Source organism: Methylocystis sp. H62 (assembly GCF_015709515.1).
Lineage (GTDB): Bacteria > Pseudomonadota > Alphaproteobacteria > Rhizobiales > Beijerinckiaceae > Methylocystis.
The window spans coordinates 1-110,683 of record NZ_JADNQZ010000057.1; the positions used below are offsets into that span (position 1 = coordinate 1).

Below are 110,683 nucleotides of genomic sequence, written 5' to 3' on the forward strand. Positions count from 1 at the left end.
CACGCCATTCATCAGAACGATTTCGTGGCTCCAATCGAACTGGTAAGCCTCGCCCGGCGCAAAGCTCAGCGGCACAAAGGCGCTCGTCGTCTCGCTGGCATGGTCTCGCGCCCAATTCCGCGCATAACGCCGCACCGCGTCATACCCGCCGTCATAGCCAAGCGCCCGCAACTCTTCGAACACACGGATCAACGTCAGCCGCTCGCGCGCCGGCTTTGTTGCATTCTCCGCGAGCACTCGGTCGATCTCCGCCTTCCAGGCGCCGAGCTTGGGACGCGGCTGAATCTCCCGCTCGTAGGAAAACGACGTCTCGCCTGATCGCAGAACCTTGCGAACCGTATTGCGCGATATCTTCAGATCACGGGCAATCTCCTTGATCGACTTGCCCTTCTGGAAATGCTCCCGCCGAATCCGGCCAATCGTCTCCACAACAAGCATCCCCCACCGCCCGCTCGATGCCAAAGCGGGCAGACCTGCAAACAGTTCAGATGGGGGTCAATTTTGGACGCCGATCCCCCGGCTTAGGGGGTCAAAATTGCACGCCTAAACACATCCGAACGCCAAGAGCGTCTAAGCGATAGTGGCTCTCTGCCCTCAAATGTTGATTTCAAACCGCACGAGAAAACGCAATGAAGCGCCATCACGAGAACGAGCGAATGAAGCGCAACTATCTCGCCTTCTTGAAGGACGCGAAAGGGCGCGACGAGGCGTCGATCGACGCGGTTGCGCAGTCGCTCGACGAGTTTGACGCATACAGTAGGTACCGCGATTTCCGCCGGTTCCACATTGAGCAAGCACGCGGATACAAGGCTCGCCTTCTGGACGCAAAGAACGAACGCACCGGAAGGCCACTGGCTGCAGCGACTATCAAGAGCCGCCTTTCACATCTCAAGGCCTTCTTCGAATGGCTCGCTCAAGAACCTGGATATAGGCGCTCTGTGAAGGCAGCCGACGCTGCATATTTCAATCCTGCTGAAAAGCTGGCGCGCGTCGCATCCGCTCGCAGGTTTAAACCGTTCCCCACCCTAGCGCAGGTCGAAATGGTCCTGCGTTCATTGCCGGCGGTCACCGAGATCGAAATGCGCGACAGGGCATTGATCGCTTTCACTATCCTGACTGGTGCCCGGGACGGGGCGATCGTGACGCTCCGCTTAAAGCATGTCGATGTTTCGGCCGCGCTCGTCCATCAGGACGGCCGAGACGTGGACACGAAACTTTCCAAGTCATTCACAAGCTGGTTTTTCCCGCTCGACGAATTCATCGAAGGCATTGTCGTCGAATGGATTGCCTTCCTTCGGAAACGGGGGTTCGGACCGTCGGACCCGATCTTTCCCAAGACGCGCGTTATCGCTGATCCGGAAAGCGGATTTCGAGTCGCGGGCCTCGACCGAGCGCCTTGGGCGAATGCCGGGCCGATGCGCGCGATTTTCAAGCGATCCTTCGAGGCCGTTAGTCTTCCGTACTTCCACCCGCACCTCTTTCGGAAAACGATCATGCAGGTTGCCTATGACCGCAAACTCGACCTGGAGGCATTGAAGGCCTGGTCACAGAATCTCGGACACGAAGACATCGTAACCACAGTTTCAAGCTACGGGACGATTTCCCCGGAGCGGCAACGCGAATTGGTCCGCAACCGTTTGTCCGCTGCCGAGATCGGGGGCGACCTCAAGCGTCTTCTGCAATTGGCGTTGGCAAAGGTCGATGGACCGCCGCAATCCGCATAGTAGCAGCTTGTATAAATTCTAAATGCTCGTATAATTCTTATACGATCATTTGGAACGCTCCTATGAAATCGCTCGTGGCGTATATCCGGGTCAGCACGAACCAGCAGGGTCGGTCAGGGCTGGGCATTGAGGCACAACGGGACGCGCTCCTACGTTTCGCAGCTTCTGAACGGTTCGAAATCGTGTCCGAGTTCGTCGAAGTCGAGACCGGCAAGGGGGCAGATGCGCTCGACCGGCGCCCCGAACTTGCCGCCGCGCTCGCGAAGGCACGTACTCTGCGGTGCTCTGTGGTGGTCGCCAAACTCGACAGATTGTCGCGCGACGTGCACTTCATCTCCGGCCTAATGACGCATCGGATACCGTTCGTCGTCGCGGAATTGGGACCTGATGTCGACTCGTTCGTCCTGCATCTTTATGCCGCGTTGGCGGAGAAAGAGCGCGCCCTGATCTCGTCCCGCACCAAGGCGGCCCTGGCCGCCGCAAAGTCACGTGGCACCAAACTCGGTAATCCGGAACTTGCGACCGCCCGTCGGGCCGCTGTTGCTTCAATCAAGGCGGACGCAGATCGCGCCGCCGCCAACGTGCTCCCGATTGTCGAGGAAATTCGCAGCTCCGGAGCGACCACGCTTCGTCAGATCGCGGACGCGATGAACGCACGCGGAATTCCGACCTCGCGCGGCGGAAAGTGGCACCCCATGACAGTTCGCAACGCATTGAACCGCGATGTTGCTTCGTCTCAGATTGGCCTACCATGACCTTGCGACACTGACCTGGACGAATCGTGTTTTCAGAACTGAGCTTAACCGGAGCACAAAATGGCCAATGGCGACGGGCCAGGCGAATCATACAAACACGATCGTAAGGCCGAACATCTGGCTCCAACGTCGCCAGGCGCGCAACGCGATCTGAAGACGAAGCGCACTGGCAGCGAAGCGAACAAATGATTCTGCCGCTGCCACCAAGGCGAGTTTTCAAAAAGACATCAAGGGATTAACCGATGAGTATTCCGACCATTTTTGATACCTGCCGCCCTCGTCAGGACGTCCTGGACGGCACGATTTCAGACAGCGACTTTGCAGCGAACCTTTCGCGCGTCCTGCGCGGCGACGCCACGGACGACTACAAGAAGCCGTCACAGTTCTTCGCCAACACCTATCCCACCGAGGGCCTCAAGGAACTCCTGAAGAACGTCTGCAAACGTCTGTCCGGCAGTGGACAAGCGATTTCCGCGGTCTTCCGACTCGACACGTCCTTCGGCGGCGGCAAAACGCACGGCTTAATCGCGCTCGTGCACGCAGCCCGTGGCATGGTCGACGTCGCAAACGTAGCGGAATTCGTCGACCCTGTTCTCATTCCGAAAGGTCACGTTCGGATCGCCGCCTTTGACGGTGAAAACGCTGACGCTGCAAACGGCCGTCCGATGGGCGACGGAATCCGCGCCTTCACCCCCTGGGGCGAAATCGCCTACCAGCTCGCGGGCAAGGCCGGCTACGAGATCGTTCGGCGCTCGGACGAAGAAAAAATTGCGCCTGGCACCGATACGATTCGCGAGTTGTTCGGCTCCGACCCCATCCTGATCGTGTTGGACGAGCTCGGCGAATACCTTCGCAAGGTCCAGCACATGGGCGGCCGTGACCAACTCACGGCCTTCATGAAGGCCCTGCTCACGGCGATCGAGTCCACGCCCAATGCCGCGGTCGTCTACACGCTTGCCGTCCGCCAGGACGGCAAAGGCATCGACGCCTTTGGCGAAGAAAACGAATTCATCTCAATTGCTATGCTTGAGCTTGAGAGCGTTTCGGGCCGCAAAGCGACCCATCTCAACCCGACAAAGGACGATGAGACCGCCAAGGTCATCAGGCGTCGCATCTTCGCGCACATCGACGATGCAGCGGCTGCGGTCGCTATCGAAGCCTACCGTTTGCTATGGGCCGACAATAAGAATGCCCTATCCGAGGCTGCACGCCGCACAAGCCTCGTCGAAGAATTCCGCGATACCTATCCGTTTCATCCCGACGTTCTCGAGACGCTGACGAGCAAGACCGCGACGCTCGGCAATTTCCAGCGCGTTCGCGGCATGTTGCGGATTCTCGCCAAGACCGTCCGTCACGTTTGGGCCAAGCCCCCAAAGGATGCCACAGCCATCCATCTCCACCACATCGACCCAGGTCAGGAAGACATACGGTCCGAATTCACCACTCGCCTTCAGCAATCGAACTACATTTCGGCGATCAAGGGCGATATCGCCACAATCGAGACCAAGCCCGCGCTCGCCCAGGAAATCGATGACAAGCATTACCGCGGCCTGCTGCCATACGCGACCTACGTCGCTCGGACGGCCTTTGTGCACACATTCGCATTCAATAACGATCTCAAGGGAATCGCGCCAGACCACCTTCGCGTCTCGATCCTGAGCCCGGCGGCCGACCTCAGCTTCATCGACGACGCGCGCCAGCGCTTCCGGCAAGATTCGGCCTATCTCGACGACCGGCCGAATGCGCCACTGCGCTTCAACGCCGAAGCCAACCTCACGCAGGTCATTTCGCGTGAGGAAAAGAACGTCGATCCGGAAACATCCAGGATCGAGCTGCGCGACCGCATCAAGCAGATATTCGGCGGATCAATTTTCGATTTCGTACCGTTCGCTTCCGGCCCCTACGACGTTCCAGACGACATCGGCGACGGCAAGCCGCGCCTAGTGCTGCTTTCGCACGACGCGATCGACGTCGGTCCGGACATTAAGGGGGTGCCTGACCTTGTTTCCAAGATTTACGAGCGCAAAGGCTCCGACGGCCAAGGCATTCGCTCGCTTCGCAACAACCTGGTTTTCGTACTCGCGGACGAACATCAGGTACCGAACATGAAGGCGAAAACGACTCGCCGCCTGGCCCTCCGCGAGCTCAAACGCCCCGAGCGGCTTGCTGAACTAGCCGCTCACCAGCAGGAAGCAGTGCGTGTCGAGGAAGGACGAGCAGAATCTGCCGTCGCCATCGCAATCCAGCATTGCTACCGACACGTCCTTTATCCATCCAAAATCGGCCTTGGCGACGGCTCGGTCCAGCTCGGGCATGCGGTCATCGACCTGCAAAACGCGTCCGAAAAGCCTGGCGCAGGCCAACTACAGATCTTCCGCCAGCTACAGGAGCAGGGAAAGCTGCGCGACGCGTCCGACAATCCGGAATCGCCATCCTACATCCGCGATCGGACGCCCCTGAAGAAAGGCCAGATCAGTACGCGCGATCTGCGCGATGAATTCCGGAAGGATCCATCGCTCTCGATCCTGCTATCGGATGACGTCTTCCGAAAGCTCGTCCGAAAGGGCATCGAGGAGAACATTTACATCTATCAGCATGAAGGCTTGATCGCCGGTCAGGGCGATCCGATGCCGACCATCCAAATCGATGAACTCGGCAACCTGTTCACGATCGAATTCGCCAAGAACAAGGGGATCTGGCCGCGGCAGACAGCACAGCAGACAACATTGGGGTCTGCACCGTCGACAAGCACTTCTGGTGCAGCCGTGGCCAAGGGCTTTTCCGAAGGATCCGGCGCAATTCTGACTGGAGACGCCGGCGGGCCTTCAACTCCGACCGCTACGGCGGCCGCTGGATCGCGCGTCTTCTCGGCCGAGGGCATCCTCAAAGAAGCCTTGGCTCAAGTTTTCGGCAAGGCCAGGTCGGCCGCGGTCGACAAGATCGACCGTGTCTCGATCAAGCTCTTCGAATTCGGCGATGCATTCAAACTCGTACCCGTCGTCGCCGGCGTCCAAGGCGCCAAGCGCAGCATCCAGATGGAAGGCGGCTACCAGACCGCTGAAGGCAGCACGATGGAGTTCAACTTCACCGGCTCGCCGAACGATGCGTCCGTCATGAAGAGCTACCTGGAACCGCAGTTCCGGGCGGCTGCCGAGACCGACCTGAAGACCCTCCTCGTCTTCGACTTCGAGCCTGCACTTCTGATGACCGCTGATGCGCCTGAAAAATTCATCGAAAAGCTCACGCGCTTTGCAAGCGCGGCGGCTCATGTCGAGGCGATCGCGGAGGTCAAGTAATGCGTGTTCTGCGTTTACAAGAGGATTTCATGGCAACGCCAAGAACCCTGCCCAAATATGAGCTTCGCGCGCGGCGCCATGGCCCCGGCGACACCGAACTCGAAATCTGGCAAATGCCGTCGGCATCGACGCCCCAGATTTCGACGCCTCACCGCGTCGCCGGCCTACGCGGCCGGAATCTCGAGCTCGTCGAGAATCGCGTCCTCAAGCGCCTGAAGGCCGCCGGCATTCGGATCGACATACTGCCGATCGAAGGCATGGGCTCGTCGATTCCAGAGGAATCAGCCCTGCCCCTCGCGCTCCTGTTCCGCACTCTCGCGCCCATGCGCAGCCGTGACGCCATGCGGCTCGTGTCCGAAGGCATTGACGAGATGAGCCGCGAAGAAGCCGCGTACTGGCTCGGCATGGCCGTCCATCGGCGTAATCCGCGTCGCGTGCTCACCGCGCTTCGCGTCCTCTTGACGGATCCGAAACGCAAATGACCCAGGCATCAGATATATCCGACGTGCGCTTGATTGAGCGATGGATGCCAATCGCTGCGCTAGGCGAAGAAAGCTTGCGTGAGAGGCGGTCTCTGTCTGCCCTTCCGGCGGTTTACTACTTGCACACCTGGTGGGCTCGTCGCCCACTCGTCGCGTCGCGCGCAGCGATTCTCGCATCTCTGTTACCCACTAACGCAAACCGATCGTCTTTTATGCATTGTTTAGGTATCCACGGTGACCCCATCGCCACTAAACGAGCAATTGACCGGGCGAAGCGGACTGGCGAGAATTTGGGCTCCAATCCATATGGTTACGATCGAGCGTTCAAGTATCAACCGACGGCCAAAGATCTAGCGTGGCTAAAACAATCCGCTCTTGGTTCCGTACTGCTGGACCCAACAGCTGGGGGCGGCAGCATTCCGTTCGAGGGGGTCCGACTCGGCCTGAATGTTTTCGCAAATGACCTCAATCCAGTTGCTGCGTTGATCGAAAAAGCGACTGTCGAATACCCATTTTTGTTCGGTTTGGAGGTGTTGTCAGAATTTGACTCTTTATCGAAGCGCTTTCTTGAAATTGCAAATAAGCGCTTTGAGCATGTGTATCCGGCGGAAAAGCCGGACACGCAAGTGCTGGGGTATATTTGGAGCCGCACTGTCAAGTGCCCATACTGCGATGGCGTCGTCCCGCTTGCCCAAGCGTGGAAGCTCGCTGCCGATGGCACCGGGCTTCAAATATCCCCGATATGTGGAACAGGACCTGGAGATTCTAAACGGAATTGCGAGTTTACGGTCGTCTCATCGGTCGCTGAGCAATCCCCCGCTACGATTGCCGACGGCGATGGCTTGTGCCCATTTCCAGACTGCAATCGTCCGATCGGCGGTGATCACATCAAGAAAGAGGCGCAATCGGGCCGTATGGGCGACAAGCTTGTGGCCATCGCATATCGATTTCGTACCCGCTCCAAAGGCAAGAATGGAAGACCTAAGTGGGAGCGGGGGTATCGCGCCGCATCTGCAGTCGATGACAATCAGGCACACGTTCGAAATGTGCTTTCCGAACTTGCAGACGAGTGGACAGCTCTCGACATCATTCCCAACGAAGAAATTGGGGTTCCGTCAAATTACGATCGCGGCCATCGTCTCTATGGGATGAAGGCGTGGCGGGATCTGTTCTCTCCTCGTCAGCTTCTTTGTCACGGATTAGGCGTTCAAATTTTTCGCGAGCTTCTTGGCGAGTATCAAGGCGGCTCAACCACGGATGTAGTGAGGGCGGCCTTCGTCTATCTGGCCATGAGCCTCGATAAACTTACCGTATATAACGCGAGATCTTCGTTTTGGGATGCAACGACCGGCAGAATTCGGCAGGTCTTTTCAAATCACAATTATTCTATGACATGGACGTATGCAGAATTCGCTGGGGCGCGTACAGGCGCGGGGTTCGAGTGGGTGCTCGGCCAAACGCAGAGCGCCTTAAAAGAATTAATCTCCATCACCCAACATGATCCGGCTTCGTCTGATCTGTTCGCTTCACTCAAAACTCCGCCGGTCAAAACGGCATTAACGCTCAGCTGCGAGTCGGGTGAATCATTGGGACATATTCCTGACGGATCTATCGATATCGTGGTGATGGATCCACCCTATTATGACAATGTAATGTATGCTGAACTTTCTGATTTTTTCTATGTCTGGCTCAAGAGAACAGCCGCGCTCGTCGTCCCCGAACTTTTCACAAGAAGCCTCACCGACAAGGAGAGGGAGGCAGTTGCGAACCCCGCGAAATTTAATGATGGCAGCGGAGCCCGTTCGAAAGCCGGACGCGACTATCAAGATCGCATGCAACGCATTTTTGAGGAATGTCGTCGCGTCCTAAGTGAAGGCGGAATTATGACCCTTATGTTTACTCATAAGGCAACGGGCGCTTGGGACGCTCTTACGAAAGGGCTGATGGAAGCAGGTTTCACGATCACTGCGTCTTGGCCAATAAGCACCGAGGCGGAGTCTTCGCTCCACATCAGGAACAAAGCTGCTGCAAACTCGACAATTTTCCTGACCTGCAGGCCTCGTTTGAAGCAATCCTCCGACTTCGCGTATTGGGAAGATGTCGAACCGCTGCTGTCAAAAGCAGTTCGAACCAGAATTTCGGAATTTCAAGAAGCTGGAGTCGCCGGCGTCGATCTCTACCTGGCAAGCTTTGGCCCTGCCCTTGAAGAATTTTCTAAGCATTGGCCTCTCAAGCGAGGTACACCGCGGCCTGAACCGCTTGCGAAGCGTCGTCGTAAACAAGCTGAAATGTTCGAAGAACCATTCGACCCTTACGCCGTGACTCCAGAAGACGCGCTTGAAGCGGCGCGCCGCGAAGTCAAGACCTGGCGACTCAATCAATTGACGCACCTGCGAGGAAAAGAGGATCTCGACTCGGCCACGTCGTTTTACGTCTTGGCATGGGACGCGTTTAAAGCCCCAGTTTTTGCCTACGATGAAGGCCTTCGTTTGGCACGCGCGGTTGGCGCAGACTTGGATCAGTTGATCGGACGCATTTGTGAAAAGAAGGGCTCAGACATCAAACTTTGGGACAGCAAGACCCGTTCAGAAAAAGGGTCGCTTGGCGCAGGCGACGGGACTCGCGGCATGATCGATGCGCTTCAATACGCAGCGCATCGCGGCCGGACTCGCTCAATCGAAGCTGCGCGCGAGTTCATCAAAGACGCCGGAATGACTGATGATCCGGCATTTATGAACGCGCTCGAAGCAATCCTCGAAGTCTTGCCGCCGTCGAGCACGTTCACGCAAATTGAGCTCTCGGGCGACCTCAAGAATGCCAGCGATGACTTCGACGCGCTCGAAAAGCTTCGGCGCCTCGCATTCGCCGATCGTGTCGACGAACCGCAACAGCTTAAGCTGTGGCAGGAAGAGCCCGTCGCGTGAGCCTGCTTCAGGATCATGTCTGGAAGCTGAAATACACGCTGGATGACGGCGACCTCATCCGGCTTTTCTATGTCCCTGCCCTGCGGTCCGCTCAACGCTACGACAGGATCACCGGCTATTTTTCGGCGACGGCCCTCGCCTTGGCGGCCCGTGGCGTCGAAGGCCTCGTCCTCAACGACGGCAGGATGCGCCTGCTCGTCGGCTGCACTCTCGGCGCCGAAGAAATCGAGGCAGTCGAAAAAGGCGAAGCAATTCGCGCCGTGATCGAGCGTCAGATTCTGGCAACGCCAGACTTCTTCGCCGATCCCAAGAGCATCGACGCACTTCAGCTGCTTGCCTGGATGATCGCTCGCGGCTACCTCGATCTGAAGGTCGCCATCCCCTGCGACCTCAATCGTCGGCCCGTCCGAAATGGCGCGATCTTTCACGAGAAGACCGGAATCATCGAGGACAAGACCGGGGACAGGATCGCCTTCACCGGCAGCATCAATGAAACTGCCGCCGGCTGGATGACGAACTGGGAAAGCTTCAACTGCTTCACGTCCTGGAATGACGGTCCCCGCGTCGAGCAAGAAGAAGGCAGCTTCGCCAAACTCTGGGCGGACAAAGCCACCCGCGCGATGGTGTTCGATGTCCCGACGGCCGTCCGCGAAAAGCTTCTCGGGTTCCTGCCTGATCCAGACAAGACGCCGCTTCTTCTGCAACAAGCGGAAGGCAATCATACTTTAACGCCGACAATCCTCCTGCCAAGCCTTGCCGATGAGGCGGAGGCTGGCAGAACGCCCATCGACGAGGAGCGGTCCGAACTCTGGCGTCGGATTGCAAACGCTGCGCAAAGCCCCAACGGCGGCGAACGTGTCGGCGAAGCCACGTCGGCAGTCGTGCCATGGGCTCATCAGGTCCGCGCCTTTCAACGCCTCTATCAAAACTGGCCCCCGAAGCTGCTGATCGCTGACGAAGTCGGCCTCGGCAAGACGATCCAGGCAGGCCTGCTCCTAAGGCAGGCTTGGCTCGCGGATCGTATAAAGCGCGCACTCGTCCTGGCGCCAAAATCCGTCTGCAAGCAGTGGCAGATCGAACTTCGCGAAAAATTCAATCTGAACTGGCCGATCTACGACGGCCACAAGCTGATCTGGTACCACTCGCCCGCGACCGATCACTGCACAATCAAGTTCGTTACTCGCGCCGATTGGCATCGCGAACCGTTCGTGATCATGTCGAGCCACCTGGCGCGGCGGCAGGACCGGCGCCCAGAGCTGTTGACCGACGCCGGGCCTTGGGGCCTCGTCGTGCTCGACGAAGCCCATCATGCCCGCCGGCGGGGCGCAGGCACGGCCCAAGAAAGCGGACCGAACGCGCTCCTGCGCCTGATGCGGGAACTTCGTCACCGCACCGAAGGGCTTGTCCTGCTAACTGCAACGCCCCTTCAGGTTCACCCGGTCGAACTCTGGGATCTGCTCGACTTGCTCGGTTTACCCGCCGAATGGACGCCCTCGGCCTTCGAGCGCTTCTTCGTCGAGGTCCGAAAAGAAACCATAACGAACGAGTCGCTGGACTGGCTTGCGGGCTTGTTCCGCGCGACCGAGCGTGTCTATGGGCAAATCTCGCGCGAAGAAGCCGAAAAACGCAGTAAGCTCAGCCGCTTCCAAGCTAAACGCGTGCTCGACGGCCTTCGCGAGGATTCTTCTATTCCGCGCCGCCAGTTCACGCCCGAGCAACGGCGGGGCGCGATCGCGCTGATCCGACGGACAACGCCAGTCAGGACGCTGATCTCGCGCCACACGCGCGAACTGCTGCGCAAAATGGTTCAAGCCGGCAAGATCGATGCGCGCATCGCGAACCGCCGGGTCGAAGACAAATTCATCCATCTGTCGCCCGAAGAAAGCGCCCTCTACACCAAGGTCGAGAATTATATCTCGCACGCCTATAACGCGGCTGCTCAGGAACAGCGAAACGCCGTGGGCTTCGTCATGACGATCTACAGACGTCGCCTCGCGTCCAGCTTCTTTGCGCTGCGTAACACCCTCGAAAAGCGCAAATCGGGCGTCACCTCCGGTTCGTCGCCTGAGGATGAATTGCGCCTTGAGGAAGACGCCGCCGATCTCGGCGAGGCCGGCGACGATATCGATACCGACGCGCTGTCCGAGGCGGAGCGCCAAGCGCTCAATGCCGAGGAAGTCGCGACCATCGACGATCTCGTCGCTGAAATCGGGACGCTGCCGACCGACACCAAGGCCATCCAGCTGGTCGGCGTCCTCGCCGAACTTCAGGCCGCTGGCTTCCCACAGGCTATGGTATTCACCCAGTTCACCGACACGATGGACTATCTGCGCGACCATCTCGCCAAAACAACGGGGCGCTCCATCATGTGCTTCTCGGGTCGTGGCGGCGAAGTCCGGGGCAATGACGGCGCTTGGAAAACCATCACGCGCGAAGACGTGAAGCGCCGGTTCCGGGAAGGAAAAGCCGACATTCTCGTCTGCACTGACGCCGCCGCGGAAGGATTGAATTTTCAGTTCTGCGGTGCCCTAGTAAATTACGACATGCCTTGGAATCCAATGCGCGTTGAACAACGCATCGGGCGAATAGATCGCCTTGGTCAGCGGTTTACGGATATTCGGATCGTCAACCTTCACTATGCCGACACCGTCGAAGCCGACGTCTACATGGCGGCACGCAACCGCATTAAGCTGTTCGAGAGCGTCGTCGGCGGCCTGCAACCAATTCTCGCCCGCCTGCCGACCCTCATTAAGGCCACCGTGCTGAGCGCAGGTACTGAGCCGGGCCGTACGGAAGGCGCCGTACGCGACATTAACGCTGCGATCGACGTCGGCCAGGCCGAAGGCATTAACCTCGACGACTTCGCCGACGCCGACCTTGAAATGCCTGTCCGCCCGGAGCCTGCAATCACGCTCGCGGACCTCCGCGCCATCCTTGACCGTCCGATCTTGTTGCCGAAGGGAACCGACGCTGCGCGCTTGGACGCGAAGGATTACCGGTACGAAAACGGCATTCTGCCAAAACCGATCCGCGTCACAGTCGACCGCGATTTCTACGAAATGCACTCAGAAAGTGTAGAGTTCTGGACGCCTGGAAGCCCCGCGTTTCCTGACCTTTCTGCCTTCCGCGAGTGACCGCTGCACCTTGATGTTTTGAGGCAGAAACGCGCCGACACCTTTGTTGGCTAACCGGCTCGCGGACGAAGAGTTAGTTCACACCCCCTCACCGGGTTATTGGTATCGGCGTCTTATTGGTTCCGAATTTCATCGAGCAAGTTCGCCCAATGGTCCATCAAACGGATGCGCTCGTCCCAAAATTCAGCGCGCGCGTAGGCGCGACGAATGGAATTCCTTTCGACGTGCGCCAACTGCGCTTCAATAGCGTCGGCGTTCCATTTTCCGCTTTCATTCAGGATCGAAGAAGCTGCGGCTCTGAAGCCGTGCGCGGTCATTTCATCCTTGGAATACCCCAAGCGACGCAAAGCGGCATTGAGAGTATTTTCCGACAATGGACGTTTGGGATCGCGAGCACCGGGAAACACGAGCGTCCGATTGCCGCTGATCTTACGAACCTCACTCAACAAATCGAGCGTCTGCCGCGACAGCGGCACACGGTGCGGTCGCCGCATCTTCATTCTCTTGCCCGGAATCGTCCAGACCGATGCGACGAGGTCGAATTCCGTCCATTCGGCCATCCGCAGTTCGCCGGGGCGCGTGAACGTGAGAGCCAGCAGCTGAAGCGCCATCCGGACCTCTGGGGCACCGGCATGGCCCTCTACGGCCCGCAGCAGCTCCCCTAACCCCTTCGGATCGATAATGGCAGCGCGGTGGGTGACTTGCGGCGTCGTCAGCGCTCCGCGCAATGCGCCCGTCGGATCGCCCTGCGCCCGACCAGTCGCGACTGCATAGCGAAACACTTCTCCGATGGTCGCCCGCATGCGGCGTGCGGTCTCCAGCCTCCCCCGGACCTCGACCTTGCGCAGAGTCGCTAGCACTTCCGGGGCGCAAATCTCTGCGATGGGACGGGGTCCAAGGTCCGGCAGCGCAAGGCCGATCAACCATTCGACCTTCGCCAGCGTGGCATCGGCCTTACCTTCGCGCCTTTTCTTATCCAGCAACTCTCGACTGATGGCCTCGAAGCTGTTGGCCTTCTGCGCTTCCGAGGCCAACTTTTCGGTCCGCTTGTTCTGGCTGGGATCGATCCCGTCGATCAAGAGTCGCTTGGCAGCGTCCCGCCGGTCTCGCGCGTCCTTCAAACCGATCGCAGCGTATGGGCCGATCGCGAGTTTTCGCTGCTTGCCCCCGAACCTGTAGGCGAGGTTCCAGAGCTTCGCCCCCGTCGGCTGCACCCAAAGCTGAAGACCGCCGCCATCAGATAGTTTGATCGTGCGACTCGGGTCCGGCTTCGCGCCCCGGATAGCGGTGTCAGACAGCGGCATTTGTTGGCCTCGATGTTCGAGTAGACACTCGAAGCCAACATCAAGGCCAACAGGCAGGCCGGATGTCAACGGAGCTAACCGGATGCCTTCGGATCAAAACGCGTCGTAAGCACCTGTAATTTTAGGCCTTATCGGACATTATCGGATGTGGATAAGTAAGGAAATGGTGCCCAGGAGAGGACTCGAACCTCCACGGCTTTCACCACTGGTACCTGAAACCAGCGCGTCTACCAATTCCGCCACCTGGGCATAGAGCGCGTCTCATAGGGGCAGCGGACGCCTCGTGTCAATGCGCGCTGTATGCAAAACCGCATGGCCGCCCAGGTCGCAGCGGCGCCCGCCTCGCGCATTTCCTTCGTCGTCAAATTTCGCTAGAGCCTTAGCGACCATTTTTCCGGCGGGAGCCGGCGCGGCGCAAGCGGAGCAAATCGCAATGATCGGCGACAATAACCAGACCATTGGCGAAGGACGGGTGGTGACGGTGTTCGGCGGCTCCGGCTTTGTCGGCCGCTACGTCGTCCGGGCGCTGGCGCGCGACGGCTGGCGCGTGCGCGTCGCCTGCCGGCGGCCCGACCTCGCCTTCTTTCTTCAGCCGCTCGGCCGCGTCGGCCAGGTGATGGCGGTACAGGCCAATGTGCGCAGTCCGGAGTCGATTGCGGCGGCGCTGCGCGGCGCCTCGGCGGTGGTTAATCTTGTCGGCATCCTTGCTGAAACCGGCGCGCAGAAATTTGCGACCGTGCAGGCGGGCGGGGCGCGCGTGATCGCCGAGGCGGCGAAAGCCGCCGGCATCGGCAATGTCGTGCATATTTCCGCCATCGGCGCCGATCCGCAGTCGCGTTCGGCCTATGGGCGAAGCAAGGCGGAAGGCGAAGCCGCGGTGCTTGCGGCGGTTCCTTCCGCGGTCATTCTGCGCCCCTCAGTGATTTTCGGGCCGGAAGATGATTTCTTCAACCGCTTCGCCACCATGGCGCGCTACTTTCCGTTCGTGCCGATCGTCGGCGCCGAGACGAAATTCCAACCCGTCTATGTCGGCGACGTCGCCGACGCGGTGGCGATCGCGCTCGCCGGTCATGCCAAACAGGGCGTCGCTTATGAACTCGGCGGTCCGGAGGTCAAAAGCTTCGCGGAGATCGTCGACTATGTTCTGAAGGTCACGCAGCGCCAGCGCCGAATCCTGAAACTCTCCTTCGGCGCCGGCAAGCTTATGGCCAGCGTGACGCAGTTGCTGACCAAACTTTCGCTCGGACTGTTTCCGACGCTTTTGCGCATGACGCGTGATCAGGTCGAACTGCTCAAGCACGACAATGTGGTCAGCGACGCGGCGAAGGCCGACGCGCGCACGCTTCAAGGTCTCGGAATCGCCGATCCGCAATCGATCGAGTCGATCGTGCCGACCTATCTCTATCGCTTCCGCAAGGTCGGGCAATATCAGACGCAGCGGCTGGGCGAATCCGCCTCGCGCTGACCGCGTCGCTTCCGCGCTAGCGCCGGCGGTCGGACGGCGCCGTTTCTCCACGCGGGCTTGGCGGCAGCATCCGATGGATGCGGGTCATGAAGGCGACGGCAAAGAGCGGCGTCAGCACGTTCAATCCCGGCGTCGCGACGAAGACGGCGATAAACAGTCCGGCGACGAAGAGCCATGGCGCATGGCGACGGCGCAACTCTTCCGACTCTTGCAGCGAGCGAAAGCGCGTCGCGGCGAAGAGAAAATACTCGCGCCCGAAAAGATAGGCGTTGGCGAGGAGGAAGGCTGCGGCGTTTATTCCCGGCACGAAGAGCAGCAGCAGCGCGAAAAAATTGACGATCGCCGAAATCCCAGCAAAGCGCAGGCCCATGAGAATCGCCTGGGTCGCCGGAATGGCGCGACCGTGTTGTCCCGGCGGATAGAGGTCCGCTTCGACGTGATCGGCGAGATCGTCGAGGAATAGTCCCGACACCAGCACGGAGACGGGGGCGATGAGAAACGCCATCAGGAAGAACAATCCGGCGCCCGTCGCATAGGTCAAAGCCGTCCGCAGCCAGGGATGCTCGACCATCACGAAGGACATGGCGAGCTTGTCGAGACCCACCCAGGCGAGCGCCAGCAACAGGAACGTCATGCCGAGACTCTTGAGCAGCACCGCGCGGAACGGCGGCGTCACGATCTGGCGCAGCGCCGCCAAGGCGGCCTCGAACATTTCGGTCATGCGAGTCAATCACCTGCATCAATCGTGGCGCGTCGCGCCGCCGAGCGGAGAGCGCGTTACGGCCGCCATCCAGATGGCGTTTCGCAGCGCGCGACGCAAGAGCCGGGCGCGGTCGGAGGCCTGTCGCTATGTGCTGAGATGCGCGCCGAGATTTTCGAGGCCTTTCTCGAACTGATCGCCGATCATCTTGTCGCGGCTGACGAAGATGTTCATAGCCCTGCTCGCGAGGCTGGCGTTGCCGGACATGCTCCAAACGACATGAGTCTTATGCGCCGCGGAATCGCCGCCCAAACCCAGAGCGCGCGCGAGCCATCGACCTTTCGTCAGTTCGCCGTCAGGTGCGAGAAAAAAGGTCACGTCATTGGCGGCCGCAAAGGGCTTGCGCATATCGAGTCTGAGGTCGACGCGCTCGGTCGGTCGACTGTCGACGATGGTCATGCGCCCTGCGCCGACACTCTTGTCGCCGGACCATTCGAAGGCGGCGCCGGGGCCCGCTGCGGGTCCCTCATATTGAATTTCAGCGTTTGGATCGAGTTTCGCCCAGGGTGACCAAGACTGCCAATTGCGCAGATTGTTGATCGCGGCAAAAACCTGTCGCGGCGGCGCATTGATGACCGCCTCGCGCCGCACCACGAAACTATTCGGCTGGAGGTAAACGGCCAGTGCGAGCAAACCGGCGCCGTAGAGCAAGACGATGAGCAACAAGCCAGTCATAAAACCCTCCAATGCATGCGCCCGGAGAACCCGCGAAACAACTAGCGCGCCGGGCTCAGGCTTCAAATGAATCGGCAGCCTGGATCAGCGCGGCCGCGTGCTTTTCCATGAGACGGAAATTGATCTCGCCGCGCGCCGCAGCAGCGATGAAGAAACCCGCGCGCCGCCACTGGGCGACGCCGTAGCTCTCGCTGGAATCGCTGCTAACGGCGAGCGGCGACAGCTTGACGACAAAGCTGTCGAGCCCGCCCGCCAGGCCGCGCCCGTCGGCCTTCAGGACGGCCTCCTTGAGGGTCCAGATCGCAAAGAAAACTTCGCTTTGCGACTGTGGATCGGATTGGGCGCGCACGATCGCCGCCTCTTCGGGCGCAAAGAAGCGCTCCGCCACCCTCAGGGCGTCCCGTGGCTTGAGAAACGATTCGACGTCGACGCCGATGTCGCGACCTGACGCGATCGCCACGGCGGCCATGCCCCGCGTATGCGACAGGCTGACGTCAACGCCGGCGTGCGGCGACAGCAGGAACGGCTTGCCGTGCGGCGTCACGCCGAATCGCCACGCGGCGGGCGCAATCCCTTTCGCGCGCTCGGAAAGGCTTGCGCGCAACAGCGCATGCGCGGCGACATAGGCGCGGCGATCGGAGTCGAAAGCGAAACGCGCCGCCCGTGCTGTTTCGGCTTCGTCGAGAAGCGCAGCGAGCTTCGGCCATTCGTCGTCGGCGATCTTCGCGACGTCGATGAAGAACACGTCGACGACGGCCGCGGACGTCTCAGCGTCAGCCGACGTCAGGAGACCCCGAGCTTCTTTTGGAGATTGGTCGAGGACGTCGTGTATTGGAACAGAAGCTTCTTGTCGGGATAGACGTAACGATGCGCCTTCTGCGCGGCGAGCGCGACCTCGTGGAAGCCCGAAAGGATGAGCTTCAACTTGCCGGGATAAGAGTTGATGTCGCCGACGGCGAAAATGCCGGGGTGACTCGTTTCGAATTTCTCGGTGTCGACGGGAATGAGGTTTTCATTGAGCTGAAGCCCCCAATCGGCGACGGGGCCAAGCTTCATGGTGAGGCCGAAGAACGGCATCAGGCGCTCGCAGGCGAGCTTCTCTACGACGCCGTCATTGCCCTTGAGGACCGCGCTCGCCAGTTCGCCATCTTCGCCTTCGACCGCAGTGATCTGGCCGAGCTTGAAGTCGATCTTGCCCGCGGCGACGAGCTCCTGCATCGCCGAGACGGAATGCGGCGCGGCGCGGAACTGATCGCGACGATGGACGAGCGTGATGCTTTTCGCCACCGGGTGCAGGTTGATCGTCCAGTCGAGCGCCGAGTCGCCGCCGCCGACGATAACGACGTTCTTGTCGCGGAAGTCCTCCATGCGGCGCACGGCGTAAAACACCGACTTCCCCTCATAGGATTCGATCTTCGGGATCGGCGGCTTCTTGGGCTGGAACGATCCCCCGCCGGCGGCGATGAAGACGACCTTGGCGTGGAAAATTTTCCCCGCGTCGGTGCTGAGGCGAAATTCCGGCTTTTCGGCCGTTCCCAGCGACACGAGCGTTTCGACCATTTCGTTGAAATGAAAGGTCGGGTGAAACGGCTCGATCTGCTTCAGGAGATTGTCCGTCAGCTCCTGGCCGGTGCAGACCGGCAGGCCGGGAATGTCATAGATCGGCTTTTCCGGATAGAGTTCCGAGCACTGGCCGCCGGCGCGCGGAAGAATGTCGATGACATGCGCCTTGATGTCCAACAGGCCGAGTTCGAACACCGAAAAAAGACCCGCTGGGCCGGCGCCAATAATGACCACATCGGTTTCGATCGCGGCTTCTTTAAGCTGGTTCATCGTCAATTCCCGACTCATTCCTCAAACGCGGAAGATCGAAGACGCCGTTCGCGTCGCGTGGGCGTCGCCGGCCGGCGCTGCGGGCGCGTCTTGCGCGGCGGCCGGCTTCAAATTTCGCCCTTACGGTTCGTCTATCGCATTTGTCGAGAGATTCAAACCCGCTGGGGCGCCGTCTGGAAAAATTGCGCGTCAGCCCTGCTGGGCGGGGGTCGTTAAGACCAGCCCGTCGAGTTCCGGCCTTACGGTGATCTGGCAGCACAGCCGCGAGTTCGGTTTCACGTCAAAGGCGAAGTCGAGCATATCCTCCTCCATCTGCGACGCCTTGCCGGTTTTTTCGGCCCATTTTTCATCGACATAGACGTGACAGGTGGCGCAAGCGCAGGCGCCGCCGCATTCCGCGGCGATCTCCGGAATGTCGTTGCGCCGGGCTGTCTCCATCACCGTCGAACCGACCTCGCCCTCGACGGATCGGGCTTGACCCTGGGAATCGACGAAGGTGATCTTGACCTTTGTCGGCGCGCCGCCCCCCGGTTCCGCGCCATAGCGGGTCGCCGCATCCTCAAAGCTCATCTTCGCCATGACGCCTGTCTCTTCCTCATGCATGCTCGACTTTCGCGGCGCTCCCGACTGTGCTTGAAGCAGGGAAAGCCACGGCCGCTATTTCTTCCGCGCGTCGCGCGGTTGCGCCGCCAGCGCTGCCCAAATTGTCGCCGTTCAGTTAGCACCCGTCCGTTTGCGGCGCTAGCCCCTCCCGACGCGCGCGACCCTAGGCCACATTCGATGCAATTCAGCGGCAAACGCCGAAAGAGACGCGCAGATGACGGACATCGCTTTAAGCTTCCGGAACGCCGATGGCGCGCTGCGGTCTGAGTTGACCGGCTGTCTCGATTTCATGAACGAAACGCCTTTTTTCAAGCGCTACAAGCAGGAGACTTGGGACGCGCTGCAAATATCGGGAAACAGTAAGATATTGGATGTGGCCTGCGGCGTCGGCTTCGACGTCATCGGACTTGCGCGGCGCTTCCCGCGCGCCGACGTCTTCGGGCTCGATTCGGCGCATGGCTTTCTCGGCCTGGCGCGAGAACGGGCGCGGGGGCTTCCCAACGCGCTTTTCGTCGGCGGCGACTCCCGCGGCCTCCCCTTCGGCGATCGCGTGTTCGATGGCGTTCGAATCGATCGCTCCTTGCAGCACATCAGCGCCCCCATCGAGGCGCTGCGCGAAATGGTCCGGGTGACGTGCAAGGGCGGCAGAATCGTCGTCGCCGAGCCCGATTGGGGAACATATTTCGTCTACAACGGGAAACTCGAAACCGGGGCGAAGATGGCGGGACTATGGGAGAAGTCTTTCGCCAATCCATACATCGGCCGAGAAATCGGCGTTCTGCTCCAAAAGTGCGGCGTCGCAAACATCGGCTGCAAGGCGCATGCGCTGGTCGTCAGAAGTCTCGACGCGGCGGAGATCATCTTCGACCTCACGCGCGTGACGGAGAATTGCGTGTCCGCGGGCGTCTTGACGCGAGACGAGGCGGAAGACTGGTCGAGCGCGTCTAAAGCGGCGTCCCAAAGCGGCGCGTTTCTCGCCTGCCTGAACATCATGCTGTGGGAAGGTTCGATCCCGGACTGAGCGGTTGCGCCCCGCCAGCGTTGCTATAACCGGGCGCGCGTCCATTGACCGATGCGCAGCGCGATACGCGCCGCGGCGTCGCTGAGCGCCCGCGCCGCTGGCGAGCCGGTATGTTCCGGCGCCGGCGCCTCTTCGACAAAGATCCGCGCCGCCTTCGCCCGGCCGCCGCCCGAGTCGACGAGCTGGACGGAAACTTCAATGACGGCGAGATTGCGGGCGAGGTCGATCTCGAATCGCCGCACGTCCGTCTGCAGTTTTGTTTGCGCGCCAAAATTGGAAGAGGCTGAAAGACCGCACTGCTGCAGCGCTTCAATCAAGCGGCGCTGAAAAAGACGCGGCATTGGATCCGACCACTGCACGCCGGGAAGAATCGCCACGCTGTCATCGCCGGCGCGAACCACGATGCGATCTGACGAGGTCGGCGCGAGGGCGGCTGGTTCAGGCACGAAGACCGCGGGGCCGCTGCGCAAAGCGACGCTTCGCAAAGCGCCCGTCTCGGTCGTCAGATCGAACGTCTCGCGCGTCGCCTGGGCGCAGGCCGACACGAGAAACGCGACCGACACGACCACCGCCGCCTGCGCGACCTTGCGTTGCGTCGAAGCGGACGCCTTCAGTTTCATGCCGACCCGTCGCCCCATTTCGCCCGCGCGCCCCGTCGAGCGCGTCGTTCTTCTAACCGATCCGCGCATTGGCTCAAAGCCACGCTTTGGATTGATTTAACGCCCTTGATACTCCGGCACGGACTGGGACGGTCCGAAGATGAATTGTGATGGGTTTTTCTCAACCGAACGCAGCGTGCGATCGAATGTGTCGACGGCCTTGCGCCCATCCACAGCGAGCTGTCCATATTCGCGCAGCCCCGTCGCGGCGAAACGATTGATGCGTTCCGAGGCCCCGGCGATATTGCCGGCGATCGCCTTGAGCTGCTTGGGGTCAATCGCCTTGATCGTCTTTTCGCCGGCCGCAAGCAGCTGATCGAGCCGCGCCGCCGCCGGTTTAAGCGATCGTGCGACGTCCGTCGCGTCGTGGATGAAAGTCGTGATCGAAGCGGAGTTGTCCGCGAAAGTCTTGCTGACCGTTGCAGCGTTGGTGAGCGTCGCGGTGATGGCCGGACCGTTGTCGTCGATGAGCTTGTCGAGTTTCGCGAGGACGTCGGCGGCCTTTTTCGACAGGCTCTGAACATTGACGAGCAAATTTTGAATTTCGGAGCGCTCGGCCTGAATTTGGGGATACTTCTGGCCGACTTGCGCCGTCAGAGGCGGCGCGCCGGGGGTGCCGCCGACCAGCAGGACGTCGGAAACGCCCGTAAAGCCCCGCGTCTCAAGACGCGCGCGGGTATCGGTCTTGACCGGCGTTCTGCTGTCGATCCTGACGAGCACGTCGACCTTGCTCGGATCCTGTTCGGAAATCCCAAGATGCGTGACCTCGCCGACCTTCACGCCGTTGAACAGCACCGAGGACCCGCGGCTCAGCCCTGAAACCTCGGTGAAGACAATCTGGAATGTATCCTGCCGGCCAAGCTGGCTCGGTCCGGAAAACCAGTAGACGAAAAGAAAGGCGGCGAAGGCGACCGCCAGCGTGAAGGCGCCGATCAGGGCGTAGTTGGCGCGGGTTTCCATTATTCGTCCTTCTGCTCAACGGGCGCCGCAGTCAGTCTGCCGCCACGCACGCCGTGGAAATAGGCCTTCAGCCACGGGTGGTCGGATGCGAGCAAGGTTTCCAGCGGCCCTGCGGCGATGACCCGACCTTCAGCGAGCGCCGCCACCCTGTCGCAAATCGAATACAGGCTGTCGAGATCGTGCGTCACCATAAACACGGTCAGCCCGAGGGTCTGCTGCAGCGTGCCGATCAGCGCGTCGAATTCGGCGGCGCTGATCGGATCGAGTCCCGATGTCGGTTCGTCCAGGAACACAAGCTCGGGATCAAGCGCCAAGGCGCGCGCCAGGGCCGCGCGCTTCACCATGCCGCCCGACAATTCTGACGGAAATTTGTCCGCGGCGTCGGGACTGAGGCCAACAAGCTCGAGCTTCAGCATGGCCAGCTCGTCCATCAGTCGCTGAGAGAGGTCGCGCATTTCGCGCATCGGCATCTGAATATTCTGCTTCACCGTGAGGCCCGAAAACAGCGCGCCGTTCTGAAACAGCACGCCCCAACGCTGTTCCAGCGCACGCCGCTCAAGCGGCGCGAGCGCGTCGCGATCTTGCCCAAAAACCCGAATGGAGCCGCCTCGCGTCGGCGTGAGTCCGAGAATCGCGCGGGTGAGCACCGATTTTCCCTGCCCAGATCCCCCGACGAAGCCGAGCACCTCGCCGCGGTAGACGTCAAGGCTGAGCCCTTTCATGATGGTTTTGTCGCCGAAGCCGACCACGAGATCGCGCACGCTGATGATGACGTCGCGATTCGGACGCGGTTGAGCGGCGTCGTTGGCGTGAGCCGAGGCGTTGGTCATCGCCGCGCTCAATAGTCGATCGCCGCAAAAAATACGGCGAACACCCCATCCATCACAATGACCATGAAGATTGATTTGACGACCGAGGACGTGACCTGCCGGCCGAGCGATTCGGCGGAGCCCTGCGTCGCGAGCCCGTCCATCGACGCGATGAGGCCGATCACCAGCGCCATGAAGGGCGCCTTGATGATGCCGACAAGAAACGTGTGCAGCGCGATCGCTTCTTTGAGCAATGATGCGAACGCCGCGGGGCTGATCCCCCCATACCACCAGGCCACGAGCATGCCGCCAAAGAGCGCCGCCATATCGGCGAGGAAGGTCAAAATCGGCAGGGAAATCACCAGACCGAGCACGCGCGGCGCGATCAGCACCTCGAAGGGCGAAAGTCCCATCACCAGCAGCGCGTCGACCTCCTCGCGCATTTTCATCGAGCCGAGTTCGGCGGTGATCGCCGAGCCTGAACGGCCGGCGATCATGATCGAGGTGAGCAGCACGCCGAGTTCGCGCAAGACAAGAATGCCGATCAGGCTGACCGTGTAGCTGGACGCGCCGAACTTGAGCAATTGAAAGATGCCCTGTTGGGCGACGATGCCGCCGACCAGAATGTTGATCAACACGATGATCGGGACGCTGCGAAAGCCGACCAGCTCGATTTGCGCGACGAGCGAAGTCAGCCTGAACCGCCGCGGATTGGCGGCCACATAGATCATCGAGGAGACGAATTCGCCGAGAAAGCCGACGCCGCGGTAAAATTCGCGAAGCGCGTCCACGATGGATTCGCCAAAATCCGCGAGCAGAACGAAGATGACATTGAACCGCGGCCGCGAGGGCGCAGCGAAGTCGCGGTAACGCGTTTCTTCGAGCAGGGTCGAATATTCAGGCCGCACGTCTTTGAGCGTGACAGCGACGTCGCGGCGCGCCAGATCATGCCGCGCGCGATTGATCAGCCAGGCGCCGGCGGTGTCGAGTTGCGAGACTTGCGAAAGATCGATCGAGACCATCCGGTCGAGGCGGGCCTCCTCGACAATTCGACGGCCCTCCTCCTCCAGGCGCTGAGAGGCGAAGAGCGTCCAGTCGCCCGAAAGCGCAAGGCGCACGCCCTCCGCCGCGGATTGGCGCGCGACTTTGGGCGGACGCTGCATCGCCGCGACGGTCATCGGGCTTCGCTCCGCGCTGGAGTCAGTGATCGGCTCATTGATGGCGTCATCCTATCCGACGATTGTGGCGCGCCGCTGACGCGGGCCGGCGCGCCACCGCTTGTAAAGCCGCCTCTTCCAAAGCAGCCTCTTGCAAAAACGTCATAACTTCGTGAATTGACGTCAGCAAGCGCGTCGGCGCACATCGCCGCGCCCACCACAGACGCGCGACGCGGGCGCCGGAGAGAGCTTTGAAGCGAAAATTGTCTGTCGCCATAGAGACTTACCCGATCGCCGGCAGCTTTGTGATTTCGCGGGGCGCCAAGACCGAAGCCGTGGTCGTGACCGCGACCTTGGTTCAAGGCGGCAGCGTCGGTCGGGGCGAATGCGTTCCCTACGCCCGCTATGGCGAAAGCGCCGAAAGCGTTGTCGCCACAATTGAAGGCGCGCGCGAGGCTCTCGAAGCCGGCGCCGATCGCGACGCTCTGCAACGCCTGCTGCCGGCGGGGGCGGCGCGCAATGCGCTCGATTGCGCCCTCTGGGACCTTGAAGCCAAGCTTTCGGGCGTTCCCGCCCATGTCGCGGCAGGTTTCAAGACGCTCTCGCCGCTTGTGACGGCCTTCACGATCTCGCTCGGCGCGCCCGATCAGATGCGCGCCGCGGCGGAGAGGGCGGCCGACCGGCCGCTCTTGAAGATCAAGCTCGCCGGCGAGGGCGACGAGGCGCGCCTCGCCGCGGTGCGCGCGGGCGCCCCCAACTCAGCCCTCATCGTCGACGCCAATGAAGCATGGGCGGCGGAAACCCTTCCCCGCCAGCTCGCCGCCTGCGCCGATTACGGCGTCTCGCTCGTTGAACAGCCTCTGCCAGCGGGTCGGGACGCCATCCTCGCGACCATGTCCCGCCCGGTGCCGATCTGCGCCGACGAAAGCGTGCACGACCGCGCCTCGCTCGCGCCGCTCAAGGGCCGCTACGACGCAATCAACGTCAAGCTCGACAAGACCGGCGGCCTGACCGAAGCGCTGGCGCTGGCGCGCGCGGCGCGGGAGATGGGCTTTTCGGTCATGGCGGGCTGCATGGTGGGAACGTCGCTCGCCATGGCGCCGGCTGTCCTGGTGGGGCAGATCGCCTCCTTCGTCGACCTCGACGGGCCTCTGCTTCTGGCCCGCGACCGCGCTCCTGGGCTGTGCTATGAGGGATCGACTCTCATGCCGCCGGCGCCGGAGCTCTGGGGATAGCCCGCGAGGCTGCCCTCTGGACTTATTGACCGGTAGCTAAGTCGTAAACTAAGTTTTAACGGATGGGGATGGGGTTCCCCCGATAACCGCCGAAAGGCTGATGACTCCTGCGAACTCGCCGCCGCGCTCTTAGATCGCTGGCGCAGGGTAGGAGTGTCCTATTAGTGAGAGAACCCGCAGCCCGTCGTGCGCCTTGCCGCCTTCGCCCTTGCCGCCTTCGCCCTGGCCGCGTGAGCGTCGCCGCCTGGGGCATCGGCGTGATTCGGCTCGGGACCCCACGTCGATGGCTGTGCTGCGGACCCCCTATCGCGCTTTTTCTCGCCGGCTGCGCGCCCACGACGCCGGTGGAGCGCGCCCAATTTCTCGGCGCGCCGGCCATGGAGCGCACGCTGGCCAGATCCGGGCTGAAAGCCGCCGCTGGCGAAACGGCTTGGCCCCGCGAGGAATGGTGGCGCGCTTTCCGCAGCGCGGAGCTTGACGGCGTCATCGACAAGGCGTTGCACGACAATCAAAGCCTCAAGAAAGCGGAAGACACTCTCCGCGGCGCGGACGCCATCGTACAGGTCGCCGGCGCGAGGCTGCTGCCGGAAGTCCAGGCGACCTTCGGGATGCGGCAATCCCGCAATCCGCAGCATGGCGTCGTAGCCTCCTACAATCCGGCGCAGGGCGGATTGCAGAAGACCATGGCCTTCATCAATCCGCTTGCGCTGACCTGGGAGCTGGATTTCTGGCAGAAAAACCGGGCTCTGCTCGACTCGGCGATCGGCGAGTCGGCGGCGCAAGAGGCCGAACTGGAGCAGGCGCGCCTGCTGCTGACCGCCTCGGTCGCGCGCGCCTATCTGCGCGGCTACGCCGCGGCGCGCCAGCTCGAGGTCGCCAGAGCGTTGACGCGTCTGCGCCGCGATTTGGTTGCGCTTGCTGAAACCCGCTATCGCACCGGACTCGACTCCTTGGACGGGGTGCAGATCGCCCGCGCCGAATACGAAAACGCCGTCCGGCGCGAAGCGGCCGCGCAGGCGCTGGTGACGCTGCAGAAGGATGCGCTCGCTCGGCTGATGGGCGAAGGGCCCGACGCCGCGCGCGACCTTTACGCCGGCCGGAACGCGCCTGCGCCGGCGTCGCCGCCGCTGCCACGAAGCCTGCCGCTTGAACTGCTCGCGCACCGCCCCGATCTCGCCGCCGCGCTGCGCCGCGCCGAGGCGGCGGCGGCCCGGGTTCACGTCGCCAAAACGATGTTTCTTCCCTCGATCGACCTTGCGATCGCCGGCGGCTTCGAAGGCTCGGTGACCTCGACGAAGATCAGCAAACTCGCGGGCTATCTCTTCACGCCCTCGGCGATCGGCTACGCGATCTCGCCCGGACTGCGCCTGCCCCTTTTTCAGGGCGGCCGCCTCAGCGGCAATCTGGAGTTTCAGCGCGCCGATTATGATCAGGCGGTCGACTCATATAATGAGACGCTGCTGCAAGCGGCGCAGCAGGTCGCCGACGCCATCGCCAATCTCAAGCGCGCGCGCGCCGAATATGAGGCGCAAAGCCGGTACCTGCGCGCGGCGCGCGTGCAATATGACCTCGCGCAGTCGCGGCTGCGCGACGGCATGAAGGATCGCCGCGAAACCGTCGCCGAGCGTGTTGATCTTCTCGAGTCCGGCTTCGCGCAGCGCGCGCTTGAAGGCGACAGGCTGATCGCCGCCGTCGACTTGTATCAGGCGCTGGGCGGCGGCTATGCCGATGGTCCGCCGCCGGCCGCGCCGAAGCCGGCGCCCGAAACCGACCCTTTGACGCCGGCCGTCGAGACGATCCAGTCGCTTGGCGGCGGCTGAACGCGCCACGCCTTAACAGAAGAACGCGAACCCCCATCGATGGCGCTGTCCCGCAAAAGCATCCGCTCCCGCAGAGAATTTTTGCTCAAGATCGTCATTGCGGCGGTTGTTGTCGGCGCGCTGGTCGCGTTCTCACGATGGTTTTTTTACGACCGCGACTGGGTGACGACGGATAACGCCTTCATCACCGGCAACATCATCCCGGTGCAGGCGGACGCGACGGGAGTCGTGGCCGCCGTGCTCGCTGAAGAAACGCAGCTCGTCAAGAAAGGCGACGTGCTCGTTCGCCTCGACGGCCAACGCGCAAGAGCGGCGCTCGCGCAGGCGGAGGCCGAACTCGGCCGCGCGGTTCGCGCCGTCGGCGCGCTTTACGCGCAGCGCCGCCAGATCTGCCAGAAGGTCATTTCCCGCGCCGCGCTTCGCGACAGAACGCGCCATGATCTCGCAAGATACCGCGAAGCGACGCTGAGCGGCGCCGCGTCGCGACAGGTGCTGCAGAATACCGAGGACCAGCTCGCCGCGCTGGAAGCCGATCTGCGAGAAGCGCAGGCGGAATATCAGTCGGTCGAGGCGCGCGTCGTCGGCGTGACGCGGATGAACCATCCCGACATCGAGGCCGCCAAGGCGCGATACAATGACGCTTACGTCGAGTTCGTGCGCCAGAACATCCGGGCGCCGGCGACCGGCTATGTCGCCAAACGCAGCGTTCAGGTCGGCAAGCGGGTGCGCCCCGGCGACGCCATTCTCAATATCGTGCCGCTCGACCATCTCTGGGTCGAAGCGAATTTGTGGGAAAACAGGATGGCTCGGGTTCGTCCCGGGCAGGCGGCGATCATCAAGGTCGATCTCTACGGATCTGAACAGATCTACCATGGAGAAGTAGCGGGACTTGTTCCGGGCTCCGGCGCCGTCTTCGCGGCTCTGCCCCCCGATAACGCGACCGGCAACTTCATCCGCATCGTTCAGCGCATTCCGGTGCGCATCGCCCTGCGGGCGGACGAACTCGAGAAACAGCCCTTGCGTCCCGGCCTGTCGACCGTCGCCTCGATCAATGTGTCCGGACCGCTGCAATCGCCCAATCACTCGATCGTCAAGACGACGACGAATGAATATCTGACCGACGTCTATGACAAGGATCTCGCAGATGCGAAGACGCGCGCCGACAAGATCGTGAAGGATAACGCCATGGGCGCGGCGCAGGACGGCGCCGCCTGCACAGCCGCCGAATAGACTGTGCACGGTTAATTTCGACTCGCGCTTGCCTTTTTGAGCGAATCTATTGGCGTGACTCGGATCACGCCGTAAGATTCGGTTCGGATATTTTTTGGCTATGTGATGGGGAGAGCAAGCATGCCGGACGTCAGCGCGAAACCGCCGGCCGGCCAATCTTCGCCAGCGCTTTCCCTCGATCCGGCCCAGGTCAAAATCTCGCAGCGGCTTGAGACGCTGAAGACGACAGAGAGCGGTCTCACCGCCGCCGAAGCGGCGCGGCGGCTCGCGGAATACGGCCCAAACGCGCTAGAGGATAAGACCGAAAGCAAGTGGCGCCGTCTGCTCAACTATTTCTGGGGGCCGCTGCCGTTTCTCATCGAAGCCGCCGCGGTCATTTCCGCCGTGCGGCGGGACTGGCCGGATTTCGGCGTCGTCGCCGGTCTTCTCCTCTATAACGCCGTGGTCGGATTCTGGCAGGACAACAAGGCGGCGAATGCGCTCGCGGCCTTGAAGAAAAACCTCGCGCCCCGCGCGCGCGCGCTGCGCGACGGCGCCTGGATCACGATTCCCGCCGCCGAACTGACGCCGGGCGATATTGTCAGCGTCGCCGCCGGCCAAATCATCCCCGCCGATCTCCTGCTCATCGAAGGCGATTATTTGAGCTGCGATCAGGCGGCGCTCACCGGCGAATCGCTGCCCGTCTCCAAGAAAATCGGCGACGACGCCTATGCGGGCGCAATCGCCAAACAAGGCGCCATGACTGGCGTGGTTACGGCGACGGGCGGCCGCACCTTCTTCGGGCGCACCGCGAAGCTGGTCGGCGCCGCCGGCGCCGTTTCGCATTCGCAGCGCGCGGTGACGGAGGTCGGCGATTTTCTCCTCGTGCTCGCATTTTTTCTGGCGCTGATCCTCGTCGGCGCGCAGCTCTATCGGGAAGTCATCGCGCCGGACGATTGGAGCTGGGATCGCGTCGGCGCCATCGCCCAATATGTGCTGGTGCTGCTGATCGCATCGATTCCGGTCGCGCTGCCGGCGGTCATGTCGGTGACGATGGCGATCGGCGCCTATACGCTCTCCCTGCAAAAGGCCATTGTTTCGCGCCTGAACGCGATCGAGGAGCTTGCCGGAGTCGACGTGCTGTGCAGCGACAAAACCGGCACGCTGACGATGAACAAGCTCACGGTGCAAAGCGCCATTTCCTATGGCGCGTTCAAGAGCGACGACGTGTTGCTCTTCGCTGCGCTGGCGACGCAAAAAAGCAGCGAAGACGCGATCGACCTTGCCGTGATGGCGGCGCTGCCGGCGCATGATGCGCTCGACAGTTTCAAGCAGAAGGCCTTCACGCCGTTCGATCCCGTCAGCAAACGCACCATCTCGACAGTCGCGGACGGCTCTGGCGGCGTTCGCCATTACGCCAAGGGCGCGCCGCAGGCGATATCCGCGCTGGTGCGGCCCGACTCGCAGACGTTGCAGCGCTATCAGAACGAGGTGGCTGCGCTCGCGGTCAAAGGCCAACGCGCGCTGGGCGTCGCCATGTCGGAAGATGGCGCGCGGTGGCAACTGGTCGGATTGATCTCGCTGATGGACCCGCCGCGCGCCGACGCCAAGACGACAATCGCCGAGGCGCGCGGGCTCGGCCTGGAAGTCAAGATGGTGACCGGCGATGACGTCGCCATCGGCGATGAGATCGCCGCGCAGCTCGGCATGGGTTCGCATCTTCTCGTCGCGAGCGATGTCTTCAAAGGGAACGTCACGGCCGGCGCTCTGCCGCGCAGCGTCGTCGACGCGGTCGAGCGGGCCGATGGATTCGGCAGAGTGTTCCCGGAACACAAATATGAGATCGTCAAGGCGCTTCAGTCGGTCGGCCATATCGTCGCGATGACCGGCGACGGCGTGAATGACGCGCCTGCGCTTAAACAAGCCGATTGCGGCATCGCCGTCAGCGGCGCGACCGATGCGGCGCGAAGCGCCGCCGCATTGATCCTCACGGCGCCCGGGCTTTCGACCATCGTCAATGCGATCCGCGTGTCGCGTCAGATCTTCCAGCGCATCGAGAGCTACATTTACTACCGGATCGCCATGACGCTCGACATCATGATCGTCGTCGTCGCGTCGATTGTGTTTTTCGATTTTCAACCGCTCACCGCCATCATGATCGTCGCGCTCGCGCTCCTCGACGACATCCCGATCATGACGATCGCCTACGACAATGTCCCCGTCGCGCCGCAGCCGGTGAGATGGGACATGCATCGCATCTTCATTTTCGCTTCGCTGATGGGACTGATCGCGGTCGCCGAGACCTTCGGGTTTCTGCTGATCGGCATGCGCTGGATTCTCGACGATTCGCTGCAGACGATGATCCCGATCGATCCCGGCCAGCTTCAGACTCTGCTGTTTCTGCAGCTTGCTGTCGGCGGCCATCTGCTGCTGTTCAGCGTGCGCACCAAAAACGCGATTTTTGCGCCGCCCTATCCCAGCGCTAGACTCTTCTGGGCGATCGCGGCGACGCAGGTCGTCGCCGTGTTGCTCTGCCTTTACGGAGTCGGCGTCGACGCCGTTCCCGGCGCGGCGATCGTCGGCGTATGGCTTTACTGCCTGCTCTGGGTCGTCGTGGCCGAGGGTGTGAAGTTTATCTACTGGCGTCTGGCTGGGCGGCGCGACAAGCACCTGACCGCTCGCCGCGTCGCTCTCGCGGGTTGACCGGCAGCGACAGGTCGAAGGAGGCGGAGCACATGAAATTCGTCAAAAAGTTCCGCGTCGAGCCCGGTTCGCACGTCGATCTCGGATCGATCGATCCAGGTTTTCATGGCGCCTATGAAAATGACGCCGAAGCCGCGCAAGAGTTGCAGCGCAATCTCACGCGCATCACCGAGCTGCAGCGTAAACTCTACGCGGACCGCACGCATTCTCTGCTGATCGTTTTGCAGGGCATCGACAGCGCCGGCAAGGACGGCGCCTGCTGGCATGTCATCAGCGCCATGGACCCGCAGGGCGTGCAGGTGACCGGGTTCAAGCAGCCGACTCCCGAAGAACAGGCGCACGACTTTCTGTGGCGCGTCCATCCGCATGCGCCGCAGCGCGGCTACGTTTCGATCTTCAATCGCTCGCATTACGAAGACGTGCTCGTCGTGCGGGTGCATAAGCTCGCGCCAAAAGAGGTGTGGAAGCCGCGCTATGATTTCATCAATGAATGGGAGAAGCTCCTCGCCGTCGAGAACAAGACGACCATTCTGAAATTCTTTCTCTACATTTCCAAAGAAGAACAGCTCAAGCGTTTCAAGGCGCGGCTTGACGATCCCGCGCACCAGTGGAAGATCAGCGCCAGCGACTACTCCGAGCGCGAAAAATGGGACGACTACATCAAGGCCTTCGAGGCGGCCTTGTCGCGCTGCTCGACCGAACATGCGCCCTGGTTCGTCATCCCGGCAAACCACAAATGGTTTCGCAATCTCGCGGTTTCCAGCATCATCGCCGATACGCTCGAAGATCTTAACCTGAAGCTGCCTAAGCCCTCCGTCGACATCGAGCAGATTCGCAAGCTTTACGATCAAGCAAAGAGCGAAGAGGAAAGGAGCAAAGGCCGGTGACGGCCTCGCCGGTAAACGCCGCCTCGATCTTTTCCGCGCTCGACGAAGCGCCGATGACATGGCGTCATTACGCCTATTGGCTCGCGGCGAGCGGCGGCGCATTTCTGGACGGCTTCTCCGTGTCGGGACTGGGCGTCGCGCTGCCGCTGCTCAAGCGCGACTTTCCGATCAGTCCGCTTTTCGTCGGCCTGATTGGATCGGCGCTGGTGCTCGGCGCGGTCGCGGGGTCCGCTCTCGGCGGCATCGGCGCGGACAGATTCGGCCGCAAGCGCGTCTTCATCGCGGACATGGCGATCATCGCCCTCGCGTGCTTCATCGGCGCAGTCGCGCCGAACGCGCGCTTCATCCTGCTCTCGCAGTTCCTGCTTGGCGTTGGCGTCGGCATCGATTTTCCGACGAGCGGCGCCTATGTGTCGGAACTCATGCCGCGCGCGACGCGCAGCAGAATGACCGTCGCGACGATCGCCCTGCAATCGGTCGGCATGGCTGCGGCGGCTCTCGCCGGCCTCGCTTTCTTGAAGCTGCGGCCGTCAACAGAAGACTGGCGGTTGCTGTTCGGCGCCAGCGGCGTGATCGCGCTCCTTTTCCTGGCCGCGCGCCTATGGGCGCCGGAAAGCGTGCGCTGGCTGGTCTCGAAGGGACGTATCGGCGAAGCGACGGCGCTGCTCAAGACATTATCGATCGAGTTCGGCGAGACGCCTGTGAACCTTGGCGCCGAAGCGGTCGCCCTTGCGGCGTCGAAGCGGGCGTCCGCGTCCAAGGCGCAGGACGTCGGCTATTCAATGCTGTTCAGCAAAGCCTATCGCGCCCGCACGATGCTCGTCGCCTTGCCGTGGATGCTGATGGACGTCGCGACCTATGGCGTCGGCCTGTTCACGCCCGTCATCCTTGGCGCCATGCATCTTGGCGCGGCCGACGCCGGCTCGATCGCCGCCGATTTCGCCGACGCGGAAGGCAGCGCCGTTGTCGACGCTTTTCTCATCATCGGCTTTGTGGCGAGTCTCTGGGCCGTTCCGCGCTTTGGCCGGATCACCATGCAGGTCGCGGGATTTAGCGGCATGGGGCTCGGCATGCTGCTGTTGCTCTTCGCCGCGATGTCGGACAATGGCGCGAATGCGCATCTCGCCTTCGTCATCGGCGGCTTCATGCTGTTCAATTTCGCGATGAACGCCGGACCCAACGCGACGACCTTCACCCTCGCGCCGACGCTGTTCCCGACGGCTATTCGCGCCTCTGCCAGCGGCTTCGCGGCGGCGAGCGCCAAGGTCGGCGCCACTTTCGGCACGTTCGTGGTGCCGCAACTGCAGGCCGGCTGGGGACTCACGGGCGTCGTCGCCCTCATGGTCGCCGTCAGCGTCGCGGGGCTGGTGACGACGGCCGGCCTGGCGCATGCGGTCAATGAGGAGGGCGCGCTCGAGGAATAGCCGCACCCGCTATTGCAGATGCGCGACGAGCGTCCAGGCGCCGAGAAAAACGATCATGACGAGGCAAAGCGCCGAAAGCACGATGAGGATCGCCTTATTGGCGACGCGCTGATCGTCCCTTCGCATTCGCGATTCTCCCCACGGCCCGAGATCGGCGCGATTCATTCAGGCGGAGCGGGCAAGCCTGCGTCACGCGCCGAAAAAGATCACGCGCAGATAGTTGGTGTAGTCGCCTTCCCACGCCATCATCGCCATGAGAACCAGCACCGCCAGCGGCGGGAGCAGAATGGCGACGACCAGCGCCAGCCGCTCCCACGCCATGTGCATGAAGACGGCGACGATGAGCCCCGCCTTCAGCAGCATGAACAGGACGATCAGGGACCATCGCAAATAGCCCTGAAAGTCGAAATAATCGACGAGATAGGAGCAGGCGCTCAGAAAGAAGAGCAGCCCCCACACCAGAAGATAGAGCTTGATTGGATGCTGCTGGCCATGCGCCTGCGCCGCGGGCTGCGCCGCTTGCGCGACAGGCGCATGGCTGTGCGTCGTATTTTCCGTCGTCGCCGTCATCAGTTCCCCCGTCGGAGACGTCACCACAGATAGAAGAATGCGAAGATGAAGACCCATACGAGATCCACGAAGTGCCAATATAGGCCCATGATCTCGACGATCTCGTATCGGCCCTTGCGGCTCGTGAAGAAACCGCGCCGTCCCACGTCATAATCGCCGCGCCAGACGGCGCGCGCGACGATGAGCAGGAAAATCACGCCGATCGACACGTGGAAGCCGTGAAAGCCGGTGATCATGAAGAAGCTCGAGCCGAACTGCGCCGCGCCGAAGGGATTGCCCCATGGCCGCACGCCTTCGTGAATGAGCTTGGTCCATTCGAAGGCCTGCATGCCGACGAAGGCGGCGCCAAAGAACGCCGTCACCAGCATCAAAATTGCAGCCTTCCTGCGCTCGCGCGCATAGGCGAAGTTGACGGCCATCGCCATGGTGCCCGAGCTCGTGATGAGATCGAACGTCATGATGGCGATGAGGATGAGCGGAATTTTCTTGCCGCCGATCTCGAGAGCGAAGATTTCGCTCGGGTGCGGCCATTCCACCGTCGTGGACATGCGCACCGTCATGTAGGAAATCAGAAAGCAGCTGAAGACGAAGGTGTCGCTGACGAGGAAGATCCACATCATCGCCTTGCCCCAGGACGCGCTCTTGAAGGAGCGCTGATCCGAGGACCAGTCAGAGACCATGCCGAGCAGGCTGCTCCGCAGTGTCGTCTCAGTCGTTACATGCTCAGTCGTGACAGGCTCCGCCGTCATAGCGCGTTCCCTTTACGAAAGCAGACGCCGGCAGATGGCGCCGAACCCATCGGCCCAGCCGATCAGCATGGCGAACATCAGCAACCAGACGAACAGCAGAAAATGCCAGTAGATGGCGCAGAGTTCGACGCTCGTCGTCAGCGCCTTGGTGACTCGCACGGCGCCGCGAACCTTGTCGGTGGTTCGCGCAAGAGCCACCAGACCGCCGATGAGGTGCAACGCATGCACGCCCGTCAGCAGATAGAAGAACGCGTTGGCGGCGTTGCTCGAGGCGAAGAATCGCAACTCGAGAAGCTCGCGCCACGCCCAGATCTGGCCGATCAGGAAAAGCGCCGCGGTTACGGCTCCGACAAGCAGCGCCGTCTTGACCCGCTCGGCGTTGGCGCGCCGAGCGGCGACGACCGCGAGCTGCAACGCGACGCTGCTGGCGGCCAGAAGAAAAGTGTTGACCCAGAGCACGCCGGGGATCGGCGGCATCTGCCAGTCGGGCGCGTCGCCGCGCATGAAAAAGGCGGCGGCGAGCAGAGAGAACAGACAGCCGGCGACGGCGAGAAAGACCGCGAGCCCCACTCTCCCGGCTGTCGGCGGCTCGGCGCCGCCGGCGCGACGATAATGCGCAACTTCGCCTTCCTCGAGCCAGGGAGACTCCATCACTCCCTGGCGCACCAACCACATGATGGCGACGGTGGCGATAAAGACGAAGAAGAGCCCCATGACGCTCATGGCGAATGCTCTCCTCTCACCGGCGGCGCGTTCTGCGGCAGATAATCCTCCGGCGCGCCGGGCACGCTATAGGCGTACGGCCAGCGATAAACCACTGGAAGATGTTTACCCCAATTGCCGTGGCCGGGCGGCGTCTCCGGAGTCTGCCATTCGAGCGAAGCGGCGCGCCAGGGATTGCCGCCGGCGGGGGCGCCGTACTTCAGGCTCTTGAACAGATTGTAGAAGAAGATCGACTGCGCGAAGCCGACCGCCAAGGCGATCACCGTGATGACAATGTTGAGCGTGGCGGCCGACGCGGGAACGAAGGCGGTTTCGCCCATCTCGTAAAAGCGCCGCGGCATCCCGAGCACGCCCAGATAGTGCATCGGAAAGAAGATCGCATAGGCGCCAAGGAAGGTGATCCAGAAGTGAATCTTGCCAAGCCGCTCGTCCATCATGCGGCCGGTGATCTTCGGATACCAATGATAGATGGCGCCGAAGATGACGAGCACCGGCGCGATGCCCATCACCATGTGGAAATGGGCGACGACGAACAGCGTCGCCGACAGCGGCACGTCGACGATGACATTGCCGAGGTAAAGGCCGGTGATGCCGCCGTTGACGAAGGTGACGAGGAACCCCAGCGCGAACAGCATCGGCGTCGTGAAATGGATGTCGGCGTGCCAGAGGGTCAGCACCCAATTATAGACCTTCAGCGCCGTCGGCACCGCGATCGCGAGCGTCGTCACCGCGAAGAAGAACCCGAACCACGGGTCCATGCCGCTGATATACATATGGTGGCCCCAGACCACCATGCTGAGCACGCCGATGGCGATGATGGCCCAGACCATCATCCTGTAGCCGAAGATGTTCTTGCGCGCATGCACGCTGATCAGATCGGAAACGATGCCGAAGGCCGGCAGCGCGACGATATAGACTTCGGGATGGCCGAAGAACCAGAACAGGTGCTGGAACAGGATCGGGCTGCCGCCGACATAGTCCTTGCGTTCGCCGAGTTCGACGAGCGACGGCATGAAGAAGCTCGTGCCGAGCGTGCGGTCGAGGAGCAGCATGAGGCAGGCGACGAAGAGGCCGGGAAAGGCGAGAAGCGCCATGACGGCGGCGGAGAAGATCCCCCAAACCGTCAGCGGCATGCGCATCAACGTCATGCCTCGGGTGCGCGCCTGCAGCACCGTCACCACGTAATTCAATCCGCCCATCGTGAAGCCGACGATGAAGAGGATCAACGAGACGAGCATCAGGATGATGCCGTATTCGTGGCCCGGCGTGCCCGTCAGAATCGATTGCGGCGGATAAAGCGTCCAGCCGGCGCCGGTCGGACCCCCCGGGAAGAAATAGCTCGAGACGAGAACCAGGGTCGCGATCAGATAGACCCAGTAGCTGAGCATGTTGACGTAAGGGAACACCATGTCCCTCGCGCCGACCATCAGCGGAATGAGATAATTGCCGAAGCCGCCGAGAAAGATGGCGGTGAGCATATACACGACCATGATCATGCCATGCATGGTCACGGACTGGTAATAGACATTGGCGTCAATGAACGGGATCGCTCCTGGAAAGGCGAGCTGCAGGCGAATCACCCATGACAGCACCAGCGCCAAAATGCCGACGGCGATGGCCGTGCCGGCGTATTGAATGGCAATGACCTTGGCGTCCTGGCTGAACACATATTTCGTGATCCAGCTGTGCGCGTGATAGAGGTCGACGTCCGGCACCTCCGCCGGCGGCGGCGCGACATTCTGGGGTACGCTGGCGTCGGTCATGGAACGATCCTCCCTTCGCCCCTGTCGCGCTTCCGGCGATTGATCGAGCCCCGTCGCAGCGGCGCTCTGTCAGCGGCGATGAATGTCAAAGCGGCGCGACTCGCATCATTGAGCGTCATTGAGCAGAGGCCCGCTTGTCTCGGCTCGCGTCGCTCTTGCGCGACTGCTCGAACGTCTGCTGCGCCGTGCGCCAGGTCTCGAAGTCGGCCTCCGACTCTATGACCATCTTGCCGCGCATCTGCGGATGCCCCGTGCCGCAATAGGCGGCGCAGAGTATCTCATATTCGCCGATCTTGGTCGGCGTGAACCAAAAATATGTGACGACGCCCGGCACGAGGTCCATCTTCGCCCTGATCTCGGGGACATAGAAGTCATGTAGGACGTCGATCGAGCGCAGCAGGACCTTGACCGGCTTGCCGATCGGCAGATGCAGTTCGCTGCTGGCGATCAGCAGATCATCCTGCCCCTTCGGATCGGCCGGGCTCAGACCCATGGAATTGGTGGTGTCGATGTAGCGCACATCGCTCGAGCCGAGCTGGTTGTCGGCGCCCGGCAGGCGGAAACTCCAGCTCCACTGAACGCCCACCGCTTCGATCACCATCGCGTCCTTAGGCACGGTGATGAACTGGCCCCAGACGAGCAGGCCGGGCGCGAGGAGAACGATGACGGCGATCGTCGTGACGATGCCTAGCCAGGCTTCGAGCTTCTGATTCTCCGGCTCATAGGCGGCGCGCCGGCCCGGCACATGGCGAAAGCGATAGAGGCAATACGCCATGAACAGGATCACGGCGACGAATCCGGCCCCGGTCACCAGGAAGGTCAGCGCCATCGTGTCGTCGATGAAGCCCCAGTTCGACGCGATCGGCGTCGCCCGCCAGGGGCTCAATACGTGAAACAGGATCGAACCCGCGACGACCAGGACCATAGCGATGGCGATAAACATGCGTGCTTTGACCTCGCCGATGGTTGTCGATGGAGATGGCCCGGCGGCCTATATAGACTGGCTATTTGCCGCGCGTCAAAGTGACGCTGCCGTTGTGCGCGCGACTCGGCGAATCTCCCCGGAAAAGACGAGGGCGGAAGCGCGACGCACGCACAATTCGCGCGTGAGGCCGCGGCCGTAAAAAAACCCGCGGGGACAGCGTCCCACGCGGGTCCTACGCTCGGGGTTCTTACAACCCTTACTTCTTGGAAGCGGCCGGCGCGGGCGACGTGGCTGCGCCCTTCTGGGCCTCGAGCTTCTTGCGCTCGTCCTCGGCTTTCTTCTGCAGCTCTTCCTGCAGCTTCTTTTGCTGCTCTTCGAGGACCTTCGGGTCGACGGCCGGGCCGTCGAAGGCTTTGCCGAAATTGGCGAGCGGCAGATAGAAGGTGACTTCGCCGTTCGCCTGATTCTTAACGACCACCGTCATCTTTTCGGCCTTCTTCATGCCGTCGACGACCGTCTTCTTGACCTTCGCCTCGGCGAAGCAGCCATTCGGGAAGCAGATTTCGAACGCGCCGCTTTCCGGCGCTCCCTTATCGATCGAAAAGCGGAAGCCGGGTTTCAGCATGAGGCCCGGCGGCAGCAGCAGGCGGATGATCTTTTGATCGTCGCCCTTGGGATCGTAGATCGCCAGCGCGAGCAGCGGCTGAGGCGCCTCGCCCTCCTTCGCCGACACGCCGAAGTCGCGCGTCGTGTAGCACATTTCCTTTTTGGTCTGGGGATCAGTGCCGCAAACCTTGGTCCAGTCCGGCTGGACAGCGACGAGCTCGGCGGCAATCGGCCCCTGAGGCTGCTGCTGCTGCTGCGCTGCGCCGGCCGCCGGCGCCTGCTGAGCCAATGCGCCGCCGCCGACGAACAGCAACGCTCCCGCAAGGGCGATCGCGCAAGAACGCGAGATATGGGTCGACATCGGAAGTTCCTTTCGATTGTCCTGCTGGCCGGCGCTCTCCGGCTCCGGATAGTTTCGAGATCGCGTCATAACGGGAGCCGCCTTCGCGCCACAGCGCCATGGAACTTGTACCAGCCCGTGTTCCAGCGCGATCGCGAGACGCCGACGAGGCGACGGCACCGCTCTTACATGGTCGCGGCAGTAAATTCCAGCCGGACGGAGCGCTCAATGCTTGGCGTGGGCGCTTTTTGCCCACACCTATCGCAAAAAAATGGCCGAAAACTTAAGCGCGACTCGCTTCTTGCGACGGGACGTTGGATTATGGTCCGCCCATGAAGATTCGCCCGATCTCTGCAAGACGCCCCGCCAGCCGCGGCGGTGAACAGCGAACGCGGGGGCGCCGCTCGCTCAGCTTCGCCCTCTCGCTCCTTATCTCCGCGCCCGCTTCGGGCGCGGCCCCTACCCCTCGAGCGGTCGAAGCGCCCTGCCCGACGCATGGGATCGCCATGCACGGCGCGCCGGCTTTACCGAGCGATTTCCATCACTTCCCTTACGCCGAGCCGGAAGCGAAGAAGGGCGGCAAACTTCGCGTCGGCCTCGCCGGCACCTTCGACAGCCTCAACCCGTTCAATCTCAAGTCGGGAACCGCCGCGCAGGGGCTTGTCGGGAATGTTTTCCAAGGCCTGATGGCCCGCTCGCAGGACGAGCCCTTCACCCTCTACGGCCTGATCGCGCGCTCGATCGACATTGATCGGGCGCGTTCGCAGGTGACTTTCCACCTCGACCCGCGCGCGCGCTTTTCCGACGGCAAGCCGATCACCGCCGAAGACGTGCTGTTCTCGTTCGATCTCTTAAAGACCAAGGGCCGGCCGCAGCAGCGCATCGCCTATGGGCTGGTCAAATCGATCGACGCGCCCGACGCGCATACCGTCCATTATGACCTCTCAGGCGTCGGCGACCGGGAGCTGCCGCTCATTCTCGCGATCATGCCGGTGCTGCCCAAACACGCGACCGACGTCGAGCGCTTTTCCGATGCGACGCTCGCCAAGCCCGTCGGCTCGGGCCCCTATGTGATCGCAGACGCGCAAGTCGGCGCGCGCCTGTTGCTGCGCCGCAATGAGGACTATTGGGGCGCCGACCTGCCGAGCCAGCGCGGATTCTACAATTTCGACGAGATCGACCTTCAATATTTCCGTGACGGCAATTCGCTCTTTGAAGCCTTCAAGGCGGGCCTGCTCGACTATCGCGACGAAACCAGCACGACGCGATGGGCGAGCGGCTACGACTTCCCGGCGCTCACCGAAGGGCGCGTGGTGAAGGAGACGCTGAAAAACGAAAATCCCAAAGGCATGGAGGGGTTCGTCTTCAATACGCGGCGTCCCCTGTTCAAGGACATCCGCCTGCGCGAAGCGCTCGGCATGATGTTCGACTTCGAATGGGTCAACGCGAATCTCTACGCCGGCCTCTACACCCGCACGAAAAGCTTCTTCGACGAATCCGAATTGTCCTCCTCCGGCCGCCCGGCGTCCCCCGGGGAGCGCGCCTTGCTGGCCCCGTTTCCGGACGCCGTGCGCGAAGACATTCTGGATGGCCGCTGGCGACCGCCGGTCAACGACGGGTCAGGCCGCGACCGCGAGATGGCGAAGCGCGCGCTCGATCTGCTCGAGAGCGCCGGCTACCGCATCGAAAACGGCGTTTTGCGCAAGGACGGCGAGCCTGTCGCCTTCGAGATCATGGTCAAGGACCGCAATCAGGAGCGGCTTGCGCTCAACTATGCCGGCTCGCTGCAGCGCATAGGAGTCGACGCCCGCGTGCGCCTCGTCGACGAGGTGCAATATCAGCGTCGCCGCCAGAAGTTCGATTTCGACATGATGCTCGGCCAATGGATCGCCTCGGCGTCGCCGGGCAATGAGCAGCGCATGCGCTGGGGGTCTGCGAGCGCGAACCAGGAAGCCTCCTTCAACCTCGCCGGCGCCGCGTCGCCGGCGATCGACGCCCTCATCGCCGCCCTGCTGGCCGCGACAAGCCACGAAGACTTCGTCACGGCCGTTCGCGCGTACGACCGCGTGCTACTTTCCGGCTTCTACGTCGTGCCGCTGTATCATGCGTCCGACCAATGGCTCGCGCATTCGACCGACATTGCGCGCCCGGCGCGATTGCCGCGCTATGCCTCGCCGTTGTTCAGTCCGACGCTCGAAAGCTGGTGGAGACAGCGCTGAGCATCGAGGCAGACATGCGCCGGCGCACGCCTTCGGCGCGTCTGGCGCGCTAGACGTCATGGGCGCTGAGGGCGCGCCTTCGCGGGAAGGTTCTACCCCTGCGTATGAAAAGGAGCGCCCGTGTCTCTGTCGCTCGATAAGCTTCTCTCAACGCGCCTGTCGCGGAGGGTTCATTCCATGGGTTTCGCACTTTTTGTCGTCGGCGCCGCCGCCATCGGCCTCTTGATCATCGACCGATCCTTCAACCTCGGCCTGCCGATCGGCCTCTTCCAAAATCCGCTGTTCTGGTTCGCCTATGTCGCGCTGCTGGCGCTGTCGACGATGGTGCGCTTCGTGCGCCAGCAGACCGTGCTCGTCATCGAGCGGCTGGGCCGCTACAACCGATCGCTGACCGCGGGCGTCAATTTCGTCTGGCCGATCGTCGAGCGCGTCGCCTACACTTTCGATCTGCGCGAACAGGTGATCGACGTGCCGGAGCAGGACGCGATCACCAAGGACAACGCCACCGTCACCATCGACGGCGTTCTCTATTACAAGATCGTCAACGCCAAGGACGCCGCCTATGGCGCGCAGGACATCCGCCGCGCCATCATCAATCTGGCGCAGACCTCGATGCGCTCGGCCATCGGCTCGATGGAGCTCGACAAGACCTTCGAGAACCGAAGCGAGATCAATGAGCGGGTGGTGCGCGCCGTCTCCGACGCCGCCCAGCTCTGGGGCGCGCATGTCACGCGCTATGAGATCAAGGACATCGCCATGCCCGAATCGCTGCGCCAGTCGATGGAGCGGCAGATGAAGGCCGAGCGCGACAAGCGGGCGACGGTGCTCGAATCGGAAGGCGTGAAACAGTCCGAGATCAACCGCGCCGAAGGCGAGAAACAGGCGGCGATTTTGCGCGCTGAAGGCCAGGCGAAGGCGATCGAGCTGGTGCGCACGCAAATCACCCAGGTCGGCGGCGATCAGGCGGTTCAGCTCGAAGTCGCCAAGAGCGCCATCGAGCAATATGGCCGCCTCGCCAAGGCCGGCAATTCGCTGGTGCTGATGGGCGACGGCGCCGACCCCGCCGGCTGGATCGCCAAGGCGATGGCGGTGCTCAAGGCCGTCAACGCCGGCCCTGCGTCCAGCGAGGCGCAGCAGCGCCGCGCCCAGCCCTGGCGGGAAGCGGAATAAAGATGGAGACCGCCTTTCTCTACGATCCCGCCAATGCGAGCCTGATCGCCGGCCTGATCCTGCTCGGCCTCGACATCGTCGTGATCGGCCTGTCGCCGGTGATGTTCGTCGCGGTGGGCGCGCTGCTGACCAGCGCGGTTCTCTATGCGACGGGCTGGCGACCATCGCTCGTCGAAACCGCGGCGATCGTCGCCGGCGCCGGCCTGCTGATCGCCATCGTCGGCAGAAAGCCGCTGCAGCGGTTTCAAAACGCCGACATCGAAGAAGATAAGAGCAGCGATCTGATCGGGCGCGAAGTGACGACGACGCATGAGGTGACGAAGAGGCATGGCGTCGTGTTCTGGTCCGGCGTCGAATGGCAGGCGCGGCTTGCGCAAGACTCGCTTGTCGAAAGCCTTGCGCCCGGCGCCAGGGCGCGGGTGGTGGCTGTCGAGAATTTGGCGCTGGTGCTCGCGCCGCTCTTTTGAAGTTGCTGGTGGAACAGTAGTCGCCATTTTTTGCGAAATGGCTTGGCACACGGGACGCGGCTTTATGCTATATTTTTGGTAGAGGTGCGATTCGCGCCTCTGACCCAAACCCGCCGACAGGTGGGTTTTTATTGGCCCCATACACGAGACCACCAACCCGCAATGTCGCACGACATGCGGGACTGGCTTGGCTTCGCGTTCACGACGGCCTCCTTTTTCATCGCTCTCTATCAGCTCTGGAACAGTAAGAGCCGTCGCCGGCAATGCCGGCGCGTTCGCTTTCGCTCGTTCGAAGGCTGGGGGATGAAGTGGAGTTCCTACGATGAACGCGACGACCGCCAGTCCTGAGCCTCGCCCCTCGCCCTGACGCGGTGAGACCCTGAGATTTTGGGCACGAGCGAGGATGATTTTGCACGTCTCCATGCGTGCACAAGTCCATACTTTTGCAACCACCGTCGCGCCTTTGAAGATCAGGCCTTTGCGAGGTGCAAAAGTTTGTTGCAAAAGTTGAGGGCTTCCCTACCATTCCGGCATGCCCATTTTCGCCTATGCTCGCGTCTCAATTGACGGCCAGAGCGTTGACGCTCAGGTGAAGGCGTTACGCGCTGCCGGAGCCGAGAGGGTTTTCAAGGAGACCAGCAGCGGCGCATCGAGCGACCGCGCCCAGCTACGCCGAGCGCTCGGCGCCTTGAGCAAGGGCGACGTGTTGCTTGTGACGCGCCTCGATAGGCTCGCCAGATCGACGCGCGACCTACTCAACATACTTGACACTATCGGGAAGGCGGGAGCCGGATTCCGCTCGCTCGCCGACGTATGGGCGGACACGACAACCCCACACGGGCGACTTATGCTCACCGTATTGACCGGCCTTGCCGAGTTCGAGCGCGAGTTAATCCGCGCCCGCACCAGCGAAGGCCGCAGCCGCGCCAAGGCCCGAGGCGTTCACATGGGGCGACCTCCCAAGCTGACCCGCCATCAGCGCGAGGAGGCTTTGTGCGAGCTTGCCAAAGGCGAGGTGACGCAAGCCGAACTCGCGCAGCGGTTCAATGTTTCGCGAAGCACGATTTCAAGGCTGGGGATATGACTGTTACAAAGAAAAAGGCAGAGCAGCATAAAGACACGTATGCGATAGTCGGCGAATTAGTGATGACTGCCACGGGTATCGACTGGCAGTTAAATCGAGTGCTTATTGAGGTTTTGGATATAGGAGGAGCTTTAATGGTGGAGCCAGTCGTCGCCACCATAGACACACGTCTAAAAATTGAGATTATAAAAGAAAGAGCAAAGCATATTTCAGCAACAGATTGGAAAAGCAATGTTGGCAATTACTGTAACAAAGTTGAAAATGTATTCAAGTATAGAAACATAGTCTGTCATACCCCTGCGGTTCTTAAGAATGATTCGTGGACGTTTAAGCCAGTAGCGGCGGCAAAGCTCCTCAAGAAAATCGACATTGCCAAAAAGGACGTTGGTCATGTTTCGGTCGGTGAACTTGTTTCGGCAATAACTGCCGGTCGCGAGGCCTTAGGAGCAGGCGAAATTTTGCTTGAGAATTTCAGGCGATTAAACGCAGAGAAGCAGCGACGAACGGCGCCGAGGTGATTAAGATATTGCCCTGCAAAAGGTAAAACCTTTCGCAATCAAATTATCGCCTCAAGACCCCGCGCCTTCACGAGCGAAAGCAGCTTGAGCGAGGGGCCGCTTGGCTTCTTTTCGCCACGCTCCCATTCGCTCACCAGTTTCGGCTTTACGTTCAACACGCGGGCGAACACGCCTTGGCTCACGCCTTCGCGCTCGCGCAGCGCCAGGATCTGCTTGCCCGTCAGCGGCTCAATCGTGGTGAGACACGCCGCATCAAATTCGCGCATCGTCTTGGCGTCGATGAGGCCAATGCGATGCAGGCCGCTTGCGGTTTCGTGCGCCGCTTCCGCGATCGTGCTGCGAAATTTCTTCTTCGCCTTAGTCGTCATGTTCCACCTCGATGAGTTCGCCTTCTTCGATCGCCCTTTCAATCTCCACTGCGCGCATTGGCAGGAATTGCCGCGCCAGCTTTTTCAATATCTCCAAATCATCCGCGTCGATATTGTCCCGCTCGTTCTTGGCGAAGCCGTAGAGAAAAATGCTTCGCTCCTTCACGCGGTAGGCGATGATGGTGCGGAATCCGCCGGACCTGCCCCCGCCATCCCGCGCAACCCGTTGCTTGATAAGGTTGCCGCCAAGCGTGGCGTCAATGCCGCCCTTCTCCGCGCGGCTGATCGCTTCGCGCAGCCGCGCATCCCCAACCTTTTCCTTTCGTGCAAACCGTGCAAACCACTTGGTTTTGAAAATCTGCAAATCCGCTCCTAGCAATGGCGTTAACATATACCCCTAAGGGGTATAGTTTCAAGAGGCATGTTTTGGGCATCCCCGCGCCAAAAGCGCGGGCGGGCTGTGGTGAACCGGATCCGCCGCCCTTGCGGCGGCTTCGATCCCCGACGCGCTCACCGCGCCTGAGCCGTTCATGGCGATTGTTCCGCCAAAGCCGCTATAATCCACAAAGCCCTAGCCTCTGAGCTGATTCACCCATGCCTGTTCGCCGTCTCGATCCCCTTCTCGTCGATCGCATCGCCGCCGGCGAAGTGGTCGAGCGTCCGGCGTCCGCCGTCAAGGAGCTGGTTGAGAACGCGCTCGACGCCGGCGCGACGCGCATCGACGTCGCGATCGCGCAAGGCGGCAAAAGCCTCATCCGCGTCATCGACGACGGCAGCGGGATGGACGCGCGCGACCTGGCGCTCGCCATCGAGCGCCATGCGACGTCCAAAATTCCCGACGGCGATCTGACCAGCATCGCGACGCTCGGCTTTCGCGGCGAGGCGTTGCCGTCGATCGCGGCGGTGGCGGACCTGACGATCGAAACCCGGGCGATGGGCGCCCCGCACGGCTGTTCCATCCGGGTCGACGCGGGCGAGAAGCGCCCACTGTCCGCCTCGAACTGGCCGCACGGGACCAAGATCGAAGCGCGCGCACTGTTCGCTGCGACGCCGGCGCGGCTCAAGTTCCTCAAGACCGAGCGCACCGAAACCGCGGCGATCGTCGATGTCGTCAAGCGACTCGCCATGGCCCATCCGCAGGCGCGCTTCTCGCTGTCCACCGACAGCGGCGCGCTCTTCGATTATGCCGCCTGCGGCGACGATTCCGCGCGGCGCATCTTCCAGATCCTTGGCGAAGACTTCGCCGCCAACGCGTTTCGGCTTGAAGCGGAACGCGAAGGCGTGAACCTCTCGGGCCTTGCCGGCCTGCCGACCTACAGTCGCGGCAACGCCCAGATGCAATATGTCTATGTCAATGGACGGCCGGTGCGCGACAAGCTTTTCGCAGGGGCCATTCGCGCCGCCTATCTCGATTTTCTAAGCCACGACCGCCATCCCGTCGTCGCGCTGTTCATCGATTGCGATCCGCGCAGCGTCGACGTCAATGTGCATCCGGCAAAGGCGGAGGTGCGCTTCGCCGATCCAGGGCTGGTGCGCGGCCTCGTCGTCGGCGCGTTGAAGCAGGCGCTGGCCGAGAAGAGCCATCGCAGCGCCGATACAAACACGCGCGCGGCGATCGACGTTCTGGCGCGCGGCAATGGCGCGCCATATCGCGCGCCGCCGCCGGCGAACTGGAGCCTACCGCGCTCGCCTTACGCGCCCGCCGGCTTCGAAGAGCAGCCGCAAGCCGCTTTCGACGCCGGCGCGCCGATGGCCGATTCGCGCGCGCATGAGACGCCTGCGCAGGAGCCGCAGTCGCCGCTCGGCGCGGCGCGCGCGCAGCTGCACGAAACCTACATCATCGCGCAGACGCAGGACGGTCTCGTCATCGTCGACCAGCACGCCGCGCATGAGCGCATCGTCTATGAGAAGCTCAAACGCCAGCGCGAGGCGGCCGGCGTCGCGCGACAGATGCTGCTGATCCCCGCCGTCGTCGACCTCGACGAGGCGCGCATGAATGCGCTTGCGCCGGCGCTGGACGAACTCGCGGCGCTTGGCCTGGCGCTCGAACTCTTCGGCCCAGGCGCCGTGCTGGTGCGCGAGACCCCGGCGCTGCTCGGCGAGGTCGACTGCAAGCGGCTTGTCGAGGACATCGCCGACATCCTGGCGGAGGAAGGCGACGCGCGCGGGCTTTCGCGCCGGCTCGATCACGTGCTCGCCACCTGCGCCTGCCATCATTCGGTGCGGGCCGGCAGGCGGCTTTCGGCGCCCGAGATGAATGCGCTGCTGCGCGAGATGGAGACGACGCCGGGGGCAGGCCAATGCAATCACGGCCGGCCCACCTATATTGAGCTGAAGCTCGCGGACATCGAAAAGCTCTTCGGGCGCAGGTGACACGACAGTTTTTCGTGGCTCTGTAACTTTTCCCAGGGCGCGAACGAATACGCATGAGACCGCAGGAGCCGATCGTGAACCGTCGTAACCTTCTCTCAGGCGCTGTTTTTTTCGCCTTCGCGCCGAAGGCGCATGCCGACGCCGAAATCATCGAGATTGAAACCTTCGACTCGAACGGCAAGAGCCTTGGCGTTTCGCGCCTGGAAAAAATCCTCAAGACCGACGCCGAATGGCGCGCGCAACTGTCGCCGCTCGCCTTCGAGGTCACGCGCAAGGACGGCACGGAGCGCGCCTTCACCGGGCCCAACTGGGATAATCACGCCGACGGAATTTACCGATGCGTCTGTTGCGATACGGCGCTGTTCGACTCAAAGACGAAATATGACTCGGGCACGGGCTGGCCAAGCTTCTTTGCGCCGATTTCCAAGGCCAATGTTGTGGAAAGCGCCGACACGGCGTTCGGCATGAGACGCGTCGCTAACTCCTGCAAGCGCTGCGACGCGCATCTTGGCCACGTTTTCACCGACGGACCCAAGCCCACCGGGCTGCGCTACTGCATGAACGGCGTCGCGCTGCGTTTCATCGGGCGCGGACAAGCGTAAGGGATATCCCCATGAGATTCACCGCCGCTGTTCTCGTCGCCGCGCTGATCATTTTCGCTCCCCTGCGCGGGGACGCCGCCGAACGCGCAGTCGTTCTGCCCGCGCCCGCTTACGATCCGCCGGCGACGAGCGTCGGCGAACAGAAGCTCGTCGTCGCTGGCGGCTGCTTCTGGGGCGTGCAGGGCGTGTTTCAGCGCGTCAAAGGCGTCTCGCGCGCCGTGTCCGGCTATGCCGGCGGCGCCAAGGACATGGCGCGTTACGAAGCCGTCTCGCGCGGCGACACCGGTCACGCTGAATCGGTCGAAATCGCTTATGATCCGAAGACCGTCAGTCTTGGAGAACTGCTGCGCGTCTACTTCTCCGTCGCGCATGATCCGACGCAGCTTAATCGCCAGGGGCCTGATGCAGGCGCGCAATATCGTTCGGCGATTTTTGTGGCGAACGCCGATCAGGAAAAGGCTGCGCGCAATTATATTGCGCAGCTTTCGAAGGCAAAGGCGCTTTCAGCGCCCATCGTCACGACGCTCGAACCGCTGAAGGCCTTCTATCCGGCGGAGCCCTATCATCAGGATTATCTCGTACGCCATCCTGCGCAGCCTTACATCGTCTATAACGACTTGCCGAAAATCGACGATCTCAAGCGCCTTTTTCCGACGCTCTATCGCGAAAGTCCGGCGCTGACCAACTGATCCGCCAAAGACGCGAGCCCGAGTTGCGGCGGGCGCGCTCAGGCGGCCATGGGCTCGCGCTGCGCTCCGCTTACTCTACGAGCTATGATGCCGAGCTAATCAACACGTCCCTGATTCTGTAGGTCGGCGGCATCAGCCTCACGCTCGGTCTCATCGGCGAGCGGTTCCTGCGCGGCAAATTCTTTTGCTGACTGGTTCTGCGGCGCCGGCTCCACTTCAGCCTGCTCGGCGTCGCTCGACGATGCTTCGATTCGCTCCAGCGATAGAGCCTCCTCGTCGCACATGAGGCGCATCGCGGCGGCGATCGGATCTTCGGCTGTGGCCGCGCGCGCCGGGGCGAACGCGCGCAACGCCCCGCGCAAGGCTTCACCGGCGGCGTTGCGCTTGATGAAGTGCCGTTCAAACACGCGCATAACATGCGCCACGCCTTCCTGCGTGACGCTGCGCCTGTCTGGCGCGAAATAATCGGTCGGCGCATAGCCGCCGGCGACGATCTCATAAGAAGGAAAATAGGCGACCTGACCGAGCGTGCGCGAAAGCATATCGCACGCGACGCGTAGCGCCGATTTCGAATACATCGTGGAGATCAGCACATGACGCGGCTCGGCGGTGGCGACAAGCGGCACGGGAGAGACGGTCAAAATGACTCGCGCGCCAGGATTGACGGCGCGCAGACGCGCGATGAAGGCGGTCATGTCGGCGACGACGTCATCGACGCCAAGGTTGACGAATTCGTGTCGCGCGGGAGAGTAATCGCCGCCCGTGACGCCCGGGCAGAGCGGAAAAGCCGCGCCATCCTCGCGCGAACGCCAGAACTCTGTCAGTCCTAGCGTGAACACGAAGACGTCGAGCGTCTCGAACGCTCGGCGCACGGCTTCGAAATGACGCTCGCGATCATAGTCGAGTTCACGGATCGAGTTGAAGCCGCCGGGCTGAATTTGCGGCCGAAACGGGTCGACCACATGCGCGGCGCCTTCTGGCCAGTAGTTCTCCTTCGGTGTGAACCGCCCATAGGCGCGCTCGAAAAGCTGCAGCAGCTGGCGGCTCGTGTAGATATTGCCGTAGCGCGCCGTGTAGAGGCCGTAATTGAGGGCGTCGGCAGCCTGCTGACCGATGAAGCGATGCGGCGGCTCGGTGATGAGATAATTGCAGCCGCTCGACTTCAAGTAACGGCCGATATGTTGAGCGAAACAGCTCCCAGCGGTCGCGGTCTTTTCACGAAGGCCGAGCCGGAAAGGCGCCTCCACGACGGGATCGAGTTCGCCGGGCGCGACATCCGCGACCGCGCGGCGCCACAGGGCGTAGTCGGGGCGTTTCGAATAGGGATGCGTCTTCATTGCCGTCCATCACTCAGCCGCGGCTCGATCAGCTCTGCGGCGCTTTGGATCATGCGTCGGCCAAAGAGCGCGTTTGCGTGGGAGGCGTCGGCGCCCCAAACAACCTCCGCCAACACGCCCGATGGCGCGATGAACTCGGTCGGAACGGCCGCAAAAAGAATACCTGCGCGCGCGCAAACTTCACGATAAAGCGCAGTCTGCGTACGCCACATTTTATAGCGGAACGTCTCGCCCGACATTTTTTTTGGATCGAATGATTTACGAAAAAACTCTTGCGGACATTCCAAAATGCGTGAATTTGGAAAGGGAGGCGGGGGCTCAAGGCAAACGATCGGCGCGGCCGTTTCGTTTCGTATCGCTTCGATGGTTGAAAGCGTTGGCGCCATTTTTTCCCGCAAAGTCTCGCGAATGGCGACTTCTGGCAGCACCTCGGCCCCCTGCTCGAGATCGAGCTCCGGCTCCGCGCCGAGAATAAAATCGAAGCGCTCTTTAGGCTGCGTCACCGAAAGAGCGATATGCTCATTGCCGCCGACCGACAATACGACGCCATCCGGCCGCTCCTCGTCGATGATTTGGCGAAGGCGGGCATTGAGGCGCGAAGCTGAGCCCTCCTCCGCTAAGGTCGGCGTTATCTCGGGATCATAGAGATAGAGGAATCGCGAAAGGAGCGGCGCGCCGCCAAGGCGAAAGCCCTCGTGCTGCAGCTCGTAACATCCTTTGGCGATCGCCACGATATGACTGTGCCCAAGCCCCAAAATCTTGGTCATTCTTTAGCCCGATGACTCTTCACATGCGTCGCTGGCGCGCAGCTCGACGCCGAGCGGTTCGCCTGAATGAATCGGTCCGGAGATCTGGCGCGCGATTGAGACCACGACATAATGGCGCGCGCCCGTTTCGATGGCGCGCCCAATGATGTCGGCGCCGTCCGCGCCCATCGCAAAAGGGGCGCGAATGGCGAGCATTGAGCGACCCCTGTAGCCGTAGCGATAGAACGCCTCGACCACGATTGGCGCCTCGCCCGCGTGAGCGATCTCACCCTGACCAGATTGCATGGCGGTTTTCGAAACTCTCTTGATCACATCATCGCCCCTTCCTCGCCACGGAGCGCACCGATTGAAAAGCAGATCCCGTGTTTTCCTATACTGCCGCTTGTGCTAACAATCCGGCGGAGGTGGCTATTGAGTATCATTTCGCCGTCTGCATGAATAATCCCTTTAAGTCGACGGCGCTGCAAGAGACGCCGACGCCGCAAACCTTCGACGAAAAGGCCTATCTCGCCGTCAACCCCGACGTCGCCGAGGCCGTTCGCCTCGGCAAAATCGGCTCGGGCTGGCGGCATTTCAAAAAATTCGGCCATATTGAGGGCCGCCGGCAGAAGGTCGCCGATGACGAGCCCGCGACGCCGGAGAATTTCGACGAGGCGCGCTATCTGGCCGCGAACCCGGACGTGCGACAGGCGATCGAACTCGGTCAGCTCGCCTCGGGCCGCGCGCATTTCGATCAGCTTGGTCGCGCCCAGGGACGGCGTCAGCTGCGTATGAGCGACATCCCTGCAATTCGCGCACGAAAGCTCAGCGCGGTGCGACCGCTGCTGCTCGACCCGGAAACGCCGTTGTCGGGTTCGGGCAAATTCGTGTTTTCGGATGAACCCTCGCTTCAGGCGCAAGACGCCGCCGAGGATATGCCGATCAGCGAGAACGGCTATGACGATGAAACAGTCGAACTGATCGAGCGCCACGCCGATGGCTTGATCCTTGACGTCGGCGCGGGCTACCGTCCGGTCTATTATAGCAATGTCGTCAACTTCGAAATGATGGATTATGCAACGACAGATGTGGTCGGCCTGGCGCATCGGCTGCCCTTCAAGAATGACGCCTTCGACGGCGTCATCTCGATCGCGGTTTTGGAGCATGTGAAGGATCCGTTTCGCTGCGCCGCCGAAATCGCGCGCGTGCTCAAGCCGGGCGGATGGCTCAAATGCTGCGTGCCGTTTCTGCAGCCGCTGCACGGCTATCCGCATCACTATTTCAATATGACGCATGAGGGACTGCGCACGCTTTTCGAGGGGCATTTGACCATCGAACGGCAGGAGGTCACCAATCCGACGCACCCGATCTGGGCGATCGCCTGGCAGCTGCGCTCCTGGTCGCAAGGTCTTTCGCCGCGCGCGCGCAAAGAATTCTTGCGCACGCGCGTCGAAGATCTGATCGCCTATCCCGGCCCGCTGCTCGAAAAGCCATGGGCGCGGGAATTGCCTCGCGAAAAACTTTTCGAACTCGCCGCCGCGACGATCCTTTACGCGCGCAAGCCCGAGCCGGACTCCACGGCGAACTCCATCACGACGTCAGCGCCGTGACCGAACTCATCGTTCACGAAGGTCACGACGGATGGCTGTTCCTCACGGGCGGAACCAATTTCGTCACCACGCTCTATGAGCGCAACGGCGGCCATCTGCCGGACGTCAACCTGCGCCGATGGCGGGACGCCATCATTGAACGAAAGCATCGTTGCGAAGGGCTCGGCGTCGCCTACGCCCATCTCGTCGCGCCGGAAAAGCTGACGATCTACGGGCATAAACAAGCGACGCCGCTCGTCAATGTCGACCTCGCGCCAGCGATCCGCCTGCAACAGCTCTTTGGCGGCGCTGCACGCGCGGCCGGATGGGTCGATCTCGTTTGGCCGATGCGCGAGCGGCGCGACGAGGTCGAACTCTACTGGCGCAGCGACACGCATTGGACGCCGGACGGTAGTCTGCTCGCCTATCGCCTCTTGTGCGAGGCGCTGCAGCTGACGCCGAATGCGGACCTCGCGAACCGGCCCTGCAACACGATTCATAAAATCATGGATCTCGGCGGCAAATTCGATCCGCCGCGCTGGGAGCAGATTCGCGAAATCGATTGGATCGCGGACGCGCAACGCGTTTACGCCAATGCGGTCGTGCGCATCCTCGAAGATCCCATTCACGGCGGCGACATCCATGTCGGCGCGCATGCGATCTACAGGAACGACGCGGCGCCCAATAACGTGCGGATTTTGCTTTTTGGCGATTCCTTCTCCGGCGTCGGACCCGACCGTCTGACGGCGCAGCTCGCCGAAACGGCGCGCGAACTCGTCTTTGTCTGGTCAGCCAATGTCGATTGGGGGCTCGTCAAGCGCCTGAAGCCCGATATCGTCATCACCGAAATCGCCGAGCGTTACATGGCGCTCGCGCCGAACGACCGCTTCAATCTGCGGCGCACAGAGCTTGCGCAACTGATCAAGGCGCGACGCCGGGAGGCCGCAGCCCGGTGGCGGCGCGTGCGGGCCAAATGGAGTCAACGGGCAAAGAATGGCGCATAGGCGTCGAGCGCTCGTTTCCAATCGACGGGGTCGCGGATCAGATCGGCCAGCGCCGCGCCGCGGCGCGTCAGGCGGCGAAACAGCCAGTCGCACTCGCGATAGACGCCGGGACCTTCGATGAAATTCAGGCCGGCGAGCGTATCGAGCCCGGCGATGATCTCTGGCCGCGACCTGTGCAGGATCTGCGCGAGTTCGCCGACGGCGACGAAGATCGGCTCTGGCGGCGAGCGCTGGACATCCTCCAGCGCCAGCAGCAGCGCCCTTAGAGCTTCAAACTCGCCGCCGCTGAATTTTCGAGTCATTCGTAAGGCCTGGCGTCAGCAAAGCGGTAACGATCCCCGCGCGTCATGACCTAGCGTTCCTCCACGCTCGACGATGGAAAAAACCGCATCGACCACTTCCCCTGTGACGAAGCGGACTGGCGAGCTTGGGGCGTTTCGCCATCACGGCGCCCGGCAGCGTCTGGCCTATAAAATACGAAGGCGCGCCGCGCGCGGCAAGAACATCTGCAACGGGTGCGGACGTCTCGCCGCCCAGACGAAAATCAAAACAGCGGTATAAAGCGCTTCATCGTCTGCAATGACTGCCGTCGTCGAGAAGATCTAAGCGGTGGCCCGACGTTTTGCAGTAGCTCTGATTTACAGAGCCGCTGCTTTTTGCAACCTCCGCTGTAAAGCACGTTTTAAGTTCTACGCTCATCTTCTGCGACGCTTGTTAATTCAAAGCGAAGACCCAATCTCTCGGCTTCCCCCAGAACGAACAGATCAACGACGTGTCTGCCCGTCGGGCAGTGAATCTTGATCATGGACGTTTAGCTCCGGGCGATTGGGCGAAAAAGCGCCCGTAACGAGGAAATCGAATGCGAAAGATCGTCATCTTCACATGCTGCGCGTTCACCGCGATGTCGACGCTCGCGATCGCAAAGCCGCCGAGTGTCTCCGCCGTAAACGCGGTTCTTGCGCAGCGGACCGCCGCTGCGCGTAAAGCAGAAATCAATCGTCAGATCTCCAAGGCATGCAATATCTCACTCTCGGAGTCCGATCTCAGCCGCGCGTCCGCCTTGGTTGAAACGCATCGAAAAAAAGGCGCCGCATGGATCGCCGCTCAAATCAACAATAGCGAACTGAGCTTCGTCTGCGGCTGAGACAGCGGTAGGCGCACAAGACACGAGCGCGCGGCAGTTCTCGCGATTCTTTCGGAGCGGCCCGCGGATCGCTCGACCCTTCGGCCGCGGTCTCCCGATGGATGTCTGGCGGAGAGGGAGGGATTTGAACCCCCGATACGGTTGCCCGTATGCCGCATTTCGAGTGCGGTGCTTTCAACCACTCAGCCACCTCTCCGCGGCGCATACGTGGCGTGTCGCAGATAGCACGCGCTCGCCCGAGGGATCAAGCGAGCCGTTGACTGAAACGCATTTGCGCTTCCTTCGATGCCGGTCGTCGACCCGGTCCCGTTTTAATGCACGCCGTATATACTAATATTGACATAATTTCGCGTCACTGACACTGTGTGAACATGAGCTCCACGCGTATTTTCAAATCTGGCAATAGCCTGGCGGTTCGGCTGCCGCGCGGGATTGCGTTCGACGAGGGCGCTGAAGTTGTCGTGCGGCGCCAAGGCGGAAGTCTCGTGGTGACGCCGGCGCGGCTCGATATGGCCGAACTCGTCGCGCGGCTCAAAGCCGCCCCGTCACCTTCGATCGCGCGCCCCGAATTCAAGCCGCCCAAGCGGCTGTTCGACGCTCGCTAGCGCAATGGCGCGCTACCTCCTCGACACCAATATCGTCATCGCCGCGGCGCTTGGCCTTCCCGGCGTGCTCGATCGGCTCGCAGCGCTCGAGATCGGCGACGTGGCGCTCTCGTCGATCAGTCTCGCCGAGACGCTTGGTGCAGCCGCAGCCGAAAATAACGGACGGCTCGCGGAGAACATCGCGCTGCTCGCCGAAAATCTGGACGTGCTGCCCTTCGACCGCGGCGCCGCCGACGCTTACGGCGCGCTGCTGCGCAAACTGGACCCGAAACGCCGCCGCACGCTGGATCGCATGATCGCCGCGCAGGCGCTCGATCTCAGCCTCACGCTGATCGCGGCGAACACTGAGGATTTCGATGATATCCCAGGCCTAAGGATCGAGAAATGGGCGTGAGCGCAGCTATCCGCTACTCGACGTCCTCGATGCTCTCTGGCCCCCCGTATATGCGCTGGGCGAGAGAGGCCTGCATGAAGTCGTCGAGTTCGCCGTCGAGAACGTCGGAGGGCGTCCCTGAGGTGAAGCCGGAGCGCAGATCCTTCACCAGCTGATAGGGCTGCAGCACATAGCTGCGGATCTGATGACCCCAGCCGATCTCGGTCCTTGAGGCCGCAGTCTTATTGGCCTCGGCTTCGCGCATTTCGAGTTCGCGTTCGTAGAGCCGCGCGCGCAGCATGTTCCAGGCGGTGGCGCGATTCTTGTGCTGCGAGCGTTCCGCCTGACAGGCGACGACGATGCCGGTGGGAATATGGGTGATGCGGATCGCCGAATCGGTCGTATTGACGTGCTGACCGCCCGCGCCTGAAGATCTATACGTGTCTATACGACAATCGGATTCATTGACGTTCACCTCGATCCGATCGTCGACCACCGGATAGACCCAGACCGAGGCGAAGCTGGTATGGCGGCGGGCGTTCGAGTCGAATGGCGAAATCCGCACCAGGCGATGCACGCCGGACTCGGTCTTCGCCCAGCCATGGGCGTTGTGTCCCTTGACGAGCAGCGTGCCGGACTTGATGCCGGCTTCTTCGCCCAGCGTCTCCTCGATCACCTCGACGTGGAATTTGTGGCGCTCGCCCCAGCGCGCATACATGCGAAACAGCATGCGCGCCCAATCCTGGCTTTCGGTGCCGCCGGCGCCGGAATGAACCTCGATATAGGTGTCATTGGCGTCGGCTTCGCCGGCGAACAGCGCCTCGGTCTGGCGGGCGCGCGCCTGCTTCAAGATGCTTTTGAGCGCGTCGACGCCCTCTTTTTCGGTCGCCGCGTCGCCCTCGGACTCGCCAAGCTCGACAAGCGTCAGCGCATCTTCGAGCTCGCGCTCGAGGCTCGAGAGCGCCCCCACCTGATCTTCGAGCTGGGTGCGCTCGCGCATCAGTTTTTGCGCGGCTTCGGGATCGTTCCAGAGCGCGGGGTCTTCCGCCCGGACGTTCAGTTCGGCGAGGCGCCGTTGCGAGGCGTCGACGTCAAAGATGCCTCCTCAGCAGTCCGATGGACTGCTCGATGTCGGCTTTCAGCGCAAGCGGTTCGGCGCGCATGGATTTCCCGGGTTCTAGCGGAGGGCTTCGCCCCATTCGGCGCGGAAACTAGGCGGCGCGCGCGCGCCTGTAAACCCGCAACTCACGACGCCAATATCAAAAACTCCGATCCGCCGGCCGGTCGTCGCGACGCTCCGGCGCGGCCGGCCTGTGGTCCTCGCTCTCCGGCGCGCCGGCGAGTCCCCAGCGACGCATCAGGAAAAGCGCCGTCGCCGAGGCCAGGACGCAGAGAATCGTCGCGTAAAGCGTGCCGTTGTCGTCCTCCGCGAACAGCAGATTCTTGGTGTTCATGCCGAAATAGCCGGTGACGAAGGTCGCCGGCAGCAGCAGCATCGTCGTCAAGGTCAACACGTAGAGCCGGTCATTGGTTTCCAAGCTCAGAAGCGCGTTGAGTTCGTCTTGCAGCAGACGGGCGCGCTCCTGAAGGCTCGTCACGTCCTGTGTCAGCGCGCCGGCGTGTTGAACGAGCCTTGCCGCGGCGTCGCGCAGATCATTGTCCCGTTGTTCGTCGGCCTCCTCCTCGATCGTTTCGAGGCGCGCCACCGTCGACGACAGGCCGCTGATCTGGCGCGCCAATCGCACCGCGTCGCGCCGCGCGGCGCTGAGCGCCGGCCGCGCCTGGCGGCCGCGCTGATCGATGATGCGATCCTCGACGCGATCGAACGCCGCGCCGAGTTCGGCGGCCTTTCGCGCCAGCCCGTCGATCAGCGCATCCGTCAGCAGTTCGAACAGGTGGATCGGCGAGGTCAGGCGGGCGCCGCGATTAATGGCGATGTGCGTCGCCTCGACGCTGTCCATCGGCAGCCGTCGCGCGCTGATGAAAAAGCTTGCGCCCGCTGCGAAGCGGACATAGTCGGTGCGCGAGGTCGGTCCACCGAGGTCGCGCTCGTAATCGAGCAAAGCTCCGCTGACGATTCCTTCCGAATATTCCAGATGCTGGTGGTCTATGGGATCGCAGAGCGAGTCGCGCGCGTCTTCGGAAAGCGCCGGGATTCGCGCCAGCAACGGGCGCGAGCGCACGTCGGCGAGATCCATGTGCAGCCACAAGAATCCCTCGCGCGGCGCCCCGAGGTTTGCGAAATCTTCGGCCGTTCCGGGCTCGGCCTCGCCCGCGTGGTTGAACCGCACGAACCAAAGACATCCCGGAATGTCGGCGCGCGGCGCTTGTGCGAGAAGGTCTATGCTCATGGCGGCGCTCATGGGAAGGCGCAAAGAAAGAACAGGTCGATTGATAACAGCCTCACGACGCTTGTGGGTCAATCCTCGGAAAGCCGGGTCTTGCCCGGTCCATGCGGTTCGATCAGCGCGCCGAAATCATGCGGCTCCTTGCGGGCGCGCCTAAGCGCCGCGTCGAGAAACTCGGCGAAGGCGTCGATGTCGCGCGCTTCGGTCCGGTGGTTGATGATCGCCGCGCGGATCGCCGGAACCCCATCGAGGATGGTCAGCGACGGCGCCGCCTCGCCGCGCTCATGCAACTCCATGACGATTTCGCGCGCCAGCGAACCGTCCTCATCGTCCTTGACGCCGAAGCAGACGATGTTGAGCGTCACCGGCGCACGCAGCGCGAAGGCGTCCGATTGCGCAATCCACGCCTCGAGCCGCTTCGCCATGCGGCAGGTCTGCTCGATACATTGGCCCAAACGCCTGGCGCCGAAGGTTTCGATGGTGAACCAGGTCTTGAGCGCGCGGAAGCTGCGCGACAGGTCGGGGCCGAGATCGCAAGGCCAGGTGTCGCCCGCCGCGAGGCCGCGCGGGGCGCGCGACAAATAGGCGGCGTTGGCCGCGAAGGCGCGCTTATGGGCCACCTTGTCGCGCACCAGGAAGAAGCCAGCGTCATAGGGGACGTGCAGCCATTTATGGAAGTCGAAGGCGACGCTGTCGGCGCGCTCCAGTCCCTTGACCAACGGCTTGAGCGCCGGCGAAAGCGCCGCCAGCGCGCCGAACGCCCCGTCGACATGGAACCACAAATCCTCGGTGTGCGCGACGTCGGCGAGCCGGTCGAGCGGATCGATCGCGCCGGTGTCGACCGTGCCCGCCGTGCCGACGATCAGAAACGGCCTGAAGCCCGCCGCGCGGTCGGCGGCGATGGCGCGGCGAAGATCGCGCACTTTCATTGCGCGCCGCTCGTCCGAAGGAATGAGCCGCAGATGCCGCGCGCCGAGACCCGCAAGCTCCATCGCCTGGCGCACGCAATTATGCGCTTCGCGCGACGCATAGGCGATGAGCTGGCCCGGAAGCGCGCAGAGCCCGTTCAGCCGAACGTCCTTGTCGCCATAGGCCTGGTCGCGCGCGACCAGCAGGCACAGGAAGTTGGCGATCGAGGTTCCGGTGACGAAAATGCCGCTCGCGTCCGGCGGAAAGCCGAAAGCCTGCGCCATCCAGGCGGCGATTTGGCGCTCGACATCGATGGCGATGTGATTGCGACCGCCGCAGTTCGAATTCATGCCGGCGGCGAGCATTTCGGCGATCATGCCGGCCGGCGTGCCCGCCCCCTGGGCCCAGCCCATGAACATCGGATGGGTGTTGCCGGTCGCGAACGGCATGATGTAGCGGTCGAAATCCTCGAGCACGGCGGAGAGGTCGCGGCCCTCTTGCGGAAGATCGCGTTTGAAGCGCGCCCGCGCCTCTTCGCTTGGCTCAGTCCAGACGGGGCGCTCGCGGAGATCGCGCAGATGGTCGAGCATCATGTCGAGCGCCCGATGGCTCTCGGCGCGAAATTCGTCCCAGTTTTCAGGGTCGAGATTAACCGGCATGTCTAGAGCCTCGCGCGCCGGCGGCTCGGTGGAGGCGCAACCACGGTTGCGAAAGATCGCGCGAAGGCGTTTCACCCTTCTGCAAATAGCCGGGTTTCACTGCCCGGCGCAACCTCGCTTATTTTCCGATGCTTACGGCCACAGAGCCGACATGTTCGACCTCGCCCTCGACGACGTCGCCGGGAAGGAGCGGTCCAACGCCCGAGGGCGTGCCGGTGAAGATGAGATCGCCGGGCGCAAGCGCGACATTTCGCGACAGCGCCGCGATGATTTCCGGGACGCTCCAGATCAGATCGCCGAGGTCGCCCGATTGTCGCAGCACGCCATTGACCAAGAGCGCGATGCGCCCCCGCGTCGGATGGCCGATGGCGGCGACGGGGCTGATCGCGCCGATCGGCGCGGAATGGTCGAAGCCTTTCGACATGTCCCACGGACGCCCGGCGCTCCGCGCCGCCGCTTGCAGGTCACGCCGGGTCAGATCGACGCCGGCGGCATAGCCAAAGATGCAGTCGAGCGCCCGCTCGGCGGGAATATCTGCCCCTCCCTTGCCGAGCGCCGCGACCAGCTCGATCTCGTGGTGAAGATCATGCGTCAGCGTCGGATAGGGAATCGTCGCGCCGCTCTCGACCACCGCGTCGGCGGGCTTGGAGAAGAACACCGGCGGCCCGCCGTCCCCGCCCTTGGCGGGGTCCTTCCCCATTTCACGGGCGTGCGCGGCATAGTTCAGCGCGATGCAGAAGATCCGCCGCACGGGAAATCGCCGCGCGTCTTGGGCGATGGCGACGCTTGGGCAGGGCGGCGGCGGGAAGATAAATTCAGCGGACATTCTATTGGCTTCGCGCTTGGCGGCGGATCAGTCGAAATCGGCGGGATCGAAGCTGCGCAGCGTGCCGCAGAATTCGCAGGTGACGCCGATGCGGCCGTCGTCGCCAATCATATCGCTGCGCTCTTGCGGCGAGAAGCTCTTCAAGAGCTTGTCGATGCGCTCGTTCGAACAGCGGCAGAATTCCTCGATCGCGCGTTCGGTGAAAACCTTGACGCCGCGCTCATGGAAAAGGCGATAGAGCAGGCGCTCGCTCGACAGCGCCGGATCGACAAGTTCGTGGTCTTCGAGAGTGGCGGCGAGCGACTGGCCTTCGGTCCAATGGTCGCTGTCGTCCTCGGAAGGCTCCTCCGCCCCGTCCGGCGCGTCGCCAGGCGGAAGATCGCGCGCGCGCGCCCCGCCGGGCGGCAAATATTGCAGCAGCAGTCCGCCGGCGCGCCAGCTGGCGCCCTGGGGCGTGACGATTTCGGCGACGGCGAGTCTGACAAAAGACGGGATCTGCTCCGACTGCCGGAAATAGATATGCGCGGCCTCGGCGAGACTTTCGCCCTCCAGCGGCACGACGCCCTGGTAGCGCGCGGCGTCTTCCTCGCGTTCGATGGTGAGCGCCAGATGACCGCGTCCAAACAGCGCCGCTGGCGAGGGGCCGCCTATTTGGGCGACGCGCTCAGCGTCGAAACGGGCGAAGCCGCGCAGCTTCCCCGGCGCGTCATAGTCGACGACAAGCATATCGACGGGACCGTCGCTGCGCGTCTGCAATTGAAAGCGTCCGTGCGATTCCAAAATCGAGCCGAGCAGCGCGGCGAGCGCCACCGCTTCGCCGAGCAGGCGCGCGACCTGCGGCGGATAGGCGTAATGGCCCAGGATGGAATCGACCGTGGGGCCGAGACGCACGACGCGGCCGCGCAGGTCGAGCGCTTCGACCGCGAAGGGCAGCACCCGGTCATCCTCGGAATGCAGCGCGACTGGCCGGCTCGGCGCCGAGCCCCCTCCTTGCGGCATCAGAACTGCCCCGGCGCGAGACACCAGCACAGCACGCCTTTTTGGGCGTGAAGGCGGTTCTCGGCTTCGTCGAAGACCACCGACTGCGGTCCGTCGATCACTTCCGCGGTGACTTCCTCGCCGCGATGCGCCGGCAGACAATGCATGAAGACGGCATTTTTCGCGGCCGCGCGCATCAGTTTCGAGTCGACCTGATAGGGCGCGAGCGCGGCGCGGCGCTGGTCCTCGTCCGCGTCGCCCATCGACACCCAGCAGTCCGTGATGACGGCGTCGGCGCCGTCCACCGCCTCATAGGCGTCGCGCGTCAGATTCATCTTCGCGCCATTGGCTTTCGCCCAGCTGACCAGATCCTCCGAGGGCGCAAAGTCCGCCGGCGTCGCCACATTGATCGTGAAGCCCAGGCGGCCGGCGGCATGCACCCAGCTTGCAAGCACATTATTGGCGTCGCCGCTCCAGGCCACCGTGCGCCCTTCAATCGGACCGAGATGCTCCTCGAAGGTCAGCACGTCCGCCATCACCTGGCAGGGATGCGACTGTTTGGTGAGCCCATTGATGACCGGCAGATTGCCGTAGCGCGCCAGCTCCATGAGATCGGGATGCGACAGAATGCGCACCATGATCGCGTCGAGAAAGCGCGCGAGCACGCGCGCCGTGTCGGCGATGGTTTCGCCGCGGCCAAGCTGCATTTCGGCGCCGGTCAGCATGATCGTCTCGCCGCCGAGTTCGCGCATCGCGATGTCGAAGGAGACGCGCGTGCGGGTCGAGGGCTTGTCGAACACCATGCCGAGATATTTGCCGACGAGCGGTCGTTCGGCCGCCTCGACGCCTTTGACCCGGCGCGCCTTGAGCGACTTGGCGAGATTAAGAATGCGGCGCAGCTCTTCGCCGGAGTGATCGGAAAGATCGAGGAAGCTGCGCGGCCGCGTCAGCGAATGGGCGGTCATCACGCAGCTCCGAGCTTTTCAACGGGCGCGGCGAGCCGGGCGCATGCGGCGAAAAGGCGCGCCGCCGCCGCCGCGACGTCGCTCTCGTCAATGATGAGCGGCGGCAAAAGGCGCACGACATTGTCGCCGGCAAGCACCGTCAACAGGCCTTCGGCGCGAGCAGCGGCGGCGAAGTCGCCATTCGGAATCCGCGTCTTGAGGCCGAACATCAGCCCTTCGCCGCGGATTTCTTCGATGAGCGACGGAAAGCGGTCCTCGAGCTCCGCCAGCCGCTGGCGCAACAGCGCGCCAAGCCGCGCGACGCGCGCCATGAAGCCTTCCTCGAGCACGACGTCGAGAACGGCGCCGCCCACCGACGTCGCCAGCGGATTGCCGCCGAAGGTGGAGCCGTGTGCGCCCAGCGTCATGCCTTTGGCGGCCTCGCGCGTCGCGAGGCAAGCGCCGAGCGGAAATCCGCCGCCCAGTCCTTTGGCGAGCGCGACGATGTCGGGCGTGACGCCGGCATGTTCGCAGGCGAGGAACTTGCCGGTCCGGCCGACGCCGCATTGGACTTCATCCAACACCAGCAGCAGCCCGCGCGCGTCGCAAAGCTCCCGCAGCCGCGCCAGAAACGACGGCGAAAAGACGCGCAGCCCGCCTTCTCCCTGAATCGGTTCGAGCAGGACGCCCGCTGTTTCTTGCGTGATCGCCGCCTCGACGGCGTCAAAATCGCCGAAAGGGACCTGATCGAAGCCCTCGACGGGCGGCCCGAACCCATCAAGATATTTCGCGTTGCCGCCCGCGGCGATCGTCGCGAGCGTGCGGCCATGGAAGGCGCCTTCGAACGTGATCAGCCGATAGCGTTCGGGCTGTCCGTTGACCGCATGGAATTTGCGCGCCGTCTTGATCGCGCACTCCACCGCTTCAGCGCCGGAATTGGTGAAAAAGACCAGATCGGCGAATGTGGCGTCGCAGAGCCGCGCCGCGAGCCGCTCGGCCTGCGGGATGCGAAAGAGATTGGAGACATGCCACGGCTCTTCCGCCGCGCGCTTCAAAGTCTCGACGAGATGCGGATGATTGTGGCCCAGCGACAGCACGGCGACGCCCGCGCTAAAATCGAGATAGCGGTCGCCGTTTTCCGCAATCAGCCACGCGCCTTCGCCATGTTTGAATGCGAGATCGGCGCGCGGATAGGTCGGATAAAGCGCTGACGTCAAAAGCCCTGCTCCATGCTCCCGTCGCTGGCTCCGGCCAGAGGAGGCTTAAAAAAACAAAGCGCCGCCCGTTTAGGGCGGCAGTTCAGACGGGATTTTATGCGCGCCGCCCGACGCGGTCAAATCCATGGCGCGGTTCGATATTGGCGTCAAAGCGGATCGACGCGGCCGCCGCAAGGGTGAGTCCTGCGGGCAACAGTCTCGCCGAAAGCCTGTTGAGAACGCCAGCGCGCGCTTGCCAGCGCGACTCGCGCATGATTCAAAGTAAACAGAAAGTTTCTAGTCAGCGCCCGCGTCGTTCGTTTGGGCGTGTTCTCTCGAGTGTTGATGCGCATCACATCGCCGCAGGGCTTCAGACCTGCGCAGCGGTCGGAAGAAAATCCGATCCGCGCTCGACCCGAAAGAATGGAGAAGCCTAATGTCATGGACCGACGAACGCGTCGAACTGCTCCGCAAGCTTTGGACCGATGGTCTCAGCGCCAGCCAAGTGGCGGCGGAACTTGGACCGGGCATCACCCGCAACGCTGTGATCGGAAAGATCCATCGTCTTGGACTCGCCGAACGCGCCAAGACGGCGAGCGCGCAGCGGCCCCGCGTCGCCAAGGCTCCGCGCCCGACGCACCCGCGCATGAACGGCGTCTCCTCGCATGGCAATCTGGCGCTCGCTTTCGCGCCGCATGCGCTGGCGGCGCCGCGGCGCGCGCCTGAAGAAGAAGTCGTGATCCCGATCTCGGAGCGCGTCACGCTCATGGAGCTCCGCGAATCCATGTGCCGCTGGCCGATGGGCGACCCCACGTCGGCGGAGTTCCGCTTCTGCGGCGGCAAGTCGACGGTCGGCGGCGGCCCCTATTGCGCCTATCACGCGCGCGTCGCCTATCAGCCCGCGCAAGATCGCCGCCGCGCGCGCGATCAGTTCAGGGCGCAGCGTTACGCGTAAACCGCATCGGACACGTCATTCGTGTCCGAACGTTTCATCGAAAGAATAGCCCGCGCCGCGCACCGTGCGGATCGGATCCTTCTCGCGGCCGCGGATCAGCGCCTTGCGGAGCCGTCCGACATGGACGTCGACCGTGCGCTCGTCGATCTCCGCCGACATGCCCCAAACGCTGTCGAGCAGCTGCGCCCGCGTGAACACGCGTCCGGGCTTCTCCATAAAATATTCGAGCAGCCGGAATTCGGTCGGACCGAGGTGGATTTCACGGCCGGATCGCCGCACGCGACGGGTGTCGCGATCGAGATCGATATCGCCGAGAGTCAGCCGTGAGGCGACGCGCTCGGGCCGCGCCCGGCGCAGCAGCGCGCGCACCCGCGCCATCAGCTCCGGAGTCGAAAACGGCTTGACGACATAATCATCGGCGCCGACCGAAAGGCCGCGCACGCGCTCGCCTTCCTCGCCGCGCGCGGTCAGCATGATCACCGGCATGTCTCTCGCGCTGTCCCGCGCCCGCAGGCGTCGGCAGATTTCAAGTCCGGAAACGCCGGGCAGCATCCAGTCGAGAATGACGAGATCGGGCGGGGACTCCGCCAGCCGCAATTCGGCTTCATCGCCATTGTCGACATGCTCGACCTGATAGCCTTCGGCTTCAAGGTTATACACGAGCAGCGTCGCGAGCGACGTCTCGTCCTCGACGACGAGGATTCGCGGCGCCCGATCGCTTTTCCCGCTCCGCTGTAGGACGGCGGACGACACGTCGCTCATTGCGCCGCCTCATCCTTCACGCCGAAGTCGGGCGCGCGCGTTTTTGGCCGCTCCGTTGGCATCGCCTCGCCGGTGACCAGATACACGACGGTCTCGGAGATGTTGGTCGTATGATCGCCGATCCGCTCCAGATTCTTTGAGCAGAACAGGAGATGCGTGCAGAAGGAAATGTTGCGCGGATCCTCCATCATGAAGGTGAGGAGATCGCGGAACACCGAATCTTCCAGCGCGTCGAGATCGGAATCGTTCTGCCAGACCGCGCGCGCCCGCTCGGTGTCGCGCAAGGCGTAGGCGTCCAGCGAGTCCTTAAGCTGCATCGCGGCGATTTCGTGCATCGATTTCAAACCGACGATCGCACGCGGCACCCGCGCCTCCGACACGATCTTGAGCGTCCGCTTGGCGATGTTCTTGGCCAGATCGCCGACGCGCTCGATGTCGCCGGAAATGCGGATCGCGGCGATGCATTCACGCAGATCGACCGCAAGCGGCTGTCGGCGCGCGATGGTGAGAATGGCGTTCTCCTCGATTTCGCGCTGCAGCGCGTCGAGACGAGGATCGCTGGAGACGACGCGGTGGGCGAGGTCCACGTCGAAGGTCGACAACGCGTCCATCGCCTCCGCCAGCATTTTTTCCGCGACGCCGCCCATTTCAGCGATGCGACGTCCCAGGGCTTCAAGGTCCCGGTCGTAGGATTTAACAATATGATCGCTCATGAGCGCCGTCCTTGATCGCTGGTTTAGCCAAAACGGCCGGTGATGTAGTCGAGCGTGCGCTTCGCTTGGGGCTTGTTGAACACGTCGTCCGTCTCGCCGAATTCGACGAGCTCGCCGAGATACATGAACGCCGTGTAATCGGAGACGCGCACCGCCTGCTGCATATTGTGGGTGACGATCGCTATGGTGTAGCGGCTGGCCAGTTCGTCGATCAGCTCCTCGACCTTCGCCGTCGAAATCGGATCGAGCGCCGAACACGGTTCGTCGAACAGAATGATCTCCGGCTGCACCGCGACGCTGCGCGCGATGCAGAGTCGTTGCTGCTGTCCGCCGGACAGGCCGAGACCGCTGGTGTGAAGCTTGTCCTTGACCTCGTCCCACAGAGCGGCGCCGCGCAGCGCGCCTTCGACGCGCGCATCCATGTCGGCGCGCGGCAGTTTCTCGTATAGCCGAATGCCGAATGCGATGTTCTCATAAATCGACATTGGAAAGGGCGTCGGCTTTTGGAACACCATGCCGATGCGCGAGCGCAAGGCGTTGATGTCGACCGCCGGATCGAGAATGTTCTCGCCGTCGAGCAGCACCTCTCCCTGGGCGCGCTGGCCGGGATAGAGATCATACATGCGGTTCAAGACGCGCAGCAGCGTGGACTTGCCGCAGCCCGAGGGGCCGATGAAGGATGTCACCTTATTGGCGTATAGGGGCATGGTGACGTCTTTGAGCGAATGCGACTCGCCGTAAAAGAAGTCGAGATTCCGCATTGAGACTTTGGTCAGCGGCGCCTTTACTTGAGCAATTTGAGCAGCGGCGTTCATTTCGAGTTCCTCCGCCCGGCGCTGAGCGCGCGAGCCGCGATCGAGAGAGCGAGAACAGCGACAGTGATGAGCAACGCGCCGGTCCAGGCGAGCTGCTGCCAATCCTTGTAGGGCGACAAGGCGAACTGGAAGATGACGACCGGCAGGCTCGCCATCGGCGCGGTGAGGTCGCTGCTCCAGAACTGATTGTTGAGCGCGGTGAAGAGCAGCGGCGCCGTCTCCCCAGAGACGCGCGCTACAGCGAGCAACACGCCGGTGATCAGTCCAGCCTTGGCGGCGCGATAGGCGACCTTGCCAACGACATGCGCACGGGGCGCGCCGAGCGCCGAAGCCGCCTCGCGCATCGAACCGGGCACAAGCAGCAGCATGTCCTCGGTGGTTCGCACGACGACGGGGACGACCAACAGCGCCAGCGCCACGGCGCCTGAGATCGCCGAGAAGTGGCCCATCGGATGCACCAAGATGGTGTAGACGAAGAGGCCGATGACGATCGACGGGGCGCTGAGCAGGATATCGTTGATGAAGCGCACGACCATCGTCAGCTTCGAATAGCGTCCATATTCGGCCATATAAGTGCCGGCCAGCATGCCCAGCGGCGTGCCGATGGCGACGCCGATGATCGTCATGACAAGCGATCCGGCGATGGCGTTGAGAAGGCCGCCCTGGCTGCCGGGCGGCGGCGTCATCTCGGTGAAGACCGCCGGCGACAGACCGCGCACGCCCTCGTAAACGAGAGAGCCGAGGATCAAGGCCAGCCAGGAAAGGCCGAACACTGCGGCCACCCAGCACAGCGTGGTGGCGACTGAGTTGGCGCCGCGGCGTGAAGCATAAAGCGACATGAGCTCGTTCTTTCTTACGCCGACTTCTGCTCGATGCGCATCAGCATGTAACGCGCCAGAGCGAGAACGAAGAAGGTGATGACGAAGAGGATGAGGCCAAGTTCGATCAGCGCCGAAGTGTAAAGATCGCCGACCGCTTCGGTGAACTCATTGGCGATGGTCGCGGAAATCGTCGTGCCGGGCGCGAGGAGCGATCCGGAAATCTTGTGCGCGTTGCCGATGACGAAAGTGACGGCCATCGTCTCGCCGAGCGCGCGGCCCAGGCCCAGCATCATGCCGCCGATCACGCCGACCCGCGTGTAAGGGACGACGACATAGCGCATCACTTCCCATGTCGTCGCGCCAATGCCCCAGGCCGCTTCTTTCAGCACCGGCGGCACGGTCTCGAAGACGTCGCGCGAGATCGAGGCGATGAAGGGCAGCACCATGATCGCGAGAATGAAGCCCGCCGTCAGCATGCCGATGCCGTAAGGCGGACCGGCGAAGAGCGTCGAGAAAAACGGAATGTCGCCAAAGGCCGATATCAGTGCCGGCTGCACATGCGATTGCAGAAAAGGCGCCAGCACGAAGAGGCCCCAGATCCCGTAGATGATCGAGGGGATGCCGGCGAGAAGCTCGATCGCGACGCCGATCGGCCGGCGCAACGCATGCGGACAAAGCTCAGTAAGGAAGGTGGCGACGCCGAGGCCGACCGGCACCGCGATCACCATGGCGATGATCGATGTGACGAGCGTGCCATATATCGCCGCCGCGGCGCCGAAGTTCTCGGTGACCGGGTTCCAGGCCTGCGACGTGAGGAAGCCAAAGCCATATGCCTGCATCGCTGGCCAGGAGCCGTGGACCAGTGAGACGATCACGCCGCCCAGAATGATAAGGACGACGACAGCCGCCGCGCGCGTCAACTGATGAAACACGCGATCGACCAGCGCGATGCGCGCCAGCACGCGCGTGCGCTCCACGATCACCGACTGCGAGGCTTGTTGCTCCAAAGCTATATCCGACACGTCGCCCGCTCCATTCAATTCACGCCGACTCGGCTCGATCGACAGCATTTCACCCGCTCCCGGCGCCGCTCCTCGGCGTCATGACCTTCCCGACGACAGCATGAAACGGCCGTCGGGATCTATTCGCGATCAGCGCCGTCCGGCTAATGCGACAGAGGTTTGCCGTCCGCGCTCTTTACATTCGCCCAGCTCTTCTTGATGAGCTCGACCACCGGCTTCGGCATGGGAATATAGTCGAGCTCCTCCGCCATCTTGCCGCCATTGGCGAAAGCCCAGGAGAAGAATTTGAGCGCCTCGGCCGCATCGGCTTCGGACTTAGGCTCCTTGGGCAGCAAGATGAAGGTCGCCGCCGTTATCGGCCACGCCTTGGCGCCCGGCTCATTCGTCAGAATTTCGTAGAAACCCTCGGCATGCGACCAGTCGGCGCCAGCCGCCGCCGCCTGGAACGTGTCCATGCTGGGCGGGACGACCTTGCCGTCCTTATTGACCATCTTGGTATAGGTCAGCTTGTTCTGCTTGGCGTAGGCATATTCGACATAGCCGATCGCGCCTTTGGTGTTGGCGACGTTGTTGGCGACGCCTTCATTGCCCTTGGCGCCGATGCCGACCGGCCATTCGACGGACGTGTTCTCGCCGACCTTCGACTTCCAGTCGGGCGAAACTTTCGAGAGATAGTTCGTGAAATTGAAAGTCGTTCCCGAACCGTCCGAGCGATGCACGACGACGATCGGCTGCGACGGCAGCTTCGCCTTCGGATTGAGCTTCTTGATCGCCGCATCGTCCCATTTGGCGATTTCGCCCAGGAATATTTTCGCGACGGTCGCGCCATCGAGCGTGAGGTCGCCGCCGGCGACGCCTTCGAGATTGATCACCGGCACGATGCCGCCAATCACTTGCGGCCACTGAACGAGACCCGCGGCCTGAAGCTCCTCGGCCTTGAGCGGCTGGTCCGAAGCGCCAAACGTGACGGTGCGCGCCTTAACCTGCTTGATGCCGCCGCCCGACCCGATGGACTGATAGTTAAGGCCATTGCCGGTATCCTTCCGATACGCCTCAGCCCATTTGGCGTAGATCGGATAGGGGAAGGTCGCGCCGGCGCCGGAAATGTCGATGGCTGCGGCGGCGCCGCACATGACGGCGAGCGCCAGCGCCGCGCCAGCGCCGCGCCTGAAAATCGTCGAGATCATTTGAAGGTCTCTTTTGCTCGAGAACGGACTTGCGATGCGCCCCGCGTCATCGCGCGGCAGAAACTACCGGTCCGACAACAGCTTTTTGTGACGAAAAGATTACAGTATGATGACAGTGAATATCGTTGTTTTTTAGAGACTTACATATTTTAGGCTGAATCGCTCGCCGGCAGAATGACGCGAAACAGCGTTCCCTCGCCAAGCGCGGACTCGATCCCAAGCCGGCCGCGGTGGCGCAGCACGATGTGTTTGACGATGGCGAGGCCCAGTCCCGTGCCGCCTTTCGCGCGGCTCTTGCCCGCGTCGACCCGGTAGAAACGCTCGGTCAGGCGCGGAATATGCTCCGGCGCGACGCCCGGACCATAGTCGCGCACCGAGAGAACGACGAGCGTCCCCTTGCGGGCCAGCGAAATGTCGATGGGCTTGCAGCCGCCATCGTCGCCGCACCCGTATTTCAGGGCGTTCTCGACGAGATTCTCGATCACTCGGGCAAGCTCGTCCCGATCTCCAGGCGCGACGACGTTCGGTTGCAGATCGAGATTGATGGCGACGCCCCTGTCTTCGGCCATCTGTGACAGCGTGTCGACGATATGCGCGACGAGCAGCGTGAGATCGACGGGCGTGGCGGGCCGCAGATGCATGTGCTGCTCGATGCGCGAGAGCGACAGCAGATCGTCGACGAGGCGCGCCATCCGCTGCGCCTGCTCGCGCATGATGCCGAGGAATTTGTTGCGGGTGACGGCGTCCTCGCGCGCGGGACCTTGCAAGGTTTCGACAAAACCCAACAGCGAAGCGAGCGGCGTGCGCAGCTCGTGGCTGGCGTTGGCGACAAAGTCGACGCGCATGCGCTCGACGCGCCGGGATTCAGTCAGATCGCGCAGGCTCACGACGGCGGCCGGCTCGAACCCTTCGATTTGCATTGGCGCGACATGCGCTTCAAACCAGCATTCCACCGGCAGACGTTCGACCCAGACGGTCTTCTCCGTCTCGCCGCCGGCGAGCACGCGCGCCACAGCGTCGAGCATGTCCGGCGAGCGAAGGCTGCGGGAGAGCGGTTCGCCCTGCCGGATGGCCGGCGAGAGCGCCTGCGCCGCGGCGTTGACGGCGATGACATGAGTTTCGGAGTCGATCACGAAGATCGGCTCCGGGAGCGCGTTGATGATCGGCGCGAGGAGATCGATCGCCTGATCGCGCCATTTGAGCCGCTGGGTTGACAGCGTCACCGCGACGGGTCCGGCGCCGCTCAATTCGAACGCTCTTCCAGGATGCGCGCGATTGCATCGCGCAGCGTCCCCCAGCGGCGCGCGCCCTCGTCAGCGCCCAGAAGCGCAAGCGCGACGATGAATGGAATAAAGTAATAGATCATGCGAAACAGAAGCAGCGACGCCAGAACGCTTTCATGCGACGCCGCCGGAATAGCGTGCAGCATCGTCGCCTCGAACACGCCGATGCCGCCGGGCGCATGGCTGATCACGCCCAGGATGCAGGCGACGACATAGACCGCGACGAAGGGCACAAAATCCAGCGGGACGCCCTCGGGAAGCAGCACATAGAGCGCGCCTGCGGCGCAGCACAGGTCCGCGACCCCAAGCGCGAACTGCGCCAATGTCGGGACGAAACCTGGCAGCTCGAGAGCGTGGCCGCGAAGCCGAATGATGCGGCGATCAACCGTCACCCAGGCGAAATAGAAGAGCACGCCGGCAAGTATGAGCACGCCCGGAATGATGTGAAGGAAGGCCGGCAAGCCATCCAGCGCCTCTAGCGCGTCCGCGCCATAGATGAAGCCTATGCCCATCACCAGCGTCATCCCAAGCCAGAACGTGACGCCGGCGAAGACGGTGATGTTGGCGACTTGCAGTGCGTTCAAGGCGACGCGCGAGTAGATCCAGTAGCGCACGGCCGCGCTGGTGATGATGGGAAATCCCAAGTTGAAGGAAATGGCGTAGCTTGCGAAGGACGCGAGCGCAGCGACCCTGTAGGGCGCGCGCGTTCTCATATGATAGAGCGCGACGACGTCGTAACCGGTCAGAAAAAGATAGGAGAGCGCAGATAGGGCCAGGGACGCCAAAATTTGCGCGCCGCTCGTCGCGCGAAAAGCGTTCAGCAGATCGGCGTAGCTGAGGCTTGAGAGCGTTCGGCCCAGAATATAAGCGGCCAGCGCAAAGACGGCGAGACTGGCCGCCACGCCCAGCGCACTGAGCGCGCCTCGCGGCAGCCGCTCACGCAGCGACTCAAAAAATCCGCCGCTTGCTTGTGGCCTCACGACGGGCAACCCCGGCGTCGTGGCTTCGAACACGTCGTTATCGCGCGAGGTCACGCCGCCCTCGCGTCCAACGCTCGGATCTCGGAGCCCTCAATGCACAACCCTCATCATCTCGCCTGAAGCTTGCCTTTGTCGACTTGCAAGCGTCATCCGGTTCAATCCCTCGATCATGTCATGGCGATGACTGGCATAGCGATGACTAGCACGATCTCCGTCGCGCGCGCCTCTCAAAAAGGTTGGCGCTCGGCGATCGGACGTCAAGTCTGCGCCTGCTGCTCATAGGCTGAAGCGTGACCGATCGTCCTACGCCTTAGACGCAAATCTTGACCTGCGAGGCCGGTGAACTAGCTGCCTGCGGGGCGGCGGGAGGCGGAAAGCCTGAACGAGGAACGATCCATCATGCACATGATCCCGAAGGAAATGCAGGCCTGCATCGACGCCTGCCTGAACTGTTATCAGATGTGCTTCGGCATGGCGATGACCCATTGCCTGGAGGAAGGCGGCGAGCATGTGAAGCCCAAACATTTCCGGGCGATGATCGCCTGCGCCGATATGTGCCGCAACAGCACGCAAATGATGCTGATGAATTCGCCGCTGGCCAAACAGATGTGCGCGCTTTGCGCCGAGGCTTGCGAAACCTGCGCCAAGGAGTGCGATCCGATTCCGGACATGAAGGAATGCGCCGACGAGTGTCGTCGCTGCGCCGAGGAATGCCGCAGAATGTCCGGACGGAAAATGGCCGCATAATTTACTGCGAATAGCTTGCGACCGGCTAGGCGGCTATTTGCCGCCAAGCCCCAAAATATAGCTTGCCAGCGAGTCGATCTCTTCGCGGGCGAGAATGATGTTGGGCATGTTCTTGTGCGAAGAGCGCAGGAAAACCTTGAGCGACAGTTCCGTCGTCGAAGGCATGTTGGCGACATCGATAAAGCGCGGGGCCTTGGGATCCGGGCTCTTGGCGTCTGCGTCGGCGCCAACCGCATGGCATGAGGCGCATTCGGCTTTGGCGATTTGCGCGCCGGTCGTCGGATCCGCGCTCGCGGCCATCGCCGGCGCCGCAATGAAGACCAAGCCCAAAGACAGCGCTATCCTCATCGCCTTACTCCTCGCCGTTGAGATCCTCGGGACGCGGCTGCAACATGATATTATAGCCGGCGTCGACAAGATGCACTTCGCCCGTCACGCCGCCCGACAGCTCCGACAGCAAATAAAGCGCCGAGCCGCCGATTTCATCAAGCGTGATCATCCGGCGCAATGGACAATGCTTTTTTTGAAACGCGCCCATCGCCCTCGCGCCCGTGATGCCGGCGCCCGCCATGGTGCGCACCGGGCCGGGCGACAGCGCATTGACGCGAATGCCGCGATCGCCGAAGTCGGCGGCAAGATAGCGCACCGATGAATCGAGCGCCGCCTTCGCCACGCCCATGACGTTGTAATTCGGCATGACATGCGTGCCGCCGCCGAAGCTCACCGTCAGCAGCGATCCGCCGTTCTTCATCAGCGTGGCGGCGCGGCGGGCGGCTTCGGTGAAGGAAAAACAGGAAATGACAAGCGTGCGAATGAAATTCTCGCGCGAAGTGTCGGCGTAGAGTCCCTTCAACTCGCTTTTGTCGGAATAGGCGATCGAGTGGACGAGAAAATCCATATCGCCCCACTCATGTTCGAGACGGGCGAACGCCTGATCCACCGTTGAAATATCCTCGGCGTCGCACGGCAGCACAAGGTTCGACCCGAGCGCCTGCGCGAGCGGCTTGACGCGCTTGCCGAGCGCCTCGCCCTGATAGGTGAATGCGAGCGTCGCGCCGTGGCGCGCAAGAACGCGCGCGATGCCATAGGCGATCGAATGATCATTGGCGACGCCCATAATGAGGCCGCGCTTACCCTGCATGAAACCGGTTGAAACTGTCATATGGCGATTGTCATCGTAGGAGAGATGGAAAGTTTGGGCCTAAGCCCTATGAGAGATAGCAGACAAGCGAAGAAGAACGGACGCTATGGGCCGCATCGGCGATACTCTATCCACGGGCGCCGCTCGTTCGCATCCATCCACTGGAAGAATCGCCTTCTCCTAAACGCCGGCTGGATTGTCTCGACGTCGATGGCCGGGACAAGCCCGGCCATGACGCTCGCCGTTGCGTACTTACGCGTCTGGATGCTTAAACACCAATGTCGCATTGGTGCCGCCGAAGCCGAATGAGTTCGACAGAACCGCGCCGAGCTTCACATTGTCGCGGCGCGCCCGCATGATGGGCATGTCGGCGAAATCCGGGTCGAGCTCTTCGATATTAGCGCTCTCGCAGATGAAGCCGTTCTGCATCATCAACAAGGAATAGATCGCCTCCTGCACGCCCGTCGCGCCGAGCGAATGGCCGGTCAAAGATTTGGTCGCGGCGATCGGCGGGCATTTGTCGCCGACGCCGAACACTTCGCGCAGCGCCTCGATTTCCTTGGCGTCGCCGACGGGGGTCGCCGTGGCGTGGGGGTTGATGTAGTCGATCGGGCATTTCACCGTCGCGAGCGCCTGCTGCATGCAGCGCACCGCGCCTTCGCCCGAGGGCGCCACCATGTCATGGCCGTCGGAGGTCGCGCCGTAGCCGGCGACTTCGGCGTAGATCTTCGCGCCGCGCGCCTTGGCGTGTTCGAATTCTTCGAGCACCAGCACGCCGGCGCCGCCGGCGATGACGAATCCGTCGCGATTCTTGTCATAGGCGCGCGAGGCCGTCGCCGGACGATCATTGTAGGAGGAGGACATGGCGCCCATCGCGTCGAAGAGGACCGACAGCTCCCACTCCAACTCCTCGCAGCCGCCCGCGAAGATCATGTCCTGCTTGCCGTATTGAATCAGTTCGTAGGCGTTGCCGATGCAGTGATTGGACGTAGCGCAGGCTGACGAGATCGAATAGTTGACGCCCTTGATCTTGAACCAGACCGCAAGCGTCGCCGAAGCTGTCGAAGACATGCTTTTCGGCACGGCGAAGGGACCGACGCGCTTGGGTCCCTTGGTGCGGGTGATGTCGGCGGATTCGACAAGCGTGTGGGTCGAGGGGCCGCCGGACCCCATGATGATTCCGGTGCGCGCGTTGGAGATTTCCGCTTCGGTCAGGCCGGCGTCGGCGATCGCCTGATCCATGGCGACGTGGTTCCACGCCGTGCCTGTCGCATGGAAGCGCATGGCGCGGCGGTCGACGAGCGTCGAGGGGTCGAGCGTCGGCATTCCGTAGACCTGCGAGCGGAAGCCGAGTTCGGCGTATTTCTCCGCGCGTGCGATGCCAGACTTCGCCTCGCGCAGCGAAGCGATCACTTCCTGGGTGGTGTTGCCGATCGACGACACGATGCCCATGCCGGTGACGACGACTCGTCTCATTGCTCCAACTCCCCTGGCGCCGCGCCTAGGCTCTCGGTCGCCTTGTTAGCATTCAGGCGGCTGCCGGCGCCTCGGCCTTGGCGAGCCCGACCTTCAAATCCTTCGCCTCATAGATGCGTTCGCCGTCCGCCGCGACCCAGCCGTCGGCGATGCCGAGCACAAGCTTGCCCTTGAAGACGCGCTTAAAGTCGATGCCGTAGGTCACCTTTTTGACGGTGGGGCGAACTTGCCCGCTGAATTTCACCTCGCCGACTCCCAGCGCCATGCCGCGTCCCGGATTGTCGAGCCAGGCGAGATAGAAGCCGACCAATTGCCACAGCGCGTCGAGGCCAAGGCAGCCCGGCATCACCGGATTGCCCTTGAAATGGCAGTCGAAAAACCAGAGGCTCGGCTTAATGTCGAGTTCGGCGCGCATGTAGCCTTTGCCGTGCTCGCCGCCGTCTTCGAAGATCTCGGTGATCCGGTCGAACATCAGCATTGGCGGCAGCGGCAGCTGCGCATTTCCCGGGCCGAACAGCTTCTCCTCGCCGCACGCCAGTAAATCCTCGTAGCCGAATGAGGAGCGCCTTTCGCCCATCGTCCTGTGTTCCTCGCGTTGGAGCCTTTGAAGGCCCATTCTCCCCAAGCGCGCTCAAAAGGCGCGCCCTTATCTTTCTAGCGCCGGCAGCGGCGCCGCTCTTAGCCGCTTTGGGCGAAGCGATCCGTAACATAGCCTCGCCCGGGCCGGAAGCGCCGTCGCGAGCGGGTTCACAACAGCCGAGCGGCGTTGAATTTCCCGCCATTCCCCCTATGATGCCAAAGAGAAAACCGCGAGAGCAGAAAACCGCGAGCCGCTGTAATGGACGCCGAGCCGAATTCGACTGTTCCGCCAGACTCTGCACCGCGCAAGCCGGTCGCGGAGTTGCTGGCCGACGCTGGCCTGCGGCCGACCCGCCAGCGGCTGGCGCTCGGCGAGTTGCTGTTTGGACAGAGCGGCGATCGTCATGTGACGGCGGAGCGGCTCTATGAGGAGGCGCTCGCCGCCAATCTCTCCGTGTCGCTCGCGACCGTATACAATGCGCTTCACCAGTTCACCCAGGCGGGCTTGCTGCGGGAGATCGCCGTCGACGGCGCCCGGGTGTATTTCGACACCAACACCGCCGACCACCATCATTTCCTTCTCGAAGACGACGGAGAGCTGTACGACATCGCCGGCGCGAACGTCTCGGTCTCCCATCTTCCCCAGCCGCCCGACGGTTTGCGCGTCGCACGCGTAGATGTCGTGGTGCGTCTTCGCCGCGCCTAAGCCTGCCCTATATTCTGGAGACGACCAATTTCGAAGCAGTTCGACGCCGCTGCGGGACCGTCGAGGCCTCTTCGAAAACAGGGTGGGGCGAGGAGCAATGTCGCAGCGGGCGACCGAACAGGAATCCGAGATCACCTATGCGCAGTTCAAGGCGCTCGCGAACTCCATGCCGAATCTTGCCTGGATGGCGCGACCGGATGGCTGGGTGTTTTGGTACAATGACCGGTGGTACGAATATACCGGCACGACGCCGGAAGAGATGGCGGGATGGGGTTGGCAATCCGTGCATCATCCGGACGTGCTGCCCAAGATGCTGGAGCGCTGGACGCATGCGATCCAGCACGGCGAATTCTTCCAGATGATCTTTCCGCTCAAGGGCGCCGACGGACTCTATCGACCATTCCTGACGCGCATCGAGCCGCTGCGCGAGAACGGCGCCGTGGTCGGCTGGTTCGGCACGAACACCGACGTCACCGAACAGGAACGCGACCGCGAACGCCTGCAGCTTATGATCCACGAGCTCAACCATCGCGTCAAAAATACGCTTGCGACGGTTCACTCGATCGCTTTGCATTCCCTGCGCGACCTGAAGCCGAATTCGGCGAAACTGTTCGAGAACCGTCTGCTGGCGCTCGCCGCCGTGCATGACGTGCTGACTCGAGAGAACTGGACGAAGGCGCAGGTCGACGAACTCGTGCTTACCGCCATCGCCCCCGCGGGCCAGGACAATTTCGATGTTTCAGGACCGCCTGTCGACGTCTGCCCGCGCGTCGCGGCGGCGCTGGCGATGACGTTGCATGAATTATGCACGAACGCCGTCAGACACGGATCGCTCTCGGCGCCGAGCGGACGAGTCGCCGTCGAGTGGAGCATTGACGCCGAGGGACGCACGCCTAAGCTCCATCTCGTCTGGCGCGAATACGGCGGACCGTCGATCTCGTCCCCATCGGTTAAAGGATTTGGCATGCGCCTGATTGAGAAAACGCTTGCGTCCGAAGCGGGCGCTCGGGTCGCGGTCGAATACCCCTCGGAAGGATTTCGCTGCGAGATGGACATTCCTCTCGGCGTGGACGTGCTCAAATGAGCACGCCCCGCGTTCTGATCGTCGAAGACGAAGCCGTCATCGCCATGGCCCTCGAGATGTTTCTCGAGGAGCTCGGCGCCTGCGTCGTCGCCACTGCGGGCAATGTGCAGGACGCGCTGCAAAAGGCGACGAGCGAAGATTTCGATCTCGCCTTTCTCGACATCAACCTCAACGGACAGAAGGCTCATGTTCTCCCCGGCGTCCTGGAGCGCCGGCATAAGCCTTTCGCCTTCGTGACGGGCTACGGCGAACAGGGCGTGCTTGAGGCGCATGCCGATGCGCCGGTCGTCACCAAGCCCTTCAGTCGGGACGCCATTTCGACGGCGCTGGAAAAACTCAAGAGCCGCATGCCGGGCGGTCCAGCCGGCTGACTATTCGAATGTCTCGCCCGGATAGACGCCCCAGAGATTTTCTTGCGCCATATAGCCGTCGAAGCCCTTGCCCGCGATACGGCACCATTTGCCGTCGCAACTGCGCAAATTGCCGATGACGCCGGGGCCGAGCTTGGCCGCGGGCGTCGAATGATCGGCGGCGACGAGGAGTTGCGGCTCCTTTTTCCACGGCGCGACCAAAGCGGTGCGCCGTCCAGAGAGCAGCGAATGCAACACCCAGCCTTCGGCGCCTTCGGAATCGCGGATCTTGCGCCAGGTTTCGAATTCGGCGGTGATCTCGACGGGGAGCGCCGCGCGTTCGTAGATCCAGAGGGTCGGATGTTCCTTGCTGGGCCCCTCGCGAACATTGACCCGATCCGATTTGAGGCTGACGTAGCGGGGCAAGGGCAGGCCGCTCACCGGGCCCTTCTGCGGCTCCTGAGCGCCAGCGTGCGCTGCGCAAAAAAACGCGCAGACGAGCGCGGCGAAAAGCCCGCGGCGACGCTTTTGGAAAAATTCCTGAGCGTTTGAGAAAGCTGCCGAAATTGGCGCAGATTCTGTATTTATTCGCGACATGATGGACTGATCGCTCGCTTGTCTTTGGCCCGTCATCTGCTAGGAAGTCGAATGCGTCCGCCGAGGAGGCGTATTGGTTTTGTCGCTGACCGTCGTTAAGACCCGGTTGAAGCCGGCGAAACTCGTCGGCGTCTTTTCATCCGCCGCGGCGACGCGGCGAAGATCATAGCGCAATCGCAGAAACGCTGCTGCAACACAACATAAACGCGGAGGCACGACCAGGGATATGCCGAAAAAGAAGCCGCTCGTTGTCGTGTCGCGCCGGCTGCCCGAGGTCATCGAAACCCGCATGTGCGAGTTATTCGACACGCGCCTCAACGAAAGCGACAAGCCGCTCACCCATGACGAACTCGTCGAGGCGATGCGCACGGCCGACGTGCTGGTGCCGACCATCACCGACCGTATCGATTCCCATCTGATCGCCCAGGCCGGCGAGCAAATGAAGCTGATCGCCAATTTCGGCAATGGCGTCGACAATATCGACGTCGCCTCGGCGCTCGATCGCTCCATCACCGTCACCAACACGCCCGGCGTTCTAACCGAAGACACGGCCGACATGACGATGGCGCTGATCCTTTCGGTGGCGCGTCGTCTCGTCGAAGGCGCGAGCGCCATTCCCGACGGCGCTTGGGCGGGCTGGTCGCCGACCTGGATGCTCGGCCACCGGATCACCGGCAAGAGGCTCGGCATCGTCGGCATGGGCCGGATCGGCCAAGCCTTGGCGCGGCGGGCGAAAAGCTTCGGGCTTTCAATCCACTACCATAATCGTCGGCGAGTCTCGGCCGATCTCGAAGAGCAATTGGAGGCGACCTATTGGGAGTCGCTCGATCAGATGCTGGCGCGGGTCGACGTCGTGTCGATCCACTGTCCGCATACGCCGGCCACCTATCACCTTCTCTCCGCCCGCAGACTGGCGCATCTGCGTCCGCACGCCATTCTGATCAACACCGCGCGCGGCGAGATCGTCGACGAGAACGCGCTCGTGCGCATGCTTGACGCAGATGAGATGGCCGGCGCCGGGCTCGACGTCTTCGAGCATGAACCCGCCGTCTCTCCTAAATTATTGAAGCTCGCCAAGGCCGGGAAAGTCACGCTGCTCCCGCATATGGGCTCGGCGACGATCGAAGGCCGCATCGATATGGGCGAGAAAGTGATCATCAACATCAAAACCTTCATGGACGGCCACCGCCCGCCTGACCGCGTCCTGCCGAGCATGCTATAAGGCGCTGCGCTGCGGCCTCGGCAGCCTGGCGCAGGTCGCTTTATGGGGAGGATAATTGACGCGATGAACAGAATTTTGCTCGCCTTAGCCGCCTCGCTCTGCGCCGTCGCGCTCGCCTCCGGGCCAACCGACGCCAAGAGCGCGAAGAGCGCCAAGCCGCCTCAGGGCGCGGAGCAGAAGCAGCCGGAAGAAGAAAACAAAGAGACGGGCGGCCTTCCGCGCTATCAGCCGTTCCCGCACAATCAGAATTTCGTGCTCAAGGAGATCAACGGCAAAGCGCCGCCGGTGGAGATGTGGATCTCGATCGACTCAACAGGCCGCGCCAACGGTTTTTCGGGCTGCAAGAACTGGTCGGGCATCTTCATCATCGGCCCCAACCGGCTCGGACCGCGCACCATGCCGGCGGTCAACGAACGCAAATGTGAAGGCCCGCTCGCCGCCTTCGAGCGCGACTATTGGGCGGTGCTGCTCTCGGGCCCCTATTGGGACACCAAGGGCGACGACCTCATCTTGAAGGGCGCGCAGGGCGGCGTGCTGCATTTCCAGCGCTCGCTGTAACTGGCGCGACGCCGGCCCGACGCTCGCGCGTTGAGCGAGATTTCCGAATAGGCTCCCAAAATTCGGACCGCGATTCTGGCGTCCCGATCAGGCCTTCGGCCTCTCGGGAGTGAACGGCGATGCGCCGGCGATTATTTTACCGGCGACGCGAGCAGCGGACAGGGCGCCTCGTGCAGCACACGCTGCGTCGTCGAGCCGCGCAGCGCCTCCAGCAGACCCTTTCGGCCACGTGTCGGCATGGCGATCATGTCGGCCTTGATCTCCTGCGCATAGGCGAGAATGGTTTCGACGACCGGCCCGCGGCGCAACTCTATGTGCGGCAGCAGCCCTTCAAAAAGCGGCAGCTCGTCGCCGACATGCAGCAGCATGACGTCGGCGGCCGGGTTGAGACAATGCGCGAGCGCGGCGACGTGGCGGAAGGCGTCGAGCGGCGAGACCGTCGCCTCGACCGGCATCAGCACCGTATTGAGCGAGACGGCGCCCGTCTCCCGGTCGACGAAGCCCTTTTGGTCCTCGCGCAGGAACAGCGCCGGCACATGCGTCTCGCGCGCCGTTTCTTCGGCGACCGAGCTGGCGAGCAGCCGCTCGAGAGCGCTGCGCGGCCGGGTCATCATCACCAGAAGATCGCACAGGTGCCGCTCGACGTAGGCGGCGACGCCGACGACGGGCGATTCCGATTCGACCGACGCTTTGACGAATTTAACGCCGAGCTGCTCGGCGACGTCCTCGCGCGTGGCGGTGGGCGAGATCATCTTCCAGCGCGCCAGCATCTCGCGCACCTGCGGAAAGCGGCTCCAATCGTCCTCTTCGGTCTCGGGCGCTTCGATGTGCAGAATATGCAACATGCTCTTGCAGGCCACGGCGATGCGCAGCGCATGTGCGAAGGCTTCCTGGCTTGCGAAGGAGAGATCGGTGGGATGCACGATTGATTTGGGCGTGTCGCCATTCATCTGCGTTTGCTCCTCTATCCCTTCGCAAAACTATACGCGGCTGCGCGCCTGGCAATGATCAGCTTCGCCGCAGGTTAAATTTGTTCCTTGAGCGCCTTTTGGACCTCTTCGACCAGTTCGGCTTCCGAAACGGCGTATTGGGCGGGGCGGAGCGCCTTCCATTGCTCGTTGGTGGCGATATTGGCGGCGGCCTTCGCGCCAGCGACGAGATCCTTGATGGTGACCTCGCCGCGCGCTTTTTCGTCGGAGCCCTGGATGATCGCGAGCGGGCTGTTGCGCCGGTCGGCGTATTTCATCTGCGCCTTCATGCCCGAAGCGCCGAGATAGATTTCGGCGGCGATCCCGGCGCCCCGGAGCTGCGCCGCCATCCGCTGATAGTCGGCGAGCCTGTCGCGATCGAGCACCAGCACGACCACCGGCCCGACATGCGGACGCGCCGAGACGATGGGGCTGCCGATCAGCTTCAAGGCCGCGAAGAGCCTCGAGACCCCGATCGAGAAGCCGGTCGCCGGCGCATTTTCCGATCTGAAACGCCCGACGAGTCCGTCGTAGCGTCCCCCGCCCCCCACGGAGCCGAAGCGCACGGGATTTCCCTTCTCGTCTTTGGTTTCGAAGGTGAGGTCGGCCTCGAAAACGGGGCCGGTGTAATATTCGAGGCCGCGCACCACGGAGGGGTCGATGCGGATGCGATCCGGCCCAAAGCCCGCGTCGCGCGCGAGATCCTCGATTTCCAGAAGCTCCTCCGCGCCCTGGGCGCCGGCCTCGCTCTTGCCGAGCAGGCCGAAGAGATCGAAAGCCGGCGCGCCGTCCTGATATTGTCCCCCAAGACTGAAGGACAGGATCGTGTCGATCGCCGGCAGAGGGAGCCCCGCGCCCTTGGTGAAATCCCCGCTGTCGTCCTTGCGGCCCTCGCCCAGCAACTGCCGGACGCCGTCGGGGCCCAGCCGATCGAGCTTGTCGATGGCGCGCAGCACGACGAGGCGGCGCCCCGCGTTCTCCTCGCCGGCAAGGCCGATCGACTGCATCACGCCGTCGAGCACTTTGCGGCTGTTGATCTTGATGACGTAGTCGCCGCGCGCGATCCCCAGCCGTTCCATGGCGTCCGCCGCCATCATGCAGATCTCGGCGTCGGCCGCGGGGGAGGCGGAGCCGACCGTATCGGCGTCGAACTGCATGAACTGCCGAAACCGCCCCGGTCCCGGCTTCTCGTTCCGGTAGACGTGGCCAACACGGTAGGAGCGATACGGCTTTGGCAGACGGTCGAAATTCTGCGCGACGAAACGCGCCAGCGGCGCGGTCAGGTCGTAGCGCAGCGACAGCCATTGCTCGTCGTCGTCCTGAAAGGAGAAGACGCCCTCATTGGGGCGATCCTGATCCGGCAGGAACTTGCCGAGCGCGTCGGTGTATTCGATCGCCGGCGTCTCGAGCGCCTCGAAGCCGTAGAGCTCATAGACCTCGCGGATGACGTCGAGCATCCGGGCGGTGGCGGCGAGTTCGCCCGCCTCGCGGTCGGCAAGCCCGCGCGGCGTGCGCGCCTCAACTTTGGTTTTGATTTCTTCTTTTGACATCCCAGACCTGTTCCGATGCGCGCGCCGCCCTCCCCTTTAGGGCCAGGGTCGCGCCGAAGTGCGGGTGCGGTGAGCCGCCCGCGATCGGGGAATCCACCCCCTCCCGCGCGGCTACGCCGCGCGACCTCCCCCCTCGAGGGAGAGGTGGGCCGCCTTCCTAGCATTTTCCCAGTCGGAAGGAAGCGCCGCGCCTTCCGGCCAGAATCGCAAATGCGCGGCGCAGCGGCGGCAATCCGAACTGCCGAAGCCGGCGACCGGGATCGGCAGGGGGATCGATAGAGCGCCGAGCGCGGCGTTGAGCGCGCATTCGTCGCCCTGCTCCTCGACAAAGGCGCCGAGCATGTTCGCGACGGCCGCGAGCTGATCAATATGCCAGTGGGCCCGCTTGTGCGGGCGCATGTGTCGCGCCAATCGCGCCCGCAATCCGCCGGAGCCGTGCGCCGAGCCGCAATAGAGATAATCGCCGGCGGCAAGGGTCGCCGAGTTTTTCCCAATACGAACCTCGAGCGGCGCGCCCAGACGCAGCGCCAGCGCATAGGCGCCGGAAGTCGCTGGGGCGAAGACGGCGGAGGCGACAAAAATCATCGGCGCACTCGATGAAAAACCCCGGCGACCACCCTCTCCCGCAGGGAGAGGGTTGGCGCGCGCCTCAGGCGATCATCACTCGCGCCGCGGCCTTTTCATCGCCCAACAGCTCCAGCGCCTTGCCGACGATCGCCGTGCTGTCGAGCATCGCCTTGGCGATCATCAACTCATGCTTGTCATGGTCGATATAGGCGTCCGGCAGAGTCATGCTGCGGAATTTGAACGCGCCGCGCACGCCGTCCAGCATCCCATCTTCGGAGAGCGCCTGAAAGACCTGGGAGCCAAAACCGCCGACGGACCCTTCCTCGACGACGATCAGCGCCTCGTGGTTGGCGGCGAGCCGGCGCAGCAGGTCACGGTCGATGGGCTTGGCGAAGCGGGCGTCCGCGACGGTGGTCGAGACGCCATAATTTTCCAGCTCCGCCGCCGCCTTCAGGGAGTCCGCGAGCCGCGTGCCGAGCGAGAGGATCGCAACCTTCGAGCCTTCGCGCAGGATACGGCCCTTGCCGAGCTCGAGAATCTCGCCGCGTTCCGGCAGGTCGACGCCGAGCCCCTCGCCGCGCGGATAGCGGAAGGCGCTCGGGCCGTCGTCATAGGCGGCCGCCGTCGCCACCATATGCATCAACTCGCCCTCGTCGGAAGGGGCCATGATGACGAAGCCGGGCAGGCAGCCGAGATAGGCGAGATCGAAGGCGCCGGCGTGGGTCGGACCGTCGGCGCCGACAAGGCCGGCGCGGTCGATGGCGAAGCGCACCGGCAGGTTCTGGATCGCCACATCATGGACGACCTGATCGTAGCCGCGCTGCAGGAAGGTCGAATACAGCGCGCAGAAAGGCTTATAGCCCTCGCAGGCGAGGCCGGCCGCGAAAGTGACGGCGTGCTGCTCGGCGATGGCCACGTCGAAGGTGCGATGCGGGAAGGCCTTGCCGAAAATGTCGAGGCCGGTGCCCGATGGCATCGCCGCCGTGATGGCGACGATCTTGTCGTCATGTTCGGCTTCGGCGATCAGCGCCTTGGCGAAAATATTCGTATAGGTCGGCGCATTGGCCTTGGGCTTGATCTGGATGCCGGTCGAGACGTCGAATTTATTGACGGCGTGGCATTTGTCGGCCGATTCCTCGGCCGGCCCAAACCCTTTGCCCTTCTGCGTGACGACGTGAACGAGGACAGGGCCGTCATCCTTGTCCCGGACGTTCTTGAGCACGGGCAGGAGGTGGTCGAGGTTGTGGCCGTCGATCGGCCCGACGTAATAGAAGCCAAGCTCCTCGAACATCGTGCCGCCGGTGATGAAGCTGCGCGAGAACTCCTCGGCCTTGCGCGCCTTGTCGTAGATGAAGCGCGGCAAATGGCTGGCAAGCTGTTTGGCGGCCTCGCGAATCGAGCGGTAGGCGCCGCCCGAAACCAGGCGGGCGAGATAGGCGGACATCGCGCCCGTGGGCGGGGCGATCGACATGTCGTTGTCGTTCAGAATGACGATCAGGCGAGAGTGCAGCGCTCCGGCGTTGTTCAACGCCTCATAGGCCATGCCGGCCGACATCGAGCTGTCGCCGATCACCGCGACGACGTGATTGTCGCCGTCGGCGAGATCGCGCGCCACGGCCATGCCGAGTCCCGCTGAGATCGACGTCGAGGAATGGCCGGCCCCGAAGGCGTCATATTCGCTTTCGGCGCGCTTGGTGAAGCCCGAGAGCCCGCCGCCCATGCGCAGCGTGCGGATGCGGTCGCGCCTGCCGGTGAGGATCTTGTGGGGATAGGTCTGGTGGCCGACGTCCCAGATCACCTTGTCCCGCGGCGTGTCGAAAACATAGTGCAGGGCGACCGTCAGCTCGACGACGCCTAGACCCGCGCCAAGGTGGCCGCCGGTCACGGACACGGCGTCGATCGTCTCGCGCCGCAAATCCTCCGCGACCTGCTTGAGCTCGTTGGGGCGGAGCTTGCGCAGATCTTCGGGGGAGGCGATGCGATCGAGAAGGGGGGTTTTGGATGTCGTCAATGTCTCTACTCTGCTCGTCAACAACAAGCGCCAGAAATCCGAGCATTACCCGTTAATAAGCAGCCCCGCAAACGCGCCACACCCTCCATGTCGATTCAGTCCGAGAGTGTTGCCCAGATGCAACGCCGGGCGCTGCAGCTCCGGCAGACCTAATAAGGGGAGTAGCTCTCCATGCCGAAGCCGAATGAGGGCTCTTCGTAAGTCGGGCGTGGTCGCCGCGTGATGCGTGGGCGCTCGGCCGCTTGGCGCTCCGCCTCCTGGCGGCCGGCCGCGCGGCGGGCGCCGCCGGTGATTTCGATCGTCGCGCCGTGCTTTTCGACCCAATCGAAGAGCTGCCGCGCGTTGGGAACCGCGAGCCGCACGCAGCCGTGCGAGAGCGGACGGCCCAAACCGCGCTCATAGCTCCCGTGAATGGCGAGGCCGCGCGGCGAAAAGAAGATCGCGTAGGGCATCGGGGCCTGATCATATTCGTCGGAATGATGATCGGCCTCCATGCGCATGACGCTGTATGTCCCGGCTGGCGTCTCATACCCTCGGCGGCCGCTGGAGATGCTCCACCGGACCGTCTCCCCCTCCGGCGTGACCGCCTCGAGCCTTTGCGCCGCGAGGTCGATGCGGACGCGCACCGCGGCGCCTGCAGGGGCCGCCGTTAAGAAAAAAGCCGCGGCGAGAGCCGCGAATAAACGCTGAACGCTGACCATGCTCGACCTAAACACGCAGACGCCAAATCGTAAAGGCGCGCCAAGGGAAGGCCCGGCTTTTGGCGCTTTTCGGTTAATTTGGCTCTCTGGAGCGCCGCGTCCAGCGCCGCCGAGTTGTAGTCACGTCGATCGCAATCATTCGCGCCGTTTCATTTTTTAAAACAGCAAAGCTCGGGCTCTAGCAGCGCGGCTCACCGGCTTCAAAGCGCAGTGCGGCGGCTGCCGGACTCTTCCCTCGCCCGCAAAGAAGCCGATCTTCGTCACGCCTGCGCCCTCGCCTTTTTTTGCTTCATCGCTATAGTGCGCCGGCTCTCCCCTGGGACGAATCGCCGTGACGCCTCCATTGCCGCTCCTCACCCGCCGCCCCTTGGCGGTTCTTGCGCTGGCGCTCCTCGCCGCGAGCCTCGGCGCTTGCGGCCGGCGCGGACCTGTGGAGCTACCGCCCGAAACTCAAGCGCGCGGGGCGATCCTGCGGGCGGAGGCGCAAGCGAGAGCGGCGCGCGCGGCGCCCCGGCCGGCGGCCGGGGATCCAGAAACCTCTCTCCCGCCGCCGCCGATTCCGGGCACCATCGGCAATCGCCCGCCGGCGCAATATCCCTTCCCGCTCGACCCGCTGCTGTAAGCCGATGCATCTTTTCGACTATCGAAACGGCGCGCTCCACGCCGAGGAGGTCGCCGTGGCGACGCTCGCCGATGAGGTGGGCACGCCCTTCTATTGCTATTCGGCGGCGACGATCCGACGCCACTACCGGGTGTTTTCGCAGGCCTTCGCCGGTCTCGACGCGCTGGTCTGCTACGCCGTGAAGGCCAACTCCAATCAGGCCGTGCTGCGTCTCCTCGCACGCGAGGGCGCGGGGATGGACGTGGTCTCCGGCGGAGAGCTGGCGCGGGCCCTTGCCGCCGGCGTCGCGCCTGAAAAAATCACCTTTTCCGGCGTCGGCAAGACGCGTGAGGAGATCGAGGCGGCGCTGGGCGCCGGAATCTTCTGTTTCAACGTCGAATCCGAGCCCGAACTCGAAGCCCTGTCGCAAGCGGCGGTCGCTCTCGGGCGTGCGGCGCGCGTGTCGCTCCGCGTCAACCCGGACGTCGACGCCCGCACACATAAGAAGATTTCCACCGGCCTCGCCGAAAACAAATTCGGCGTGCCGCTGTCGCGGGCGCGGGAGGTCTACGCCTTCGCCGCCAAGCTCAAGGGAATTGAACTCGCCGGCGCCGACATGCATATCGGCTCCCAGCTCACCGACCTCGCGCCCTTCGACGAGGCGTTTTCGCTGCTCGCCGAGCTCGTGCGCGACCTGCGCGCCGACGGGCACGATATCTCGCATGTCGATCTCGGCGGCGGGCTGGGGATTCCCTATCGTGACGGCGACGATCCGCAGTCCTACCATCCCGACAAATACGCCGAGATCGTGCGCCGGCATTTCGGCGGGCTCGGCTGCAGACTGGCGCTGGAGCCGGGACGGCTCATCGTCGGCAACGCCGGCATCCTCGTCACGCGCGTCGTCTATGTGAAGCATGGCGACGCCAAGACCTTCGTGATCGTCGACGCCGGCATGAACGATCTCATCCGTCCGACGCTCTACGACGCGTGGCACGACATCATCCCCGTGCGCCAGAGCGTGGATCGGCAAAAGATCGTCGCCGACGTCGTCGGACCTGTCTGCGAGACGGGCGACTATCTTGCGCATGGACGCGAGATCGTGGAGCCGCGCGCCGGCGAATTGCTCTGCGTGCTGACCGCCGGCGCCTATGGCGCCGTGCAGTCGGGCACGTACAACACGAGGCCTCTCGTCCCGGAAGTCCTGGTTGACGGCGACCGCTTCGCGGTGATCCGTCCGCGCCCGAGCGTCGCCGCGCTCATTGCGCAGGATCATGTGCCGGCGTGGCTCTCGTAGCGCCTGGAGCAGGTTCCGAAAAAGTTGACAGACTTTTTCGATGAGAACCTGCTTCAACATTTCGATTTTGAGCGATTCCTTATCGATCACATGATCCATGTGATCGGGAAGCGCTCTATTGTTTGCGATCGTAGAAATTTACGAAATCATCCGTCGAGAGCGTCGCGACGATATTTGAATCATCGTCGAGAATCTCATAGAGCGGGCCTTCGCGATCATAGATGATGAACAACACGACGACGTCCTGATCGCCGCCGCCTTCCCGATGAGGGTCGTCCGAGGGAGGGCTCACGGTGTAACTGCCTGTCGGCCGGACGTCTTTGAGTTCGCCGTTCGCGTGATAGAGCCGATGTTCTCCCTGAATGACGAAGGTCTTGTTGAGCGCGCAGTGTCGGTGAAGCACGATCCGCTGACTGGCCGAAAACTTGAACAGCACATGGAGGACGTTTCGATCGTCGATATCGAGGACCGAAAAAAGCAGATGATCGATTCCCTCAAGCCGCTTCCATGGAATATTGCCGTCGTTGAAGGTAAACTGCGACATGATGCGCGCTCTCTCATCGGTGAAGACGCGCCAATATGACAGGCGTCGCACGGCCGGAGAAGGACGGTGGCCTAAAGGGACTTGGGCAATTTTCCTGATGTCATCCCCAGGACATTGCGGCGGGGCGCGAAAGCGTCCGCTCAGGCAATGACTCGCGGCAATGACCGAGCCCTTGTATGGAATTTCGAATTGAGGCAGCCTCGAGCGCGGCCAGCCGCAAATCTTGAAAAACGCACTGAATCATCTTCGCTTTCCAAGCCGCAGGGAGAAACGCCGATGTTGTTTGCGATCTATTATGAGATGACGCCCGAACGTCGCGACGAGGTTCTCAAGCGCTTTCAGAAATTCGGCGACGCCGCCCCAAAGGGTATGAAAGTCGTCGGAAACTGGCTTTCCGTCACGCTGCTCGAGGGCTGGAGCATCGTCGAAGCCAACGACATCGCCGATCTCGGCAAGCTCTTCCAATCCTGGACGGACCTCAACGTCAATCACATCACGCCGGTCTTCGACGAAGACTCCGCGCACAGATTTCTCTCAGCCAACAAGAAGTAACAGACGCGCTGCGGCGACTGGAAGGCCGCCACGCCGAGCGTCGCGGCCGCCGTTCAGAACGCCAGTTCTCCGTGAACGCGGCGATAGTCGCGATACCATTCGACGAGCGCCGCGACGCCTTCCTCAAGCGACGTATGCGGACGATAGCCGGTCAACCGCTCTAAGAGATCGGCGCTGGCGAAGGTGCGCGGCACGTCTCCGGGCTGCATCTCGAGATAGTTGCGCTTGGCCTTTTTGCCGAGCGCCCGTTCGATCGTCTCGATAAAATCGAGAAGCTGCACCGGCGCGCCGCGCCCAATGTTCACGACGCGATACGGCGCCACAGGCGACACGCTATCATCGCCTGAATCGCGCTGGGGAACGCAGTCGATCAACCGCACGACGCCTTCGACGAGGTCTGCGACATAGGTGAAGTCGCGCGACATGTCGCCATGATTATAGATGTCGATGACGCGGTCGTTCTCGATGGCGTCGACGAACTTCAACGGCGCCATGTCCGGTCGGCCCCACGGACCGTAGACGGTGAAGAAGCGAAACATCGTCGTCGGGATCGACCACAGATGCGCATAGGAATGCGCCATCGCTTCGCCGGCTTTCTTCGTCGCGGCGTAAAGGGTCAAAGGGAAATCGGTCCGGTCGTTCTCGTGGAATGGCACCGTGGGGCTCGCGCCATAGACCGAACTCGTCGAGGCCCAGAGAAAATGGCGCGGCTTCAGCAGTCGCGCGATCTCCATGACGTTGAAGGCGCCGACGAGATTGGCGTCGACATAGGCGCGCGGATTTTCCAGCGAGTAGCGCACGCCCGCCTGCGCCGCGAGATGGATGATGACGTCCGGCGCGGCCTGCTCAGCGGCGCGGGTCAGCGCCTCCATGTCCTCCAGCATCGCGATCGTGTCGCGATAGCCGTTGCTGCGCAGCAGAATGGCGCGGCGCGCCTCCTTGAGCCGAGGATCGTAATAAGGCGTCATGCCGTCGTAGCCGTCCACCAGATGCCCGGCCTCTAACAGGCGCTTCGCCAAGTGGAAGCCGATGAAGCCTGCCGTGCCGGTCACGAAGACGCGCATGAGCCGCCATATTCCCGCGTGATGAAAGCTTCGCCGTCATGGGCGAAGGCGACCGGCCTGTCAACGGTCCTGCGAGGCCTTCGTTTTCGACGCCTCAAGCCATATGTTGGCGCAAAGAGGAGAAACCGTCATGGTTGGCGGCGTCGATAAGCCGAGGACGATTCACCCGCTCTTCGTTCGGGTGACGCATTGGGTGAACGCATTCGCGATTTTCGTCATGGTGCTGAGCGGCTGGCGCATCTACAACGCCTCGCCGCTCTTTGACTTCGAGTTTCCTAAGGATTTCACTCTGGGTGGTTGGCTCGCGGGCGCGCTCGCTTGGCATTTTGCCGCAATGTGGCTCCTGGCGCTCAACGGATTGGCTTATCTCGCTTACGGCCTGGTTTCGGGCCACTTCCGAAAGAGCTTTCTGCCGATTTCGCTCCGCGGCGCGTTCGACGACGTATTGCTTGCGATGCGAGGTCTCCTGGATCATGCGCCCGGCCGCTACAATGCGGTTCAGCGCCTGTTCTATATCGGCGTCATTCTCGCCGTGATCGTCGCCGTGCTTTCCGGCCTTGCCATCTGGAAGCCTGTGCAGCTCCAAGCGCTGACGGCGGTGATGGGCGGCTTTGAGACGGCCCGACGCGTGCATTTCTTCGCCATGGCCGCGATCGTCGCTTTCCTTCTCGTTCACATCGGACTCGCCGTGAGCGTCAAAGGCATTCTGACGCCGATGTTCACCGGACGGGCGGAGGCGCCGCGATGAAGCCGCGCCGCAGCGAACGTCTTTCCGCCTTTCGGCCGCAGATCGCGCGGCTCGAACGCCGTCTCTTTCTCAAGCAAGGCCTGTCGCTTGGCGCGCTGTCGCTCCTTTCGGGCTGCACCCTGAAAGACGACGACGCCGTCGATCGGCTGCTTATGACGATGTCGCGCTTCAACGACAAAATCCAGGCGGCGCTTTTCGATCCCGCGAAGCTCGCCCCGACCTATTCTGAGGCGGACGTCACGACGCCGTTCCCCTTCAACGCCTATTACGAAGAGAAGGATGTTCCCCTCATCGACGGCGAGCGCTATCGACTGCAGCTCTCCGGCCTCATCGCCGACAAACGGCCGTGGAGCCTCGACGAATTGCGCGCGCTGCCGCAGTCGAGCCAGATTACGCGACTCGTCTGCGTCGAGGGTTGGAGCGCGATTGGCCAATGGCGCGGCGTCGCCTTTCGCCATTTTCTCGAACGGGTCGGCGCCGACCTCACGGCGCGTTACGTCGGTTTCAAATGCGCCGACAAATATTATTCAAGCATCGACATGCCGAGCGCGCTGCATCCGCAAACGCTGCTCGCGCTCGATTTCACCGACGCCAAATATGGCTATCCGCTGCGCCTGCGCCTTCCGACGAAACTCGGATTCAAAAATCCGAAGTTCATCGGCGAGATCTTTGTGACGAATGACTACCCAGGCGGCTATTGGGAGGACAAAGGCTACAATTGGTTCAGTGGCTCTTAACAGGGCGCCCGGCAAGAAGATTCGTCTCGACTCTTTCTCGCCACTATATATGAGTGTCAGTCACGCCCGGGCGGGTAGATGAGTCGGCGCCGCGGCTTCAAGCGAGGCATATATGACCAATCGTCGACCCTCCGTTAACGGCATTCTCGCCGCCGTTCTGTCGGGCAGCATCATCCCCATCCATGGCGCTCTCGCGCAAAAGACGCCGCTTGCCGCGCCGCGGCCGATCGCAAGGCTGCCTGGGATTTGGCCGGTCAAGATTGAACCCGCGCCTGAAGAGGCGATCGAGCGCGAAGAATAGGAAGCGCCCGACGGCGATTTGATCGGCAGGCTGGACCTGACGCCATCGCAGGGACCAATCTGCGCCGCCGAATTTGGCGGCGCTTTCGATTCAGACATTATTCACCAATCGGACGAACGACCTTAAACGGCGCGTTTTTGGTCATGAAATCATCGCAGCTCGGACTTGGGCGGGACGCAACATCATCATGGTTGGCCCGCCTGATGACTGTGGGGCGGGCCGGTTGATTCGGCGGGGGCTCTCACTTCGAGGGGACCAACCAGTGATGAATCAGCGACCCTGCGTGAACGGCATATTGGCTGCCGTGCTTTCGGCGAGCTTCCTTCCCATTCACGGCGCGCTTGCCAAGGAAGACAGATCCGCGAACGCGCCCGGCGCCGCGAAACATGTGGCGAAGAAGCCGGCGAAGCCGCCAGCGCCGAAGCAGGACGCGAGCAAACCGACGCTGGACGACCAGGGAGGCGCGGGCGACAAGCAGTAGCCGGCGTCCGCGCGCAAATCGCTAATAATCGACGCCAACAAGGTAAAGACCGTGCGGCGGCGCGACGTGTCCGCAGCGCGCACGGTCTTTCGCTTGAAGCGCCAGCGCCAAGTCCTCGACGCGCCACTTGCCGCTGCCGACATGCTCCAGCGAGCCGGCCATGGAGCGCACCTGATTGTGCAGGAAGGAGCGCGCGGAAGCGACGATCTCGATGCGCTCGCCCTCACAGCGCACGTCGAGACGCTCCAGCGTGCGCATCGGGGAATTCGCCTGGCATTCCGAGGCGCGAAAGGTCGTAAAGTCGTGACGGCCAACGAGAGATTGCGCCGCTTCATGCATGGCTTGCGCATCGAGCGGCCGCTTGACGTGCCAGGCGCGGCCGAGGTTCAGCGCCAGAGGCGCGCGGCGATTGTCGATGACATAGAGATAATGGCGGCGAATCGCGGAAAAGCGCGCCTCGAATTCCTCGCCGACCGCGCGCGCGGCGAGCACCGCGATCGGATTCGGCTTTAGATGCGCATTGATCGCGTCGCGCAGCCGATCGACACGCCAATCGCGCGCAAGATCGATATGCGCTATCTGCCCCAACGCATGCACGCCGGCGTCGGTGCGGCCCGCGCCATGGACGACGGCGCGCACGCCGCCATTGATCGCGGCGACGGCCTCTTCGAGGCGTTGCTGCACCGAAACGCCATTCGCCTGCCGCTGCCAGCCGACGTAAGGCGCACCGTCATATTCGATCGTCAGCGCGAAGCGGGGCACGGCGGGATGTCGGAGCCTGTTTCGGATTCGTTGTTTTTCATGAGCGGAACACGCAGTCCCTTTACCCGTGCAGCTCTAGCAAACGCGAAACGCCCGCGACAAATTGCGCGGCGCTCTCGATCGCTTGACCGGCCTCAGATAGGCTGACGCCCGCGTTGTCGCCAATTGCATAGTCGGCAGTGGCCTTGAGATTGTATGCGCGCGCCAAAAAAGCGGCGAACCCTCTATCGATGCGCGGGTCTTCCTTGGCGAGGCGCGCGAATTCGCTGCGAACGCCATTGTGACTTTTCGCGGCCTTGCCCTTGCGTTCGAAAATGAATGCCTGCGCAGCATGATAGGCGGCGTGATAAGCCGCTCGACCTGCCGCCTCGGCAAGGTCGTTGGCGAGGACGATCCGGGCCTCTTTTAAGGCCTGTTGCGCTTTGGCAAGATACGCGAAAGTTTCGGGCTGCGTCACAGATCGACGCCATCGCGCCGAAGCTCCTGCATGAGCGGGGTGCGAGCGCCGTAGGAGCCGGCGGAGAAGGGTAGCGCATTGATGACCGCGCCGGTGTCATAAAGAATGTCGGTCTCGATTTCGGCGAGGCGCCCGCTTTCTTGCCAGAAGCTCTCCTGCTCTCTCAGGAAAACCGCGACATCGTAATCAGAATCCGGCCGCGCGTCTCCGCGCGCCCGCGAGCCGAACAAAACCGCGCGCTCCAACCGTTCGCCATAGGTCCGGGCGAGCGCGGCGCGGAATCGTGCGAGAATGGGATCGGCAAGCGCCGGCTTCGTCATGCGTGGAGCCTGCCATAATCACACTGAATTTCACACCGGATTTCTGCGGCAGTCGATCGATGAGCATGCAGGCGCACTATGAGATGTCCCCTTCGCCCTGAGCGCGAGCGACCAGCACAGAGCCAGGCCCGAGTTTTCTTCCGCGCAAAAACTCCTCGATCCCCATTTCGCCCTTGCCGGCGCGCTGCACGCGCAGCAGCCGCAGCGCTCCCACGCCGCAGGCGATGAGCCCGGCGTCGTCGAGCGCGGCGCCCGGCGCTCCCGCGCCCTCCTCGACCCGCGCGCGCAAAACCTTCACGCGCTCGAAGCCGTGGCCGAGATCGGCTTCGAAAAAAGCGCCCGGAAAGGGCGAGAGGCCGCGCACGAGATCATGAAGGTCTTGCGCCGACCGGCGCCAATCGATCCGGGCTTCAGCCTTCTCGATCTTTTGCGCATAGCAGGCGCCGGCTTCGGCCTGCGGCGTGAAGCGCAGTTCGCCTTTCGCCAGCAGATCGAGGGCGTCTGCCATCAGCGGCGCGCCGAGCTCGGCAAGACGATCGTGCAGCTCGCCCGCCGTCATCTTCGCGCCGATCGGCGTTTTCGCCGTCAAGGCGACGGGGCCGGTGTCGAGACCGGCCTCCATCTTCATCACCATGACGCCGCTCTCGGCGTCGCCCGCCATGATCGCGCGCTGAATCGGCGCGGCGCCGCGCCAACGCGGCAGCAGCGACCCATGCAGGTTGAGGCAGCCGTATCGCGGCGCGTCGAGGATCGGTTGAGGCAGCAGCAGACCATAGGCGGCGACGACGGCGACGTCAGCGTCAAGCGCGGCGAAATCCGCCTGCGCGTCGGCGCTCTTCAGGCTTTTCGGCGAACGAACGGGAAGGCCGAAGCTCTCCGCCAAAAGGTGGACGGCGGACTTCTTCTCCGCCATGCCGCGTCCGGCCGGCCGCGGCGGCTGCGTATAGACCGCCGCGATCTCATGGCCGCGAGAGACGATTTCCTCGAGCAGATGGGCTGCGAAGTCCGGCGTGCCCATGAAGACGACGCGCATTCTGTCGCGCAATCGTCAGGCTCCGGCTTGTTCCGACTGACGCTCCGTGGCGGCGCGATGCTGGGCGGCGATCTCGTCGTGACGCGCCGCCTTGTTGAACTTCTTGACCACGCGCTCGCGCTTTAGGCGTGACAGATGGTCGATGAAGAGCCCGCCTTCGAGGTGATCCAGCTCATGCTGCACCACGGTCGCGAGCAGCCCTTCGGCGTCGAATTCCTGGACTGCGCCGTCGCGGTCGAGATGACGCAGGCGCACCCGCGCCGGCCGTTTCACGTCCTCGAAATAGTCGGGCACGGACAGGCAGCCTTCCTGATAGACGCTTAATTCCTCCGACGCCCAGATGATTTCCGGGTTGATGAGGAAGAGCGGCGAGCGCGTCTCCTCGGTCTTGCCCGTGTCGACGACGACGATGCGCTTGGCCACGGCGACCTGGATTGCCGCGAGGCCGACGCCGGGCGCCTCGTACATGGTCTCCAGCATGTCGTCGAGCAGACGCCGCACCTCCGCGTCGACACGGTCGACAGGTTCGGAAATCTTTCGCAGCAGCGGATCCGGAAGGGTGATGATGGGCAGAATGGCCATTGTGTTTCGCCGTGGCTCTTTGCGTTTCCGTGGCTCTTCGCGTTTCCATGAGATAGGCGCGACCGGCGCGTCCGTCAAATCGAAAGGGCGCCGCGCGTCTTTGCCTCGGCGCCAAAGGCGGCTAACATGCTCGGGCAAGAAATAATCGCCGCCGCGCGAAGCGGCGCGGCGCCTGGAGAGCGCGCCCATGTCTTTGCTGATTTTTCTGGGTCTCGTCGCCGCCGTCGGCTTCTGGCTGGTCAGCGTTTACAACGGCCTCGTGTCGTTGCGCCAGCGCGGCAAGCAGGCCTTTTCCGACGTCAATGTGCAGCTCAAGCAGCGCCACGACCTCGTGCCCAATCTGGTCGAGACGGTGAAGGGCTACGCCACCCATGAGAAAAGCACGCTGGATGACGTGGTCAAGGCGCGCAACGCCGCGGTGACCGCGCAAGGCCCGGCGCAGATAGGGGCGGCCGAGGGCGCGCTGACCGGCGCGCTTTCGCGGCTGATCGCGCTGTCGGAAGCCTATCCGGACCTGAAGGCGAACCAGAATTTCCAGCAGCTGCAGAGCGAGCTGTCGGACATCGAAAACAAGATTTCCGCGGCGCGGCGCTTCCTCAACAATACCGTCGCCGAATACAACGCCACGCGGGAGGGCTTTCCCGGTTTCCTGATCGCGCAGCGCTTCGGCTTCGAGCCGCTTGACTATTTCGAGCTGGACGAAGCGCAGCAGAAGGCGATCGAAACCCCGCCGAAGGTGGAGTTCTAACTCGCGGTCCAAAAAGTCATGGAAGCGGCGAAGCGAACTCCCCCTCATCCGGCCGGCTCCGCCGGCCACCTTCTCCCGCAAGGGGAGAAGGTGGGCCCCTAAATCCTCGCGACGCGCCGGCAAAGCAAGGCCATTCGATGTTCAAAGCCTACGGCCTTTATTCCCACATTCGCGCCAACGAACTGCGCTCGGCCTTTCTGCTCGCCGGTTTCGTCGTTCTGCTTCTGGCGCTGATGTTCTCCTTCGCGCTGCTGATCGAGGCGATGAGCGCGCGGCCCGGCGCGCCTTTCGACTACATCCTGGCGCTCGCGGTCGATGATCTGAAACGTGGCTGGCCGATCGGCGTCATCGCGGCGGGCGCCTGGTTCGTCATCGCCTATCTCTTCCATCAGAAGATGATCGACTTCGCCACCGGCGCCGCGAACCTATCGCGCGCGGATTCGCCACGCGTCTACAATCTGCTCGAAAATCTCTGCATCTCCCGCGGGGTGCCGATTCCCGCCCTGCAGCTCATCGAGAGCGATGCGCTCAACGCCTATGCCTCGGGGCTTAAAGAGGGCGAGTACAAGATCGCGGTGACTCGCGGTCTGACGCGGTATCTGACCGACGCCGAGCTCGAGGCGGTTCTCGCGCATGAATTGACCCACATTCGCAACCGCGACGTTCAGCTCCTCGTCATCGCCGTGATCTTCGCCGGCATTTTCGCCTTCGTCGCCGATCTCACGATCCGCCGCTGGAATTTTCCCTTCGGCTTCTCGCCGCATCGTCCGGAGAGCGACAATGGCCGAAGGGGCAATGGCGGCGCGGCGCTCGCCATTCTCATCGCCCTGTTCATCATCGCGCTGAGCTGGGGCGCCTCCGTGCTGATCCGCTTCGCGCTGTCGCGCTCGCGCGAATTCCTCGCCGACGCCGGCAGCGTCGAGCTGACGAAAAACCCCGACGCGATGATCTCGGCGCTGCGCAAGATCGAAGCGCATGCGGCGATTCCGAACATGCCCTCGCGCATGCAGTATTTCTTCATCGAATCGCCGGCGCTGCATCCGGAGTTCGGCTGGCTCGCGACCCATCCGAGCGTCGACGCGCGCGTCGCGGCGCTTGTCGAGTTCGGCGGCGGCCGGGACGTGTCGGTCGCGGCTTTAGGAGAAGAACGCGAGGCGATCGATGCGCCGCGCGAGGACGAGGCCGCCTTTTTGCCGAGGGACGGACGCCTTCCGCTCTCGCCGCGCGGTCCTTGGGGCGCGAGACGCTGAGCGCTCCAAAAGGGCAGTTCCTAAAGCACTGCGCAAACGACCTCGGCGGCCTGGGCGTTGTGCCGACAATATCGAAACGCCGCCGCCTCGTTTTCGCGCCTCTATATGAAATCAATACTGCGCTTCGTAATTAAAATAGATCCAGAGTACAGACGCCATGGATTACATCCTTTCCAAAATATAGTATTATTATAAGCTATAGAGATGCGTTATATTACACGCCGGTCATTGGCGGCGCGCTTAGACAGCGTGAATGTTTTAGCTTTCTTGCAGCAACCGCCGATTTTGACATTGGAATTTCGCGGAAGGCGCGGGCATGAGCATCACGGTCATCTTCGGTTCCGACGGCGGAGCCACGAAGGGGGTTGCTTCCAAAATTTCGAAGAAGTGCCAAGGACGGTCGGTCGACATCAAGGACGCCACGACGGATGACTTCGAAAATTGTCATCTGCTGATTCTGGGTTCGCCGACCTATGGCGACGGCACCTTACAAACCGATTGGGAGGAGAACATCGACAAGCTGCGCAGCGCCGACCTGAAGGGCAAAAAAGTCGCCCTGTTCGGCACCGGCGACCAGCAGACCTATCCGCTCTCCTTCGTCGACGCGATGGGCATCCTCTACGATGAGGTGTCGGCGCTCGGCGCCCAGGTGATCGGCTTCACCGAAACCTCCGGCTATGACTATGTCGGCTCCACCGCCGAGCGGGAGGGCAAGTTCGTGGGCCTGGCCCTCGACCAGGACACCCAGTCTGGCAAGACCGAAAAAAGAGTGACCGCATGGCTGAGTCAGTTACTTTGATCGGGGAGGGCGTTCAGCCGGCGTCATCCATGCGCTGTCGGGCTGCCGACGCGGCGCCGGTGCTGCGACTCTTTCATCACAACATCTACGAATATGGGCGGGGCGTTCGCGGCCTGTTTCTGATGACCCTTAGCCGCCCGGAACTGGAAGTGACGCTCGGCAAGTTGGAACGGCAAGGCATCCATCACTTCGTCCAGGAACTCAATCAGTTCAAGGTGAACCTCTTCTTTGGCCGGCCCGCCTACGTCGCCGTTGCGCGTTCCATCGTCACGCGTCCGCTCAACGCGCTGACGGCGGAGGAGGACTTCATGCTTGGCACGCTGCTCGGCTACGATCGCGAGCAGCAGTGCCGCCGCTTTCTCACGCGTTCGGGTCGGGGCATGCCGGAGAATCTGCCGCTGGCGGCCGAATGATGGATTAGGCCGGCGCCAGGCCTGATCAGCGTCCTTTCTTGTCCCAGTCGCGCTTCGCGTTGGAGGTCGCCTGAGCGACCCGCGTTTTCAAAAATTCGATCGCTTTCGCCCGCGACTGGCGCGCTTCGGGGAGAAAGCTCATCAGCTGCCAGGCGTGCGGCGTGCAAGGCCAGATCTCGAGCTGCGCGTCGACCCCCGCCTGCCTTGCGCGCGCGACGAGCCGCGTCGAATCATCTCTCAGCACTTCGTCCGCGCCGACATGAACGAGCATCGGCGGCAGCCCGGAAAGCTCGGCGTAGATCGGCGACGCAAGCGGATTTCTGGCGCTTTGGCGTCCCAGCACGGCGCGGGCGCCGAGCAGAATGTCCTTGCGCGTGAACAGGGGGTCACGTTCTTCATTCTCGCGCATCGAGGCGCCGGTCGCAGCGAGATCGACCCAGGGCGAGGACAGCGCCGCGGCGACGGGCGGCCGTAAGCTCTCATCGCGGATGCGCAGCAACAGCGAGACCGCAAGCCCGCCGCCAGCCGAATCTCCGACAATGACGAAGGGTCCCGGCCGCGCCTCGGTGAGGGTCCGATAGGCGCGCAAGACATCTTCCAGCGCGGCGGGAAAGACATGCTCGGGCGCGAGCCGATAGGCTGGCGCAAAGACATCAAAGCCCGCGCGGGCGAACGCGCGCGACGCATAGCGAAACAGCCGCGGCGACCCGATGAGGTAGGCGCCGCCGTGGAGATAGAACAGCGTCGCGACGGCGGGGTCGCCTGAAGCAGGGGTCCAATCGCCCGGAATCTGCGCCGCGAAAGGCGCCCGGCGCTCGGGAGACAGCGTCTCGACGAACCGCTGAAGGCCGCGCAAAGGCGCCGTCAGCGCCAGGATGCGCGGCTTAATGAAACGGCGAAGGAACGCGACGGTCCGCCGCGTCGCCGCGCTCGCGCCGCCGGCGCTCATTTTACGGCGGTCGGCTTCGCCGGCGCGGAAGCGCTCGAGAGATAATCGAGCGAGGGATCGTTCAACCCCGCTTCGCGCGACTTGTCGCGCCACTCGCGCGCCTCGGCGAGATTGGCTTCCACCCCAAGGCCTTCGGCAAGGATATGGGCGAGGCGGTTTTGCGCGACGGCGTTGCCCTTCGCCGCCGCTTTGCGAAACCATTGCACGGCGGCGGCGCGGTCGCGTGGCCCGCCGACGCCATTGAACTGGAGAACGGCGAACTCGACCATCGCCGGCGCGAAGTCCAGTTCGGCTGCGCGCCTGAACCACTCCGCGGCTTCGCGCTCATCCTTGGGAACGCCTTTGCCGGTCTTGTAGAGAAGGCCAAGCGCGTAGAGCGAATCCACGTCCCCCTTCGCCGCGGCGCGGCGGAAATAGTCAGACGCTCTGCCGAAGTCGGATGGCGCGCCCTCATTTTCGAGGGCGAGTTCCCCGATCAGATGGAGGGCGGCGGGATGATCCTGCGCCGCGGCCTTTTCGAGATAGGCGCGGGCGACGGCGCGGCTCTTCGGCGCGCCGGCGCCATTGAGCGCCGCAGCGCCGTAGAGATAGGCCGCTTCTTTGTCGCCGGCGTCGGCGCCCCGTTTGAACCATCCCATCGCAGTCGAAAGGTCGCGACCCACGCCCGCGCCTTCAAGGTAAAGCTGGCCGACGAGAGTGAGCGCGGCCGCATCCTTCGGATTGGCGGCGATGCGCTTCTTGGCTTCCTTCATCGCGACCAGATAATCGCCGCGCTGATAGGCGCCGAAGGCGAAGTCCGGCGCGGGCGGCGCATCATTGGCGGCGCGGGCGGCAGGCGCGAGAAAGAGCATGCAACTTGCGATAAACGCCGTCATTGCGAGCGAAGCGAAGCAATCCAGCAGGCGTCGTTCGTCTCCTGGATTGCTTCGGCGCTTTGCGCCTCGCAATGACGCATCCCTTTCCGGATGATGGGGACGGCTTTGAGTCATGCGCCTGCTCCCTTAAGCCTCGCCTGCGCCTCAGCCACCGCCGCCGCCGGACCGCGCGCGTCGTTCCAGACGGCGTCGTCGAGCCGCACGAAGTCGGCGCCCGCCTGAACCAGCGGCGCGACATCATCGAGCGATTCCGCGCGAGCGACGCAGGGCGTGTTGAAAAGCTCCGCCCACCAGGCGACGCGCTCAATGAGCGCTTCGCGGTCAAGATCGGAAAACATCACATAGTCGGCGCTCAACTCGCCCGCGCGCATGGCGTCGTCGCGCGTCTCGATATCTCCGGCGCCGACGATGTAGCGCGGCGACATTTTCTTGATGGCGTCGGCGAGCGCTTCGCCGCTGCCGGCGACATGGACGCCGTCGGCGCCGGCGCGCAGCGCGACATTGGGCGCCGCCTGGACAAGGACCGCGACGCCTTTATCCTGCGCGGCGGGCGCCAGAGCGCGCACGATCGCTTCCTGGCCGCGCTCGTCGGCATCGGCGAAACGAAGGAGCAGGCTCGCGACGTCGCCAGCCGCAAGCGCCTCATTGAGCGCAGGCGCAAAAGCCGCTGCGTCGGCGAGCGGCGGGGTCGCGAGGTAGAGTCGTGCCGAAATATCGCTCATTTGTCCTTCAATCTGTCGAGCCAGACTTGCGCGGCGCCGCGCACATTGTCGGGCGCCGTGCCGCCGAAGCTCCTGCGGCTTTGCACCGACTTCTCGACGCCGAGCACGTCGCAAACATCGGCGTTGATGCGCGGTTCGACGCTCCGCATCTCCTCGAGCGTCAAATCCTCAAGACCCACGCCGCGCGCTTCGGCGAGCGCGACGATGCGGCCGGTGACGTGGTGCGCTTCGCGAAACGGAAGCGACAGCGCCCGCACCAGCCAGTCAGCAAGGTCGGTCGCGGTCGCATAGCCCGCGCCGGCCGCGGTCTTCATCCGCGCCCGGTCGACGCGCATGTCGCGGACCATGCCGGCGATGGCGGCGATGCAGAGCGACAAGGTGTCGAGCGCGTCGAAGGCGCCTTCCTTATCCTCCTGCATGTCCTTCGAATAGGCGAGCGGCAGGCCCTTCATGACGACGAGCAGCGCGACAAGCGCGCCGATGACGCGGCCCGACTTGCCGCGCGCCAGTTCGGCGGCGTCGGGATTGCGCTTTTGCGGCATGATCGACGAGCCGGTGGTGAATTTATCGGACAGCGCGATGAAGCCGAATTGCGGCGTCGACCACAGCACGATCTCTTCGGCGAAGCGCGACAGATGCGTCGCGCAGATCGCCGCCGCGCTCAGCGTCTCCAGAACGAAGTCGCGATCGGAGACGCTGTCCAGCGAATTCGCCGTCGGCCGATCGAACCCGAGCGCGCGCGCCGTCATCGCGCGGTCGATCGGAAAGCTCGTCCCGGCGAGCGCGGCGGCGCCGAGCGGACATTCGTTGAGCCGCGCGCGCGCGTCGCGAAGACGTCCGCGATCACGGGCGATCATTTCGACATAGGCGAGGAGATGGTGGCCGAGCGTCACCGGCTGCGCCGATTGCAGATGCGTGAAGCCGGGCATGACGCTCGCCGCCTCTTCCCGCGCGCGCGTCGCCAGCGCCAGCTGCAGATCGGCGAGTTCGACATCGAGCGCGTCGATCTGATCGCGGATGTAGAGGCGGAAATCGGTCGCCACCTGGTCGTTGCGCGAACGCGCCGTGTGCAGGCGCCCCGCCGCCGGACCGATCAACTCGGCAAGGCGCGACTCGACGTTCATGTGAATGTCTTCGAGCGCGCGCGAGAAATCGAAGCGCTCGTTCTCGATTTCCGCTTTGACCCGCTCCAATCCATCGGCGATCTTCGCCGCGTCGTCGCGCGACACGATCCCCGTTTCGCCGAGCATGGCGACATGGGCGAGCGAGCCGCGGACGTCCTGCAGGCCGAGGCGCTTATCGAAGTCGATCGAGACATTGATCGCCTCCAGAACCGCGTCGGTTGCGCTTTTGAAGCGCCCGCCCCATATCTTGCTCGTCATTTTTAACCTCGGAGCCCACGCCTCATGGCCAAACCGCCGCCGCCCCCGCGATCTTTCCTACTTGTCGTGAAGGCGGCCTCGATAACAATCGCGGCAAGCGTGGCGTTTCTATACGTGATCGGCAGCATGGGCGGCAAGAAACCGCCTGAACGCGCCGTGGACGAAGGCGCTCCCGCAGGCACGGCGGATCAGAGCGCCGATCAGAGCGCCGCTCCGGCAGCCGACGTCAACGCGGCCTGCGCGACGTCGACCAAGATCGCCGCCACTCTCAAAGATCTCGCGAAGGGCGAAGTCGCTGCGATGATCATCGCCGCAAAGCCGCAGCCGATGCCGGACTACGCCTTCGACGGGCCGGACGGCGCGCCGGTTTCGCTCGCCGATTTCAAGGGCAAGACGGCGCTCCTCAATATCTGGGCGACCTGGTGCGTGCCCTGCCGCGCCGAGATGCCGGCGCTCGACAGGCTGCAAGAGGCCTTCGCCGGGCAGAATTTCCAGGTCGTCGCCGTCAACGTCGATACGACCCGTCTTGAAAGGGCGAAGGCGTTTCTCGCTGAGACCGGCGTCAAGTCGCTGACCTATTATGGCGACCCAAAGGCCAACCTCTTCTACGAGATGAAGCAGTCGGGCAAAGCGCTGGGTCTCCCCACCACGGCGCTGATCGGCCCTGACGGCTGCCAGATCGGGCTGATGAACGGCCCCGCCGCCTGGGACAGCGCGGACGCCAAGGCGCTGATCTCCCGCGCGCTCGAGACGCCTTCGAATTAATCGCGCGGCCAGCATCCTTCGGGCAGCCGAGCGCTCTAGCTTTGCGATCGAAGCCGGAGGCTTCTGTTTCTACAAAAGGGAGATCGGCGAATGCATGTTTCGATTGAACAGGCGGACAAGGCGATCGCCGCGGCGCGGCGGAAAGCCATCGAACTCGGCACTCAGATGTGCATCGCCGTCGTCGATTCCGGCGGCGTTCTAAAGGCGTTCGAGCGGATGGACGACGCCTGGGTCGGCAGCATCGACATTGCGATGAAAAAGGCCAAGACCGCCGTCTTCTTCGGCATGCCGACCGGGCAGATCGGCAAGCTCTCGCAACCGGGCGGCCCGCTCTACGGCATCGAGCATTCGAACGACGGGCTCATCACCTTTCCCGGCGGACTCCCCATCGTCGACGCAGACGGCGTGATGATCGGCGCCATCGGCGTCAGCGGTTCGGCTGTGGAGAATGATCATGCCGTCGCGCAGGCGGGCGTCGAGACGCTCGGCGTGTGCGACCTCCCCGAGCATCCCTGGCGGACCTGAGCCGCGCGCCTAGAGCAGGTTCCGAAAAAGTTGACAGACTTTTTCGATGAGAACCTGCTCCAATACTTTGATTGAGCGATTCCTTATCGATCACATGATTCCATGTGATCGATAAGCGCTCTAGCGAGGCTTTTTCTTCGGCTTTTTCCGCTTCGCGCCGGGCGCCGTCGTTGCGCTCGGCGTCGCCCTCCGCTCGGCCGGCGTCGCAGCTGGCGCAGGCGGCGGCGCCGGTGGGGCGGCCTCCTGCGGTGAAGACGGCGCAGCCGAGGGAGGCGGCGGCGCGGCCTCGCCTTCGGGCGGCGGCCCGCTCGGCGCGCCGCTCTCTTCGACGGGCTGCGCATCGGGAGCGGCCGGAGGCTGCAAGCGTGAGGCGGCGAACCACCACGTCGCGGCGGCGAGCGTTAAAATCGCGAGCGCCACCAGGAAGGCGATCCCTCCTCCCCCACCCCCGCCGGAGCGTCGTGGCGGCGGCGGATCGGATGCGGGTCGCGGCGGCGGCGTCTGCACGCTCCTCTTGGTGAGGACCGGCGCGCGTCGAGCAGGTGAATCAGACGAATCAGGAGACACGGCGCGATACTGGCTCCACACCCATGCGGAAGGCGGGGTCTCGCCGCCGCCTCCATTCGAAGAATCCGACATTAGCCCGTCCTCCAGAGGCGAATCGTCTGCGCTGGCGACTTGCGCATGTTGCCTCGCCTCGGCGAAGCTCACAAGTGCGCTGCAAGCACGTTGCGCCGCGCACGCGACACAAAGCCAGGAAGCGCGCTATCTAGTCTGGGCCTTACCCTAAATCAGAGCGAGATCGTGCATGACCATTAAAGCTGGAGACCGACTCCCCGACGTGAAGCTGACCGTCATGGGCAAGAATGGACCGGAGCCGGTCGCCACGAAGGACTATTTTGCGGGACGCAGGGTGGCGCTCTTCAGCGTTCCCGGCGCCTATACGCCGACTTGCCACAAGAAACATCTGCCGGGCTTCATCGCCAAGGCGGATGAAATCAAATCCAAGGGCGTGGACGCGGTGGCGGTCACCGCGGTCAATGACATCTTCGCGCTCGACGCCTGGGTGAAAGAGTCCGGCGGCGACGGCAAGATCGACGCGCTCGCCGATGGTTCGGCGACCTTCGCCAAAGCGCTTGGACTCGAACTCGATCTCACCGCGCCCGGACTTGGCGTGCGCGGCAAGCGCTATTCGGCGCTGATCGACGACGGCGTCGTCAAATGGATCAATGTCGAGGAGAATTCGAGCGAAGCGACGGTCTCGACGGCCGAAGCCACGCTCGCTCATCTCTAGGCGCTTCTTCCAGAGAAACGCGGGCGAAGCGGTCGCCGTTTCAGCGCTGTGAAGATTGCATCAACGCCGCGACGCCCGGCAGCGTCTTTCCTTCGAGCCATTCGAGGAAGGCGCCGCCGGCCGTCGACACATAGGAAAATTCCTGCGCGACATGCGCCTGGTTGAGCGCCGCCACGGTGTCGCCGCCGCCAGCGATCGACAGCAGCTTGCCCTCGACGGTGAGCCGCGCTGCGCACCGCGCGACGGCGTTGGTGCCCTCATTGAAGGGCGGCAGTTCGAACGCGCCAAACGGGCCGTTCCACACCAGCGTCTTGCATTTGGCGAGCAGCGTTTCGACATGGGCGACCGATTTCGGCCCGACGTCGAGGATCATGTCGTTTTCGCCGACATGATCGACAGAGACGATCTGCGACGGCGCATGCGCCTCAAACTTCTGCGCAACCGTCGCGTCGATCGGCAGCACGAGCTTGCAGCCCGCCGTTTCGGCCTTGGCGAGAATGTCGCGCGCGGCCCCGGCGAGATCATGTTCGCACAGCGATTTGCCGACAGGCTTGCCTTGCGCCGCCAGGAAGGTGTTCGCCATGCCGCCGCCGATGACGAGATAATCGACCTTCGCGACGAGATTGCCCAGGAGTTCGAGCTTCGTCGACACTTTCGCGCCGCCGACGATCGCCATGACCGGCCGCTGCGGATTGGCGAGCGCGGATTGCAGCGCTTCGAGTTCCGCCTGCATGGCGCGGCCGGCGTAAGCTGGCAGCCTGTGGGCTATTCCTTCCGTCGACGCGTGCGCGCGGTGCGCAGCCGAAAAGGCGTCGCTGACGAAGATATCGCCGTTCCGGGCGAGCGCGTCGACAAAGTCGGCGGCGTTTTTTTCTTCGCCCTTGTGGAAACGCGTGTTCTCAAGCAAGGCGACCTCGCCGTCCTTGAGCGCATCGACGACCTGCGCCACAGCGTCGCCGACGCAGTCGTCGGCGAAGGCGATCTTGCGTTTGAGAACATGTTCGAGCGTCGGGACGACCTGGCGCAGCGACTCCGCGTCGACGCGCTGGCCCTTCGGCCGGCCGAAATGCGAAAGCAGAATAACCCTGCCGCCCTTGTCCGCGATCTCGTTGATCGTCGGCAGCGCACGCTCGATGCGCGTCGCGTCGGTGACGCGCCCATCCTCCATCGGCACATTGAGATCGACGCGCAGCAACACGCGCTTTCCTTTGACGTCGACGTCGTCGAGAGTGTGGAAAGCGGTCATGTCGGCGTCCAATCGCGGCTAAAAAAAGCGCGGACCCGAAGGTCCGCGCCGGCGTGGTGGAACAAGGCTTAAAGAAGCTTGCCGATCGCGCTCGCCACATCGGTCATGCGGCCGGAGAAGCCCCATTCATTGTCGTACCAGGACAGGATCGACACGAGATTGCCGTCGAGGACCTTGGTCTGGTCGAGATGGAAGCAGGACGAAAGCGGATTGTGGTTGAAGTCGATCGACACGAGCTTTTCGTCCGTGTAGCCGAGCACGCCCTTGAGCGGGCCGTCGGCGGCGGCCTTGATCGCGGCGTGCACCTCGTCCTTGGTCGTCGGTCGCTTGGCGACAAACTTCAGATCGACCGCCGAGACGTTGGGCGTCGGCACGCGAATGGCGTAGCCGTCGAGCTTGCCGTTGAGCTCCGGCAGCACGAGTCCGACGGCCTTCGCCGCGCCCGTCGAGGTTGGGATCATCGACAGCGCCGCCGCGCGGGCGCGGTAGAGATCCTTATGCATCGTGTCGAGCGTCGGCTGATCGCCCGTATAGGAGTGGATCGTCGTCATGATCCCCTTCTCGATGCCGATCGCATCGTGCAGCACCTTGGCGACCGGCGCGAGACAGTTCGTCGTGCAGGACGCGTTGGAGATCACGAGATGATCCTTGGTGATCTTGTCGTGATTGACGCCATAGACGACCGTAATGTCGGCGCCTTCGGCGGGCGCTGAAACCAGCACGCGCTTCGCGCCCGCGTCGAGCAGCAATTTCGCCTTGTCGCGCGCGGTGAAAAGCCCGGTGCATTCCAGCGCGATGTCGATCTTGAGGTCCTTGTAGGGAAGCTCGGCCGGATTTTTGATGGCGGTCACCTGGATGGGGCCGCGGCCGACGTCGATCGTGTTTCCGGCGACTTTCACCTCATGCGGGAAGCGGCCGTGCACTGAATCATATCGCAACAGATGCGCATTGGTCTCGACCGGGCCAAGATCATTGATGGCGACGACTTCGAGGTCGGTGCGTCCGGTCTCGATGATATAGCGCAGGATGTTGCGGCCGATGCGCCCGAATCCGTTGATCGCCACTCTCACGGTCATTTGGAAAATCTCCTTGCGCCGCCGGAACTCCGCGGCCCTCGCCATCGAGCCTGTGGGCTCTGGAGGCGAGCGTGTGATAGCACCTCGCGCCCCCCTGTCAACGCGCCAAGGTCGCGCCATTTGGCGCGGTTTCGATTTACGCGATTCATGCTAGGAACAGGCTGGCAAGCGAATCGTTCGGCGCGGTCGCCGGGCCGCAAAGCCATGCACCATCTGCGACCGGCGATGAACCAATCAGATAAGCGCGACGAAGAAAACGCCAAGAGGCTCGAGGCCGCCGTCGCCGAGCTGCAGACGGCGCTCGCTCAGCTGGAGCGCACTGTCGCCGCAAAGCTCGAAGACGAGCTGTCCAGCGCCGAACTCGAGGAAGAACTCGCCATCATGCACGACGATCGGTCGCGTCTCGCCCTCGATCTCGACGCCGCGCTGGCGCGGCAGAACGCCCTGGAGAAGAGCCGCGACGAGGTGCTGCGAAGGCTTGAAGCGGCAAGCGAAGGCGTCGCCGCGGCGCTCGGCGCGGCGGACGTCGCCGCGACCCAAGAGGATTGACATGGCCGCCGTCGTCGTCGCCATCGCCGGTCGCACCTATCGCATGTCCTGCGAAGAGGGCGAGGAGCAGCGGATCGAAGAACTCGCGCGCTACGTGGAAAGCAAGATCCAGTCGATGCGCGAGAGCTTCGGCGAGATCGGCGAGCAGCGAATCATCGTGATGTCCGCGCTCGCAATCGCCGACGAGGCGACGGACGCACGCGCCAAAGCGCAGGCGACGGAAACAGAGATCGCCGCGCTGCGCGCTGAGCTCGACGCCGCACGTAAGGCGAGCGACGCCGCGTCGGCGCGCGCCGCCAAGGCGCTTGGCGACGCGACGCGCCGGATCGTGAAGCTCAATGGCGAACTGTCGCCGCCCGCCGCCGCGCCGGACGATGGTCTCTAGGTCCTGGATGCGGCGGTGAAAACCGCCAGTTGAGCCTCGAAAGCACGCCTGTACGCGGGCCGCGCTTCGGCCCGGGCGACATAGGCGGAGAGGTTCGGATATTGGTCCAGTAGACCCGACGCTTTCACCCTGAGCAGCGCCGAGACCATCATCAGATCGCCGGCGCTGAACGGACCATCGAGCCAGTCGGCGCCGCCAAGTCGAGCGGAAAACTCGCCGAGCCGTTTACGGACGCGTTCTTCGACGACAGGCAGACGCTGCTCGTACCAGGCCTCGTCGCGCTCCAGCAGCCTGGCGAATGCAAGATCAACGATTGGCGGCTCCATCGTGCTGAGCGCTGCAAACATCCATGTGATCGCGCGCGCCCGGGCGTTCGCATCGTCTGGCAGCAGGCCCGCATGGCGCTCCGCGATATGAAACACGATCGCCCCCGACTCGAAGAGGGCGAGATCGCCTTCTTCATAGGTCGGAATCTGCCCGAAAGGATGAAGCGCGAGATGCGCCGGCTCCTTCATCGCTTTGAATGAAAGAAGCCGAACGTCGTAGGGTTGGCCCACTTCTTCGAGCGCCCAGCGAACGCGCATGTCCCGCGCCAGACCCTTGCCACCATCGGGCGACCGTTCAAAGGCGGTAATGGTGGGGGTCATTGGAAAGCCCTACGGACAACCGTCACTCTCCTCGACTCATCGGCGGCGCCGTCGGTCCGTGAGCCTGACCCCCATCGCGCGATTGATTTACTTGGTCACGCCCCAATCTTCGAAACTCGGGTCGCGCTTGGCTTTTTCGAGATTGTCCGCCTGTTCCGACAATTGATAATTTTGGTTTTGCGCCGCCATGGCCTCGGCGCCATCCTTCATAATCGCGATCTTCATCTGCTCTGTGGCGAGTCGATTGAGCTCGTTGATCCACTGATTGAGCGCGAGCAGCAAATTGCGTTTGCGCGCTTGTTGAATGTCATGCGACGAATCATTGTTCTCCGACAGCGCGAGTTCTTCTTGAGTTTCGGCGGTCATCGCATCGAGCTTCTTGACCTTCTCCTCCGCCGCGGCGACCTTGTCCGGAGCGTCGACCTTGGCTTTTTCGAGCGCCGCTTCGGCTTCAGTGCGCGCCTTCTTGAGATTGTCGAGGCCGTTCCGCAGCCATTTCGACTGAATCTTCAGGAGCGAGTCGCGCGGAACCCCGCTGAGGCTCAGCGAATTCGGAATGGGAAAATATTCGCCAAGCTGCGCCGCGTCAGCCGGCGCCGCTGAAATCGCGCAGGCAAGCAGGCCACAGAGAACGGCGCCGGCCAACGTCCTGCGGACGCTAGCCGCTTTGCTGATGAATCTCATGATTTTCTCCCGGTATGCTGCGCTTTTTTAGCGCGCTTTTCTTTGCGCAAACTGAGCCATCGGTTGACGTCTGGCAAGTCAGGGCGCCAAGTCCCGGCGCCTGCGGGCGAATAAAGGAGCCGGGCGCAGCGCTTGACTGCCTCAGCGCTTCGCGCCAGCCTATGTCCGCCGGGGGAGCCCGCCCGGCGGCGCTCCAACGACGCCGCCACGGGGCTGAGAGGCCGCAAGACGCGCGAGAACGCGGGGGCGGCGACCCTTCGAACCTGATCCAGTTGAGACTGGCGGAGGGATGGTGTCAGCGAGATTTCCCAAAAGACGGCGCTCATGCTCGCGCGCGTGATCGGCGCCGGCGTCGCCGGACTCTGCGCCGCCTATGCGCTCGCCAGGAAGGGCGTGGACGTGGAGATCGTCGAGCGCGAGTCTGCGCCGGGCCTCGGCTGCTCGCGTTTCGCCGGCGGCATGATCGCGCCCTGGTGCGAACTGGAAAGCGCCGAGCCTCTGGTCGCCACGCTCGGCGAAGAAGCGCTCGACTTCTGGTCGCGCGAGCTCGGCGTCGCGACGGTCGCCGGCAGTCTTGTCGTGGCGCCCACCCGCGAGCGCGCCGAACTCGCCGACTTCGCCCGGCGCACGCGCAATTTCGAATCTCTGGACGCGAAGGCCATCGCGGCGCTCGAACCAGATCTTGCCGGGCGCTTCGACGCGGCCTTGTTTTTTCGGCAAGAAGCGCATCTCGATCCCCGCGCGGCGCTCATCGCGCTGACCGAGCGCCTCGCGCAAACGCCGAATGTGACGCTGCATTTTCAGCAGGACGCCGCCGGACGGGCGACGATCCCGGATTGGATAATCGACTGCCGCGGCTTTGCGGCGCGCGACGCGCTTCCCGGCCTGCGCGGCGTCAAGGGCGAAATGCTGATTTTGCGCAGCGACGAGATTTCCCTGGCGCGTCCGGTGCGCATGCTGCATCCGCGCCGGCCGGTTTATGTCGTTCCGCGCGGCGAGGGGCTGTTCATGGTCGGCGCGACGATGATCGAGAATGAGGAGCGCGCGCGGGTCACCGCGCGGTCGGTCGTCGAACTCGTCAACTCCGCCTTTGCGGTCCACCCGGCCTTCGCCGAGGCCGAAATTGTCGAAACCGGCTCGGACCTCCGTCCTGCCTTCGCCGACAATCTGCCACGTCTTTTGAAGCGGGGTCGCACACTCTATATCAATGGGCTCTACCGCCACGGGTTCCTGCTTGCGCCGGCGCTGGCGCGCCGCGCGGCTGAGGTCGTTGTCAACGACGGGCATTTCCCAGAGGTGATGGATGCTGATTCAGATCAACGGGCGGCCGCAGGATGTGAGCGCGACGACGTTGCAACTGCTGCTGGACGAACTGGGGTATGATGAGAAGACCGTCGGCACCGCTTTGAACCAGGAATTCGTGCGCGCCAGGGACCGCGC

Annotated in this window: 116 protein-coding genes, 2 tRNA genes, 1 pseudogene and 2 riboswitches (1 of these 121 cut by a window edge); of the genes and pseudogenes, 53 read left to right on the forward strand and 66 right to left on the reverse strand. The window is 63.0% G+C overall.

Translation table 11 applies throughout. From position 1 onward, the window contains the following. Positions 1-438 (reverse strand): annotated as a pseudogene (locus IYY11_RS15335) (IS21 family transposase); the annotation flags it as partial. 191 nt (positions 439-629) lie between these two features. Between IYY11_RS15335 and IYY11_RS15340 the strand changes: the two are divergent. From IYY11_RS15340 to IYY11_RS15365, 6 genes are all read left to right on the forward strand, one after another. Then, positions 630-1,724, forward strand: a complete 1,095-nt coding sequence (locus IYY11_RS15340; protein ID WP_196404651.1) for a site-specific integrase — start codon at positions 630-632, stop codon at positions 1,722-1,724. A 62-nt stretch (positions 1,725-1,786) separates the two neighbouring features. After that, positions 1,787-2,479, forward strand: coding sequence for a recombinase family protein (locus IYY11_RS15345; protein ID WP_196404652.1), 693 nt, complete (start codon positions 1,787-1,789; stop codon positions 2,477-2,479). Positions 2,480-2,721: 242 nt separating this feature from the next. Beyond that, a complete protein-coding gene (locus IYY11_RS15350; RefSeq protein WP_196404653.1) occupies positions 2,722-5,775 on the forward strand; it encodes an ATP-binding protein in 3,054 nt (1,017 codons plus the stop codon). Positions 5,776-5,804: 29 nt separating this feature from the next. Further along, complete coding sequence (locus IYY11_RS15355) at positions 5,805-6,257, forward strand: hypothetical protein (RefSeq protein WP_246720017.1); 453 nt, start codon at positions 5,805-5,807, stop codon at positions 6,255-6,257. Next, positions 6,254-9,181 carry a DUF1156 domain-containing protein gene (locus IYY11_RS15360; RefSeq protein WP_196404655.1) on the forward strand — a complete coding sequence of 976 codons (2,928 nt, stop codon included), beginning with the start codon at positions 6,254-6,256 and terminating at the stop codon, positions 9,179-9,181. The genes IYY11_RS15355 and IYY11_RS15360 overlap by 4 nt, the downstream gene beginning before the upstream one ends. Further along, positions 9,178-12,315 carry a helicase-related protein gene (locus IYY11_RS15365; RefSeq protein ID WP_196404656.1) on the forward strand — a complete coding sequence of 1,046 codons (3,138 nt, stop codon included), beginning with the start codon at positions 9,178-9,180 and terminating at the stop codon, positions 12,313-12,315. Before IYY11_RS15360 ends, IYY11_RS15365 begins: the two co-directional genes overlap by 4 nt. A 113-nt stretch (positions 12,316-12,428) precedes the next feature. Here the strand turns inward: IYY11_RS15365 and IYY11_RS15370 are convergent, their stop codons facing one another. Both IYY11_RS15370 and IYY11_RS15375 read right to left on the reverse strand, forming a co-directional pair. Further along, entirely contained in the window at positions 12,429-13,619 is a 1,191-nt protein-coding gene (locus IYY11_RS15370) for a tyrosine-type recombinase/integrase (protein ID WP_196404657.1), read from the reverse strand. A 164-nt stretch (positions 13,620-13,783) separates the two neighbouring features. Continuing rightward, positions 13,784-13,868 (reverse strand) — tRNA-Leu (locus IYY11_RS15375). 184 nt (positions 13,869-14,052) lie between these two features. Between IYY11_RS15375 and IYY11_RS15380 the strand changes: the two genes are divergently transcribed. Further along, positions 14,053-15,084, forward strand: coding sequence for a complex I NDUFA9 subunit family protein (locus IYY11_RS15380; RefSeq protein WP_196404658.1), 1,032 nt, complete (start codon positions 14,053-14,055; stop codon positions 15,082-15,084). A 16-nt stretch (positions 15,085-15,100) separates the two neighbouring features. Here IYY11_RS15380 and IYY11_RS15385 read toward each other — a convergent pair whose 3' ends face one another. From IYY11_RS15385 to IYY11_RS15405, 5 genes are all read right to left on the reverse strand, one after another. Continuing rightward, entirely contained in the window at positions 15,101-15,805 is a 705-nt protein-coding gene (locus IYY11_RS15385; protein WP_196404659.1) for a sulfate transporter family protein, read from the reverse strand. Between the two features lie 126 nt (positions 15,806-15,931). After that, positions 15,932-16,519, reverse strand: coding sequence for an SRPBCC family protein (locus tag IYY11_RS15390; RefSeq protein WP_196404660.1), 588 nt, complete (start codon positions 16,517-16,519; stop codon positions 15,932-15,934). Positions 16,520-16,574: 55 nt separating this feature from the next. After that, complete coding sequence (locus IYY11_RS23485) at positions 16,575-17,264, reverse strand: 4'-phosphopantetheinyl transferase superfamily protein (RefSeq protein ID WP_196404661.1); 690 nt, start codon at positions 17,262-17,264, stop codon at positions 16,575-16,577. A gap of 38 nt (positions 17,265-17,302) precedes the next feature. Further along, the gene (locus IYY11_RS15400) at positions 17,303-18,352 is read right to left on the reverse strand and encodes an NAD(P)/FAD-dependent oxidoreductase (RefSeq protein WP_196404662.1); all 1,050 of its coding nucleotides are present in this window, start codon (positions 18,350-18,352) and stop codon (positions 17,303-17,305) included. Positions 18,353-18,541: 189 nt separating this feature from the next. After that, positions 18,542-18,931, reverse strand: a complete 390-nt coding sequence (locus tag IYY11_RS15405; RefSeq protein WP_210330768.1) for a 2Fe-2S iron-sulfur cluster-binding protein — start codon at positions 18,929-18,931, stop codon at positions 18,542-18,544. 238 nt (positions 18,932-19,169) lie between these two features. Here IYY11_RS15405 and IYY11_RS15410 point away from each other — a divergent pair, with 238 nt between their 5' ends. Beyond that, the gene (locus tag IYY11_RS15410) at positions 19,170-19,976 is read left to right on the forward strand and encodes a methyltransferase domain-containing protein (RefSeq protein ID WP_196404663.1); all 807 of its coding nucleotides are present in this window, start codon (positions 19,170-19,172) and stop codon (positions 19,974-19,976) included. Between the two features lie 23 nt (positions 19,977-19,999). Here the strand turns inward: IYY11_RS15410 and IYY11_RS15415 are convergent, their stop codons facing one another. The 4 genes from IYY11_RS15415 to IYY11_RS15430 form a co-directional block, all read right to left on the reverse strand. Beyond that, complete coding sequence (locus tag IYY11_RS15415) at positions 20,000-20,596, reverse strand: ABC-type transport auxiliary lipoprotein family protein (RefSeq protein WP_196404664.1); 597 nt, start codon at positions 20,594-20,596, stop codon at positions 20,000-20,002. Between the two features lie 96 nt (positions 20,597-20,692). Further along, on the reverse strand, positions 20,693-21,595 hold the full coding sequence (locus tag IYY11_RS15420) for an MlaD family protein (protein ID WP_196404665.1): 903 nt from the start codon (positions 21,593-21,595) through the stop codon (positions 20,693-20,695). Continuing rightward, the gene (locus tag IYY11_RS15425; protein ID WP_196404666.1) at positions 21,595-22,425 is read right to left on the reverse strand and encodes an ABC transporter ATP-binding protein; all 831 of its coding nucleotides are present in this window, start codon (positions 22,423-22,425) and stop codon (positions 21,595-21,597) included. The genes IYY11_RS15420 and IYY11_RS15425 overlap by 1 nt, the downstream gene beginning before the upstream one ends. Before the next feature lie 8 nt (positions 22,426-22,433). Continuing rightward, positions 22,434-23,582, reverse strand: coding sequence for an ABC transporter permease (locus IYY11_RS15430; protein ID WP_246720019.1), 1,149 nt, complete (start codon positions 23,580-23,582; stop codon positions 22,434-22,436). Between the two features lie 230 nt (positions 23,583-23,812). On the opposite strand from IYY11_RS15430, the gene dgcA reads away from it, so the two are divergent. From dgcA to IYY11_RS15460, 6 genes are all read left to right on the forward strand, one after another. Next, positions 23,813-24,796: an N-acetyl-D-Glu racemase DgcA gene (dgcA, locus tag IYY11_RS15435; RefSeq protein ID WP_196404667.1), complete on the forward strand. Its 984-nt coding sequence runs from the start codon at positions 23,813-23,815 to the stop codon at positions 24,794-24,796. A gap of 55 nt (positions 24,797-24,851) precedes the next feature. After that, positions 24,852-24,913, forward strand: a riboswitch (Fluoride riboswitch). Positions 24,914-25,026: 113 nt separating this feature from the next. Beyond that, positions 25,027-26,616, forward strand: coding sequence for an efflux transporter outer membrane subunit (locus IYY11_RS15440; RefSeq protein WP_312029737.1), 1,590 nt, complete (start codon positions 25,027-25,029; stop codon positions 26,614-26,616). 81 nt (positions 26,617-26,697) lie between these two features. Next, on the forward strand, positions 26,698-27,846 hold the full coding sequence (locus IYY11_RS15445) for an HlyD family efflux transporter periplasmic adaptor subunit (RefSeq protein WP_246720020.1): 1,149 nt from the start codon (positions 26,698-26,700) through the stop codon (positions 27,844-27,846). Between the two features lie 120 nt (positions 27,847-27,966). Next, a complete protein-coding gene (locus IYY11_RS15450; protein ID WP_196404669.1) occupies positions 27,967-30,528 on the forward strand; it encodes a plasma-membrane proton-efflux P-type ATPase in 2,562 nt (853 codons plus the stop codon). A gap of 32 nt (positions 30,529-30,560) precedes the next feature. Then, a complete protein-coding gene (locus tag IYY11_RS15455) occupies positions 30,561-31,415 on the forward strand; it encodes a polyphosphate kinase 2 family protein (protein WP_196404670.1) in 855 nt (284 codons plus the stop codon). Beyond that, positions 31,412-32,839: an MFS transporter gene (locus tag IYY11_RS15460; RefSeq protein WP_196404671.1), complete on the forward strand. Its 1,428-nt coding sequence runs from the start codon at positions 31,412-31,414 to the stop codon at positions 32,837-32,839. Before IYY11_RS15455 ends, IYY11_RS15460 begins: the two co-directional genes overlap by 4 nt. Before the next feature lie 189 nt (positions 32,840-33,028). Here IYY11_RS15460 and IYY11_RS15465 read toward each other — a convergent pair whose 3' ends face one another. The 6 genes from IYY11_RS15465 to IYY11_RS15490 form a co-directional block, all read right to left on the reverse strand. Next, on the reverse strand, positions 33,029-33,409 hold the full coding sequence (locus IYY11_RS15465) for a cytochrome C oxidase subunit IV family protein (protein WP_196404886.1): 381 nt from the start codon (positions 33,407-33,409) through the stop codon (positions 33,029-33,031). A gap of 20 nt (positions 33,410-33,429) precedes the next feature. Further along, the gene (locus IYY11_RS15470; RefSeq protein ID WP_246720039.1) at positions 33,430-34,089 is read right to left on the reverse strand and encodes a heme-copper oxidase subunit III family protein; all 660 of its coding nucleotides are present in this window, start codon (positions 34,087-34,089) and stop codon (positions 33,430-33,432) included. Between the two features lie 81 nt (positions 34,090-34,170). Next, positions 34,171-34,881, reverse strand: a complete 711-nt coding sequence (locus IYY11_RS15475) for a cytochrome c oxidase subunit 3 (protein WP_196404673.1) — start codon at positions 34,879-34,881, stop codon at positions 34,171-34,173. Then, positions 34,878-36,644, reverse strand: coding sequence for a cbb3-type cytochrome c oxidase subunit I (locus tag IYY11_RS15480; RefSeq protein ID WP_196404674.1), 1,767 nt, complete (start codon positions 36,642-36,644; stop codon positions 34,878-34,880). The genes IYY11_RS15475 and IYY11_RS15480 overlap by 4 nt, the downstream gene beginning before the upstream one ends. A 115-nt stretch (positions 36,645-36,759) precedes the next feature. Continuing rightward, positions 36,760-37,587, reverse strand: coding sequence for a cytochrome c oxidase subunit II (locus IYY11_RS15485; RefSeq protein WP_196404675.1), 828 nt, complete (start codon positions 37,585-37,587; stop codon positions 36,760-36,762). A 238-nt stretch (positions 37,588-37,825) separates the two neighbouring features. Further along, positions 37,826-38,536 (reverse strand): invasion associated locus B family protein, encoded by a 711-nt coding sequence (locus tag IYY11_RS15490; protein ID WP_196404887.1) that lies wholly within the window; start codon positions 38,534-38,536, stop codon positions 37,826-37,828. Positions 38,537-39,021: 485 nt separating this feature from the next. Between IYY11_RS15490 and IYY11_RS15495 the strand changes: the two genes are divergently transcribed. From IYY11_RS15495 to IYY11_RS15515, 6 genes are all read left to right on the forward strand, one after another. Continuing rightward, positions 39,022-40,734 carry an extracellular solute-binding protein gene (locus IYY11_RS15495; protein WP_246720022.1) on the forward strand — a complete coding sequence of 571 codons (1,713 nt, stop codon included), beginning with the start codon at positions 39,022-39,024 and terminating at the stop codon, positions 40,732-40,734. A gap of 177 nt (positions 40,735-40,911) precedes the next feature. Beyond that, on the forward strand, positions 40,912-41,904 hold the full coding sequence (locus tag IYY11_RS15500) for an SPFH domain-containing protein (protein ID WP_196404677.1): 993 nt from the start codon (positions 40,912-40,914) through the stop codon (positions 41,902-41,904). A gap of 2 nt (positions 41,905-41,906) precedes the next feature. Next, positions 41,907-42,371: an NfeD family protein gene (locus IYY11_RS15505; protein WP_196404678.1), complete on the forward strand. Its 465-nt coding sequence runs from the start codon at positions 41,907-41,909 to the stop codon at positions 42,369-42,371. A gap of 162 nt (positions 42,372-42,533) precedes the next feature. After that, on the forward strand, positions 42,534-42,719 hold the full coding sequence (locus IYY11_RS22450) for a hypothetical protein (protein ID WP_210331388.1): 186 nt from the start codon (positions 42,534-42,536) through the stop codon (positions 42,717-42,719). Between the two features lie 184 nt (positions 42,720-42,903). After that, positions 42,904-43,455: a recombinase family protein gene (locus IYY11_RS15510; RefSeq protein WP_196404679.1), complete on the forward strand. Its 552-nt coding sequence runs from the start codon at positions 42,904-42,906 to the stop codon at positions 43,453-43,455. Next, positions 43,452-43,973 carry a hypothetical protein gene (locus IYY11_RS15515; RefSeq protein ID WP_196404680.1) on the forward strand — a complete coding sequence of 174 codons (522 nt, stop codon included), beginning with the start codon at positions 43,452-43,454 and terminating at the stop codon, positions 43,971-43,973. Before IYY11_RS15510 ends, IYY11_RS15515 begins: the two co-directional genes overlap by 4 nt. Positions 43,974-44,011: 38 nt before the next feature. Here the strand turns inward: IYY11_RS15515 and IYY11_RS15520 are convergent, their stop codons facing one another. Both IYY11_RS15520 and IYY11_RS15525 read right to left on the reverse strand, forming a co-directional pair. After that, on the reverse strand, positions 44,012-44,341 hold the full coding sequence (locus tag IYY11_RS15520) for a DNA-binding transcriptional regulator (RefSeq protein WP_196404681.1): 330 nt from the start codon (positions 44,339-44,341) through the stop codon (positions 44,012-44,014). Next, positions 44,331-44,705, reverse strand: a complete 375-nt coding sequence (locus IYY11_RS15525) for a type II toxin-antitoxin system RelE/ParE family toxin (protein ID WP_196404682.1) — start codon at positions 44,703-44,705, stop codon at positions 44,331-44,333. Before IYY11_RS15525 ends, IYY11_RS15520 begins: the two co-directional genes overlap by 11 nt. A gap of 230 nt (positions 44,706-44,935) precedes the next feature. On the opposite strand from IYY11_RS15525, the gene mutL reads away from it, so the two are divergent. Genes mutL through msrA form a run of 3 tightly spaced genes read left to right on the forward strand, consistent with a single transcriptional unit; the run spans position 44,936 to position 48,005 of the window. Beyond that, positions 44,936-46,714, forward strand: a complete 1,779-nt coding sequence (gene mutL, locus IYY11_RS15530; RefSeq protein WP_196404683.1) for a DNA mismatch repair endonuclease MutL — start codon at positions 44,936-44,938, stop codon at positions 46,712-46,714. A 47-nt stretch (positions 46,715-46,761) separates the two neighbouring features. Next, complete coding sequence (gene msrB / locus IYY11_RS15535) at positions 46,762-47,316, forward strand: peptide-methionine (R)-S-oxide reductase MsrB (protein ID WP_312029744.1); 555 nt, start codon at positions 46,762-46,764, stop codon at positions 47,314-47,316. 11 nt (positions 47,317-47,327) lie between these two features. Continuing rightward, complete coding sequence (gene msrA / locus IYY11_RS15540) at positions 47,328-48,005, forward strand: peptide-methionine (S)-S-oxide reductase MsrA (RefSeq protein ID WP_196404685.1); 678 nt, start codon at positions 47,328-47,330, stop codon at positions 48,003-48,005. A 95-nt stretch (positions 48,006-48,100) separates the two neighbouring features. Here msrA and IYY11_RS15545 read toward each other — a convergent pair whose 3' ends face one another. From IYY11_RS15545 to IYY11_RS15555, 3 genes are read right to left on the reverse strand one after another with little or no spacing between them, the layout of a single operon-like run. Further along, entirely contained in the window at positions 48,101-49,342 is a 1,242-nt protein-coding gene (locus tag IYY11_RS15545) for a GSCFA domain-containing protein (RefSeq protein ID WP_196404686.1), read from the reverse strand. Then, positions 49,339-50,109 (reverse strand): hypothetical protein, encoded by a 771-nt coding sequence (locus IYY11_RS15550; RefSeq protein ID WP_196404687.1) that lies wholly within the window; start codon positions 50,107-50,109, stop codon positions 49,339-49,341. The genes IYY11_RS15545 and IYY11_RS15550 overlap by 4 nt, the downstream gene beginning before the upstream one ends. A 3-nt stretch (positions 50,110-50,112) precedes the next feature. Beyond that, positions 50,113-50,394 carry a hypothetical protein gene (locus IYY11_RS15555; protein ID WP_196404688.1) on the reverse strand — a complete coding sequence of 94 codons (282 nt, stop codon included), beginning with the start codon at positions 50,392-50,394 and terminating at the stop codon, positions 50,113-50,115. Between the two features lie 149 nt (positions 50,395-50,543). Here IYY11_RS15555 and IYY11_RS15560 point away from each other — a divergent pair, with 149 nt between their 5' ends. Both IYY11_RS15560 and IYY11_RS15565 read left to right on the forward strand, forming a co-directional pair. Further along, positions 50,544-51,698: a class I SAM-dependent methyltransferase gene (locus IYY11_RS15560; RefSeq protein ID WP_196404689.1), complete on the forward strand. Its 1,155-nt coding sequence runs from the start codon at positions 50,544-50,546 to the stop codon at positions 51,696-51,698. Beyond that, positions 51,695-52,681, forward strand: coding sequence for an alginate O-acetyltransferase AlgX-related protein (locus IYY11_RS15565; RefSeq protein ID WP_196404690.1), 987 nt, complete (start codon positions 51,695-51,697; stop codon positions 52,679-52,681). Before IYY11_RS15560 ends, IYY11_RS15565 begins: the two co-directional genes overlap by 4 nt. Here the strand turns inward: IYY11_RS15565 and IYY11_RS15570 are convergent. After that, on the reverse strand, positions 52,657-52,983 hold the full coding sequence (locus IYY11_RS15570) for a hypothetical protein (protein ID WP_196404691.1): 327 nt from the start codon (positions 52,981-52,983) through the stop codon (positions 52,657-52,659). The genes IYY11_RS15565 and IYY11_RS15570 overlap by 25 nt on opposite strands. Positions 52,984-53,540: 557 nt before the next feature. Here IYY11_RS15570 and IYY11_RS15575 point away from each other — a divergent pair. Further along, positions 53,541-53,825 (forward strand): hypothetical protein, encoded by a 285-nt coding sequence (locus tag IYY11_RS15575; RefSeq protein ID WP_196404692.1) that lies wholly within the window; start codon positions 53,541-53,543, stop codon positions 53,823-53,825. Positions 53,826-53,931: 106 nt separating this feature from the next. Here the strand turns inward: IYY11_RS15575 and IYY11_RS15580 are convergent. Continuing rightward, positions 53,932-54,021 (reverse strand) — tRNA-Ser (locus tag IYY11_RS15580). 175 nt (positions 54,022-54,196) lie between these two features. Here IYY11_RS15580 and IYY11_RS15585 point away from each other — a divergent pair. Continuing rightward, entirely contained in the window at positions 54,197-54,430 is a 234-nt protein-coding gene (locus tag IYY11_RS15585; RefSeq protein WP_196404693.1) for an antitoxin, read from the forward strand. A 4-nt stretch (positions 54,431-54,434) separates the two neighbouring features. Further along, entirely contained in the window at positions 54,435-54,824 is a 390-nt protein-coding gene (locus tag IYY11_RS15590; protein WP_196404694.1) for a PIN domain-containing protein, read from the forward strand. Between the two features lie 13 nt (positions 54,825-54,837). Here IYY11_RS15590 and prfB read toward each other — a convergent pair. From prfB to IYY11_RS15625, 7 genes are all read right to left on the reverse strand, one after another. Then, a protein-coding gene (gene prfB, locus IYY11_RS15595; RefSeq protein WP_196404695.1) for a peptide chain release factor 2 occupies positions 54,838-55,966 on the reverse strand; the annotation gives its coding sequence in 2 pieces (ribosomal slippage) (positions 54,838-55,896 and positions 55,898-55,966; 1,128 coding nt in all). 96 nt (positions 55,967-56,062) lie between these two features. After that, positions 56,063-57,154, reverse strand: a complete 1,092-nt coding sequence (locus tag IYY11_RS15600) for a CorA family divalent cation transporter (protein ID WP_196404696.1) — start codon at positions 57,152-57,154, stop codon at positions 56,063-56,065. 68 nt (positions 57,155-57,222) lie between these two features. After that, positions 57,223-58,719: a pyridoxal phosphate-dependent decarboxylase family protein gene (locus tag IYY11_RS15605; RefSeq protein ID WP_196404697.1), complete on the reverse strand. Its 1,497-nt coding sequence runs from the start codon at positions 58,717-58,719 to the stop codon at positions 57,223-57,225. Positions 58,720-58,837: 118 nt separating this feature from the next. Then, positions 58,838-59,545 carry a fumarylacetoacetate hydrolase family protein gene (locus IYY11_RS15610; RefSeq protein WP_196404698.1) on the reverse strand — a complete coding sequence of 236 codons (708 nt, stop codon included), beginning with the start codon at positions 59,543-59,545 and terminating at the stop codon, positions 58,838-58,840. Positions 59,546-59,572: 27 nt separating this feature from the next. Further along, positions 59,573-60,544, reverse strand: coding sequence for an Hsp33 family molecular chaperone (locus tag IYY11_RS15615; protein WP_196404699.1), 972 nt, complete (start codon positions 60,542-60,544; stop codon positions 59,573-59,575). Next, on the reverse strand, positions 60,544-61,488 hold the full coding sequence (argF, locus tag IYY11_RS15620; RefSeq protein WP_029651173.1) for an ornithine carbamoyltransferase: 945 nt from the start codon (positions 61,486-61,488) through the stop codon (positions 60,544-60,546). The genes IYY11_RS15615 and argF overlap by 1 nt, the downstream gene beginning before the upstream one ends. Beyond that, positions 61,488-62,684, reverse strand: coding sequence for an aspartate aminotransferase family protein (locus tag IYY11_RS15625; RefSeq protein ID WP_196404700.1), 1,197 nt, complete (start codon positions 62,682-62,684; stop codon positions 61,488-61,490). Before IYY11_RS15625 ends, argF begins: the two co-directional genes overlap by 1 nt. A 415-nt stretch (positions 62,685-63,099) precedes the next feature. On the opposite strand from IYY11_RS15625, the gene IYY11_RS15630 reads away from it, so the two are divergent. Beyond that, positions 63,100-63,618: a GcrA family cell cycle regulator gene (locus tag IYY11_RS15630; protein WP_196404701.1), complete on the forward strand. Its 519-nt coding sequence runs from the start codon at positions 63,100-63,102 to the stop codon at positions 63,616-63,618. A gap of 15 nt (positions 63,619-63,633) precedes the next feature. Here IYY11_RS15630 and phoB read toward each other — a convergent pair whose 3' ends face one another. The 8 genes from phoB to IYY11_RS15670 all read right to left on the reverse strand — a co-directional run bounded on the left by phoB (position 63,634) and on the right by IYY11_RS15670 (position 71,255). Next, a complete protein-coding gene (gene phoB / locus IYY11_RS15635; protein ID WP_018406263.1) occupies positions 63,634-64,380 on the reverse strand; it encodes a phosphate regulon transcriptional regulator PhoB in 747 nt (248 codons plus the stop codon). Beyond that, positions 64,377-65,093 (reverse strand): phosphate signaling complex protein PhoU, encoded by a 717-nt coding sequence (gene phoU, locus IYY11_RS15640; RefSeq protein ID WP_196404702.1) that lies wholly within the window; start codon positions 65,091-65,093, stop codon positions 64,377-64,379. Before phoU ends, phoB begins: the two co-directional genes overlap by 4 nt. Before the next feature lie 23 nt (positions 65,094-65,116). Further along, positions 65,117-65,908 carry a phosphate ABC transporter ATP-binding protein PstB gene (gene pstB / locus IYY11_RS15645; protein ID WP_196404703.1) on the reverse strand — a complete coding sequence of 264 codons (792 nt, stop codon included), beginning with the start codon at positions 65,906-65,908 and terminating at the stop codon, positions 65,117-65,119. Then, positions 65,905-66,747, reverse strand: coding sequence for a phosphate ABC transporter permease PstA (gene pstA, locus IYY11_RS15650; protein ID WP_196404704.1), 843 nt, complete (start codon positions 66,745-66,747; stop codon positions 65,905-65,907). Before pstA ends, pstB begins: the two co-directional genes overlap by 4 nt. 14 nt (positions 66,748-66,761) lie before the next feature. Then, entirely contained in the window at positions 66,762-67,751 is a 990-nt protein-coding gene (gene pstC, locus IYY11_RS15655; RefSeq protein ID WP_312029738.1) for a phosphate ABC transporter permease subunit PstC, read from the reverse strand. 143 nt (positions 67,752-67,894) lie between these two features. Continuing rightward, the gene (gene pstS / locus IYY11_RS15660; RefSeq protein WP_196404706.1) at positions 67,895-68,938 is read right to left on the reverse strand and encodes a phosphate ABC transporter substrate-binding protein PstS; all 1,044 of its coding nucleotides are present in this window, start codon (positions 68,936-68,938) and stop codon (positions 67,895-67,897) included. Between the two features lie 149 nt (positions 68,939-69,087). Then, positions 69,088-70,185, reverse strand: a complete 1,098-nt coding sequence (locus IYY11_RS15665; RefSeq protein ID WP_196404707.1) for an ATP-binding protein — start codon at positions 70,183-70,185, stop codon at positions 69,088-69,090. Then, positions 70,182-71,255, reverse strand: a complete 1,074-nt coding sequence (locus IYY11_RS15670) for a lysylphosphatidylglycerol synthase domain-containing protein (RefSeq protein WP_196404708.1) — start codon at positions 71,253-71,255, stop codon at positions 70,182-70,184. Before IYY11_RS15670 ends, IYY11_RS15665 begins: the two co-directional genes overlap by 4 nt. A gap of 345 nt (positions 71,256-71,600) precedes the next feature. Here IYY11_RS15670 and IYY11_RS15675 point away from each other — a divergent pair, with 345 nt between their 5' ends. After that, entirely contained in the window at positions 71,601-71,948 is a 348-nt protein-coding gene (locus IYY11_RS15675) for a four-helix bundle copper-binding protein (RefSeq protein WP_124739374.1), read from the forward strand. Positions 71,949-71,981: 33 nt separating this feature from the next. On the opposite strand, the gene IYY11_RS15680 is transcribed toward IYY11_RS15675, so the two are convergent. The 4 genes from IYY11_RS15680 to fabA all read right to left on the reverse strand — a co-directional run bounded on the left by IYY11_RS15680 (position 71,982) and on the right by fabA (position 75,142). Continuing rightward, a complete protein-coding gene (locus tag IYY11_RS15680; RefSeq protein ID WP_029651295.1) occupies positions 71,982-72,296 on the reverse strand; it encodes a c-type cytochrome in 315 nt (104 codons plus the stop codon). A 4-nt stretch (positions 72,297-72,300) separates the two neighbouring features. Beyond that, the gene (fabI, locus tag IYY11_RS15685) at positions 72,301-73,110 is read right to left on the reverse strand and encodes an enoyl-ACP reductase FabI (protein ID WP_196404709.1); all 810 of its coding nucleotides are present in this window, start codon (positions 73,108-73,110) and stop codon (positions 72,301-72,303) included. Between the two features lie 231 nt (positions 73,111-73,341). Further along, a complete protein-coding gene (fabB, locus tag IYY11_RS15690; protein ID WP_196404710.1) occupies positions 73,342-74,565 on the reverse strand; it encodes a beta-ketoacyl-ACP synthase I in 1,224 nt (407 codons plus the stop codon). A 52-nt stretch (positions 74,566-74,617) separates the two neighbouring features. Beyond that, positions 74,618-75,142, reverse strand: a complete 525-nt coding sequence (gene fabA / locus IYY11_RS15695) for a 3-hydroxyacyl-[acyl-carrier-protein] dehydratase FabA (protein ID WP_196404711.1) — start codon at positions 75,140-75,142, stop codon at positions 74,618-74,620. A gap of 261 nt (positions 75,143-75,403) precedes the next feature. On the opposite strand from fabA, the gene irrA reads away from it, so the two are divergent. From irrA to IYY11_RS15710, 3 genes are all read left to right on the forward strand, one after another. After that, a complete protein-coding gene (irrA, locus tag IYY11_RS15700; RefSeq protein ID WP_246720024.1) occupies positions 75,404-75,850 on the forward strand; it encodes an iron response transcriptional regulator IrrA in 447 nt (148 codons plus the stop codon). Between the two features lie 97 nt (positions 75,851-75,947). Next, positions 75,948-76,934 carry a sensor histidine kinase gene (locus IYY11_RS15705; protein ID WP_196404712.1) on the forward strand — a complete coding sequence of 329 codons (987 nt, stop codon included), beginning with the start codon at positions 75,948-75,950 and terminating at the stop codon, positions 76,932-76,934. Further along, a complete protein-coding gene (locus tag IYY11_RS15710) occupies positions 76,931-77,305 on the forward strand; it encodes a response regulator (protein WP_196404713.1) in 375 nt (124 codons plus the stop codon). The genes IYY11_RS15705 and IYY11_RS15710 overlap by 4 nt, the downstream gene beginning before the upstream one ends. On the opposite strand, the gene IYY11_RS15715 is transcribed toward IYY11_RS15710, so the two are convergent. After that, positions 77,306-77,881, reverse strand: a complete 576-nt coding sequence (locus IYY11_RS15715) for an SH3 domain-containing protein (protein ID WP_409455262.1) — start codon at positions 77,879-77,881, stop codon at positions 77,306-77,308. It abuts the gene before it with no gap. Positions 77,882-78,107: 226 nt separating this feature from the next. Here IYY11_RS15715 and IYY11_RS15720 point away from each other — a divergent pair, with 226 nt between their 5' ends. After that, positions 78,108-79,103 carry a D-glycerate dehydrogenase gene (locus tag IYY11_RS15720; RefSeq protein WP_196404715.1) on the forward strand — a complete coding sequence of 332 codons (996 nt, stop codon included), beginning with the start codon at positions 78,108-78,110 and terminating at the stop codon, positions 79,101-79,103. A gap of 63 nt (positions 79,104-79,166) precedes the next feature. Then, a complete protein-coding gene (locus tag IYY11_RS15725) occupies positions 79,167-79,661 on the forward strand; it encodes an META domain-containing protein (RefSeq protein ID WP_196404716.1) in 495 nt (164 codons plus the stop codon). A 131-nt stretch (positions 79,662-79,792) separates the two neighbouring features. Here IYY11_RS15725 and IYY11_RS15730 read toward each other — a convergent pair whose 3' ends face one another. From IYY11_RS15730 to IYY11_RS15750, 5 genes are all read right to left on the reverse strand, one after another. Next, on the reverse strand, positions 79,793-80,611 hold the full coding sequence (locus IYY11_RS15730; protein WP_196404717.1) for a universal stress protein: 819 nt from the start codon (positions 80,609-80,611) through the stop codon (positions 79,793-79,795). Positions 80,612-80,685: 74 nt separating this feature from the next. Then, positions 80,686-82,179, reverse strand: a complete 1,494-nt coding sequence (gene hisS / locus IYY11_RS15735) for a histidine--tRNA ligase (protein WP_196404718.1) — start codon at positions 82,177-82,179, stop codon at positions 80,686-80,688. Between the two features lie 111 nt (positions 82,180-82,290). Further along, a complete protein-coding gene (locus IYY11_RS15740; protein WP_196404719.1) occupies positions 82,291-82,764 on the reverse strand; it encodes a GIY-YIG nuclease family protein in 474 nt (157 codons plus the stop codon). Between the two features lie 64 nt (positions 82,765-82,828). Next, the gene (gene dxs, locus IYY11_RS15745; RefSeq protein WP_196404720.1) at positions 82,829-84,757 is read right to left on the reverse strand and encodes a 1-deoxy-D-xylulose-5-phosphate synthase; all 1,929 of its coding nucleotides are present in this window, start codon (positions 84,755-84,757) and stop codon (positions 82,829-82,831) included. 149 nt (positions 84,758-84,906) lie between these two features. Further along, a complete protein-coding gene (locus IYY11_RS15750; RefSeq protein ID WP_312029739.1) occupies positions 84,907-85,473 on the reverse strand; it encodes a L,D-transpeptidase in 567 nt (188 codons plus the stop codon). Between the two features lie 316 nt (positions 85,474-85,789). Here IYY11_RS15750 and lptM point away from each other — a divergent pair, with 316 nt between their 5' ends. Both lptM and lysA read left to right on the forward strand, forming a co-directional pair. After that, positions 85,790-86,080: an LPS translocon maturation chaperone LptM gene (gene lptM, locus IYY11_RS15755; protein ID WP_196404721.1), complete on the forward strand. Its 291-nt coding sequence runs from the start codon at positions 85,790-85,792 to the stop codon at positions 86,078-86,080. 4 nt (positions 86,081-86,084) lie between these two features. Further along, on the forward strand, positions 86,085-87,353 hold the full coding sequence (gene lysA, locus IYY11_RS15760; protein WP_196404722.1) for a diaminopimelate decarboxylase: 1,269 nt from the start codon (positions 86,085-86,087) through the stop codon (positions 87,351-87,353). A gap of 115 nt (positions 87,354-87,468) precedes the next feature. Here lysA and IYY11_RS15765 read toward each other — a convergent pair whose 3' ends face one another. Continuing rightward, the gene (locus IYY11_RS15765) at positions 87,469-87,897 is read right to left on the reverse strand and encodes a regulator (RefSeq protein ID WP_196404723.1); all 429 of its coding nucleotides are present in this window, start codon (positions 87,895-87,897) and stop codon (positions 87,469-87,471) included. Positions 87,898-88,173: 276 nt separating this feature from the next. Between IYY11_RS15765 and IYY11_RS15770 the strand changes: the two genes are divergently transcribed. Beyond that, positions 88,174-88,449: a DUF3303 domain-containing protein gene (locus IYY11_RS15770; RefSeq protein ID WP_196404724.1), complete on the forward strand. Its 276-nt coding sequence runs from the start codon at positions 88,174-88,176 to the stop codon at positions 88,447-88,449. Positions 88,450-88,502: 53 nt separating this feature from the next. Here IYY11_RS15770 and IYY11_RS15775 read toward each other — a convergent pair whose 3' ends face one another. Beyond that, complete coding sequence (locus IYY11_RS15775; protein ID WP_196404725.1) at positions 88,503-89,513, reverse strand: NAD-dependent epimerase/dehydratase family protein; 1,011 nt, start codon at positions 89,511-89,513, stop codon at positions 88,503-88,505. Positions 89,514-89,643: 130 nt separating this feature from the next. Between IYY11_RS15775 and IYY11_RS15780 the strand changes: the two genes are divergently transcribed. The 4 genes from IYY11_RS15780 (at position 89,644) to IYY11_RS15795 (ending at position 91,780) form a co-directional block, all read left to right on the forward strand. Then, positions 89,644-90,261, forward strand: a complete 618-nt coding sequence (locus IYY11_RS15780) for a cytochrome b/b6 domain-containing protein (RefSeq protein WP_196404726.1) — start codon at positions 89,644-89,646, stop codon at positions 90,259-90,261. After that, on the forward strand, positions 90,258-90,998 hold the full coding sequence (locus tag IYY11_RS15785; RefSeq protein ID WP_196404727.1) for a molybdopterin-dependent oxidoreductase: 741 nt from the start codon (positions 90,258-90,260) through the stop codon (positions 90,996-90,998). Before IYY11_RS15780 ends, IYY11_RS15785 begins: the two co-directional genes overlap by 4 nt. A gap of 112 nt (positions 90,999-91,110) precedes the next feature. Further along, the gene (locus tag IYY11_RS15790; protein ID WP_196404728.1) at positions 91,111-91,299 is read left to right on the forward strand and encodes a hypothetical protein; all 189 of its coding nucleotides are present in this window, start codon (positions 91,111-91,113) and stop codon (positions 91,297-91,299) included. Between the two features lie 265 nt (positions 91,300-91,564). Further along, complete coding sequence (locus IYY11_RS15795) at positions 91,565-91,780, forward strand: hypothetical protein (protein ID WP_196404729.1); 216 nt, start codon at positions 91,565-91,567, stop codon at positions 91,778-91,780. A 21-nt stretch (positions 91,781-91,801) separates the two neighbouring features. Here IYY11_RS15795 and truA read toward each other — a convergent pair whose 3' ends face one another. From truA to def, 5 genes are all read right to left on the reverse strand, one after another. Further along, complete coding sequence (gene truA, locus IYY11_RS15800) at positions 91,802-92,542, reverse strand: tRNA pseudouridine(38-40) synthase TruA (RefSeq protein ID WP_196404730.1); 741 nt, start codon at positions 92,540-92,542, stop codon at positions 91,802-91,804. A gap of 61 nt (positions 92,543-92,603) precedes the next feature. Then, on the reverse strand, positions 92,604-92,999 hold the full coding sequence (locus IYY11_RS15805; RefSeq protein ID WP_196404731.1) for a HEPN domain-containing protein: 396 nt from the start codon (positions 92,997-92,999) through the stop codon (positions 92,604-92,606). Next, positions 92,996-93,319 carry a nucleotidyltransferase domain-containing protein gene (locus IYY11_RS15810; protein ID WP_196404732.1) on the reverse strand — a complete coding sequence of 108 codons (324 nt, stop codon included), beginning with the start codon at positions 93,317-93,319 and terminating at the stop codon, positions 92,996-92,998. The genes IYY11_RS15805 and IYY11_RS15810 overlap by 4 nt, the downstream gene beginning before the upstream one ends. Before the next feature lie 76 nt (positions 93,320-93,395). Then, a complete protein-coding gene (gene fmt / locus IYY11_RS15815) occupies positions 93,396-94,352 on the reverse strand; it encodes a methionyl-tRNA formyltransferase (RefSeq protein WP_196404890.1) in 957 nt (318 codons plus the stop codon). Between the two features lie 15 nt (positions 94,353-94,367). Continuing rightward, complete coding sequence (def, locus tag IYY11_RS15820; RefSeq protein ID WP_018406301.1) at positions 94,368-94,934, reverse strand: peptide deformylase; 567 nt, start codon at positions 94,932-94,934, stop codon at positions 94,368-94,370. A 187-nt stretch (positions 94,935-95,121) separates the two neighbouring features. Between def and IYY11_RS15825 the strand changes: the two genes are divergently transcribed. The 4 genes from IYY11_RS15825 (at position 95,122) to IYY11_RS15840 (ending at position 98,144) form a co-directional block, all read left to right on the forward strand. Further along, positions 95,122-95,682 carry a LemA family protein gene (locus IYY11_RS15825; RefSeq protein WP_196404733.1) on the forward strand — a complete coding sequence of 187 codons (561 nt, stop codon included), beginning with the start codon at positions 95,122-95,124 and terminating at the stop codon, positions 95,680-95,682. Between the two features lie 137 nt (positions 95,683-95,819). Then, complete coding sequence (locus tag IYY11_RS15830) at positions 95,820-96,932, forward strand: M48 family metallopeptidase (RefSeq protein WP_196404734.1); 1,113 nt, start codon at positions 95,820-95,822, stop codon at positions 96,930-96,932. Between the two features lie 316 nt (positions 96,933-97,248). After that, a complete protein-coding gene (gene fldA, locus IYY11_RS15835) occupies positions 97,249-97,731 on the forward strand; it encodes a flavodoxin FldA (protein ID WP_196404735.1) in 483 nt (160 codons plus the stop codon). Continuing rightward, entirely contained in the window at positions 97,710-98,144 is a 435-nt protein-coding gene (locus tag IYY11_RS15840; RefSeq protein ID WP_246720025.1) for a DUF2023 family protein, read from the forward strand. The genes fldA and IYY11_RS15840 overlap by 22 nt, the downstream gene beginning before the upstream one ends. Before the next feature lie 25 nt (positions 98,145-98,169). Here IYY11_RS15840 and IYY11_RS15845 read toward each other — a convergent pair whose 3' ends face one another. From IYY11_RS15845 to argH, 4 genes are all read right to left on the reverse strand, one after another. Beyond that, positions 98,170-99,093, reverse strand: a complete 924-nt coding sequence (locus IYY11_RS15845) for an alpha/beta hydrolase (protein WP_196404736.1) — start codon at positions 99,091-99,093, stop codon at positions 98,170-98,172. Next, entirely contained in the window at positions 99,090-99,968 is an 879-nt protein-coding gene (locus IYY11_RS15850; RefSeq protein ID WP_196404737.1) for a tetratricopeptide repeat protein, read from the reverse strand. Before IYY11_RS15850 ends, IYY11_RS15845 begins: the two co-directional genes overlap by 4 nt. Positions 99,969-100,078: 110 nt before the next feature. After that, positions 100,079-100,690: a thiamine phosphate synthase gene (locus tag IYY11_RS15855; protein WP_196404738.1), complete on the reverse strand. Its 612-nt coding sequence runs from the start codon at positions 100,688-100,690 to the stop codon at positions 100,079-100,081. After that, positions 100,687-102,072 carry an argininosuccinate lyase gene (argH, locus tag IYY11_RS15860; protein WP_196404739.1) on the reverse strand — a complete coding sequence of 462 codons (1,386 nt, stop codon included), beginning with the start codon at positions 102,070-102,072 and terminating at the stop codon, positions 100,687-100,689. Before argH ends, IYY11_RS15855 begins: the two co-directional genes overlap by 4 nt. 99 nt (positions 102,073-102,171) lie before the next feature. Here argH and tlpA point away from each other — a divergent pair, with 99 nt between their 5' ends. Both tlpA and IYY11_RS15870 read left to right on the forward strand, forming a co-directional pair. Beyond that, positions 102,172-102,837, forward strand: a complete 666-nt coding sequence (gene tlpA, locus IYY11_RS15865) for a thiol:disulfide interchange protein TlpA (RefSeq protein ID WP_312029740.1) — start codon at positions 102,172-102,174, stop codon at positions 102,835-102,837. 90 nt (positions 102,838-102,927) lie between these two features. Continuing rightward, positions 102,928-103,362 carry a heme-binding protein gene (locus IYY11_RS15870; protein ID WP_196394209.1) on the forward strand — a complete coding sequence of 145 codons (435 nt, stop codon included), beginning with the start codon at positions 102,928-102,930 and terminating at the stop codon, positions 103,360-103,362. A gap of 120 nt (positions 103,363-103,482) precedes the next feature. Here the strand turns inward: IYY11_RS15870 and IYY11_RS15875 are convergent, their stop codons facing one another. Next, positions 103,483-104,001, reverse strand: a complete 519-nt coding sequence (locus IYY11_RS15875) for a hypothetical protein (RefSeq protein ID WP_196404741.1) — start codon at positions 103,999-104,001, stop codon at positions 103,483-103,485. A gap of 169 nt (positions 104,002-104,170) precedes the next feature. Here IYY11_RS15875 and IYY11_RS15880 point away from each other — a divergent pair, with 169 nt between their 5' ends. Further along, the gene (locus IYY11_RS15880; protein ID WP_196404742.1) at positions 104,171-104,656 is read left to right on the forward strand and encodes a peroxiredoxin; all 486 of its coding nucleotides are present in this window, start codon (positions 104,171-104,173) and stop codon (positions 104,654-104,656) included. A gap of 40 nt (positions 104,657-104,696) precedes the next feature. Here IYY11_RS15880 and IYY11_RS15885 read toward each other — a convergent pair whose 3' ends face one another. Together IYY11_RS15885 and gap are read right to left on the reverse strand one after the other, a co-directional pair. Then, positions 104,697-105,902 carry a phosphoglycerate kinase gene (locus IYY11_RS15885; protein ID WP_196404743.1) on the reverse strand — a complete coding sequence of 402 codons (1,206 nt, stop codon included), beginning with the start codon at positions 105,900-105,902 and terminating at the stop codon, positions 104,697-104,699. 68 nt (positions 105,903-105,970) lie between these two features. Next, positions 105,971-106,978, reverse strand: a complete 1,008-nt coding sequence (gene gap / locus IYY11_RS15890; protein WP_196404744.1) for a type I glyceraldehyde-3-phosphate dehydrogenase — start codon at positions 106,976-106,978, stop codon at positions 105,971-105,973. 225 nt (positions 106,979-107,203) lie between these two features. Between gap and IYY11_RS15895 the strand changes: the two genes are divergently transcribed. Both IYY11_RS15895 and IYY11_RS15900 read left to right on the forward strand, forming a co-directional pair. Beyond that, positions 107,204-107,527 (forward strand): DUF4164 family protein, encoded by a 324-nt coding sequence (locus tag IYY11_RS15895; RefSeq protein ID WP_196404745.1) that lies wholly within the window; start codon positions 107,204-107,206, stop codon positions 107,525-107,527. Between the two features lies 1 nt (position 107,528). Further along, positions 107,529-107,912 carry a cell division protein ZapA gene (locus IYY11_RS15900; RefSeq protein ID WP_196404746.1) on the forward strand — a complete coding sequence of 128 codons (384 nt, stop codon included), beginning with the start codon at positions 107,529-107,531 and terminating at the stop codon, positions 107,910-107,912. On the opposite strand, the gene IYY11_RS15905 is transcribed toward IYY11_RS15900, so the two are convergent. Both IYY11_RS15905 and IYY11_RS15910 read right to left on the reverse strand, forming a co-directional pair. Further along, positions 107,909-108,559 (reverse strand): glutathione S-transferase family protein, encoded by a 651-nt coding sequence (locus tag IYY11_RS15905; RefSeq protein ID WP_196404747.1) that lies wholly within the window; start codon positions 108,557-108,559, stop codon positions 107,909-107,911. The genes IYY11_RS15900 and IYY11_RS15905 overlap by 4 nt on opposite strands. Before the next feature lie 87 nt (positions 108,560-108,646). Then, positions 108,647-109,243 (reverse strand): hypothetical protein, encoded by a 597-nt coding sequence (locus IYY11_RS15910; protein WP_196404748.1) that lies wholly within the window; start codon positions 109,241-109,243, stop codon positions 108,647-108,649. 174 nt (positions 109,244-109,417) lie between these two features. Next, positions 109,418-109,550, forward strand: a riboswitch (TPP riboswitch). A gap of 17 nt (positions 109,551-109,567) precedes the next feature. Here IYY11_RS15910 and IYY11_RS15915 point away from each other — a divergent pair. Continuing rightward, positions 109,568-110,626 (forward strand): FAD-dependent oxidoreductase, encoded by a 1,059-nt coding sequence (locus IYY11_RS15915; protein ID WP_196404749.1) that lies wholly within the window; start codon positions 109,568-109,570, stop codon positions 110,624-110,626. Further along, positions 110,595-110,683, forward strand: partial view of a sulfur carrier protein ThiS gene (thiS, locus tag IYY11_RS15920; protein ID WP_312029741.1) — the 5' portion only. Its footprint extends 61 nt past the window's final position; 89 of the gene's 150 nt are visible here — the first part of the coding sequence; its start codon is at positions 110,595-110,597; the stop codon falls past the right edge of the window. The genes IYY11_RS15915 and thiS overlap by 32 nt, the downstream gene beginning before the upstream one ends.

Coding starts and splice junctions, on each gene's coding strand:
- IYY11_RS15340 (WP_196404651.1), top strand. CDS start 630: ATGAAGCGCCATCACGAGAACGAGCGAATGAAGCGCAACTATCTCGCC.
- IYY11_RS15345 (WP_196404652.1), top strand. CDS start 1,787: ATGAAATCGCTCGTGGCGTATATCCGGGTCAGCACGAACCAGCAGGGT.
- IYY11_RS15350 (WP_196404653.1), top strand. CDS start 2,722: ATGAGTATTCCGACCATTTTTGATACCTGCCGCCCTCGTCAGGACGTC.
- IYY11_RS15355 (WP_246720017.1), top strand. CDS start 5,805: ATGGCAACGCCAAGAACCCTGCCCAAATATGAGCTTCGCGCGCGGCGC.
- IYY11_RS15360 (WP_196404655.1), top strand. CDS start 6,254: ATGACCCAGGCATCAGATATATCCGACGTGCGCTTGATTGAGCGATGG.
- IYY11_RS15370 (WP_196404657.1), bottom strand. CDS start 13,619: ATGCCGCTGTCTGACACCGCTATCCGGGGCGCGAAGCCGGACCCGAGT.
- IYY11_RS15380 (WP_196404658.1), top strand. CDS start 14,053: ATGATCGGCGACAATAACCAGACCATTGGCGAAGGACGGGTGGTGACG.
- IYY11_RS15385 (WP_196404659.1), bottom strand. CDS start 15,805: ATGACCGAAATGTTCGAGGCCGCCTTGGCGGCGCTGCGCCAGATCGTG.
- IYY11_RS15390 (WP_196404660.1), bottom strand. CDS start 16,519: ATGACTGGCTTGTTGCTCATCGTCTTGCTCTACGGCGCCGGTTTGCTC.
- IYY11_RS15400 (WP_196404662.1), bottom strand. CDS start 18,352: ATGAACCAGCTTAAAGAAGCCGCGATCGAAACCGATGTGGTCATTATT.
- IYY11_RS15405 (WP_210330768.1), bottom strand. CDS start 18,931: ATGGCGAAGATGAGCTTTGAGGATGCGGCGACCCGCTATGGCGCGGAA.
- IYY11_RS15410 (WP_196404663.1), top strand. CDS start 19,170: ATGACGGACATCGCTTTAAGCTTCCGGAACGCCGATGGCGCGCTGCGG.
- IYY11_RS15415 (WP_196404664.1), bottom strand. CDS start 20,596: ATGAAACTGAAGGCGTCCGCTTCGACGCAACGCAAGGTCGCGCAGGCG.
- IYY11_RS15420 (WP_196404665.1), bottom strand. CDS start 21,595: ATGGAAACCCGCGCCAACTACGCCCTGATCGGCGCCTTCACGCTGGCG.
- IYY11_RS15425 (WP_196404666.1), bottom strand. CDS start 22,425: ATGACCAACGCCTCGGCTCACGCCAACGACGCCGCTCAACCGCGTCCG.
- IYY11_RS15430 (WP_246720019.1), bottom strand. CDS start 23,582: ATGACCGTCGCGGCGATGCAGCGTCCGCCCAAAGTCGCGCGCCAATCC.
- IYY11_RS15450 (WP_196404669.1), top strand. CDS start 27,967: ATGCCGGACGTCAGCGCGAAACCGCCGGCCGGCCAATCTTCGCCAGCG.
- IYY11_RS15455 (WP_196404670.1), top strand. CDS start 30,561: ATGAAATTCGTCAAAAAGTTCCGCGTCGAGCCCGGTTCGCACGTCGAT.
- IYY11_RS15465 (WP_196404886.1), bottom strand. CDS start 33,409: ATGACGGCGACGACGGAAAATACGACGCACAGCCATGCGCCTGTCGCG.
- IYY11_RS15470 (WP_246720039.1), bottom strand. CDS start 34,089: ATGGTCTCTGACTGGTCCTCGGATCAGCGCTCCTTCAAGAGCGCGTCC.
- IYY11_RS15475 (WP_196404673.1), bottom strand. CDS start 34,881: ATGAGCGTCATGGGGCTCTTCTTCGTCTTTATCGCCACCGTCGCCATC.
- IYY11_RS15480 (WP_196404674.1), bottom strand. CDS start 36,644: ATGACCGACGCCAGCGTACCCCAGAATGTCGCGCCGCCGCCGGCGGAG.
- IYY11_RS15485 (WP_196404675.1), bottom strand. CDS start 37,587: ATGTTTATCGCCATCGCTATGGTCCTGGTCGTCGCGGGTTCGATCCTG.
- IYY11_RS15490 (WP_196404887.1), bottom strand. CDS start 38,536: ATGTCGACCCATATCTCGCGTTCTTGCGCGATCGCCCTTGCGGGAGCG.
- IYY11_RS15495 (WP_246720022.1), top strand. CDS start 39,022: ATGCACGGCGCGCCGGCTTTACCGAGCGATTTCCATCACTTCCCTTAC.
- IYY11_RS15500 (WP_196404677.1), top strand. CDS start 40,912: ATGGGTTTCGCACTTTTTGTCGTCGGCGCCGCCGCCATCGGCCTCTTG.
- IYY11_RS15505 (WP_196404678.1), top strand. CDS start 41,907: ATGGAGACCGCCTTTCTCTACGATCCCGCCAATGCGAGCCTGATCGCC.
- IYY11_RS22450 (WP_210331388.1), top strand. CDS start 42,534: ATGTCGCACGACATGCGGGACTGGCTTGGCTTCGCGTTCACGACGGCC.
- IYY11_RS15510 (WP_196404679.1), top strand. CDS start 42,904: ATGCCCATTTTCGCCTATGCTCGCGTCTCAATTGACGGCCAGAGCGTT.
- IYY11_RS15515 (WP_196404680.1), top strand. CDS start 43,452: ATGACTGTTACAAAGAAAAAGGCAGAGCAGCATAAAGACACGTATGCG.
- IYY11_RS15520 (WP_196404681.1), bottom strand. CDS start 44,341: ATGACGACTAAGGCGAAGAAGAAATTTCGCAGCACGATCGCGGAAGCG.
- mutL (WP_196404683.1), top strand. CDS start 44,936: ATGCCTGTTCGCCGTCTCGATCCCCTTCTCGTCGATCGCATCGCCGCC.
- msrA (WP_196404685.1), top strand. CDS start 47,328: ATGAGATTCACCGCCGCTGTTCTCGTCGCCGCGCTGATCATTTTCGCT.
- IYY11_RS15545 (WP_196404686.1), bottom strand. CDS start 49,342: ATGAAGACGCATCCCTATTCGAAACGCCCCGACTACGCCCTGTGGCGC.
- IYY11_RS15550 (WP_196404687.1), bottom strand. CDS start 50,109: ATGACCAAGATTTTGGGGCTTGGGCACAGTCATATCGTGGCGATCGCC.
- IYY11_RS15555 (WP_196404688.1), bottom strand. CDS start 50,394: ATGCAATCTGGTCAGGGTGAGATCGCTCACGCGGGCGAGGCGCCAATC.
- IYY11_RS15560 (WP_196404689.1), top strand. CDS start 50,544: ATGAATAATCCCTTTAAGTCGACGGCGCTGCAAGAGACGCCGACGCCG.
- IYY11_RS15570 (WP_196404691.1), bottom strand. CDS start 52,983: ATGACTCGAAAATTCAGCGGCGGCGAGTTTGAAGCTCTAAGGGCGCTG.
- IYY11_RS15575 (WP_196404692.1), top strand. CDS start 53,541: ATGCGAAAGATCGTCATCTTCACATGCTGCGCGTTCACCGCGATGTCG.
- IYY11_RS15585 (WP_196404693.1), top strand. CDS start 54,197: ATGAGCTCCACGCGTATTTTCAAATCTGGCAATAGCCTGGCGGTTCGG.
- IYY11_RS15590 (WP_196404694.1), top strand. CDS start 54,435: ATGGCGCGCTACCTCCTCGACACCAATATCGTCATCGCCGCGGCGCTT.
- IYY11_RS15600 (WP_196404696.1), bottom strand. CDS start 57,154: ATGAGCATAGACCTTCTCGCACAAGCGCCGCGCGCCGACATTCCGGGA.
- IYY11_RS15605 (WP_196404697.1), bottom strand. CDS start 58,719: ATGCCGGTTAATCTCGACCCTGAAAACTGGGACGAATTTCGCGCCGAG.
- IYY11_RS15610 (WP_196404698.1), bottom strand. CDS start 59,545: ATGTCCGCTGAATTTATCTTCCCGCCGCCGCCCTGCCCAAGCGTCGCC.
- IYY11_RS15615 (WP_196404699.1), bottom strand. CDS start 60,544: ATGCCGCAAGGAGGGGGCTCGGCGCCGAGCCGGCCAGTCGCGCTGCAT.
- argF (WP_029651173.1), bottom strand. CDS start 61,488: ATGACCGCCCATTCGCTGACGCGGCCGCGCAGCTTCCTCGATCTTTCC.
- IYY11_RS15630 (WP_196404701.1), top strand. CDS start 63,100: ATGTCATGGACCGACGAACGCGTCGAACTGCTCCGCAAGCTTTGGACC.
- phoB (WP_018406263.1), bottom strand. CDS start 64,380: ATGAGCGACGTGTCGTCCGCCGTCCTACAGCGGAGCGGGAAAAGCGAT.
- phoU (WP_196404702.1), bottom strand. CDS start 65,093: ATGAGCGATCATATTGTTAAATCCTACGACCGGGACCTTGAAGCCCTG.
- pstB (WP_196404703.1), bottom strand. CDS start 65,908: ATGAACGCCGCTGCTCAAATTGCTCAAGTAAAGGCGCCGCTGACCAAA.
- pstA (WP_196404704.1), bottom strand. CDS start 66,747: ATGTCGCTTTATGCTTCACGCCGCGGCGCCAACTCAGTCGCCACCACG.
- pstS (WP_196404706.1), bottom strand. CDS start 68,938: ATGATCTCGACGATTTTCAGGCGCGGCGCTGGCGCGGCGCTGGCGCTC.
- IYY11_RS15675 (WP_124739374.1), top strand. CDS start 71,601: ATGCACATGATCCCGAAGGAAATGCAGGCCTGCATCGACGCCTGCCTG.
- IYY11_RS15680 (WP_029651295.1), bottom strand. CDS start 72,296: ATGAGGATAGCGCTGTCTTTGGGCTTGGTCTTCATTGCGGCGCCGGCG.
- fabI (WP_196404709.1), bottom strand. CDS start 73,110: ATGACAGTTTCAACCGGTTTCATGCAGGGTAAGCGCGGCCTCATTATG.
- fabB (WP_196404710.1), bottom strand. CDS start 74,565: ATGAGACGAGTCGTCGTCACCGGCATGGGCATCGTGTCGTCGATCGGC.
- fabA (WP_196404711.1), bottom strand. CDS start 75,142: ATGGGCGAAAGGCGCTCCTCATTCGGCTACGAGGATTTACTGGCGTGC.
- irrA (WP_246720024.1), top strand. CDS start 75,404: ATGGACGCCGAGCCGAATTCGACTGTTCCGCCAGACTCTGCACCGCGC.
- IYY11_RS15705 (WP_196404712.1), top strand. CDS start 75,948: ATGTCGCAGCGGGCGACCGAACAGGAATCCGAGATCACCTATGCGCAG.
- IYY11_RS15710 (WP_196404713.1), top strand. CDS start 76,931: ATGAGCACGCCCCGCGTTCTGATCGTCGAAGACGAAGCCGTCATCGCC.
- IYY11_RS15715 (WP_409455262.1), bottom strand. CDS start 77,881: ATGTCGCGAATAAATACAGAATCTGCGCCAATTTCGGCAGCTTTCTCA.
- IYY11_RS15720 (WP_196404715.1), top strand. CDS start 78,108: ATGCCGAAAAAGAAGCCGCTCGTTGTCGTGTCGCGCCGGCTGCCCGAG.
- IYY11_RS15725 (WP_196404716.1), top strand. CDS start 79,167: ATGAACAGAATTTTGCTCGCCTTAGCCGCCTCGCTCTGCGCCGTCGCG.
- IYY11_RS15730 (WP_196404717.1), bottom strand. CDS start 80,611: ATGAATGGCGACACGCCCAAATCAATCGTGCATCCCACCGATCTCTCC.
- hisS (WP_196404718.1), bottom strand. CDS start 82,179: ATGTCAAAAGAAGAAATCAAAACCAAAGTTGAGGCGCGCACGCCGCGC.
- IYY11_RS15740 (WP_196404719.1), bottom strand. CDS start 82,764: ATGATTTTTGTCGCCTCCGCCGTCTTCGCCCCAGCGACTTCCGGCGCC.
- lysA (WP_196404722.1), top strand. CDS start 86,085: ATGCATCTTTTCGACTATCGAAACGGCGCGCTCCACGCCGAGGAGGTC.
- IYY11_RS15765 (WP_196404723.1), bottom strand. CDS start 87,897: ATGTCGCAGTTTACCTTCAACGACGGCAATATTCCATGGAAGCGGCTT.
- IYY11_RS15770 (WP_196404724.1), top strand. CDS start 88,174: ATGTTGTTTGCGATCTATTATGAGATGACGCCCGAACGTCGCGACGAG.
- IYY11_RS15775 (WP_196404725.1), bottom strand. CDS start 89,513: ATGCGCGTCTTCGTGACCGGCACGGCAGGCTTCATCGGCTTCCACTTG.
- IYY11_RS15780 (WP_196404726.1), top strand. CDS start 89,644: ATGGTTGGCGGCGTCGATAAGCCGAGGACGATTCACCCGCTCTTCGTT.
- IYY11_RS15785 (WP_196404727.1), top strand. CDS start 90,258: ATGAAGCCGCGCCGCAGCGAACGTCTTTCCGCCTTTCGGCCGCAGATC.
- IYY11_RS15790 (WP_196404728.1), top strand. CDS start 91,111: ATGACCAATCGTCGACCCTCCGTTAACGGCATTCTCGCCGCCGTTCTG.
- IYY11_RS15795 (WP_196404729.1), top strand. CDS start 91,565: ATGAATCAGCGACCCTGCGTGAACGGCATATTGGCTGCCGTGCTTTCG.
- IYY11_RS15810 (WP_196404732.1), bottom strand. CDS start 93,319: ATGACGAAGCCGGCGCTTGCCGATCCCATTCTCGCACGATTCCGCGCC.
- fmt (WP_196404890.1), bottom strand. CDS start 94,352: ATGCGCGTCGTCTTCATGGGCACGCCGGACTTCGCAGCCCATCTGCTC.
- def (WP_018406301.1), bottom strand. CDS start 94,934: ATGGCCATTCTGCCCATCATCACCCTTCCGGATCCGCTGCTGCGAAAG.
- IYY11_RS15825 (WP_196404733.1), top strand. CDS start 95,122: ATGTCTTTGCTGATTTTTCTGGGTCTCGTCGCCGCCGTCGGCTTCTGG.
- IYY11_RS15830 (WP_196404734.1), top strand. CDS start 95,820: ATGTTCAAAGCCTACGGCCTTTATTCCCACATTCGCGCCAACGAACTG.
- fldA (WP_196404735.1), top strand. CDS start 97,249: ATGAGCATCACGGTCATCTTCGGTTCCGACGGCGGAGCCACGAAGGGG.
- IYY11_RS15840 (WP_246720025.1), top strand. CDS start 97,710: ATGGCTGAGTCAGTTACTTTGATCGGGGAGGGCGTTCAGCCGGCGTCA.
- IYY11_RS15845 (WP_196404736.1), bottom strand. CDS start 99,093: ATGAGCGCCGGCGGCGCGAGCGCGGCGACGCGGCGGACCGTCGCGTTC.
- IYY11_RS15850 (WP_196404737.1), bottom strand. CDS start 99,968: ATGACGGCGTTTATCGCAAGTTGCATGCTCTTTCTCGCGCCTGCCGCC.
- IYY11_RS15855 (WP_196404738.1), bottom strand. CDS start 100,690: ATGAGCGATATTTCGGCACGACTCTACCTCGCGACCCCGCCGCTCGCC.
- argH (WP_196404739.1), bottom strand. CDS start 102,072: ATGACGAGCAAGATATGGGGCGGGCGCTTCAAAAGCGCAACCGACGCG.
- IYY11_RS15870 (WP_196394209.1), top strand. CDS start 102,928: ATGCATGTTTCGATTGAACAGGCGGACAAGGCGATCGCCGCGGCGCGG.
- IYY11_RS15875 (WP_196404741.1), bottom strand. CDS start 104,001: ATGTCGGATTCTTCGAATGGAGGCGGCGGCGAGACCCCGCCTTCCGCA.
- IYY11_RS15880 (WP_196404742.1), top strand. CDS start 104,171: ATGACCATTAAAGCTGGAGACCGACTCCCCGACGTGAAGCTGACCGTC.
- IYY11_RS15885 (WP_196404743.1), bottom strand. CDS start 105,902: ATGACCGCTTTCCACACTCTCGACGACGTCGACGTCAAAGGAAAGCGC.
- gap (WP_196404744.1), bottom strand. CDS start 106,978: ATGACCGTGAGAGTGGCGATCAACGGATTCGGGCGCATCGGCCGCAAC.
- IYY11_RS15895 (WP_196404745.1), top strand. CDS start 107,204: ATGAACCAATCAGATAAGCGCGACGAAGAAAACGCCAAGAGGCTCGAG.
- IYY11_RS15900 (WP_196404746.1), top strand. CDS start 107,529: ATGGCCGCCGTCGTCGTCGCCATCGCCGGTCGCACCTATCGCATGTCC.
- IYY11_RS15905 (WP_196404747.1), bottom strand. CDS start 108,559: ATGACCCCCACCATTACCGCCTTTGAACGGTCGCCCGATGGTGGCAAG.
- IYY11_RS15910 (WP_196404748.1), bottom strand. CDS start 109,243: ATGAGATTCATCAGCAAAGCGGCTAGCGTCCGCAGGACGTTGGCCGGC.
- IYY11_RS15915 (WP_196404749.1), top strand. CDS start 109,568: ATGCTCGCGCGCGTGATCGGCGCCGGCGTCGCCGGACTCTGCGCCGCC.